General features: G+C 43.5%; 67 protein-coding genes and 3 pseudogenes (1 of these 70 only partly in view). 44 read left to right on the top strand and 26 right to left on the bottom strand.

Annotation, left to right across the window (positions count from 1 at the left end; genetic code table 11):
* Nucleotides 1–285: 285 nt before the first annotated feature.
* Complete coding sequence (locus L3V33_RS18330) at nt 286–30462, top strand: retention module-containing protein (RefSeq protein ID WP_237290998.1); 30177 nt, start codon at nt 286–288, stop codon at nt 30460–30462.
* A gap of 112 nt (nt 30463–30574) precedes the next feature.
* Here the strand turns inward: L3V33_RS18330 and L3V33_RS18325 are convergent, their stop codons facing one another.
* From L3V33_RS18325 to L3V33_RS18305, 5 genes are all read right to left on the bottom strand, one after another.
* Nucleotides 30575–31339: a transporter substrate-binding domain-containing protein gene (locus tag L3V33_RS18325; protein ID WP_114633660.1), complete on the bottom strand. Its 765-nt coding sequence runs from the start codon at nt 31337–31339 to the stop codon at nt 30575–30577.
* A 291-nt stretch (nt 31340–31630) separates the two neighbouring features.
* Complete coding sequence (locus L3V33_RS18320; protein ID WP_065204781.1) at nt 31631–33397, bottom strand: transporter; 1767 nt, start codon at nt 33395–33397, stop codon at nt 31631–31633.
* Between the two features lie 1046 nt (nt 33398–34443).
* Complete coding sequence (locus tag L3V33_RS18315) at nt 34444–35070, bottom strand: bifunctional 4-hydroxy-2-oxoglutarate aldolase/2-dehydro-3-deoxy-phosphogluconate aldolase (protein WP_237290997.1); 627 nt, start codon at nt 35068–35070, stop codon at nt 34444–34446.
* Between the two features lie 73 nt (nt 35071–35143).
* Nucleotides 35144–36076, bottom strand: a complete 933-nt coding sequence (locus L3V33_RS18310; RefSeq protein ID WP_237290996.1) for a sugar kinase — start codon at nt 36074–36076, stop codon at nt 35144–35146.
* A gap of 34 nt (nt 36077–36110) precedes the next feature.
* Nucleotides 36111–36446: a cupin domain-containing protein gene (locus L3V33_RS18305; protein WP_004733502.1), complete on the bottom strand. Its 336-nt coding sequence runs from the start codon at nt 36444–36446 to the stop codon at nt 36111–36113.
* Nucleotides 36447–36779: 333 nt separating this feature from the next.
* Here L3V33_RS18305 and L3V33_RS18300 point away from each other — a divergent pair, with 333 nt between their 5' ends.
* The 3 genes from L3V33_RS18300 to L3V33_RS18290 all read left to right on the top strand — a co-directional run bounded on the left by L3V33_RS18300 (nt 36780) and on the right by L3V33_RS18290 (nt 42274).
* Nucleotides 36780–38978 (top strand): heparinase II/III family protein, encoded by a 2199-nt coding sequence (locus L3V33_RS18300; RefSeq protein ID WP_237290995.1) that lies wholly within the window; start codon nt 36780–36782, stop codon nt 38976–38978.
* Between the two features lie 2 nt (nt 38979–38980).
* Complete coding sequence (locus tag L3V33_RS18295; protein ID WP_237290994.1) at nt 38981–41134, top strand: heparinase II/III family protein; 2154 nt, start codon at nt 38981–38983, stop codon at nt 41132–41134.
* A gap of 303 nt (nt 41135–41437) precedes the next feature.
* Nucleotides 41438–42274, top strand: a complete 837-nt coding sequence (locus L3V33_RS18290; RefSeq protein ID WP_237290993.1) for a fumarylacetoacetate hydrolase family protein — start codon at nt 41438–41440, stop codon at nt 42272–42274.
* Between the two features lie 83 nt (nt 42275–42357).
* Here L3V33_RS18290 and phnE (L3V33_RS18285) read toward each other — a convergent pair whose 3' ends face one another.
* The 4 genes from phnE (L3V33_RS18285) to phnD all read right to left on the bottom strand — a co-directional run bounded on the left by phnE (L3V33_RS18285) (nt 42358) and on the right by phnD (nt 45977).
* A complete protein-coding gene (gene phnE, locus L3V33_RS18285) occupies nt 42358–43188 on the bottom strand; it encodes a phosphonate ABC transporter, permease protein PhnE (RefSeq protein WP_237290992.1) in 831 nt (276 codons plus the stop codon).
* 10 nt (nt 43189–43198) lie between these two features.
* Nucleotides 43199–44062 (bottom strand): phosphonate ABC transporter, permease protein PhnE, encoded by an 864-nt coding sequence (gene phnE / locus L3V33_RS18280; RefSeq protein WP_237290991.1) that lies wholly within the window; start codon nt 44060–44062, stop codon nt 43199–43201.
* Nucleotides 44059–44877: a phosphonate ABC transporter ATP-binding protein gene (gene phnC / locus L3V33_RS18275; protein ID WP_237290990.1), complete on the bottom strand. Its 819-nt coding sequence runs from the start codon at nt 44875–44877 to the stop codon at nt 44059–44061. The genes phnE (L3V33_RS18280) and phnC overlap by 4 nt, the downstream gene beginning before the upstream one ends.
* A 143-nt stretch (nt 44878–45020) precedes the next feature.
* On the bottom strand, nt 45021–45977 hold the full coding sequence (gene phnD, locus L3V33_RS18270; protein WP_237290989.1) for a phosphate/phosphite/phosphonate ABC transporter substrate-binding protein: 957 nt from the start codon (nt 45975–45977) through the stop codon (nt 45021–45023).
* Nucleotides 45978–46242: 265 nt separating this feature from the next.
* Between phnD and L3V33_RS18265 the strand changes: the two genes are divergently transcribed.
* The 7 genes from L3V33_RS18265 to L3V33_RS18235 all read left to right on the top strand — a co-directional run bounded on the left by L3V33_RS18265 (nt 46243) and on the right by L3V33_RS18235 (nt 60137).
* A complete protein-coding gene (locus tag L3V33_RS18265) occupies nt 46243–46959 on the top strand; it encodes a FadR/GntR family transcriptional regulator (protein ID WP_017110878.1) in 717 nt (238 codons plus the stop codon).
* Between the two features lie 768 nt (nt 46960–47727).
* The gene (locus L3V33_RS18260) at nt 47728–49506 is read left to right on the top strand and encodes a transporter (protein WP_017076740.1); all 1779 of its coding nucleotides are present in this window, start codon (nt 47728–47730) and stop codon (nt 49504–49506) included.
* Nucleotides 49507–49724: 218 nt separating this feature from the next.
* The gene (locus tag L3V33_RS18255; RefSeq protein WP_237290988.1) at nt 49725–51803 is read left to right on the top strand and encodes a DUF4962 domain-containing protein; all 2079 of its coding nucleotides are present in this window, start codon (nt 49725–49727) and stop codon (nt 51801–51803) included.
* A gap of 540 nt (nt 51804–52343) precedes the next feature.
* Nucleotides 52344–53225: an NAD(P)-dependent oxidoreductase gene (locus tag L3V33_RS18250; protein WP_004733521.1), complete on the top strand. Its 882-nt coding sequence runs from the start codon at nt 52344–52346 to the stop codon at nt 53223–53225.
* Between the two features lie 1069 nt (nt 53226–54294).
* Entirely contained in the window at nt 54295–56166 is a 1872-nt protein-coding gene (locus L3V33_RS18245; protein WP_237291007.1) for a methyl-accepting chemotaxis protein, read from the top strand.
* 237 nt (nt 56167–56403) lie between these two features.
* Nucleotides 56404–58146, top strand: coding sequence for a polysaccharide lyase family 7 protein (locus L3V33_RS18240; protein WP_237290987.1), 1743 nt, complete (start codon nt 56404–56406; stop codon nt 58144–58146).
* 422 nt (nt 58147–58568) lie between these two features.
* Nucleotides 58569–60137 (top strand): polysaccharide lyase family 7 protein, encoded by a 1569-nt coding sequence (locus L3V33_RS18235; protein ID WP_237290986.1) that lies wholly within the window; start codon nt 58569–58571, stop codon nt 60135–60137.
* A gap of 928 nt (nt 60138–61065) precedes the next feature.
* Here the strand turns inward: L3V33_RS18235 and L3V33_RS18230 are convergent.
* Both L3V33_RS18230 and L3V33_RS18225 read right to left on the bottom strand, forming a co-directional pair.
* A complete protein-coding gene (locus L3V33_RS18230; protein ID WP_237290985.1) occupies nt 61066–62865 on the bottom strand; it encodes a hypothetical protein in 1800 nt (599 codons plus the stop codon).
* A 191-nt stretch (nt 62866–63056) separates the two neighbouring features.
* Nucleotides 63057–63917, bottom strand: coding sequence for an oligogalacturonate-specific porin KdgM family protein (locus L3V33_RS18225; protein WP_054547413.1), 861 nt, complete (start codon nt 63915–63917; stop codon nt 63057–63059).
* A gap of 538 nt (nt 63918–64455) precedes the next feature.
* Between L3V33_RS18225 and L3V33_RS18220 the strand changes: the two genes are divergently transcribed.
* Entirely contained in the window at nt 64456–65493 is a 1038-nt protein-coding gene (locus L3V33_RS18220; RefSeq protein ID WP_054547414.1) for a polysaccharide lyase family 7 protein, read from the top strand.
* Between the two features lie 274 nt (nt 65494–65767).
* Here the strand turns inward: L3V33_RS18220 and L3V33_RS18215 are convergent, their stop codons facing one another.
* The 3 genes from L3V33_RS18215 to L3V33_RS18205 form a co-directional block, all read right to left on the bottom strand.
* Nucleotides 65768–67135, bottom strand: a complete 1368-nt coding sequence (locus tag L3V33_RS18215; RefSeq protein WP_114633648.1) for an MATE family efflux transporter — start codon at nt 67133–67135, stop codon at nt 65768–65770.
* A gap of 145 nt (nt 67136–67280) precedes the next feature.
* Nucleotides 67281–68003: a FadR/GntR family transcriptional regulator gene (locus tag L3V33_RS18210; protein WP_004733529.1), complete on the bottom strand. Its 723-nt coding sequence runs from the start codon at nt 68001–68003 to the stop codon at nt 67281–67283.
* A gap of 183 nt (nt 68004–68186) precedes the next feature.
* Complete coding sequence (locus L3V33_RS18205; protein ID WP_054547415.1) at nt 68187–68963, bottom strand: SDR family NAD(P)-dependent oxidoreductase; 777 nt, start codon at nt 68961–68963, stop codon at nt 68187–68189.
* Between the two features lie 341 nt (nt 68964–69304).
* Here L3V33_RS18205 and L3V33_RS18200 point away from each other — a divergent pair, with 341 nt between their 5' ends.
* From L3V33_RS18200 to L3V33_RS18190, 3 genes are all read left to right on the top strand, one after another.
* Nucleotides 69305–70024 carry a FadR/GntR family transcriptional regulator gene (locus L3V33_RS18200; protein WP_054547416.1) on the top strand — a complete coding sequence of 240 codons (720 nt, stop codon included), beginning with the start codon at nt 69305–69307 and terminating at the stop codon, nt 70022–70024.
* Nucleotides 70025–70251: 227 nt separating this feature from the next.
* The gene (locus tag L3V33_RS18195) at nt 70252–72114 is read left to right on the top strand and encodes a DUF294 nucleotidyltransferase-like domain-containing protein (RefSeq protein ID WP_065204762.1); all 1863 of its coding nucleotides are present in this window, start codon (nt 70252–70254) and stop codon (nt 72112–72114) included.
* Nucleotides 72114–72830, top strand: a complete 717-nt coding sequence (locus tag L3V33_RS18190; RefSeq protein WP_171313003.1) for a 3'-5' exonuclease — start codon at nt 72114–72116, stop codon at nt 72828–72830. The genes L3V33_RS18195 and L3V33_RS18190 overlap by 1 nt, the downstream gene beginning before the upstream one ends.
* Before the next feature lie 138 nt (nt 72831–72968).
* Here the strand turns inward: L3V33_RS18190 and L3V33_RS18185 are convergent, their stop codons facing one another.
* From L3V33_RS18185 to L3V33_RS18175, 3 genes are all read right to left on the bottom strand, one after another.
* Nucleotides 72969–73703, bottom strand: a complete 735-nt coding sequence (locus tag L3V33_RS18185; RefSeq protein ID WP_237290983.1) for an oligogalacturonate-specific porin KdgM family protein — start codon at nt 73701–73703, stop codon at nt 72969–72971.
* Nucleotides 73704–74571: 868 nt separating this feature from the next.
* Nucleotides 74572–76125 carry a methyl-accepting chemotaxis protein gene (locus L3V33_RS18180; protein WP_237290982.1) on the bottom strand — a complete coding sequence of 518 codons (1554 nt, stop codon included), beginning with the start codon at nt 76123–76125 and terminating at the stop codon, nt 74572–74574.
* 489 nt (nt 76126–76614) lie between these two features.
* On the bottom strand, nt 76615–77223 hold the full coding sequence (locus tag L3V33_RS18175) for a toxin-antitoxin system YwqK family antitoxin (protein WP_017081006.1): 609 nt from the start codon (nt 77221–77223) through the stop codon (nt 76615–76617).
* Nucleotides 77224–77734: 511 nt separating this feature from the next.
* On the opposite strand from L3V33_RS18175, the gene L3V33_RS18170 reads away from it, so the two are divergent.
* Together L3V33_RS18170 and L3V33_RS18165 are read left to right on the top strand one after the other, a co-directional pair.
* Nucleotides 77735–79507, top strand: coding sequence for a transporter (locus L3V33_RS18170; RefSeq protein ID WP_237290981.1), 1773 nt, complete (start codon nt 77735–77737; stop codon nt 79505–79507).
* Between the two features lie 85 nt (nt 79508–79592).
* Nucleotides 79593–81209, top strand: a complete 1617-nt coding sequence (locus L3V33_RS18165; protein WP_237290980.1) for a polysaccharide lyase 6 family protein — start codon at nt 79593–79595, stop codon at nt 81207–81209.
* Between the two features lie 151 nt (nt 81210–81360).
* Here L3V33_RS18165 and L3V33_RS18160 read toward each other — a convergent pair whose 3' ends face one another.
* Nucleotides 81361–81885 (bottom strand): peptide-methionine (S)-S-oxide reductase, encoded by a 525-nt coding sequence (locus L3V33_RS18160; RefSeq protein WP_237290979.1) that lies wholly within the window; start codon nt 81883–81885, stop codon nt 81361–81363.
* A 236-nt stretch (nt 81886–82121) separates the two neighbouring features.
* On the opposite strand from L3V33_RS18160, the gene L3V33_RS18155 reads away from it, so the two are divergent.
* The 3 genes from L3V33_RS18155 to tnaA all read left to right on the top strand — a co-directional run bounded on the left by L3V33_RS18155 (nt 82122) and on the right by tnaA (nt 87130).
* Entirely contained in the window at nt 82122–83234 is a 1113-nt protein-coding gene (locus L3V33_RS18155) for a GTPase (protein WP_237290978.1), read from the top strand.
* Nucleotides 83221–84885: a GTPase gene (locus tag L3V33_RS18150; protein ID WP_237290977.1), complete on the top strand. Its 1665-nt coding sequence runs from the start codon at nt 83221–83223 to the stop codon at nt 84883–84885. The genes L3V33_RS18155 and L3V33_RS18150 overlap by 14 nt, the downstream gene beginning before the upstream one ends.
* Nucleotides 84886–85657: 772 nt before the next feature.
* Nucleotides 85658–87130 (top strand): tryptophanase, encoded by a 1473-nt coding sequence (tnaA, locus tag L3V33_RS18145; protein WP_237290976.1) that lies wholly within the window; start codon nt 85658–85660, stop codon nt 87128–87130.
* Between the two features lie 120 nt (nt 87131–87250).
* Here the strand turns inward: tnaA and L3V33_RS18140 are convergent, their stop codons facing one another.
* On the bottom strand, nt 87251–88135 hold the full coding sequence (locus tag L3V33_RS18140; RefSeq protein ID WP_237290975.1) for a LysR family transcriptional regulator: 885 nt from the start codon (nt 88133–88135) through the stop codon (nt 87251–87253).
* Between the two features lie 272 nt (nt 88136–88407).
* On the opposite strand from L3V33_RS18140, the gene L3V33_RS18135 reads away from it, so the two are divergent.
* Nucleotides 88408–88647: a hypothetical protein gene (locus L3V33_RS18135; RefSeq protein WP_171330601.1), complete on the top strand. Its 240-nt coding sequence runs from the start codon at nt 88408–88410 to the stop codon at nt 88645–88647.
* A 265-nt stretch (nt 88648–88912) separates the two neighbouring features.
* On the top strand, nt 88913–89230 hold the full coding sequence (locus tag L3V33_RS18130; RefSeq protein WP_016767095.1) for a Dabb family protein: 318 nt from the start codon (nt 88913–88915) through the stop codon (nt 89228–89230).
* 195 nt (nt 89231–89425) lie between these two features.
* On the opposite strand, the gene L3V33_RS18125 is transcribed toward L3V33_RS18130, so the two are convergent.
* Together L3V33_RS18125 and L3V33_RS18120 are read right to left on the bottom strand one after the other, a co-directional pair.
* Entirely contained in the window at nt 89426–90646 is a 1221-nt protein-coding gene (locus L3V33_RS18125; RefSeq protein ID WP_237290974.1) for a DUF3103 domain-containing protein, read from the bottom strand.
* Between the two features lie 325 nt (nt 90647–90971).
* Nucleotides 90972–92795, bottom strand: a complete 1824-nt coding sequence (locus L3V33_RS18120) for a M4 family metallopeptidase (protein ID WP_237290973.1) — start codon at nt 92793–92795, stop codon at nt 90972–90974.
* 622 nt (nt 92796–93417) lie between these two features.
* On the opposite strand from L3V33_RS18120, the gene L3V33_RS18115 reads away from it, so the two are divergent.
* The 10 genes from L3V33_RS18115 (at nt 93418) to L3V33_RS18070 (ending at nt 103212) form a co-directional block, all read left to right on the top strand.
* Nucleotides 93418–94842, top strand: a complete 1425-nt coding sequence (locus L3V33_RS18115; RefSeq protein WP_237290972.1) for a hypothetical protein — start codon at nt 93418–93420, stop codon at nt 94840–94842.
* A 113-nt stretch (nt 94843–94955) separates the two neighbouring features.
* Nucleotides 94956–95471, top strand: coding sequence for a hypothetical protein (locus L3V33_RS18110; protein WP_065204747.1), 516 nt, complete (start codon nt 94956–94958; stop codon nt 95469–95471).
* 65 nt (nt 95472–95536) lie between these two features.
* Complete coding sequence (locus L3V33_RS18105) at nt 95537–96118, top strand: hypothetical protein (protein WP_237290971.1); 582 nt, start codon at nt 95537–95539, stop codon at nt 96116–96118.
* Nucleotides 96119–96233: 115 nt separating this feature from the next.
* The gene (locus L3V33_RS18100; protein ID WP_237290970.1) at nt 96234–96542 is read left to right on the top strand and encodes a hypothetical protein; all 309 of its coding nucleotides are present in this window, start codon (nt 96234–96236) and stop codon (nt 96540–96542) included.
* A 265-nt stretch (nt 96543–96807) separates the two neighbouring features.
* On the top strand, nt 96808–98124 hold the full coding sequence (locus L3V33_RS18095) for an MATE family Na+-driven efflux transporter (protein WP_237290969.1): 1317 nt from the start codon (nt 96808–96810) through the stop codon (nt 98122–98124).
* A gap of 98 nt (nt 98125–98222) precedes the next feature.
* A complete protein-coding gene (locus L3V33_RS18090; protein WP_237290968.1) occupies nt 98223–98621 on the top strand; it encodes an NUDIX hydrolase in 399 nt (132 codons plus the stop codon).
* Nucleotides 98622–98667: 46 nt separating this feature from the next.
* Entirely contained in the window at nt 98668–99558 is an 891-nt protein-coding gene (locus L3V33_RS18085) for a hypothetical protein (protein WP_237290967.1), read from the top strand.
* 413 nt (nt 99559–99971) lie between these two features.
* Nucleotides 99972–101390: an SLC13 family permease gene (locus tag L3V33_RS18080; protein WP_237290966.1), complete on the top strand. Its 1419-nt coding sequence runs from the start codon at nt 99972–99974 to the stop codon at nt 101388–101390.
* Nucleotides 101391–101396: 6 nt separating this feature from the next.
* Nucleotides 101397–102752, top strand: a complete 1356-nt coding sequence (locus L3V33_RS18075) for an ATP-binding protein (protein ID WP_237290965.1) — start codon at nt 101397–101399, stop codon at nt 102750–102752.
* The gene (locus L3V33_RS18070) at nt 102739–103212 is read left to right on the top strand and encodes a response regulator (RefSeq protein WP_010438444.1); all 474 of its coding nucleotides are present in this window, start codon (nt 102739–102741) and stop codon (nt 103210–103212) included. Before L3V33_RS18075 ends, L3V33_RS18070 begins: the two co-directional genes overlap by 14 nt.
* Nucleotides 103213–103366: 154 nt before the next feature.
* Here L3V33_RS18070 and L3V33_RS18065 read toward each other — a convergent pair.
* Nucleotides 103367–103701: pseudogene (locus L3V33_RS18065) on the bottom strand (transposase); the annotation flags it as partial.
* 9 nt (nt 103702–103710) lie between these two features.
* Between L3V33_RS18065 and L3V33_RS18060 the strand changes: the two are divergent.
* The 9 genes and pseudogenes from L3V33_RS18060 to L3V33_RS18020 all read left to right on the top strand — a co-directional run.
* Nucleotides 103711–104004, top strand: a pseudogene (locus L3V33_RS18060) (NUDIX hydrolase); the annotation flags it as partial.
* A 365-nt stretch (nt 104005–104369) separates the two neighbouring features.
* Entirely contained in the window at nt 104370–104996 is a 627-nt protein-coding gene (locus L3V33_RS18055) for a LysE family translocator (RefSeq protein WP_054547655.1), read from the top strand.
* A 146-nt stretch (nt 104997–105142) separates the two neighbouring features.
* Nucleotides 105143–105604 (top strand): RDD family protein, encoded by a 462-nt coding sequence (locus L3V33_RS18050; protein WP_237290964.1) that lies wholly within the window; start codon nt 105143–105145, stop codon nt 105602–105604.
* A 236-nt stretch (nt 105605–105840) separates the two neighbouring features.
* Nucleotides 105841–106194 (top strand): YkgJ family cysteine cluster protein, encoded by a 354-nt coding sequence (locus tag L3V33_RS18045; RefSeq protein ID WP_267136881.1) that lies wholly within the window; start codon nt 105841–105843, stop codon nt 106192–106194.
* A 165-nt stretch (nt 106195–106359) separates the two neighbouring features.
* Nucleotides 106360–106944: a DUF1294 domain-containing protein gene (locus L3V33_RS18040; protein ID WP_237290963.1), complete on the top strand. Its 585-nt coding sequence runs from the start codon at nt 106360–106362 to the stop codon at nt 106942–106944.
* 70 nt (nt 106945–107014) lie between these two features.
* Nucleotides 107015–107146, top strand: a pseudogene (locus L3V33_RS18035) (GNAT family N-acetyltransferase); the annotation flags it as partial.
* Nucleotides 107139–107531 (top strand): hypothetical protein, encoded by a 393-nt coding sequence (locus L3V33_RS18030; protein ID WP_237290962.1) that lies wholly within the window; start codon nt 107139–107141, stop codon nt 107529–107531. The pseudogene L3V33_RS18035 and the gene L3V33_RS18030, both read left to right, overlap by 8 nt.
* A gap of 89 nt (nt 107532–107620) precedes the next feature.
* Nucleotides 107621–108172, top strand: coding sequence for a class IV adenylate cyclase (cyaB, locus tag L3V33_RS18025; protein ID WP_237290961.1), 552 nt, complete (start codon nt 107621–107623; stop codon nt 108170–108172).
* Nucleotides 108173–108193: 21 nt separating this feature from the next.
* Nucleotides 108194–108676, top strand: a complete 483-nt coding sequence (locus L3V33_RS18020) for a tetratricopeptide repeat protein (RefSeq protein WP_054547662.1) — start codon at nt 108194–108196, stop codon at nt 108674–108676.
* 44 nt (nt 108677–108720) lie between these two features.
* On the opposite strand, the gene L3V33_RS18015 is transcribed toward L3V33_RS18020, so the two are convergent.
* The gene (locus tag L3V33_RS18015; RefSeq protein WP_102552579.1) at nt 108721–109167 is read right to left on the bottom strand and encodes a hypothetical protein; all 447 of its coding nucleotides are present in this window, start codon (nt 109165–109167) and stop codon (nt 108721–108723) included.
* An 84-nt stretch (nt 109168–109251) separates the two neighbouring features.
* On the opposite strand from L3V33_RS18015, the gene L3V33_RS18010 reads away from it, so the two are divergent.
* Nucleotides 109252–109689 carry a MarR family transcriptional regulator gene (locus tag L3V33_RS18010; protein WP_017072718.1) on the top strand — a complete coding sequence of 146 codons (438 nt, stop codon included), beginning with the start codon at nt 109252–109254 and terminating at the stop codon, nt 109687–109689.
* 102 nt (nt 109690–109791) lie between these two features.
* Here L3V33_RS18010 and L3V33_RS18005 read toward each other — a convergent pair whose 3' ends face one another.
* Together L3V33_RS18005 and L3V33_RS18000 are read right to left on the bottom strand one after the other, a co-directional pair.
* Nucleotides 109792–110820 carry a methionine synthase gene (locus tag L3V33_RS18005; RefSeq protein ID WP_017082702.1) on the bottom strand — a complete coding sequence of 343 codons (1029 nt, stop codon included), beginning with the start codon at nt 110818–110820 and terminating at the stop codon, nt 109792–109794.
* Nucleotides 110821–110865: 45 nt separating this feature from the next.
* On the bottom strand, nt 110866–111843 hold the full coding sequence (locus tag L3V33_RS18000; protein WP_237290960.1) for a DUF1852 domain-containing protein: 978 nt from the start codon (nt 111841–111843) through the stop codon (nt 110866–110868).
* A 343-nt stretch (nt 111844–112186) separates the two neighbouring features.
* Between L3V33_RS18000 and L3V33_RS17995 the strand changes: the two genes are divergently transcribed.
* Nucleotides 112187–112996: a sulfite exporter TauE/SafE family protein gene (locus L3V33_RS17995; protein WP_237290959.1), complete on the top strand. Its 810-nt coding sequence runs from the start codon at nt 112187–112189 to the stop codon at nt 112994–112996.
* 226 nt (nt 112997–113222) lie between these two features.
* Nucleotides 113223–114224, top strand: coding sequence for a metal-dependent hydrolase (locus tag L3V33_RS17990; RefSeq protein WP_237290958.1), 1002 nt, complete (start codon nt 113223–113225; stop codon nt 114222–114224).
* A 150-nt stretch (nt 114225–114374) separates the two neighbouring features.
* Here the strand turns inward: L3V33_RS17990 and L3V33_RS17985 are convergent, their stop codons facing one another.
* Nucleotides 114375–115343, bottom strand: partial view of a carboxypeptidase M32 gene (locus tag L3V33_RS17985; RefSeq protein ID WP_237290957.1) — the 3' portion only. The gene runs 504 nt beyond the window's last position; the window shows 969 of its 1473 coding nt (coding positions 505–1473); its start codon lies off the right edge, out of view; the stop codon is at nt 114375–114377.

The following is a 115343-nucleotide window of genomic DNA, read 5'->3' as shown; positions in this document are numbered from 1 at the left end:
ATCCTACTAACTTTTAACTAGTGTTTTCAAGCCTTGAAAGAATACTTGGATTTGCGAAAAGATGTCTCTTCGCACAGACATGGCATTTTTTATGGGGAAGACTAGGCTTAAGGGTAAGTAAAATATAATAAAACAGGCGAAATACACTCTTTTTTCGGTGGTTTAGACATAAAAGTGGATTACCACGGATAAGAGTTAAGTATGAGTTGAATTAAAGCCTGAAATTGCTATTACAGATAATTTTCACAGCGCTTGAGAAGAGTGCTTTGTGACAACGGGGGATGTATGGATATTGAGGTTTCGCGCCAGGCTGCAGTAGTTGAAGCTGTGAGTGGAGATGTCGTCGTAGTTAAGCCTGACGGTAGCGCAAGAAAGATTTCAGTTGGTGATATCATCCGTGAGAATGAGATCGTTATTACCTCGAATGGATCTGAAGTTGTATTAGGCGTTCAAAATGATTCGATTCCGGTTGGAGAGAATTGTGTAGGCTGTGTTGACGAAAATTCTGCGTGGGCAGAAGCGCCAATTGCCGGTGAGGTTAATTTCGATTCAGAGCAAACGGACGCCGGAACCTTTAGCGACGATGATCTTGCTGCTATCCAAGACGCAATTTTAGGTGGTGCCGATCCAACTCAAATCTTAGAGGCAACGGCTGCTGGTGGCGGTCTGGGTTCTGCAAATGCGGGCTTCGTAACCATCGATTACAACTATACGCAAACTCAACCGACAACTTTCTTTGAAACCTCCGGGCTAGACGACGAAGTTATAGAAGAACCTCGAGAAGAGTTCCGATCGATAACCCGTTCTTCTGGTGGTCAATCAATCAGTGAAGTGCTCACTGAAGGTTCCATTTCTGATAATACCTATCCCCAATCTATTACATCTACAGAGACGATAATTGCTGGCAGCTTAGCGCTCGCATCTAATTCTTTTGTTCCAGAAGCTTCATCCCTTGCTTCACTGCTTAGTGAGCTAAATAGCGACATTACCTCAAGCGGTCAACCTGTCACGTTTACTTATGATTTGGCATCAAATTCTATCGTTGGTGTTCAAGGTACTGACGAAGTATTACGCATCGACATTGATGCCGTCAGTGTTGGCAATAACATTGAGCTTTCTCTAACCACAACGATTTCTCAGCCGATTGATCACGTACCGTCTGTTGGCGGTGGTCAGGTTTCCTACACTGGCGATCAAATAGATATTACCTTTGATATTCAAGGCGTAGATACTGCTGGAAATCCGCTAGCAACACCCGTCAACGCACAGGTTTCAGTGTTTGACGGGATAGATCCGTCTGTTGAAAGTGTCAATATCACTAACGTTGAAACTAGCAGCTCGACAATCGAAGGGACGTTCTCAAATATTGGTAGTGATATCCTTCAATCAGCCGTATTTGATGCAAGCGCACTCGACCAGTTTGATGGGTTGCTCAGTGACAATCAAAACACGCTTGCGAGACTGTCTGACGATGGAACAACGATTACTCTGTCCATCCAAGGCCGAGGTGAGGTTGTTCTCACTATCTCGCTTGATACTGATGGTACCTATAAATTCGAGCAATCTAATCCGATAGAACAAGTAGGTACCGATTCACTGACGTTCGCTTTGCCGATCACTATTACTGATTTTGACCAAGATGTTGTAACCAATACTATCAACATTGCCATTACTGATGGTGATAGCCCTGTTATCATTAATGTTGACAGTATTGATGTTGATGAAGCAGGCATTGTTGGCGGCTCACAAGAGGGCACAGCGCCAGTGTCTGGTAGCGGCAGTATTACCGCGGATATTTTTGAAAGTGACATCATTGACCATTATGAACTCGAACCGGCAGAATTTAATACTGGTGGCAGCTTGGTTTCAAATGGCGAGGCTGTGCTGCTTGAGTTGATTAGTGAGACCAATGGTGTAAGAACTTACGAAGGTTATGTTGAGGTCAATGGTTCTAGAATTACGGTCTTTGACGTTAAAGTGGATAGCCCTTCATTGGGGAGCTACGAATTTAATCTGTATGAAGACCTTTCACATCAAGGTGCTGAAGATGCGTTATTAACTTTTGCTCTGCCAATTTATGCGGTGGATGCGGATGGTGACCGCTCTGCACTGTCTGGAGGTTCGAACATACCAGAAGCTGCTGAGATCCTCGTCAATGTCACAGATGATGTTGTTGAGTTAATTGATAAGGTTGAATCAGTCACCGAGCCGACCTTAGCGGGCGATACCGTTGTTTCGTACAACCTATTCAACTTCGAAGGCGCCGATAGTTCGACAATTCAATCGTTCAACTACGACGGTGTTGATTACCTATTAGATCAAAGTTTATTGCCTGATGCTGATCAAACCTTCAGTTTTACGGAGGGTGTGGTCACTATCTCACTGAATGGTGATTTCAGTTTTGAAGTCGCTCGTGATATCGACCATTCAAGCAGCGAAACTATCGTCAAACAGTTTTCATTTTTAGCTGAAGATGGTGATGGCGATACTGATACTTCGACGCTTGAGCTAAGTATTACCGATGGTCAAGATCCGATCATTGACCTGATCCCGCCGGTTACTCTATCTGAAACAAATCTTGCTGACGGTTCTGCGCCAAGCGGAAGTACAGTGAGCGCGACTGAAACGATTACCTTTACCGCAGGCAGTGATGATGTGGCGAGTTTCCGTATTGAACCAACCGAGTTCAATGTGGGCGGTGCACTAAAATCGAATGGTTTTGAGGTCGAGATAAAAGAAGACTCTGCTAATCCGGGAACTTATATCGGTTTTATTACCGATGGTTCGAATACTGAAGTTCCGGTATTCACCATTGCCTTCTCAACCACCACACTTGGTGAATACACCTTTACTTTAATTGAAGCTATAGACCATGCGGATGGTTTAGATAACAACTATCTGAGCTTCGATCTGCCTGTTTACGCTGTTGATAGCGATGGTGATGATTCACTGGTGTCTCAGCTTAACGTCACGATTGGTGATGATGTCCAAATTATGCAAGACGGGACGTTAGATATTGTTGAGCCAAATCTGGCTGATGGAACAATCACAACCAATACCATTGATGTGATGCCAAATCAGAGTGCCGATGGCGCGACGATCACTCAGTTTACTTATGACGGCGTCGTAAACACACTCGATCAAAGTATTTCAGGCGAACAGCAGTTTAGCTTCACGGAAGGTGAATTGTTTATCACCCTTGAAGGTGAAGTGCGCTTTGAACCTAATCGCGATCTAGACCATTCCGTTAGCGAAGACATCGTGAAGTCGATTGTCGTTACCTCAAGCGATTTCGATAACGATTCTCTGACTTCAACCGTTACGTTAACCATTACTGATGGTGATATTCCAACCATCGATGCGGTGCCAAGCGTTACGCTCTCAGAAACAAACTTGGTTGATGGTTCTGCGCCAAGCGCCGGTGCAGTCAGTTCAACCCAGACCATTACTTTTACCAATCAAAGTGATGATGTGGTTCGTTTCCGTATTGAGCCAACAGAGTTCAATACTAACGATGATCTTAAATCGAACGATCTAGCCGTTGAGTTACGTGAAGAGCCGGTAGGGTCGGGTGACTATATTGGTTTTACGACCAGTGCCACAAACATAGAAACTAAAGTATTCACATTAAGCTTTAATTCTGGGGCATTAGGCGAATACACGTTTACGCTCATCGAAGCGTTAGACCACCAAGATGCCCGTGGCAACAACGAGCTTAGCTTTGATTTACCTGTTTATGCGGTAGACAGTGATGGTGATGATTCATTGATGTCTCCGTTAAACGTCACCATCGGCGATGATGTTCAAATCATGCAAGACGGTACGTTAGATATCGTTGAACCAAATCTTGCTGATGGCACGGTAACAACTAGCATTTTCGATGTGATGCCAGCTCAAAGTGCCGATGGCGCGACGATCAATCAGTTCACTTATGATGGCCAACTTCGAACGCTTGACCAAAATGACAATGGTGAGCAGCAGTTTAGCTTCACGGAAGGCGAACTGTTCATCACGCTTCAAGGTGAAGTGCGCTTCGAGCCGAATCGTAATCTAGACCATACGCTGAGCGAAGACATCGTGAAATCGATCGTGGTGACGTCAAGTGATTCTGATAACGATGTGCTGACTGCAACAGTAAAGCTGACCATTACCGATGGTGATATCCCAACCATTGATTCGGTGCCAAGCGTTACTCTTTCTGAAACTAATCTGAATGATGGCTCTGCGCCAAGTGGTAGCGCAGTGAGCTCCACTCAAACTATTACTTACACCACTCAAAGTGATGATGTGACCAGTTTTCGTATTGAACCGACTGAGTTCAATGTTGGTGGTGCTTTGACATCAAGTGGATTGGCCGTTGAACTGAAAGCTGACCCAACCACACCGGGCGGTTACATCGGTTTTGTGACTGATGGCTCGAACGTTGAAACCAACGTGTTTATGATTAGCTTCTCAGATACTAACTTGGGCCAATACACCTTCACTTTGCTTGAAGCGTTAGACCATGCTGATGGCTTGTTGAATAATAACTTGAGCTTTGATCTTCCTGTTTACGCTGTCGATAGCGATGGTGATGATTCACTCGTGTCTCAATTAAATGTAACCATTGGTGATGATGTTCAAATTGTGCAGGGCGGTGCCTTAGATATCACTGAGCCCAACCTTGCAGATGGCACGGTGAGCACCAATACCATTGATGTGATGCCAGAGCAAAGTGCCGATGGCGCGACGATCACTCAGTTTACTTATGACGGGCAAGTTAGCACTCTGGATCAAACTGACAATGGTGAGCAGCAATTTAGCTTCACAGAAGGTGAGTTGTTCATCACTCTTCAAGGTGAAGTGCGCTTTGAGCCAAACCGTAATCTAGACCACACGCTTAGCGAAGACATCGTCAAATCGATAGTGGTGACCTCAAGCGATTCAGACAATGACGTACTGACCTCCACAGTGACGCTGACCATTACCGATGGTGATATCCCAACCATTGATGCAGTGCCAAGCGTTACGCTTTCGGAAACTAACTTAAGTGACGGCTCTGCGCCTAGCGGCAGTGCAGTAAGCCAAACTGAGACGATTACTTTCACTAATCAAAGTGATGATGTGGCGAGTTTCCGTATTGAGCCAACCGAGTTCAATGTGGGTGGAGTACTGAAATCGAATGGCTTTTCGGTCGAGATAAAAGAAGACTCTGCTAATCCGGGCACTTACATCGGTTTTATTACCGATGGTTCGAACACTGAAATCCCAGTGTTCACCATTAGTTTCTCGGCAACAACATTAGGCGAATACACCTTTACCTTACTTGAAGCGTTAGACCATGTGGACGGTTTAGACAACAACGACCTGAGCTTTGATCTTCCTGTTTATGCGGTTGATACGGATGGCGATGATTCATTGGTGGCTCAACTGAATGTGACCATCGGTGATGATGTTCAAATCATGCAAGATGGTACGTTAGATATCATCGAGCCAAATCTTGCCGACGGCACAGTCACAACCAATACCATTGATGTGATGCCAAATCAGAGTGCCGATGGTGCGACGCTCACTCAGTTTACTTATGATGGTCAGCTACGAACGCTTGACCAAAATGACAATGGCGAACAGCAATTCAGCTTCACAGAAGGCGAATTGTTTATCACTCTTGAAGGTGAAGTGCGCTTTGAGCCGAACCGCGACCTAGACCACTCAGTTAATGAAGACATCGTGAAGTCGATTGTCGTTACCTCAAGCGATTTCGATAACGATTCTCTGACTTCAACCGTTACGTTAACCATTACTGATGGTGATATTCCAACCATCGATGCGGTGCCAAGCGTTACGCTCTCAGAAACAAACTTGGTTGATGGCTCTGCTCCAAGTGGCAGCGCGGTAAGCTCGACTCAAACCATCACGTTCACCAATCAAAGTGATGATGTGGTTCGTTTCCGTATTGAACCAACGGAGTTCAATACTAACGATGATCTTAAATCGAACGGTTTAGCCGTTGAGTTACGTGAAGACCCGGCAGGGTCGGGTGACTACATTGGTTTTACTACTAGTGCGACGAATGTAGAAACCACAGTATTTACGCTGACTTTCTCTAGCACAACATTAGGTGAATATACCTTCACTTTGCTTGAAGCGTTGGACCACCAAGATGCCCGTGGCAACAACGATCTTAGCTTTGATTTACCTGTTTATGCGGTAGACAGTGATGGCGATGATTCACTGATGTCTCCGTTAAATGTCACTATCGGCGATGATGTTCAAATCATGCAAGATAGTACGTTAGATATCATCGAGCCAAATCTTGCCGATGGCACTGTGACAACCACCACCATTGATGTGATGCCAAATCAAAGTGCCGATGGCGCGACGATCACTCAATTCACTTATGATGGTCAGCTTCGAACGCTTGACCAAAATGATAATGACGAGCAGCAGTTTAGCTTCACAGAAGGTGAACTGTTCATTACTCTTGAAGGTGAAGTCCGTTTTGAGCCCAATCGCGATTTAGACCACACGCTGAACGAAGATATCGTGAAATCGATCGTGGTGACGTCTAGTGATTCCGATAACGATGTGCTGACCTCAACGGTCACGTTGACCATTACCGATGGTGATATCCCGACCATTGATAATGTTCCAACTGTGAACTTGTCAGAAACGAATCTGAGTGACGGCTCTGCGCCAAGTGGCAGCGCGGTGAGTTCAACTCAAACCATTACCTTTACCAACCAAAGTGATGATGTAACAAGTTTCCGTATTGAACCGACTGAGTTCAACGTCGGTGGTGCTTTGACATCAAACGGCCTGGTAGTCGAACTGAAAGCCGACCCAACTACTCCGGGTGGTTACATCGGTTTTGTTACGGATGGTTCAAACGTTGAAACCAACGTGTTCACGATTAGCTTCTCGGATACCAATTTAGGTCAATACACCTTCACCTTACTGGAAGCGTTAGACCATGTGGATGGCTTGGCAAATAATGATCTGAGCTTTGATCTGCCGGTTTACGCCGTTGATAGCGATGGCGATGATTCACTGGTGTCTCAGTTAAATGTAACTATTGGTGATGATGTTCAAATCATGCAAGGTGGTACGTTAGATATCACTGAGCCAAACCTTGCTGACGGTACAATCACAACCAATACAATCGATGTGATGCCAAATCAGAGTGCCGATGGCGCGACGATCACTCAGTTTACTTATGACGGGCAAGTTCGCACTCTGGAGCAAACTGACAATGGTGAGCAGCAATTTAGCTTCACGGAAGGTGAGTTGTTCATCACTCTTGAAGGTGAAGTGCGCTTCGAACCAAACCGTAATCTAGACCACACGGTTAGCGAAGACATCGTCAAATCGATAGTGGTGACCTCAAGCGATTCAGATAATGACGTGCTGACTTCCACAGTGACGCTGACGATTACTGATGGCGATATCCCAACCATTGATGTGGTGCCAAGCGTTACTTTGTCTGAAACGAGTCTAACTGATGGTTCTTCACCAAGCGGCAGTGCAGTCAGTCAAACTGAGACCATTACCTTTACCAATCAAAGTGATGATGTGACCAGCTTCCGTATTGAACCTACTGAGTTCAATGTGGGTGGAGCACTGAAATCGAATGGATTTGCGGTCGAGATAAAAGAAGACTCTGCTAATCCGGGGACTTACATCGGCTTTATTACCAACGGTTCGAACACTGAAGTTCCTGTATTCACGATTGCCTTCTCTACGAGCACACTGGGTGAATACACCTTTACTTTAATTGAAGCGCTAGACCATGTGGATGGTCTAGATAACAACGATCTGAGTTTCGATCTTCCTGTTTATGCGGTAGATACGGACGGTGACGATTCATTGGTGTCTCAGCTTAATGTGACCATTGGTGATGATGTCCAAATCATGCAAGATGGCACATTAGATATCGTTGAACCAAATTTGGCCGATGGTACGGTGACAACCAACACTATTGATGTCATGCCAAACCAAAGTGCCGATGGCGCGACGATCACTCAGTTCACTTATGACGGTGTCGTAAATATACTGGATCAAAGCATTTCAGGAGAACAGCAGTTCAGCTTCACGGAAGGCGAGCTGTTTATCACCCTTGAAGGTGAAGTGCGCTTTGAGCCGAACCGCGACCTAGACCACTCGGTGAGCGAAGATATCGTGAAATCGATAGTGGTGACTTCAAGTGACTTCGATAACGACTCTCTGACTTCTACTGTAACGCTGACCATTACCGATGGTGATAACCCTACAATTGACGTTATTCCAAGCGTTATCCTCTCTGAAACGAATCTGAGTGATGGCTCTGATCCAGGTGCCAGCGCGGTAAGTTCGACTCAAACCATCACGTTCACCAACCAAAGTGATGACGTTGTTCGTTTCCGTATTGAGCCAACAGAGTTCAATACTAACGATGATCTTAAATCGAACGGTTTAGCCGTTGAGTTGCGAGAAGACCCACAAGGTTCGGGTAATTACATTGGTTTTACGACCAGTGCGACGAATGTCGAAACCACGGTATTTACACTGAGTTTTTCTAGCACCACATTAGGTGAATATACCTTCACTTTGCTTGAGGCTTTGGATCATCAAGATGCCCGTGGCAACAATGACCTCAGTTTTGATTTACCCGTTTATGCGGTAGACAGTGACGGCGATGATTCACTGATGTCTCCGTTAAATGTCACTATCGGCGATGATGTTCAAATCATGCAAGATAGTACGTTAGATATCGTCGAGCCAAATCTTGCCGATGGCACGGTAACAACCAACACCATTGATGTGATGCCAAATCAAAGTGCCGATGGCGCGATGATCACTCAATTCACTTATGATGGTCAGCTTCGAACGCTTGACCAAAATGACAATGGTGAGCAGCAGTTTAGCTTCACGGAAGGTGAACTGTTCATCACTCTTGAAGGTGAAGTGCGCTTTGAGCCGAGTCGTAATCTAGACCACACGCTGAACGAAGATATCGTGAAATCGATCGTGGTGACATCTAGCGATTCGGATAACGACGTGTTGACCTCAACCGTCACGTTGACCATTACCGATGGTGATATCCCAACCATTGATAATGTGCCAACAGTGAACTTGTCAGAAACGAATCTGAGTGATGGCTCTGCACCAAGCGGCAGCGCGGTTAGCTCAACTCAAACCATTACCTTTACCAACCAAAGTGATGATGTAACAAGTTTCCGTATTGAACCGACTGAGTTCAACGTTGGTGGTGCTTTGACATCAAATGGATTTGCGGTCGAGATAAAAGAAGATTCTGCTAACCCAGGCACTTACATCGGCTTTATTACCAATGGTTCGGGCGCTGAAGTGCCAGTATTCACGATTGCCTTCTCTACGAGTACGCTAGGCCAATACACCTTCACTTTACTTGAAGCATTAGACCATGCGGATGGCCTTACAAATAACGATCTGAGCTTTGATCTGCCGTTTTATGCAGTTGATAGCGATGGCGATGATTCACTGGTGTCTCAGCTTAACGTAACCATCGGTGATGATGTTCAAATCATGCAAGATGGTACGTTTGATATCACTGAGCCAAACCTTGCAGACGGCACAATCACAACCAACACCATTGATGTGATGCCAAATCAGAGTGCCGATGGTGCGACGATCACTCAGTTTACTTATGACGGGCAAGTTCGCACTCTGGATCAAACTGACAATGGTGAGCAGCAATTTAGCTTCACAGAAGGTGAGTTGTTCATCACTCTTCAAGGTGACGTGCGCTTTGAGCCAAACCGTAATCTAGACCACACGGTTAACGAAGACATCGTCAAATCGATAGTGGTGACCTCAAGCGATTCAGACAATGACGTACTGACCTCCACAGTGACGCTGACCATTACCGATGGTGATATCCCAACCATTGATGCAGTGCCTAGCGTTACTCTGTCTGAAACCAACCTTAATGACGGCTCTGCTCCCAGCGGAAGTACAGTTAGCGCAACCGAGACGATTACCTTTACCGCAGGCAGCGACGATGTAGCAAGTTTCCGTATTGAACCAACAGAGTTTAATGTGGGCGGTGCACTTAAATCGAATGGATTTGCGGTTGAGATAAAAGAAGATTCGGCTAATCCGGGTACTTACATTGGCTTTATTACCAACGGTTCGGGCGCTGAAATCCCAGTGTTTACGATTGCTTTCTCTACGAGCACATTGGGTGAATACACCTTTACTCTGCTTGAAGCGTTAGACCATGTAGATGGTTTAGATAAGAACGATCTGAGCTTCGATCTGCCTGTTTATGCGGTCGATACGGACGGCGATGATTCATTGGTGTCTCAGCTAAACGTGACCATCGGTGATGATGTCCAAATCATGCAAGACGGTACGTTAGATATCATCGAGCCAAATCTGGCTGATGGCACAATCACAACTAACACCATTGATGTGATGCCAAATCAGAGTGCTGATGGCGCGACGATCACTCAGTTCACCTATGACGGTCAACTAAGAACACTTGATCAGAATGACACTGGCGAACAGCAGTTCAGCTTCACGGAAGGTGAACTGTTTATCACCCTTGAAGGTGAAGTACGCTTTGAGCCAAACCGCGACCTAGACCACTCTGTTAGTGAAGACATCGTGAAGTCGATAGTCGTTACTTCAAGTGACTTCGATAACGACGCTCTGACTTCAACCGTAACGCTGACCATTACCGATGGTGATAACCCAACGATTGACGTTATTCCGAGCGTTACTCTTTCTGAAACGAATCTGAGTGATGGCTCGGCTCCAAGTGGCAGCGCGGTAAGCTCGACTCAAACTATCACGTTCACCAATCAAAGTGATAATGTTGAGAAATTCCGTATTGAGCCAACGGAGTTCAACACTAGCGATGATCTTAAATCGAACGGTTTAGCCGTTGAGTTACGTGAAGATCCGGCAGGGTCGGGTGACTACATTGGTTTTACGACCAGTGCGACGAATGTCGAAACCACGGTATTTACGCTTAGCTTCTCTAGCACCACATTAGGTGAATATACTTTTACTCTGCTTGAGGCTTTGGATCATCAAGATGCCCGTGGCAACAACGACCTCAGCTTTGATCTGCCTGTTTATGCGGTAGACAGTGATGGTGATGATTCAGTAATGTCACCGTTAAGTGTCACTATCGGTGATGATGTTCAAATCATGCAAGATGGCACATTAGATATCGTTGAACCAAATCTTGCAGATGGCACAGTGACAACTGGTACTGTTGATGTGATGCCAAATCAAAGTGCCGATGGCGCGACGATCACGCAATTCACTTATGATGGTCAGCTTCGAACGCTTGACCAAAATGATAATGGCGAGCAGCAGTTTAGCTTCACCGAAGGTGAGTTGTTTATCACGCTTGAAGGTGAAGTGCGCTTTGAGCCTAATCGCAATCTAGACCACACGCTGAACGAAGACATCGTCAAATCAATCGTGGTGACATCTAGCGATTCCGATAACGATGTATTGACCTCAACCGTCACGCTGACCATTACCGATGGTGATATCCCAACCATTGATAATGTTCCAACTGTGAGCTTGTCAGAAACCAATCTGATTGATGGCTCTGCACCAAGCGGCAGCGCAGTAAGTCAGACCGAGACGATTACTTACACGAATCAAAGTGATGATGTGACGGGTTTCCGCATTGAGCCGACTGAATTCAATACTGGCGGCACGTTGAAATCGAATGGGTTAGTGGTTGAGCTGAAAGCCGACCCAACCACACCGGGCGGGTACATTGGTTACGTTACTGATGGCTCGAGCGTTGAAACCAACGTGTTTACGATTAGCTTCTCAGATACTAACTTGGGCCAATACACATTCACCTTGCTTGAAGCGTTAGACCATGCTGATGGCTTGTTGAATAATAGCTTGAACTTTGATCTTCCTGTTTACGCTGTCGATAGCGATGGTGATGATTCACTGGTGTCTCAGCTTAACGTAACCATCGGTGATGATGTTCAAATCATGCAGGATGGTGCCTTAGATATCACTGAACCGAATTTGGCTGCTGGCACAATCACAACCAACACCATTGATGTGATGCCAGAACAAAGTGCCGATGGTGCGACGATCACTCAGTTTACGTATGACGGTCAAGTTAGAACACTGGATCAAACGGACAATGGTGAGCAGCAGTTTAGCTTCACAGAAGGTGAGCTATTCATCACTCTTGAAGGTGACGTGCGATTCGAACCCAACCGCAACCTAGACCACACGGCTAGCGAAGATATCGTTAGGTCGATTGTGGTGACCTCAAGCGATTCAGACAATGATGTACTGACTTCCACAGTCACGCTGACCATTACCGATGGTGATATCCCAACCATTGATGCGGTGCCAAGCGTTACTTTGTCTGAAACGAATCTAGCTGATGGGTCAGCTCCGAGTGGCAGTGCAGTAAGTCAAACTGAGACGATTACTTTCACCAATCAAAGCGATGATGTGGCGAGTTTCCGTATTGAACCAACCGAGTTCAATGTGGGTGGAGCTCTGACGTCTAATGGCTTTGCGGTCGAGATAAAAGAAGACTCGGCTAATCCGGGGACTTATATCGGTTTTATTACCGATGGCTCGAATACTGAAGTTCCCGTATTCACCATTAGTTTCTCTACGACCACACTGGGCGAATACACCTTTACCTTACTTGAAGCGTTAGACCATGTGGACGGCTTAGACAACAACGACCTGAGCTTTGAGCTGCCTGTTTATGCGGTTGATACGGACGGCGACGATTCATTGGTGTCTCAACTTAATGTGACCATTGGTGATGATGTCCAAATCATGCAAGACGGTACGTTAGATATTGTTGAACCGAACCTTGCAGACGGCACAATCACGACCAATACTATTGATGTGATGCCAAATCAGAGTGCCGATGGCGCGACGATCACCCAGTTTACTTATGATGGTCAGCTACGAACGCTTGACCAAAATGACAATGGCGAACAGCAGTTTAGCTTCACGGAAGGTGAACTGTTTATCACCCTTGAAGGTGAAGTACGCTTTGAGCCAAATCGTAATCTAGACCACTCGGTGAGTGAAGATATCGTGAAGTCGATTGTGGTGACTTCAAGTGATTTTGATAATGACGCTCTGACTTCAACCGTAACACTGACGATCACGGATGGTGATAACCCAACGATTGACGTTATTCCGAGCGTTACGCTTTCTGAAACGAATCTCAGTGATGGCTCTGCTCCAAGTGGCAGCGCGGTAAGCTCGACTCAAACTATTACTTTTACCAACCAAAGTGATGACGTTGTTCGTTTCCGTATTGAGCCAACGGAGTTCAATACTAACGATGATCTTAAATCGAACGGTTTAGCCGTTGAGTTACGTGAAGACCCGGCAGGGTCGGGTGACTACATTGGTTTTACGACCAGTGCGACGAATGTCGAAACCACGGTATTTACGCTTAGCTTCTCGAGCACTACATTAGGTGAATATACTTTTACTCTGCTTGAGGCTTTGGATCATCAAGATGCCCGAGGCAACAACGATCTCAGTTTTGAACTGCCTGTTTATGCTGTAGACAGTGATGGTGATGATTCAATAATGTCACCGTTAAGTGTGACCATCGGCGATGATGTTCAAATTATGCAAGACGGTATGTTAGATATCGACGAGCCAACCGTCGCAGATTTGGCCGCTGGCACAGTGACAACTAACACCATTGATGTGATGCCAAATCAAAGTGCCGATGGCGCGACGATCACTCAATTCACTTATGATGGCCAGCTTCGAACGCTTGACCAAAATGATAACGGCGAGCAGCAGTTTAGCTTCACAGAAGGTGAACTGTTCATCACGCTTCAAGGTGAAGTGCGCTTTGAGCCGAATCGTAATTTAGACCACACACTCAGCGAAGACATCGTGAAATCAATCGTGGTGACATCTAGCGATTCCGATAACGATGTTTTGACCTCAACAGTCACGTTGACCATTACCGATGGTGATATACCAACCATTGATAATGTCCCAACAGTGAACTTGTCAGAAACGAATCTGAGTGACGGCTCTGCGCCAAGTGGCAGCGCGGTTAGTTCAACTCAAACCATTACCTTTACTAATCAAAGTGATGATGTAACAAGCTTCCGTATTGAACCCACTGAGTTCAATATTGGTGGTGCTCTAACATCAAATGGATTGGCGGTTGAGCTGAAAGCCGACCCAACCACACCGGGTGGTTACATCGGTTTTGTTACGGATGGTTCGAACGTCGAAACCAACGTATTCACGATTAGCTTCTCAGATACTAACTTAGGTCAATACACCTTCACCTTACTTGAAGCATTAGACCATGCGGATGGCCTTGCAAATAACGATCTGAGCTTTGACCTGCCGGTTTATGCGGTCGACAGCGATGGTGATGATTCACTGGTGTCTCTGCTTAACGTAACCGTCGGTGATGATGTTCAAATCATGCAAGATGGTACGTTTGATATCACTGAGCCAAATCTTGCTGACGGCACAATCACAACGAATACCATTGATGTGATGCCAGAGCAAAGTGCCGATGGCGCGACGATCACTCAGTTTACTTATGACGGGCAAGTTCGAACTCTGGATCAAACTGACAATGGTGAGCAGCAATTTAGCTTCACGGAAGGTGAGTTGTTCATCACTCTTGAAGGTGAAGTGCGCTTCGAACCCAATCGTAATCTAGACCACACGGCTAGCGAAGACATCGTCAAGTCGATAGTGGTGACCTCAAGCGATTCAGACAATGACGTACTGACTTCAACAGTAACTCTCACCATTACCGATGGTGATATTCCAACTATTGATGCGGTGCCAAGCGTTACTTTGTCTGAAACTAATCTCACGGATGGCTCAGCGCCAAGCGGCAGCGCAGTCAGTCAAACTGAGACCATCACCTTTACCAATCAAAGTGATGATGTGGCGAGTTTCCGTATTGAGCCTACTGAATTCAATGTCGGCGGTGCACTGAAATCGAATGGTTTTGCGGTTGAGATAAAAGAAGACTCTGCTAATCCAGGTACTTACATCGGCTTTATTACCAATGGTTCGGGCACTGAAGTTCCAGTGTTCACGATTGCTTTCTCTACGAGTACGTTGGGTGAATACACCTTTACTCTGCTTGAAGCGTTAGACCATGCGGATGGTTTAGATAAGAACGATCTGAGTTTTGATCTGCCTGTTTATGCGGTTGATACGGACGGCGACGATTCACTGGTGTCTCAGCTGAATGTGACCATCGGTGATGATGTTCAAATCATGCAAGATGGTACGTTAGATATTATCGAGCCAAATCTTGCAGACGGCACAATCACAACCAACACCATTGATGTGATGCCCGAGCAAAGTGCTGATGGTGCGACGATCACTCAGTTTACTTATGACGGTCAGCTAAGAACGCTTGATCAAAATGACACTGGTGAACAGCAGTTCAGCTTCACAGAAGGCGAGTTGTTTATCACCCTTGAAGGTGAAGTGCGCTTTGAACCTAATCGCGATCTAGACCATTCCGTTAGCGAAGACATCGTGAAGTCGATAGTAGTGACTTCAAGCGACTTCGATAACGATCCGGTGACTTCAGCCATTACGCTGACCATTACTGATGGCGACAATCCGACTATCGATTCGGTACCGAGCGTTGTACTTGAAGAAGCTGATTTAACTGATGGCTCATCGCCAAGTGGCAGCGCGGTTAGTCAAACGGAAACCATCACTTTCACTAATCAAAGTGACGATGTTGAGAAATTCCGTCTAGAACCAAGTGAATTTAATACTAACAACGCGCTCAAGTCCGATGGCTTGATCATTGAGATTCGAGAGGAACCAACAGGATCAGGCAATTATATTGGTTTCACGACCGATATTTCGAATGTCGAAACCACTGTGTTTACACTCGATTTCAACAGTACCACTTTGGGTGAGTACACCTTCACGCTTCTGGAAGCGATTGACCACACACCAATTCAAGGAAATAACGACCTAACATTTGACTTGCCAGTTTACGCAGTGGATACCGACGGTGACGATTCGTTAATGTCATCACTATCGGTGACGATTACTGATGATGTTCAAGTGATGGTGAGTGGTTCGCTTAGTATCGAAGAGCCTACTGTTGCCGACTTGGCTGCAGGCACGCCAACAACATCAGTATTTGATGTATTAACATCCGCGAGTGCTGATGGGGCGACCATTACTCAGTTCACTTATGATGGTGGGGCGGTATTAACGCTTGATCAAAACGATACAGGTGAGCAGAAGTTCGTGGTTGCTGATGGGGCATTATATATCACTCTGCAAGGCGATATTCGTTTCGAACCAAGTCGTAACCTTGACCATACTGGTGGCGATATCGTGAAGTCGATAGTCGTAACTTCAAGTGATTCCGATAGCGATCTTGTGTCTTCAACGGTAACGCTAACCATTACTGATGGCTATATCCCAACGATTGACACGGTGCCAAGCGTTACTCTGTCAGAAACGAATCTGAGCGACGGATCTGCTCCGAATGCAAGTGCGGTAAGTTCAACTCAAACCATTACCTTTACTAACCAAAGTGATGACGTGACGAGTTTCCGTATTGAACCGACTGATTTTAATGTTGGTGGTGCTCTGAAATCGAACGGATTGGCGGTCGAACTGAAAGCTGACCCAACTACACCGGGTGGCTACATCGGTTTTGTGACTGATGGTTCGAACGTTGAAACTAACGTGTTTACGATTAGCTTCTCGGATACCAATTTAGGTCAATACACCTTCACCCTGCTTGAAGCGTTGGATCATGTAGATGGCTTAGTGAAGAATGATCTGACTTTTGATCTTCCTGTTTATGCGGTTGATAGCGATGGTGATGATTCACTGGTGTCTCAACTGAATGTGACCATTGGTGATGATGTACAGGTCATGCAAAACCAAGCGCTTAATATTATTGAGCCAACGGTTGCTGATTTGGCTGCAGGTACTCCGACGACAGCCACTGTTGATGTGATGCCTAGCCAAAGTGCCGATGGCGCGACAATCACTCAGTTTACTTACGATGGCGGGGCGGCAATAACACTCGACCAAAACGACACCGGTGAACAGAAGTTTGTATTTACTGAAGGTTCACTGTTCATCACCTTGCAAGGTGAAGTGCGTTTCGAGCCAAATCGCAATCTAAACCACACAGCGAGCGAAGACATCGTGAAGTCGATTGTGGTGACTTCAAGCGATTTAGATAACGATGTACTGACGTCAACGGTCACTCTGACTATTACTGATGGTGATATCCCAACCATTGATGCAGTGTCAAGCGTTACTCTGTCTGAAACTAATCTTAGTGACGGCTCAGCGCCAAGCGGCAGTGCTGTAAGTCAAACAGAGACGATTACCTTCACCAATCAAAGTGATGATGTGGCGAGTTTCCGTATTGAGCCAACAGAGTTCAATGTGGGCGGTGCACTGAAATCGAATGGATTTTCGGTTGAGATAAAAGAAGATTCGGCTAATCCGGGTACTTACATCGGTTTTATTACCAATAGCTCAGGCACTGAAGTTCCTGTCTTCACCATTAGCTTCTCGGCAACGACGCTAGGTGAATACACCTTTACTTTAATTGAAGCGCTAGACCATACAGATGGCCTAGCTAATAACGATCTGAGCTTTGAGCTTCCGGTTTATGCGGTTGACACAGACGGCGACGATTCATTGGTGTCTCAATTGAATGTGACCATTGGTGATGATGTCCAAATCATGCAAGACGGTACGTTAGATATCACTGAGCCAAATCTTGCAGACGGAACAATCACAACCAACACCATTGATGTGATGCCAAATCAGAGTGCCGATGGTGCGACAATCACTGAATTCTCATTTGGCGGTATTGTCAAAACACTCGATCAAAGCATCGTAGGCGAGCAGCAGTTTAGTTTTACCGAAGGTGAGTTATTCATCACTCTTCAAGGCCAAGTGCGCTTTGAACCTACTCGTGACCTTGACCACACGACCAACGAAGATATCGTGAAGTCGATAGTGGTAACTTCAAGTGATTTTGATAACGATCCGGTGACCTCAACCGTTACGCTAACCATTACCGATGGTGACATTCCAACCATTGGTGCTGTGCCAAGCGTTACTCTCTCAGAAACAAACTTAGCGGATGGTTCGGTTCCAAGCGCCGGCGCGGTCAGCTCAACACAGACGATTACTTTCACCAACCAAAGTGACGATGTGGTTCGTTTCCGCCTAGAACCAACCGAGTTCAATACCAACGATGCACTTAAATCGAATGGCTTAGCGGTCGAACTGCGTGAAGATCCTCAAGGCTCTGGTCAGTACATCGGTTTTACTACCAGTTCGTCTAATGTAGAGACGACAGTATTTACACTGGACTTCAACTCCGGAACCTTAGGCGAATACACATTTACTTTAATCGAAGCTCTCGATCATCAAGATGCGCGCGGCAACAACGATTTAAGCTTTAATCTACCTGTGTATGCGGTTGATAGTGATGGCGATGATTCGTTAGTTTCTCAGCTTGGCGTGACCATTGGCGACGATGTGCAGTTGATGCAAGGCGGCACAATCACCAGTCGTGAGCCTGCAACAAGTGTAGAAACATCGAATACCTTTGATGTGATGCCAAACCAAAGTGCTGATGGAGCCAAAGTCACTTCATTTGTTTTTGACGGTAACACTGCAGAAAGTCTTGATTTGAATGTGAATGGTGAACAAGAGTTCGTCTTCACGGAAGGTTCGGTATTCATTACGACGGAAGGTGAGATACGTTTCGAACCGGTGCGCAATCAAAACCATGCAGGTGGTGATATTACCAAGTCGATTGAGGTGACGTCTGTTGACCTCGATGGCGATATTGTTACATCGACCGTGACGCTGAAGATTGTTGATGGTGACCTTCCTACTATTGACCTTGTTCCCGGAATTACGTTATCTGAAGTGGATCTGGCTGATGGCTCTGCGCCAACCGGTAATCCAGTGACAATGACACAAACCATTATTTACACAGCGGGTAGTGACGACGTAAGCCATTTCAGAATTGACCCTACGCAGTTTAATACTTTAGGGGCTTTGAAATCGAACGGTCTAGATGTCGAGATAAAAGAGCAGCCAGCTAATTCTGGTAATTACATTGGCTTCGTTAAAGACGGTTCTAACGTAGAAACCAACGTCTTCACGATCAGCTTCTCGACGAGCAATTTAGGGCAATACACGTTCACACTGCTTGAAGCGTTAGATCATGTCGATGGATTACAAAACAATATACTAAGCTTCGATGTCCCTGTGTTAGCGGTTGATGCGGATGGTGATGACTCTGCAATGTCGCCAATGACGGTTGCGATCACCGATGACGTACAAGGTGTTCAAGATGGTACCTTGAGTATCACTGAGCCTTCATTAGCTGATTTGGCTGCGGGTACGCCACCTACGACGGCAATCATTGATGTTATGCCAACGCAGAGTGCTGATGGCGCGAAAGTGACACAGTTTACTTACGATGGTGGCACAGCTGTAACGTTAGACCCAAGCATCTCTACAGAACAAGTCTTTACCGTAACCGATGGCTTACTGTACATCACCATTGAAGGGGAGGTTCGTTTTGAGCCGAGCAGAGATCTAGACCATTCATCTGGCGACATTGTAAGAACGATTGTCGTTACCACCAGTGATTTTGATAACGATACAGATACTGCAGATGTCACTTTGACGATCAAAGACGGTATCGATCCAGTGATCAATGTGGTTCCAGATGTTAACTTATCGGAAGTCAACCTAGCGGATGGCTCGACGCCAACTGGTTCTCCGGTAAGTTCGACTCACACAATCACTTACACCGAAGGAAGTGATGATTTTAGTCACTTTAGAATTGCGACCAACGAATTCAATCCTGGCGATCTGTTGAAATCAAGTGGTCTTGTTGTTCAACTAAAAGAAGATCCTGCTTCTGCTGGTGACTACATTGGTTATACCGATGATGGTATGGGTAACGTTACCGATGTATTTACCATTAGCTTTGATAGTGCAAACAAAGCTCAGTTTACATTTACCTTGATTGAGGCACTTGATCACCTTGATGGCGTGCTTTACAACGACCTTACTTTCCGTTTGCCTATCTATGCTGTTGATACAGATGATTCTGAGTCAACAAAGCGCGATGTTGTGGTTACGATAGAAGATGACATCCAGCAAATGCAAGATGGCTTCTTAACCATTACCGAGCCAAATTCTGGTACTCCAACAACAACTACCGTTGATGTGATGCCAATACCAAGTGCAGACGGCGCGAACATTACGCAGTTCACGTATGACGGTGGCTCTGCAATTACTCTGAATCAGAACATCAGTGGCGAACAAGAGTTTGTTTTCACTGAAGGTTCACTGTTTGTGACATTAAATGGTGACGTAAGGTTTGAGCCTAATCGAAACCTTGATCACTCTGCAGGGAACATTGTTAAGTCAATCGTGTTCACGTCTTCAGACTTTGATAACGATATCTTTTCGTCGACGGTTACGCTCACCATTGTTGATGGTGATGGGCCAACAATCGACGTTGTGCCGGGTGTGGCATTGTCAGAAAGCTTACTTGCTGATGGTTCGACGCCTAGCGTAAACCCTGTGAGTATGACTCAAACCATTACTTCACTTGCAAGCAGTGATGATATTGCTGAAATAGTGGTGGAAGTAGGATTGTTCAATACCAACGGCGCGTTGAAGTCTGATGGCCTTGAATTGAGTTTACGTGAAGATCCAGCTGGTTCAGGCGACTACATTGCATTTACTACTAATGGTTCAGGTGTTGAGAAAGTAATCTTCACTCTGGATTTTGATGATACGAATCCGAGGGAATACACATTTACTCTGCTTGAGCGTTTAGACCATGTTGATGGTTTAGGAAACAACGATCTGAGCTTTGATCTTTCTGTTTACGCGGAAGATACCGATGGTGATATTTCAGCGTCTAAACCGCTGACTGTCACCATCACCGATGATGTTCAGCTGATGCAGTCAGGTGCGCTCAACATTATTGAGCCAACCACGGGAACACCAACCACAACGACATTTGATGTGATGCCTGCGCAAAGTGCAGATAGCGCGACAATCACTAAGTTTGTGTATGACAATCAAGCTGAAACAGCCTTGGTACAAACCGACACGGGTGAGCAAGAATTTGTGTTCACTGAAGGTTCCTTGTTTATCAATCTCGAAGGGGATGTACGTTTTGAACCTAACCGCAATCTAGACCACTCTAGTGGCGATATCGTCAAGACCATTACGGTGACATCTGAAGATAAAGACGGCGATATCGTGACGTCTACAGTGACGTTAACTATTGCCGATGGCGCGCCACCAACTATCGACACCGTACCGACTGTCGCGTTGGCTGAAGCAAATCTGATTGATGGTTCTTCACCGGGTTTACCTGTTAGCCAAACTGAAACCATTACTTTCACAGCAGGAAGTGATGATGTGAGCCACTTCCGTATTGATCCGGCTCAATTCAACACATCAGGCGATCTGAAAGCGGATGGTTTGGTGGTTCAGTTAAAAGAAGATCCTCTAAACAGCGATAATTATATTGGTTACGTTGAAAGCGGCGGTGTCCAAACGGATATCTTCACCATCACCTTTAGCAGCGTGGTTCTAGGAGAGTACACATTCACCTTGTTGGAAGAGTTAGATCACCTGCCTGTACAAGGTAACAATGATCAAATCTTCACCTTGCCAGTGATCGCAGTCGACAAAGACAACACTGACTCAGCGGTGAAACCTCTTACGGTGACCATTACCGATGATGTTCCAACCATCACTGATACCACTGGCGCGAGTACGTTTGTGGTTGATGAAGATGATTTGGGCACTCTGGCACAAGCGACGGGTTCGTTTGTAACCACAGAAGGTGCAGATCAAGTCGAGGTTTATGAACTACGTAATATAGCGACTCTAGAAACTACGCTTACCTCAAGTGGTGAAGCGATTTCGATCACAGAGATCACTGGGGTTGCGAACACAACCACCTATCAAGGAGCCACCACAAGTGGAACACCGATTTTTACTCTTGCTTTGGGTAACGATGGGTCATACACATTTACCTTGCTTGGTCCTCTAGACCATGAGCCTAGCTCAGAGGCGAGAAATAGTCTGTCTATCTTCTTTGATGTAGTGGCGGTAGACGGTGATGGCGATGATTCCAACCAGTATCAACTACCAATTAAAGTCATTGATGATGTCCCGGAAATGACGCCGCCGACGGGCGAAACGGTTGTCGATGAAGACGATCTTACAGGCATAGGTTCGGATCAATCTGAAGATACCGTTATTAATGGACTGTTCACGGTCGATGAAGGTGCTGATGGTGTTGTTAAGTACGAATTAGTCGATGAAAACTTGGTGATTACAGGCTTAACTTCTGATGGAGAAAGCCTAGAGTGGCTGCCTGTTTCACAAAGCGGTACAACCTTCACTTATGTTGCACAGACTGTAACCAGCAATCAGCCTGTGTTTGAAATCATTTTTGATACCTCAAACAACAGCTATCAATTTGAGCTGTTTAAACCACTTAAGCACCCTGATGGCGCGAATGAAAACACCATAGAGCTTGATTTCTCTATCGTGGCTGAAGATTTTGACCAAGACCAATCAGACGCGATCGATCTAAAAATCACGGTTACTGATGATGTTCCGTTGGTGACAACTCAATCGATTACTCGTCTTGAAGGGCAGGGTTACAACAACTCTAAAGTCGACATGTTTGCTAATGCGACGGATGTAGGGGCTGATGGTGCGGTACTGAGTCGAATTGAGGGTATCTCAAATAATGGTGCAGATATTGTTTTCCAAAGAGGTAATGCGACTGATTACAGTGACGCATTAAATCTTCAAAGCGGAAGTCGAATTATCCGCGTTTATGAGCAAACCGATGATGGCAATGGTGGTACTCAGGAAAGGCAGCTTGGTACTTTACGCATCAACTCAAATGGTGAGGTTGAATTCAAAGCTAACAGCTATCTCGATCATGACGGCCTAGACACTATCGACTTCTCGATTAACGTGATTGCGACGGATGGCGATTTAGACACCTCTGAAACACCGTTAGATATTACGATTACTGATAGGGATTCTACAAGAATTGCGCTGAAAGTGACGACCTTCGAGGATGCGGGTAGAGACTCAACCATACCTTACGCAACAGGCGATGAACCGACTCTTGAGAATGTTCAAGATAACCAAAATGGTTTGCCGAATGCGCCAGCGCAAGTTGCGCTGCAAGTTAGTCTGTATGACCAAGATAACGCTGAATCTATTGGGCAGTTGACGATTAAAAGCCCGAACGGAGGTGATAGTCACCAAGGTACTTTTTATTACTTTGATGGTGCTGATTACATTGAATTAGTGCCTGAGTCAAATGGGAGCATTATATTTGGCTCTCCTGAACTCGAACAAAGCTTCGCTCCAAACCCGAGTGAACCAAGACAAACTATCGCGACGATAGACAACCTGTTCTTTGTTCCTGACCAACACGCTAGTTCGGATGAAACTGGTGGGCGAGTTCGCTATGAGCTTGAAATTGAGAAAAATGGCAGTACGGATCACACCGTTAATTCAAACTTCAGAATTGAGATTGAAGCTGTAGCTGATATTGCGACTTGGGATGACACCAGTAGCACGTATCAGTATCAAGTGAACGAAGATGAAGACAATGTCACGTTGCAGTTAAACGCTGAATCACAAGATAGTAGCCAAACTGAAACGATCACTTATGAGTTAAAAGTTGTTGAAGGTGACGGGAAGTTTGAGCTGCTTGATAAAGACGGCAATGTGCTTACGCCGACGGCGGATGGTGTATATAAAATAGCGGCAGAAGACATTAACAGCACCGTGGTTAACCCGATCGATAATTTCTCAGGTCAGATAGAGTTTGAAGCAACAGCGGTTACAGAGGAAACACTGAATCCTTATGAAGATACTGCCAACGGCGGAGCAAATGATAAAACTGAGGCCCGTTCTGTAGAGCAAAACATCATTATTGATGTCACCGCTGACGCGGACCCTGGAAAATTCAGTGTAAATCGCATTCAAATCAACGAAGACAATATTGATAATCCCGATTACCTTGGGCCTTTGGATAACAAAGATGCATTCACGCTAGACGAAGTCATCACCATGACAGGGTCGGTCGATACGGATGGCTCTGAAGAACTGTTTGTTCGTATCAGCAATATTACAGAAGGGGCTGTGCTTTACTTTGTAGGTACAACCACAGTAGTTCCTATTGTCAGTGGTACCAATTATCACGAAATAGCGTATTCCGATTTGGCTAATGTTGAAGTGGTTCCAACTAAACACAGCAATGTGGATTTCACTTTTGATGTTACAGGCGTAGTGAAGGACACAGCAAACCTGTCAACCAACCCACAACAAGTCGATGTAGAAATACTCGGTACTAAAACGGTTAACGTTGAAGTGAAAGGGGTTGCTGACACACCTTATGGTGGGACGAATGGTACCGATTGGACCGCAATTACAGATGGTACTGCAAGCGGCGTTCAAACGACGATTCAAGAGAGTCAAAACGGCGACAGCTTTGCTCTGCTTGACTTCACGGTATTGTCGGGGGAGAGAAAGCCTGCTTCAGGCACTACACCATTATCGGACGATGGTTCCGAATCAATAACGGTCATCTTATCGGGTATTCCTGATGGCGTTATAATCGAGGATGGTGACGGTACGGTTATTGATCTTAACTTTGTGGGTTACGAAACCGGACCTGGCGGTAGCCCTGATTTATCAAAACCTATCTACGAAGCTAACATTACGGAGGCGGGTACAACGTCAGGTATTCGTATTCGACCTGTCGACTCTTCGACCGAGAATATCCACATTCAAGGCAAAGTGATCGTAACGGAAAACGACGGTCACACGCTTTCTTTTGATCAAGAAATTCGAGTGTTGGTTGAGCCTATCATCGATACCTCAGCAACCTACAACAACGTCACAAACGGGAACGAAGATACTGCTATCAACATCGATTGGCATCCTGAAGGCGTTGACTATATCGACTCTGATGAGCATTTCACTTCAATTAAGATTTCCGGTATTCCACCGGGTGTCACACCCACCGTAAATGGTGATGTGACTGTTGTGAATGATGGTGCGGGTACGTTAACGATTACCCCTAAAGACGCGAATCAGACGCCGGAACAATTTACCCAAATTGCATTGTCGAATAACTTTATTCAAATGACTCCGCCAACGGACTCTAGCGTTGATTTTACATTGACTACAGAAGTAGACGTTGAGGAGCGTGATCACGAATATGTGGACTCTTCTAACCCAGGTGAGGGTATTGCGACTGCGACGGTTAAAGGTACGATCAATGTTGTCGTAAGGCCCGTTGTTGAGCCTGATGATGGTATCGATAATCAGCTTATCGTCGACGACGTGGCTGGAACTGGTTCTTTGGGTACGGTGAGCGCCGATCCTTTGACTGGTGTACTTAAGTTTACAACCAACAGCGACAATCCATCCGCCACGGATGAATTTGTTATTCGATATCAAGAAACCGATGCATCATCTGCTATTGAGGAAGTCGACCAACTGGTTATTCAATTAACGAATAATGACACGAATAAGACTCCATTATCAGATGACGTATTGAATCAATTACTCGTTATTGGCGCGGCTTATGAAGGCGATGGTCGTTGGGTTGTGACGAATGAGGACTTGTTTAGTATCAGTGCTCCTAATGGTCTTGGTTTCCCTCCTATTTCTAATCTTCCAGACGTATTTAATGACATCAAGATGACTATCTTTAGTACGGTGGTTGATCGCGGTGATGGTGTTGAGGTTGAGTCATCTCCTGCCGTTATTCGGGAAGGCGAAGTGACATTATCATTTCCAGAAGTACTTGTTGGGGGAGGTGAGGTTGCAGCTAACATTACAATGGATGCTAATAGTGTTGTCGACGCTATCGAAGACACGCAACTTGATTTAGGTGCAGCACTAAATGGTGTAATCACTTTCTCTGGAGAAGATGCTTCGGTAGACCAAGTGACTATTATCATTGATGACTCCGTGACCATTAACCCAGGAGGCACTTTCCCAATTAGTTTAGCGGGAAGCAGTGAAGTCGATTTTGTTAATGGAAAATATGTATTTGAGACAACCGTTGAACAGGGCGTTCCAACTGATTTCTCAGGGCTGTTACTTAACTTGCCTGCCGATTACTCGGGTGACTTTAGATTACCTCTAACCATAGTGACCAAAGATTTACAATCTGGCGATGAGAAGACTTTAGTGACTGAAGTTATCATCAAAGTCGCACCAGATGCTGAGACGGATCCAACGATTGAGGTGAATGTCGTGGGTTCTCTTGATGATGCCTTTAATCCTGTTGATACCGACGGTCAAGCTGGGCAAGATCCGGTGGGTTACGAAGACACCTATATTCAGCTCGACTTCAATTCGACCATTTCGGATCAGGTTTCCGGCGTCGAAGGCGGCCAAGAAGCGTTTACGTCCATTACTTTAACGTTGGACGATCCTTCTATAGGTGCATTCTATGACAACACGGGTACTTCACTAGGCACATCTGTTACGTTTAATCAGGCTGAAATAGCAGCGGGTGCACTCGATAACGTGCTCTTTAGGGCAATCGAAAATTACCCAACGGGTAATGATATTAACCAAGTGCAGGTTAATGTCAGCGGTACAGTCACAGATACCGCAACTTATAATGATCCTGCTTCTCCTGCGGGTACGGCAACAGACTCCGATACTTTCTCTACAAGTGTCAGCTTTGAAGTCGTTCCTGTGGTCGATGACGTGTCTGTTACTGGACCGGGTAGCGATCCGGATGTTATCGAGATTACTGGCAACGAAGACCAGCTCATCTCTCTGTCGGGTACAGGGCCTGTATCGATTGCACTGACTGACCTTGATGGTTCAGAACAGTTTGTGTCGATTAAGTTTACCGATGTCCCTGATGGTTTCCAAATGCGTGCAGATGCGGGCTCGACATATACCGTGAAAAATAATGGTAATGGAGAGTGGAGTGTTCAACTGCCTCAAGCTTCGGGGTTGTCATTCGATTTAAGTGAGATCTCGATTTTACCGCCTAAAAACTTCAGTGGTACGGCCGAATTTGGTGTTGAAGTCTTTACCCAGGAATCGTTGTTGGGCGTGCCTACTGCAGCGGCAAATTTACCAAGCTTCAAATTACACGTGGTACCCGTTGGTGATGATGTTGATACCAACCCAACCGATTCTGTGACAGGCAATGAAGGCCAAAACATTGATATCGAAATCAATGCGACTATTTTGGACAAAGAATTGTCTGCAACGGGAAGCGGGACGTATACCGAGAATACGCCCGAAACGCTTCGAGTTGAAGTGGCGGGTGTTCCTCAAGATGCTTCTATTTTCTATCCAGATGGCGCGACATTGGCTAGCTACGATCCGGCGACGCAGCTTTGGACACTTGATGTTCCTGCACAGTCGCTCGATAAGATCGTATTCAATTCTGGAGAACATAATAGTGAGACAGGCAATGTACTGGGTATCAATGGTCCACTGCAGATTACGGTACGTTCAGTAGATACTGATGCTGATAATACAGAGTACCTAGGTACGCCAACCAGCTTCGATGTCGATCTGGTGATTGATCCTATTAACGATCAACCGATCTTTGTGAACGTAACGAATATTGAAACGCCGGAAGACATCAGTATCGCTATCGACAACTTTAGTATCTACGACGTCGACGCTAACTTTGATAATCCAGATGCTCCGTATGAACTGACGCTTAAAGTCGACCAAACACTGCCGGGTGCACAGGGTGTGTTTGAGTTTACCAGCTCTCCTGACGTGACGTTTGTATTGCAACCTGACGGCTCATTGGTGATTACCGGTAAAGAAGCCGACATCAATACCGCATTGACTAATGGAGCTGTGACTTTCAAACCCGATCCAGATCAGAATTACCTCAACCAGAGTGGTTTAGTCACAATCAATGCGACCCTCGATGACGGTGGTAATAACGGTCTGATTGACGCGGGTGATCCGAATACCGGTCAAATCAATCAAGCTACGTTTACCATTAAGGTGACGGAAGTGAATGACGCTCCTGTGGCGACTGATGTGGATTTAGGCTCGATTGCGGAAGACGGTCAAATCGTGATTGTTGAAAGTGACTTGATTGCAGCCAGTTCTGATCTAGAAAACCATAATCTCACAGTAACCGGTGTGACTCTTACTCAAGGGCAAGGTCAGCTTACACGCTATGAAAATGCTGGTGGTGCTGATGACGCTGGGGTTACGGGGCCATTCTGGATATTCATTGCAGATAATGATTTCAACGGCGACGTTAAATTCAATTACTCCATTATCGATGATGGTACAACCAATGGTGCGGATGATTTTAAAACCGATAGCGCTGAAATCAGCCTTGTGGTGACAGAAGTCAACGACCAGCCAGTGGCATCGGATATTGATTTGGGCACCATGCTTGAAGAAGGTCAGTTGATCATCAAAGAGGAAGACCTGATTTCAGCAACCACTGATCCGGAAAACGACACGATTACTGTGAACAGCTTGGTGCTCGATCAAGGTCAGGGCCAATTACAACGCTTTGAGAACGTGGGCGGTGCTGATGATGCTACGATCACTGGCCCATACTGGGTATTTACCGCAGCCAACGAGTACAGCGGTGATGTTAAGTTCACTTATACCGTTGAGGACGATGGCACAACCAATGGCGCTGATGACTTCTTAACAGACAGTGGCGAAATTAGCGTTGTGGTAACGGAAGTGAATGATCAACCAGTGGCAACGGATATCGACTTAGGAAACATCCTTGAAGAAGGTCAGTTGATCATCAAAGAGGAAGACTTAATTGCTGCGACGAGCGATCCGGAAAACGACACGATTACCGTGACTAATCTGGTGCTCGATGAAGGCCAAGGTCAGTTACAGCGCTTCGAAAACGTAGGTGGCGCTGATGACGCTATGATTACTGGCCCGTACTGGATATTTACGGCGGCTGATGAATACAACGGTAACGTTAAGTTCACCTATACCGTCGAAGATGATGGTACAACCAACGGCGCTAATGACTTCTTAACGGATACTGCGGAGATTACCGCGATTGTCGATGGAGTGAACGATACACCTGTTGTTGATGGTGACAGTGTAACTACTGTTATTGACGAGGATGTTGGTCAGCTATTGAGTGGTATCAATGTTAGCGACCCAGATTATGTGGATGCATTTTCTAACGACTTAATGACCGTCACGCTGACAGTGGATTACGGTACATTGAACGTATCACTTCCGGCAGTGACGACGGTGATGGTCAACGGCAACAACACTGGTTCGGTTATCTTAGTCGGTACTCTGAGTGACCTAAATGCACTGATTGATACGCCAACCAGTCCAAATGGTGTTTACCTCGATGCGAGCTTGTCTCCAACCAATAGCATTGGATTGGAAGTCATCGCCAAAGACAGCGGTAACCCTTCTGGTATCGCGATTGAAACTGCCCCTGTGGTTTATAATATCGCAGTGACACCAGTCGCTAATGCGCCAACCTTGTCTATTGATCCGGCATTTAACTATGTGAGAAACATTACGACCAGCTCATCTGTGGTCGCTAGTAGTGGAGTCGCTTTAGTTGGAATTGTCGCTGCATTGACGGACATTACTGAAGAGTTAACGTTGAAGATAAGTGATGTCCCGGATGGTGTTGATGTAACCAGTGATGTGGGTACGGTTTCGCTGGTGGGTGATACTTGGATAGCGACGGCTGATGCGATCGATAGTCTCAGACTCGTCGAGCAGTCATCATTAGGTAAGCCGTTAACCCCGGGTAACTACACGCTGAAAGTTGAGGCGGTATCTGAAGAGACGGACAACAACGATATTGCGATATCACAAAACATTGATCTAAACCTCAATATTGTTGCCAACCCAATAGATCTCGATCGGTCTTCTGAAACAGACGATGTGCAACTTTTAGCGAGTAACTTTGATACAAACCTCACTGGCGGTACTGGAAATGACCGACTTGTAGGTGGAGCGGGTGACGATACGCTGGTTGGCGGTGACGGTAACGACACACTCATTGGTGGCGGCGGTTCAGATATTCTAACCGGTGGCGATGGTATGGACTCGTTCGTATGGCTTAATATCGAAGATGGCGTTGAAGACACCATTACCGATTTTAGCCTGTCTGAAGGAGACCAAATCGACCTACGAGAAGTATTACCTGAGTTGAAGAATACATCTCCAGACATGTCTGCATTACTACAACAGATAGACGCGAAAGTGGAAGGGGATGATATTGAACTAACGATCAACCCTGATGGTTTGGGCACCACAGAGCAAGTGATTGTGGTTGAAGACCTTGCTCCTCAGCTAACCTTAAGTGGCACCATGCCTTCGGATATTTTGGATGCGTTAGTGCAACAAAATGTCATCACTCACGGTTAACGCGCCCTAGGTATTAGAATCTAACGATTAAACTAAAGGCGAACCACAAAACCAAACGAAATAGGCCAGCAATGCTGGCCTATTTTTTTGCTCTGTATAAACCACAACAAGATTATTTTAGCGAGTTGTGGATTAGGAACTCTTCTTCAACGCCTTTCAATTTCATTTCATCCATAATGAAGTTCACCGTGTTCAACAAACGTTGTTCACCTTTTGGTATCAGATAACCGAATTGGCTGTTGGTGAACGGTGTTTCACAGCGAGCAGCTTCAAGACGTTCATCAGTCACTTGATAGAACAGACCTTCAGGGGTTTCTGTCACCATCACATCAACTTTACCTTCCGCAACGGCTTGCGGAACGTCTAGGTTGTTCTCGTAACGTGTAAAGCTCGCGTCTTGCAAGTTAGCATCCGCAAAAATCTCGTTAGTCCCTCCAATATTAACGCCAACACGCACCGAAGAAAGGTTCACTTTCTCAATGCTGTTGTATTGTTCTGCTTTGCCTTTCGCAACTAAGAAACACTTACCAAAGGTCATGTAGCCTTGAGTTTGTTCTGCGTTTAACTGACGCTGCATTTTACGCGTGATACCGCCCATCGCGATGTCGTATTTATCGCTGTTTAGATCGGTCAGTAGATCTTTCCATGTGGTACGAACAATCTGTAATTCAACGCCCAGCTGCTCTGCAACATGTTTAGCTACGTCAATATCATAACCAGAGTAGGTTTTGCCGTCGAAGTAAGAAAAAGGTTTGTAGTCGCCGGTGGTGCCGACACGAAGTGTGCCTGACTTTTGAATATCTTCTAGCTGGTCAGCTTGTGCTACACCAGAAAGTGCCAGAGTAATGGAAGCAAGTAATAGTGATGTTTTTTTCATTGTAATTATCTGTTGTGTTTGTCTAGTTGTTAAAAGTAACAGAAAGAAAAGCAGAAAGAGATCAAACCATTGGAAATGATTGTCAAGAAGATGAACACCGAGGGAAGGTTAGGGGATTTGCATAGAGTCTTGAAAATAGAGGCATGTACGTATTAAGTTCTATTTTGATAAATCGTAGGCAACAAAAAGCCCATGTTCTCGAATGAGTAACATGGGCTTCATTATTGGTTTAACTTGTTAGCTGCTTATTTTAGCTGTTTATTTTAGCTGTTTAGCTGTTTAGCTGTTTAGCTACTTAGCAACTGACTCGTTGTTCATCTTAGCCGGACCTTTAGATGCATTAACCAGTAGGATACCAACGGTTAGTACCATCGAACCACATAGTAAGAACAACAAGCGTCCTGTTGGTTCGTTTGGAATTAGAGCCATTGCTAGAATACCGAAACCTGCTGTGCTGATAAGCTTACCAAGCATTGAACGCTGTTTAGTATCTAGGTTTTGTTGCTCTTCACCTTCAGCAACAAGTGGTGTATTCCAGTTAGTAAACAATGTATCAACTTCTTTCTCACGCTCAGTTGATAAAGGTTTATAGAAGAATTGAGTTGCTAAGAAGAAGCCACCAGTAAAGATTACGTGTGCAGCTAAGCTTAAGCCAACTTTAAGATCAGCCCACTCACGACCAGTCAATTGTTGCTCTAAACCAAATAGGTGTTCAATATCTTCTGCTTGTAGAGAAATACCAAAGATGTAAGAAACAAAACCACCGACAATCAATGTAGTCCAAGCCGACCAATCTGGTGTTTTACGAATAATCATACCTAGGAAGATTGGAATAAGCATTGGGAAGCCAATTAATGCACCCACGTTCATTACGATATCAAATAAGCTTAAGTGACGTAACGAGTTAATGTATAGGCCAATCGAGATAATGATTATACCCATCAGAATTGTCGTTAGCTTACTTACAATCACGAGTTCTTTTTGCTCTGCATTCTTGCGAAGAACAGGGCTATAGAAGTTCATTACAAAGATGCCAGCGTTACGGTTCAAACCTGAATCCATAGAAGACATTGTTGCAGCGAACATCGCAGACATTAATAGACCAACCATACCTGCTGGCATTACGTTTTGTACGAATGCTAGGTAAGCAGCATCACCCGCTTTATCACCCATTGAAGCGTACTCCAATGCGAAATCAGGCATGAATGCACTTACGTACCAAGGTGGTAGGAACCAGATAAGAGGGCCAACAACCATTAGGATACATGCTAAGCCTGCCGCTTTACGCGCATTTTCACTGTCTTTAGCACATAAATAACGATAAGCATTGATACTGTTATTCATTACACCGAACTGCTTCACAAAGATGAAAACAACCCATAGTACGAATACACTTACATAGTTGAGGTTATTCCCCAACATGAAGTCACCTTGGAAATTATCAACAATGTTCGTAATGCCACCACCGTGGAAGTAAGCAGCAACCGCACAAGTGATCGTAACCGCCATGATAACTAGCATTTGCATGAAGTCAGATGCGACAACGGCCCAAGACCCACCAGTTACCGACATGATGACTAACACAGCACCGGTGAAGATGATGGTGGTTTCCATAGGGATATTAAATACAGCAGCAACAAAGATTGCTAGACCATTTAGCCAAATACCTGCAGAAATTAGGCTGTCCGGCATACCGAACCAAGTAAAGAACTGCTCTGAAGTTTTACCAAAACGCTGTCTGATTGCTTCAATCGCGGTTACAACACGAAGTTGACGGAACTTTGGGGCAAAGTACATGTAGTTCATGAAATAACCAAATGCATTGGCTAAGAACAGAATTACAATAACAAAACCATCGGAGAATGCGCGTCCTGCGGCTCCAGTAAACGTCCATGCTGAAAACTGTGTCATGAAGGCGGTTGCACCAACCATCCACCACAACATTTTGCCGCCCCCTCTGAAGTAATCACTAGTCGACGTGGTGAACTTACGGAACATCCAACCAATAGCGATTAAAAAGAAGAAGTAGGCGAGAACAACAAAAGTATCAATAGTCATCTTTTCAGCCTTTTAAATATCATAATTAACTGGGCTTAGATTAACGCGTCCAAAGGTTTATTTGTACTACAATATGTCTTTAGTATGATCTAGGTCGCATTGATTTTTTAGTACACACGACAAGTTGGATTAAACTATTGTTTTTATTGCCTTTAATTGTTTTTATGAATTGCTCTAGATCCAAGGTAAATTGAAGGTTAAATGTTTATATGTATTACAATATAAGTAATAAGGCTTTAGTTTACCTTATTTATAAGATTTTAATTATAACCGTAACAAATGTGCTACAACTGAACGTGGTTGTGCGACGGGATTCACGTTAAATCTCTGTACTAAATCGCAAAATATTGTTTCTAGCATTTAAGTGTAGCTTATTGTTTTTATGTCGCTATTTTCTATTTCACGCCCTGAATTGCTCATTATTTATCCGTACTATTTATCTACGCGATTTATCCACTCAATTTTTCTGCTGTTCTGCTGTTCTGGTGTTTAGGGTCTTGGTTTGTCCAACCGCTCGAAATTGGAGTCGGCAACAGCGAGAATCATACTCAATACTCAATACTCAATAGCCCAATAACTAATATTCGATAAGCGATAACACAACCATAAGCCTTGTATTGCTTCATGGCGATTTCTAAGCATATGAAAGAGTTTTGTATGCTTATTGACTAAGAAGGGCGGATGTGTCGATACAGGGCTCAAGATACGATATGAGTCGAGTGAGTTAGATTACATAAGTGAGTGCTTAGAGTGTTTGTCAGGTCGTGTAAGTCGTTCTAGCGAAGTGAAATAGCATATGCACAAAATTACAAATTACCAGTCACAAAGCTGGTGGATGGCCTGATAAACGGGAATGTATTGTAGAGGTCTTAACTTGTTTGAGCATTGTGCTTTTCAGGTAACAGCTTCAAACTATCAACTATCAACTATCAACTATCAAACTTCAGTTACCCAAAAGATCTAGATAACAAAATCCAGTTATTGAAAAACCTCAGATAACAAAAAGCCCCACCGAAGTGAGGCTTTATCACCAAATCTAAAATAGATTAAGCGTTAACGTGATCAACTGCGTCACGAACAAGCTTGCCTAGTTCGTCCCACTTACCTTCGTCGATAAGGTTAGTTGGAACCATCCAAGTACCGCCACACGCAAGAACAGAAGGGATCGATAGGTATTCATCAACATTCTTCAAGCTTACGCCACCAGTAGGCATGAATTTAACAGGGTAAACTGCTGTTAGTGCTTTAAGCATACCAGTACCGCCTGAAGGCTCAGCAGGGAAGAACTTCAACGTGCGAAGGCCCATTTCCATTGCTTGCTCAACTAGGCTTGGGTTGTTAACACCCGGTACGATTGCAACACCTTTGTCGATACAGTATTGAACAGTTCGTGGGTTAAAACCTGGGCTTACGATGAAATCAACGCCAGCTTCGATAGATGCGTCAACTTGCTCGTTAGTCAGTACAGTGCCTGAACCGATTAGCATGTCTGGGAATTCTTTACGCATGATGCGAATCGCTTCGATTGCACATTCTGTACGCAGTGTGATTTCTGCACATGGCATACCGTTTTCAACCAACGCTTTACCTAGAGGGATAGCGTCTTCAGCACGGTTGATAGCGATTACAGGGATTACTTTTAGGTTTTCTAGTTGTTCATTTAATGTCGTCATGAATTATTTCTCACGTCAAATGTGGGCCTGCTTTCAACTAAGCAAACCCTTGATTAATAGTTAAAGTGCGTAATTATAGAGACAGATCAGGCGTCGCTTCTAGAGGAATGATAGCACCTGGATGCTGAATCACGGTTCCTGCCACAATATGACCTGCAAATGCAGCATCACGAGCACTACCGCCGCTCAAGCGCTTGGCCAAGAAGCCTGCACTGAACGAGTCGCCAGCTGCGGTAGTATCAACGATTTTGTCTACAGGGTTGGGTGCAACGTACTGAGCGCTTTGGCTTTCAACCACTAAGCAGTCTTTCGCGCCACGTTTAATGACGATCTCTTTCACACCAGACTCAGACGTACGTGTAATACATTGTTCAATGCTTTCGTCACCGTATAGCTCTTGCTCATCATCAAACGTCAGCAGAGCCGTATCTGTGTACTTAAGCATTTTCAAGTACCAAGAAATCGCTTCTTGTTGGCTTTCCCAAAGTTTAGGACGGTAGTTATTGTCGAAGAATACTTGGCCGCCTTGAGCTTTGAATTTGTCTAAGAAGTTGAATAGCTGCATGCGACCATTTTCTGTCAAGATTGCCAGCGTAATACCACTTAAGTAAACCGCGTCAAAAGAGAACAGCTTATCAAGAAGAGCAGGCGTGTCTTCCTGATCAAACATGAACTTCGCCGCAGCATCACTACGCCAGTAATGGAAGCTGCGTTCACCAGTTTCATCGGTCTCGATGTAATAAAGCCCTGGTTGTTTGTGATCGAGCTGAGCCACTAAGCTTGTATCGATACCTTCAGCTTGCCAATTTTTCAACATGTTGACGCTGAATGGGTCAGTGCCTAGTGCGGTTACATAGCTTGTTTGGATATCTTGCTCTTTTGTTAAGCGTGACAAGTAAAGTGCAGTATTCAGCGTATCGCCACCAAAACTTTGTTTAAGCCCGTCTTGTTTCTTTTGTAGCTCAACCATGCACTCGCCAATGACCGCGATGTTTAATGATTTCATATGCTTACCTTAGCAACTGAGGTTGCGCTAGTTATTATTTTAGGAAATCTTCACGCGCAGGGTTGAAGATATCAAGAAGGATGCTGTCTTGTTCTAGTGCAACCGCACCGTGCATCATGTGTTTACGAGCGAAGTAAGCATCGCCCTCTTTAAGCACTTTCTTCTCGCCGTCGATTTCAGCTTCGAAGCTACCACGAACAACATAACCGATTTGGTCGTGAATTTCGTGAGTATGAGGGTGACCAATCGCGCCCTTATCAAAACATAGGTGTACAGCCATAAGATCGTCAGTGTAAGCAACGATTTTACGCTTAATGCCGCCACCAAGTTCTTCCCATGGGTTTTCATCTAGGATAAAGAAAGAGTTCATTGTGTATCTCCTAATCTGTTTAAATCTTTTAAGTGTTACTTAACTTGCATCCATCATAAGGGAATGAGCTCAATTGTAATACAATATATCTAAATTTGTGTGATATTGATCAAGCGATACTTTATATAGCGTAAATAAATCAATAACTTAATAAATGACCGATATTTATCATTAGTCATTCACATCAATGACTTACGGTTGATTGTGTGACTCTAATCATCATTTGGTAACGAATAGGTATAATTAAAGCTCTTATTGTATTACTTTATATGGAGTTTGAGAATTTAATCAAAGTTTAAGCAGATAAACTCTTTATTGAGGGTGACAAAGAATATGACGACTAAACCAGTATTGTTGACTGAAGCTGAAATCGAGCAGCTTCACCTTGAAGTGGGCCGTTCTAGCTTAATGGGCAAAACCATTGCAGCGAACGCGAAAGACCTAGAAGCATTCATGCGTTTACCTATTGATGTTCCAGGTCACGGTGAAGCAGGGGGTTACGAACATAACCGCCATAAGCAAAATTACACGTACATGAATCTAGCTGGTCGCATGTTCTTGATCACTAAAGAGCAAAAGTACGCTGACTTTGTTACAGAATTACTAGAAGAGTACGCAGACAAATATCTAACGTTTGATTACCACGTACAGAAAAACACCAACCCTACCGGCCGTTTGTTCCACCAAATTCTGAACGAACACTGCTGGTTAATGTTCTCAAGCTTAGCTTACTCTTGTGTTGCTTCAACACTGACACAAGAACAACGTGACAACATTGAGTCTCGCATTTTCGAACCAATGCTAGAAATGTTCACCGTTAAATACGCACACGACTTCGACCGCATTCACAACCACGGTATTTGGGCAGTAGCCGCTGTCGGTATCTGTGGTCTTGCTTTAGGCAAGCGTGAGTACCTTGAAATGTCAGTGTACGGCATCGACCGTAACGACACTGGCGGTTTCTTAGCGCAAGTTTCTCAACTGTTTGCACCTTCTGGTTACTACATGGAAGGCCCTTACTACCACCGTTATGCGATTCGCCCAACGTGTGTGTTCGCTGAAGTGATTCACCGCCACATGCCTGAAGTTGATATCTACAACTACAAAGGCGGCGTGATTGGCAACACAGTACAAGCGATGCTTGCGACGGCTTACCCGAACGGTGAGTTCCCGGCTCTGAATGATGCTTCTCGTACTATGGGTATCACAGACATGGGTGTTCAAGTTGCCGTCAGTGTTTACAGCAAGCATTACTCTTCTGAAAACGGCGTAGACCAAAACATTCTCGGTATGGCGAAGATTCAAGACGCAGTATGGATGCATCCATGTGGTCTTGAGTTATCTAAAGCCTACGAAGCCGCTTCTGCTGAGAAAGAAATCGGCATGCCTTTCTGGCCAAGTGTTGAGTTGAACGAAGGCCCTCAAGGTCACAACGGCGCACAAGGTTTTATCCGCATGCAGGATAAGAAAGGCGACGTTTCTCAGCTAGTGATGAACTACGGTCAACACGGTATGGGTCACGGCAACTTCGATACGCTGGGCATTTCTTTCTTCAACCGTGGTCAAGAAGTCCTGCGTGAATACGGCTTCTGTCGTTGGGTGAACGTTGAGCCTAAATTCGGCGGCCGTTACCTAGACGAAAACAAATCTTACGCTCGTCAAACGATTGCTCACAACGCAGTAACGATTGATGAAAAATGTCAGAACAACTTTGATGTTGAACGTGCAGACTCAGTACACGGTTTACCTCACTTCTTTAAAGTAGAAGACGAGCAAATCAACGGTATGAGTGCATTTGCTAACGATCACTACCAAGGCTTTGACATGCAACGCAGCGTGTTCATGCTAAACCTTGAAGAATTAGAATCTCCGCTACTATTAGACTTTTATCGTTTAGATTCTGAGAAAGGCGGCGAAGGCGAACATCAATACGACTACTCACACCAATATCAAGGTCAGATTGTTCGTACTAACTTCGAATACCAAGCAAACAAAGAGCTGAACACTCTAGGTGACGATTTCGGTTACCAACACTTATGGAACGTGGCAAGCGGTGAAGTGAAGGGCACAGCACTTGTAAGCTGGCTACAAAACAACACTTACTACACGTGGCTAGGTGCAACGTCTAACGACAATGCTGAAGTGATTTTTACTCGAACAGGCGCTAACGATCCAAGCTTCAACCTACGTTCAGAGCCTGCGTTCATTCTACGTAGCAAAGGAGAAACAACACTGTTTGCTTCTGTTGTTGAAACGCACGGTTACTTCAATGAAGAATTCGAGCAATCAGTTAATGCACGTGGTGTAGTTAAAAACATCAATGTTGTGGCTCACACCAATGTCGGTTCGGTAGTTGAGATCACCACAGAGAAATCAAACGTGACAGTGATGATCAGCAACCAACTTGGCGCAACTGACAGCACTGAACACAAAGTAGAACTGAACGGCAAAGTATACAGCTGGACAGGCTTCTACTCAGTAGAAACAATTTTAAACCCAGAATTAGCAAGCACAGCAGAGCAGGGGAAATAATAATGAGCTATCAACCACTTTTACTTAACTTTGATGAAGCAGCAGAGCTTCGTAAAGAACTTGGCAAGGATAGCCTTTTAGGTAACGCATTGACTCGCGATATTAAACAAACTGACGCTTACATGGCGGAAGTTGGCATTGAAGTACCAGGTCACGGTGAAGGCGGCGGTTACGAACATAACCGTCATAAGCAAAACTACATCCACATGGATCTAGCGGGCCGTTTGTTCCTTATCACTGAGGAAACAAAGTACCGTGATTACATCGTTGATATGCTAACTGCGTACGCGACGGTATACCCAACACTTGAAAGCAACGTAAGTCGTGACTCTAACCCTCCGGGTAAGCTGTTCCACCAAACGTTGAACGAGAACATGTGGATGCTTTACGCTTCTTGTGCGTACAGCTGCATCTACCACACTATCTCTGAAGAGCAAAAGCGTCTGATCGAAGACGATCTTCTGAAGCAAATGATCGAAATGTTCGTTGTTACTTACGCACACGACTTCGATATCGTGCACAACCACGGCTTATGGGCAGTGGCAGCGGTAGGTATCTGTGGTTACGCAATCAACGACCAAGAATCTGTAGACAAAGCACTATACGGCCTGAAACTAGACAAAGTAAGCGGCGGTTTCTTAGCGCAACTTGACCAACTGTTTTCGCCAGACGGCTACTACATGGAAGGTCCTTACTACCACCGTTTCTCTCTACGTCCAATCTACCTGTTCGCAGAAGCGATTGAACGTCGTCAGCCTGAAGTTGGTATCTATGAATTCAACGATTCAGTGATCAAGACAACGTCTTACTCTGTATTCAAAACGGCATTCCCAGACGGTACATTGCCAGCTCTGAACGATTCATCGAAGACAATCTCTATCAACGATGAAGGCGTTATCATGGCAACGTCTGTGTGTTACCACCGTTACGAACAGACTGAAACTCTGCTTGGTATGGCTAACCACCAACAAAACGTTTGGGTTCATGCTTCAGGTAAAACATTGTCTGACGCTGTTGAAGCAGCTGATGAAATCACACCATTTAACTGGGGTAGCCTGTTCGTTACAGACGGCCCTGAAGGTGAGAAAGGCGGCGTTAGCATTCTTCGTCACCGTGATGAGAAAGACGACGACACCATGGCGTTGATCTGGTTCGGTCAACACGGCAGCGATCACCAGTACCACTCTGCACTAGACCACGGTCACTATGATGGCTTGCACCTAAGCGTATTCAACCGTGGCCACGAAGTACTGCACGATTACGGCTTCGGTCGCTGGGTAAACGTTGAGCCTAAATTTGGCGGTCGTTACATTCCAGAGAACAAGTCTTACTGTAAGCAGACGGTTGCTCACAACACAGTAACGGTTGATCAGAAAACGCAGAACAACTTCAACACAGCATTAGCTGAGTCTAAGTTTGGTCAGAAGCACTTCTTCGTAGCAGACGACCAGTCTCTACAAGGCATGAGCGGAACCATTTCTGATTACTACACAGGCGTAGACATGCAACGCAGCGTGATTCTTGCTGAACTTCCTGAGTTCGAGAAGCCGTTAGTGATTGATGTTTACCGCATCGAAGCTGACGCTGAGCACCAGTACGACTTGCCAGTTCACCACTCTGGTCAAATCATCCGTACTGACTTCGATTACAACATGGAAAAAACGCTTAAGCCATTAGGTGAAGACAACGGTTACCAACACTTATGGAACGTTGCTTCAGGCAAAGTGAACGAACAAGGTTCTCTAGTCAGCTGGCTACATGACAGCAGCTACTACAGCCTAGTAACCAGCGCTAATGCGGGCAGCGAAGTTATTTTTGCTCGCACTGGTGCTAACGATCCAGACTTCAACCTTAAGAGTGAGCCTGCGTTCATCTTACGTCAGTCTGGTCAAAACCACGTGTTTGCTTCTGTACTAGAAACGCATGGTTACTTTAACGAGTCTATCGAAGCCTCTGTAGGCGCTCGTGGTCTAGTTAAATCAGTGTCTGTTGTGGGCGATAACAGTGTCGGGACTGTTGTTCGCATTCAGACTACTTCTGGCAACACTTACCACTATGGTATTTCAAACCAAGCTGAAGACACGCAGCAAGCAACTCACACTGTTGAGTTCGCGGGTGAGACATACTCGTGGGAAGGATCATTTGCTCAACTGTAAATGATTAACATACATGTCGTTTAACGACGACATGTATTGATGTGGTGCTTTGCGGGAACGAAGTATCACATTGAAATTCAGTCGTGATTGAAAAATCATTCGTTGAAACCAACAACGACTGAAAACATCGGGAATAAGTCAAACCGAGTAACTCATAGCGAGTTGCTCGGTTTTTTTATGTCTGTAGAAAAGGGAATAATGTGAACAGAGAAGGAGAACGTATTAAATAATTGATAACAGTCAATGTGGTGTCGATGTGTAGGCTACAGTATGTGTTAGAAATGAAATAATTAAGGATAAATCATGAAGTTAATTGAAGGGTTGGCGATAATACTTACTGCTTCTTGTTCCGCCTATGCTGTTGCGGATAGCACGCAAAACAATGTAAATACAGAGCAATTCGTGCGTTACCATTATCAAGACAAAAACAGCTACGGAAAGTTGGTTAAAGGCGCTATTTTTCCAATCAATGGTGACATCTTTAGCAAATATTCAATTGAAAAAACCTCGATTCCACTTGAATCAGTTGAACTGTTGCTTCCTACTGAGCCAGAGAAAGTCTTTGCCGTTGGTATGAACTACGTGAGTCATGCTGCTTCTCATCCTGATTTACCGCCTCCTTTATTCTTGAAACTGCCGTCTTCTTTGATTTTATCGGGTGAAACAATTCACGCCCCTTTTGATGCTCAGAATGTGCATTTTGAAGGTGAGCTGGTGGTCGTGATTGGCAAAGAAATTAGTAAAGTCAGTCAAGAAGAAGCAGAAGATGCAATTTTCGGTGTTGCGGTGGGTAATGATATAACGGAAAGAAGTTGGCAGAACAGTGATTTGCAGTGGTTGCGAGCCAAGGCATCGGATGGGTTTGGACCGATTGGTCACACTATTGTGAAAGGCATTGATTATAACAATGTCGAACTTACAACGCGTGTTAACGGTGATATTGTTCAGCAAGAGAACACCTCGTTTATGATCCACAAACCGCGCAAAGTCGTCAGTTATTTGAGCCACTATTTTACCTTAAAACCGGGTGACCTAGTGTTCATGGGTACGCCGGGGAGAACGCATGCATTGTCTGATAAAGATCAAGTGTCGGTCACGATCAAAGGGGTAGGGACTGTCACTAATGAAATACGTTTCTAATTTTGAAACCTGCTTATCGTTTGTCCATGAACAAAAAAGCCTACTCTGCAAGTAGGCTTTGATAGACATCCATGATGCATTGATTAGATAAAGGCTTTTCTTGCTTTGGCTGCTAACCATTCAGAGAAGACGACTGTCACTAAAATCGCAAAGAAAATCACCGTTACTTGAGGCCATGCCAGCATCGCCATCGACTCTTGCAGTTTTAAGCCGATACCGCCAGCGCCCACCAAACCTAAGACGGTAGACTCTCGAATATTGATGTCCCAACGGAACAAGCTCGTGCCGATGAAACTTGGCAGTACTTGCGGAAGAATGCCGTAGTTCAAGACTTGTAGTGGAGATGCCCCCGTCGATTGAATCGCTGACATTTGCGTGACGTTCACTTCTTCAATCGCTTCGTACATCAACTTAGCTACGAAGCCAATCGAGCGTAGCGCAATCGCGATAATACCGGCCAATAACCCCGGGCCGATGATAGCCACCAACAGGAGCGCCCAAATTAGCGAGTTGATTGAACGACTTGCCGCAATGATGAACAGTGCGATAGGCCTGATAAACGTTGTGCTTGGCGTTGTGTTACGTGCGGCTAAGAACGCGACTGGAAATGCCAGTACGATCCCTAACAGTGTGCCAAGTGTTGCGATATTAATGGTGTCCCACAAAGGGCTCCAAAGTGACTCTAAATAGCTCCATCTTGGCGGCCACATACGTGAAGAAATATCAGCAAGTTGGTTGGGTGAATCAGTTACAAAATACCAAATCGTGTCCTTGTTCATGACTTGCCATGCAAAAACCGTCAGGGCAACAAAGCAAAGCCAACCAATCCAAAGCATCAGGCTCTGTTTACTGTCGTAACGCTGCCATTGGGTACGATTCATGGAGCTTGTAGAGGTGTCATTTAGCGTGCTCATTGGTCGTTCCTTACTGCACATGCTTGCGGATGATGGTCGATAGGTATTCACACAACATCACGATCACGATAATAATCAATAGAATAGCGGCCGCTGCGCTATATTCGTAACGGTCCATCGCGGTGTTCAATGTTGCGCCGATACCCCCTGCGCCAACAATGCCAATCACGGCAGACTCACGAAAGTTGATGTCGAGTCGGTACATCGAAAGCCCGATAAAGCGTGGCATAACCTGCGCTTGAATCGCATAGTTCACTTGTTGTAACCAACTCGCGCCAGTTGCGCGCATTGCGGTGAGTGGTGCTGGGTCGATGGCTTCAATTTCATCGGCAAACAATTTCGCGAGAAAGCCGATGGTTGCGAATGTCAGCGTGACAAAACCCGCAAACGTACCAAAGCCAAACAGAGCCACACACAGAATCGCAACGATGATCTCTTGTAAGCTACGAGCGATCGAAATAAACGCACGGCAGAATAGATAAACGGGAGTAGGGGCAAGATTTTTGGCTGCGCCTAATCCGAATGGGATTGAGAGAATGACACCTGCCACGGTTGACGTGAGCGTCATGGTTAAGCTCTCAATCAAACCTTGTGATATGTTGTTCCAACGTCCGCCAAAATCTGGATTCATGAAAGCCAAAATGAACTGCCAACCGCGTTCGCTGCCTTCGTAGATTCGAGCCCAGTTTACGTGTACTGATTGAGTCGCAAGGTATAAATACACCGCGACGATGATGATCAAACTCCAACGCAACCATGAGTTGGATATAAGTGGCGGCTTTGTCCACTGTGTCGGGTATTTCTGATCTAACTTGGGATTTTGTTGAGCTAGCTTTGAATGATGCTGAGCTTGGTTTGGATATGGCTGAGTCATATTGTTGCCTCAGACAAATGAGGGTGAGTGATGATCAGGTCATCTTCCTCTTCTTCTACCTGTTGGCTCCAATCCTCTTTACCGTAGATCTGTGTGAGTACGTCTTCGGTGAGCAAGGTTGGTTTGTCATCAAATACCACACAGCCTGCATTTAGGCCGACAACGCGATCCACAAACTGTTTGGCTAACTGAACATCGTGAATATTGATGATCGCAGGGAGTTGTTGTTCTGAACAAATCTCGCTAATCAATCGCATGATCTGGCGCGCTGTACGTGGGTCCAGCGCGGCCGTTGGTTCATCAATCAACAGTAATTTCGGTTTCTGAGCGAGTGCGCGAGCAATACCTACACGTTGGCGCTGTCCACCTGATAGGGCATCGGCTCTTTTATTGGCGTGCTCTAATAACCCAACGCGGTCGAGTAGCGCATAAGCGGCTTGGATATCCGATTCTGGGAAACGACGAGTAAAGCTTTGCCAGAAGTTTACGTAACCTAAACGCCCTGAAAGCACATTCTCCATGACCGTTAAGCGCTCAATCAATGCGTACTCTTGGAAAATCATCCCAATTTCACGTCGTGAATGTCTCAGTTGTCGCTTAGACAATGTCTCAAGGTTGGTGTTGGAGAAGATAACTTCGCCGCTGGTGGGCTCGGTTAGTCGGTTAATACAGCGAATCAGCGTTGATTTACCCGCACCAGATGGGCCAATCAATCCAACGACTTCGCCGGCATTCACCGACAAGCTAACGTTGGTCAGGGCTTTATCAGAACTGGAGTAGTGCTTGGTAAGCCCTTTAAGGGTAAGAGTAGACATAGAATTCCTATAAGGACGGTGTACTAACAGTTCGCCTGAGGCAGAAATCGGAAGCAAACCGCTGAGAGTGGTGAGTAACTGCAGGCGCGTAAGCCTGCAGTTAGTTTTATCAATGTGTAATTGGCTTTTTAGTTCGGTTGAACTTAGCTACACGTGTAAGACACTTTATTAGCGGTATCGATAGTGCGGATCACTTCCCAGTGCTCTTGGTAAGTGATCGGAACAAATTTCGCTTCACCGTTACGCTCAAATTCTTCTTGAAGCTTGGTGCCTTCCCAGTCGAAAGTGAAGAACGCTTTTTGAATCTTCTCTTGAAGGTCTGGTGTTAGGTTGTGCGCTGTGCCGTAAGCCGTTGTTGGGAAGGTTTGTGACTTATAGATGCTCTTGATTTGACCTTCTTTCACAACTTCACGTGAAAGCATACGGTTCAATACTGAGTTAGCTACGGCTGCTGCGTCGTAATCTTTGTGTGCCACACCCAAAATTGAGTTGTCGTGCGCGCCAGAGAAAGCCGGTTTGAAATCACGCTCAGGTTGAAGCTGGTATTCAGCGTCCAGAATCGCAGAAGGGGCTTTGAAACCAGAGTTTGACGTTTGCGATGTGAATGCTAGGTTTTTGCCTTTTAGGTCTTCAACCTTTTCGATGCCTGAATCTGGGTGCGTGATGATTTCCATTTCGTAACCGAAAGAACCATCTTCAGCCGCCATCATTGTAAATGGAGCAAAGCCAGCACAGTTAACTGCTAGTGGCGTTGAACCAGTGTTGAAACCTGCGATATGTAGACGACCTGAACGCATTGCTTCAATTTGAGCTGCGTTATTTTGAACAGGGAAGAAACGAATCGTTTTTTCCGTTGTTTTTTCAAGGTGGCTCAAAAACTCGCTCCACACATCAGCGTATACTGCTGGATCTTCAACTGGCGTGTAAGCAAAAATTAGCGTGTTTGGATCCACCCATTGTGATTCATCTTGGGGTACATCGGCGACCAAGTTACCAGAGCGGTCTTCGTATCGCGTATCCATCGCTAATGCAGAACCAGAAAAAATTAGCGCAGCAGTAATAGCGCTTTTAAGCGTGAGATTTGTTTTTGTCGGTTTCATTATGTCAGTCCAATTGAGTGATTTGTTGGAAGGAAGTATAGGAATCGAGGATGACAGAACCGATGCTTTTTGATGACGGATTTATGAATGGTGTAACATAATGTTTCTAGCGGAGTAGAATTAGATACTTTCTAAGTGTTTGATTAGGCAACTAAATTAATAGCCTGTGATTCGTTTGGATTTTACTCAATTGGCTGTAGGTTGAAATACTGTTATAGTGATCCTTAAATAATACATAAACATAACATATAAAATAAGTGAACTTATGGTTACCACTTTTAATTCAATTTCGGGCTCGAAGCGCAGCCTGCACGTGCAAGTAGCTCGTGAAATCGCTCGTGGAATCTTGTCTGGCGAACTGCCACAAGGTTCTATTATTCCTGGTGAAATGGCGTTGTGTGAACAGTTTGGTATCAGCCGAACAGCACTTCGTGAAGCAGTTAAACTATTGACCTCTAAAGGTCTGTTAGAGTCCCGCCCGAAAATCGGTACTCGTGTAGTCGACCGCGCATACTGGAACTTCCTTGATCCTCAACTGATTGAATGGATGGACGGTCTAACCGACGTAGACCAATTCTGTTCACAGTTCTTAGGTCTTCGCCGTGCGATTGAACCTGAAGCGTGTGCACTAGCGGCAAAATTTGCGACCGCTGAGCAACGTATCGAGCTTTCAGAGATCTTCCAAAAAATGGTAGAAGTGGATGAAGCTGAAGTGTTTGACCAAGAACGTTGGACAGACATTGATACTCGTTTCCATAGCTTGATCTTCAATGCGACCGGTAACGACTTCTATCTACCGTTCGGTAATATTCTGACTACTATGTTCGTTAACTTCATCGTGCATTCTTCTGAAGAGGGAAGCACATGCATCAATGAACACCGCAGAATCTATGAAGCTATCATGGCCGGTGATTGTGACAAGGCTAGAATTGCTTCTGCTGTTCACTTGCAAGATGCCAACCACCGTTTGGCAACAGCATAATAGAAATGATTTAAAGCGCACCTGAGCCATCTCACTTTGAGATGAACATCCTCACGTTCGGATAAACGACTTTAAAAGGTATGCCTAGTGCATGCCTTTTTTGGTTTTTAGGCCGCGTGTTGCACTATCTGTAGCACTATTTTTGGTCAGTCTTTTCGCTACGTCTGTTAAGCTATTCTTCCACGTTACAACCCGCCTTATTTTTAACGTCTACGTAATAATCCCCAAGCATCGTTCTAAACACATTTTTAGACTGTCCGTATCAGACAAGTAGTTATGCGACAGCCGGGATTTTTCACCTCTAAGTATTCTAAATCTGGGATTAAACAAACAGGGTTCGTGGATTTAATATTTAGATATTTAAATTGAATTCTAATGATATTACCCGCTCGATTTCGTAAAAAACACTGGTTTATTGTGTGATGAATGATGTGGGTTTGGTCACGGATTCTCTTTTATTATTTTTGAGGTCTTTATGTTTATATGTGTTTGGTTGTATTTGTTAATAAGTGTGCAAAGTCTTACTTTTATTTTAAGTTGTTGTTTTTAAGGTTTAATTTATTTTTAGTGTTTGATCTTTTGGGGTTTTACCTAAAACCCTAACAATTTCCTTAATGGATTAGCCATATTCCATCCTATGTCATATATATAATTAACTTAATCAATCAAAATAAGATCACCATCACTTATTTAGATTATTGTACTACAAATAAAGGGTCGAATTTCCTATAGTCCTCGTAACAAATTAAAACGGACAAAGGATACACGATGGAACTCAACACGATTATTGTCGGCATTTATTTCCTATTCTTGATTGCGATAGGTTGGATGTTTAGAACATTTACAAGTACTACTAGTGACTACTTCCGCGGGGGCGGTAACATGTTGTGGTGGATGGTTGGTGCAACCGCCTTTATGACCCAGTTTAGTGCATGGACATTCACCGGTGCAGCAGGTAAAGCGTATAACGATGGTTTCGCTGTAGCGGTCATCTTCGTAGCCAACGCATTTGGTTACTTCATGAACTACGCGTACTTCGCGCCGAAATTCCGTCAACTTCGCGTTGTTACGGTAATCGAAGCGATTCGTATGCGTTTTGGTGCAACCAACGAACAAGTATTCACTTGGTCTTCAATGCCGAACTCAGTGGTATCTGCGGGTGTTTGGTTAAACGCATTGGCAATCATCGCTTCGGGTATCTTCGGTTTCGACATGAACATGACTATCTGGGTGACTGGCCTAGTGGTATTGGCAATGTCGGTAACGGGTGGTTCATGGGCGGTAATCGCATCTGATTTCATGCAGATGGTTATCATCATGGCGGTAACGGTAACTTGTGCGGTTGTAGCGGTTGTTCAAGGTGGCGGTGTTGGTGAGATTGTTAACAACTTCCCAGTACAAGATGGTGGTTCGTTCCTTTGGGGCAACAACATCAACTACCTAAGCATCTTTACGATTTGGGCATTCTTCATCTTCGTTAAGCAGTTCTCAATCACGAACAACATGCTTAACTCATACCGTTACCTAGCAGCAAAAGATTCAAAGAATGCTAAGAAAGCTGCATTGCTTGCTTGTGTGTTGATGTTGTGTGGTGTGTTTATTTGGTTCATGCCTTCTTGGTTCATTGCTGGCCAAGGTGTCGATTTATCAGCGGCTTACCCGAATGCAGGTAAAAAAGCGGGTGACTTTGCTTACCTATACTTCGTACAAGAGTACATGCCAGCAGGTATGGTTGGTCTATTAGTTGCCGCGATGTTTGCAGCGACAATGTCTTCAATGGATTCTGGTCTAAACCGTAACTCAGGTATCTTTGTTAAGAACTTCTACGAAACAATCGTTCGTAAAGGTCAAGCATCAGAGAAAGAGTTAGTAACCGTATCTAAAATTACTTCAGCGGTATTTGGTTTCGCTATTATCCTAATCGCACAGTTCATCAACTCATTAAAAGGTTTGAGCCTGTTTGATACGATGATGTACGTAGGTGCGTTAATCGGCTTCCCAATGACGATTCCTGCATTCCTTGGTTTCTTCATCAAGAAAACTCCGGACTGGGCAGGTTGGGGTACGTTAGTTGTTGGTGGTATCGTATCTTATGTGGTTGGTTTTGTTATCGACGCAGAGATGGTAGCAGCGGCGTTTGGTCTTGATACTCTAACAGGACGTGAATGGTCTGATGTTAAAGTTGCGATTGGTCTGATTGCTCACATCACGCTAACTGGTGGCTTCTTCGTACTATCTACGATGTTCTACAAGCCTCTATCAAAAGAACGTCAAGCGGATGTTGATAAGTTCTTTGGCAACTTAGATACACCATTAGTAGCTGAATCAGCAGAGCAAAAAGTGTTGGATAACAAACAACGTCAAATGCTTGGTAAACTGATTGCGGTAGCGGGTGTTGGTATCATGTTGATGGCTCTTCTTACTAACCCAATGTGGGGACGCCTAGTCTTCATCTTATGTGGTGTGATAGTTGGTGGTGTCGGTGTTCTACTTGTGAAAGCGGTCGATGACGGCGGCAAGCAAGCGAAAGCAGTAACAGAAAGCTAATACATAGAAAACGTTTATAATAGAATGCGACGACTCGAAAGGGCGTCGCATTTTTTATTCTGCGGAACCGGAAAACCGTCAGGTGAAAGATATCTGACCTAAATCACGAAAACTGTACAAAGTGGTTCAATCGAATCGAAATATATTCAATTGTCCTACAATAAGACGTATATTGTTGCTAATTCCTTTCAATCAACTTGAAAAATAAGTGAGTTAGAATGAGCGACCAAAAATCTCTTGATGCAATCAGGAAGATGAAGCTGGAGAATGATACTTCAGCAGGTAATCTTGTAGACCTACTCCCTATCGAAGTACAGACACGTGACTTCGACCTATCATTCCTAGACACCTTGAGCGAAGCACGTCCGCGTCTTCTTGTTCAAGCTGATCAGTTAGAAGAATTCAAAGCGAAAGTGAAAGCTGATGAAGCTCACTGCATGTTTGATGATTTCTACAACAACTCGACAGTTAAGTTCCTTGAGACTGCTCCTTTTGAAGAGCCTCAAGCGTACCCAGCTGAGACGGTAGGTAAAGCTTCTCTATGGCGTCCTTATTGGCGTCAAATGTACGTTGATTGCCAAATGGCACTGAATGCGACACGTAACCTAGCGATTGCTGGTGTTGTGAAAGAAGATGAAGCGCTCATTGCGAAAGCAAAAGCTTGGACTCTAAAACTGTCTACGTACGATCCAGAAGGCGTGACTTCTCGTGGCTATAACGATGAAGCGGCTTTCCGTGTTATCGCTGCTATGGCTTGGGGTTACGACTGGCTACACGGCTACTTCACAGATGAAGAACGTCAGCAAGTTCAAGATGCTTTAATTGAGCGTCTAGACGAAATCATGCACCACCTGAAAGTGACGGTTGACCTATTAAACAACCCGCTAAACAGCCACGGTGTTCGTTCTATCTCTTCTGCTATCATCCCAACGTGTATCGCGCTTTACCACGATCACCCGAAAGCAGGCGAGTACATCGCTTACGCTCTAGAATACTACGCAGTACACTACCCACCATGGGGCGGTGTAGACGGCGGTTGGGCTGAAGGTCCAGACTACTGGAACACACAAACGGCATTCCTAGGCGAAGCATTCGACCTATTGAAAGCATACTGTTGCGTAGACATGTTTAACAAAACATTCTATGAAAACACCGGTGACTTCCCGCTTTATTGTATGCCTGTTCACTCTAAGCGCGCGAGCTTCTGTGACCAGTCTTCAATCGGCGATTTCCCAGGTCTAAAACTGGCTTACAACATCAAGCACTACGCAGGTGTTAACCAGAAGCCTGAGTACGTTTGGTACTACAACCAACTGAAAGGCCGTGATACTGAAGCACACACTAAATTCTACAACTTTGGTTGGTGGGACTTCGGTTACGACGATCTTCGTTTTAACTTCCTTTGGGATGCTCCTGAAGAGAAAGCACCATCGAATGATCCACTGTTGAAAGTATTCCCAATCACGGGTTGGGCTGCATTCCACAACAAGATGACTGAGCGTGATAACCATATTCACATGGTATTCAAATGTTCTCCGTTTGGCTCAATCAGCCACTCTCACGGTGACCAAAACGCATTTACGCTTCACGCATTTGGTGAAACGCTAGCGTCAGTAACAGGTTACTACGGTGGTTTCGGTGTAGACATGCACACTAAGTGGCGTCGTCAAACGTTCTCTAAAAACCTTCCACTGTTTGGCGGTAAAGGTCAGTACGGCGAGAACAAGAACACAGGCTACGAAAACCACCAAGATCGTTTCTGTATCGAAGCGGGCGGCACTATTTCTGACTTCGACACAGAATCTGATGTGAAGATGGTTGAAGGTGATGCAACGGCATCTTACAAGTATTTCGTTCCTGAAATCGAATCTTACAAGCGTAAAGTTTGGTTCGTTCAAGGTAAAGTATTCGTAATGCAAGACAAGGCTACGCTTTCTGAAGAGAAAGACATGACTTGGCTAATGCACACAACTTTCGCAAATGAAGTGGCAGACAAGTCTTTCACTATCCGCGGCGAAGTTGCACACCTAGACGTAAACTTCATCAACGAGTCTGCTGATAACATCACTTCAGTTAAGAACGTTGAAGGCTTCGGCGAAGTTGACCCATACGAGTTCAAAGATCTTGAAATCCACCGTCACGTTGAAGTGGAATTCAAGCCATCGAAAGAGCACAACATCCTGACGCTTCTCGTTCCTAATAAGAACGAAGGCGAGCAAGTTGAAGTGTCTCATAAGCTTGAAGGCAACACGCTACTACTCAATGTTGACGGTGAAATGGTTTCAATCGAACTGTAATCCGCTGAAGTAACAGAAGCTAGATACTAAAAACTCCGAGTGAAAGCTCGGAGTTTTTTTGTTTGTCTAGTTAGTTAGTTAGTTAGTTAGTTAGCTAGTTAAGTTGGATAAGTGGCAAACCGATCAGGTTGAAAGAAAACTTGATTGGCCTGGTGGAAACCACCGTCTTAAGTAACTCAAGCACTGAGCCCAGTCTTACAACGGTTTAGTTAGCGTCACGGCGGTTTAGTCAGTTTTACCGTGAACTACCTTCGTCACTGGCTGAGTAAGGGAGTAGTGAACTATACATAGGTAAAGGCGTAGCTTGTTCTTACTAATCGTATGACATTTAACGTATGTTATTTCATCAATAGACGGTTTTTTAGGTGGCATATAGTTCCTGTAAGTACAAAGCGTGCCCCATATTTTCTCGTAAAGTGAACCCCCGTCACAACTTGCGTCTAACCATCAAATCAATGCCCTAAAACTATTGCGAAACGAGAAAGACGTAGTTATTATAATGAGCATATAATCATACAATACTATATTTGGAGTTTGAACATGACTAAACCTGTAATCGGTTTCATTGGCCTAGGTCTTATGGGCGGCAACATGGTTGAAAACCTGCAAAAGCGCGGCTACCACGTAAACGTAATGGATCTAAGCGCTGAAGCTGTTGCTCGCGTTACAGACCGCGGTAATGCGACTGCATTCACTTCTGCTAAAGAACTCGCTGCGGCAAGTGACATTGTTCAGTTTTGTCTTACAACTTCAGCTGTTGTTGAAAAAATCGTATACGGCGAAGACGGTGTTCTTGCGGGCATCAAAGAAGGCGCAGTACTAGTAGACTTCGGTACTTCTATCCCTGCTTCTACTAAGAAAATCGGCGCAGCTCTTGCTGAAAAAGGCGCGGGCATGATCGACGCACCTCTAGGTCGTACTCCTGCACACGCTAAAGATGGTCTTCTGAACATCATGGCTGCTGGCGACATGGAAACTTTCAACAAAGTTAAACCTGTTCTTGAAGAGCAAGGCGAAAACGTATTCCACCTAGGCGCTCTAGGTTCTGGTCACGTAACTAAGCTTGTAAACAACTTCATGGGCATGACGACTGTTGCAACTATGTCTCAAGCTTTCGCTGTTGCTCAACGCGCTGGTGTTGATGGCCAACAACTGTTTGATATCATGTCTGCAGGTCCATCTAACTCTCCGTTCATGCAATTCTGTAAGTTCTACGCAGTAGACGGCGAAGAGAAGCTAGGTTTCTCTGTTGCTAACGCTAACAAAGACCTTGGTTACTTCCTTGCACTTTGTGAAGAGCTAGGTACTGAGTCTCTAATCGCTCAAGGTACTGCAACAAGCCTACAAGCTGCTGTTGATGCCGGCATGGGTAACAACGATGTACCAGTAATCTTCGACTACTTCGCTAAACTAGAGAAGTAATCGACGTACGACCTCGCTAGGGTATCGCTTGTCTTCTAGGCGGCGATACCTCAGCGAGGTTCGTTTTTATCTGCCATATCCAATCCTTTGTTCCCTGTTTAAAATCTTCTACTTCTACTTCTACTTCAATTCCCTCAGCTACACCTAATCAAAACTCTGTTTAACTCTGCTACTGCCTCAATTCCTGTTTTTTTCTATATCTATATCTATATCTATTCCTATTTCTAACGGCAAATTCAAAGCTTTCTAGCACCCACTCGTTCACTCACTTTTCCTCGCAAGCTTAAACCAGTGCACTTAACTGATTGTTGATGATGGTTTAACACTGCTCGAATGTCTGGTCCGAAAAGAAAGCAAAAAAAAGCCCACACAGCTGGTGACTGTGTGGGCGTATTCGGACTAGCCGTCTGGAAAAACCAATGAACAAGACAAGTAAAATAACGATTAACGAGATCCCCCGACAGTCTCTACATTAAACGTGTTCAATGACCTTAAAGCGCGTTGCTTCAATTACCACTTTGAATTGCACAAAAGCATCCAGAAATAACTTAAGTTATGATTCAAGTACACCATACATTAGGGGTTATTGTATTACAAATAAATCTAAAGGTTGAATGCCTTTAGTGAATGGTTGGTTAGTGAGAATGTGACTTAAGGCTCACTTTCTAGTCAGCGAATCGAAATTGATATCAATAATTTGATTAGAAGTATTATCGGCGAATTTGTTTGATGGTTATTTGAAATTCGATCATTTTTCGTGATTTACTTGCTCTTTCCCAATCGCGTTAAAAGCCAAGACTCATAAATGATACCTATGTCACAGGGTGGTTTTAGCCAGTTTTAATATGTCAATATCGCTCACAGAAAGTTCCATTAATTAAACATACAATATTAATTAAATTGGTAGTTGTGACGATGGATCGGCATGAACAAGTTTCGCTTCCCGTATCTTCGAAAATGTAAAAAATGACCATTTCATTCGGATGAAAATAATAGACATAGGTTGATATGGATGATGAGTTTTATGAATTCAAAATTGTCTCTAGGGTTTAAAGGAAAATTGATTTTAATGGTGGCGATCGTCAGTTCTAGTGCGTTGGCATTTACGAACTGGTTTACGCTTGACTTAGCAGCAGACCAGGTAAACCAAACGATTTATAACGAGATTGACCACTCGCTAACGATAGAAATTAATCAAATAGAAAGTACCGTTCAGCGCACTATCGATACCGTAAACTCTGTCGCACAAGAGTTCATGAAATCCCCATACCAAGTGCCTAATGAAGCGCTTATGCACTACGCAGCCAAGCTCGGTGGCATTGATAAAATCGTAGTTGGTTTTGACGACGGCCGTTCTTACACTTCTCGTCCGTCAGAGTCTTTCCCTAACGGTGTTGGAATCAAAGAAAAGTACAATCCAACCACTCGACCTTGGTATCAACAAGCGAAATTGAAATCAGGCTTATCTTTTAGTGATCTGTTTTTCACTAAGAGTACTCAAGTGCCTATGATTGGTGTGACGTACTCATACCAAGATCGCGTCATCATGGCCGACATACGTTTTGACGATTTGGAAACGCAGCTTGAACAGTTGGACAGCATCTACGAAGCCAAAGGCATTATCATCGACGAGAAGGGCATGGTGGTCGCTTCAACAATCGAAAACGTACTTCCGCAAAGCAATATATCTTCTGCGGATACGCAGATGAAACTCAACAGTGCCATTGAACAGCCTGATCAATTCATTGAGGGTGTGATTGATGGTAACCAGAGAATATTGATGGCCAAGAAAGTGGATATTGGCAACCAGAAAGAGTGGTTCATGATCTCTAGTATTGACCCTGAACTCGCGCTCAATCAGTTGAATGGCGTGATGTCGAGTGCGCGCATCCTTATCGTGGCTTGTGTGTTTGGCTCGGTGATATTGATGATTTTGCTTCTAAATCGTTTTTATCGCCCAATCGTGTCACTGCGCAAAATCGTCCACGACCTATCTCAAGGTAACGGAGACCTGACTCAAAGGCTTGCTGAGAAGGGGAATGATGACTTAGGACATATCGCCAAAGACATCAACTTGTTCATTATCGGCTTACAAGAGATGGTTAAGGATGTGAAATATAAGAACTCGGATCTCGATACCAAGGTACTGAGTATTCGCGAAGGCTGTAAAGAAACCAGCGACGTACTGCAAGTTCATACTGATGAAACGGTTCAAGTGGTCTCTGCGATTAACGGCTTGTCTGAAGCATCGAATGAAGTAGAAAAGAGTTCTCAGTCCGCGGCAGAAGCAGCAAGAGAAGCGGCTGTGTTCAGTGATGAGACTAAACAGATTAACACCGTGACGGAAACCTATATCAGTGATCTTGAGAAGCAAGTCTGCACCACTTCTGATGATATTCGCTCAATGGCCAATGAAACGCAGAGCATCCAGTCTATCGTGTCTGTGATTGGCGGGATTGCGGAACAAACTAATTTGCTGGCATTGAATGCGTCAATTGAAGCGGCGAGAGCGGGTGAACATGGTCGAGGTTTCGCGGTGGTTGCTGATGAAGTCCGTGCGTTAGCCAACCGAACGCAAATCAGTACCTCGGAAATTGATGAAGCGTTATCTGGCTTGCAGTCTAAATCAGATGGTTTGGTTAAATCGATTGAGTTGACCAAAAGTAACTGTGAACTGACTCGCGCTCAAGTGGTTCAAGCTGTAAACATGTTGGCGAAGCTAACCGAGCAGATGGAAACAGTAAGTCGTTTCAACAATGACATTTCGGGTTCATCTGTTGAGCAAAACGCCCTTATTCAGAGCATTGCTAAGAACATGCATAAGATTGAAAGCTTTGTTGAGGAACTTAATAAGCTAAGCCAAGATCAGTTGACTGAATCAGCAGAAATCAAAACACTTAACGGTAGCGTTAGTGAGTTGATGAGCAGCTTTAAGGTTTAATCTTTCTAATATTTATATCTAAAAATCAACATACTAAGTTTAGTTGTTGATCTGAGAGCCACTCATTAACTGTCGAGTTTAGAGTGGCTTTTCTGCGTTGTTCTTGAATCTAATTCTACGCAATATCCGTTCATTTCACTTCATTTGCCGCATCTCACATTCTGATAAATAGATAATTGACATAAAATAGTACAAATATACATTATCACTCTACTCTTATGGATAAGTGAGATAAATGTGAATAAGCCAATCATCATCGTTGCGCTCGCTTCGCTCACATACGGCTGCGGTGGAAGCAGCTCAAGCGATAGCAATGACTCTTCTGATAACACCAGTCCAGGTACTTCTTATGGTGTTGTTGCGCCTTATGATATTGCTAAGTATCAAAACATCCTCTCGAGTTCTGACCTTCAGGTATCGGATCCTAATGGCACAGAGGGTAATAAAACTTCTGAAGTTAAAGGTGGGGATTTCGATGGCTACATCAGTGATTATTTTTACGCGGATGAAGAGACGGAAAACCTAATCTTCAAAATGGCGAACTATAAGATGCGTTCAGAGGTTCGTGAGGGAGAAAACTTCGATATCAATGAAACTGGTGTAAGACGAAGCCTGTATGCGGAAATAAGCTTACCTGATATCGAACATGCAATGGCGAGTTCACCCGCTGATCATGATGAAGTGACGTTGCTACAGATACACAATAAGGGCACTGACGAGAATGGTACGGGTTATATCCCTCATCCGCTATTGCGTGTAGTTTGGGAGCAGGAACGAGATGGCCTCACAGGTCACTACTGGGCGGTCATGAAAAACAATGCCATTGATTGTAGCAGTGCTGCTGACTCTTCGGATTGTTACGCCACTTCATATAATCGCTACGATTTGGGAGAGGCGGATCTCGATAGTTTCACCAAGTTTGATCTTTCTGTTTATGAAAACACCCTTTCGCTCAAAGTGAACGATGAAGTTAAAGTCGACGAAGACATCACCTACTGGCAGCACCTACTGAGTTACTTTAAAGCAGGTATCTATAATCAATTTGAAAATGGTGAAGCTACGGCCCACTTTCAGGCTTTGCGATACACTACAACACAGGTCAACGGCTCAAACGATTGGGATATTAGCGATTGGAAGTTGACGATTCCTGCGAGTAAAGACACTTGGTATGGAAGTGGGGGTGACAGTGCTGCTGAACTAGAACCTGAGCGCTGCGAATCGAGCAAAGGCCTTCTCGCCAATAACAGTGATGTCTACGACAGCGATATTGGTCTTTCTTATTTCAATACCGATGACGGAAGAATGCACTTTCGAGCTGACATGGGATATGGCACTAGTACACAAAACTCTAGCTATATTCGTTCTGAGTTCAGGGAGTTGTATCAAAGCAGTGCTCAACCGGATTGTAGCACCAGCGATGAAGATACAAGTTGGTATTTGGAGGACACTAGAACGAACGCTACCAGTCACGAGCTAACCGCAAGCTTACGAATTGAAGACTACCCGAACATTAATAACCAAGACCCGAAAGTCGTGCTTGGGCAAATACACGGTTGGAAGATCAATCAAGTATTGGTGAAGTTGTTATGGGAAGGAGAGAGTAAGCCAGTAAGAGTGATACTGAACTCCGATTTTGAACGCAACAACCAAGACTGTAACCATTGTGAGCCATTCAGTGTCGAGTTAGGTACTTATTCGGTAAGCGAAGAGTGGCGATATACGATTCGCGCTAACCAAGACGGTGTCTACTTGGCAACCCATGATGCAGATGGAACCAATACTGTTTCTCACTCAATCCTTTGGGGGCAAGATTACACTGATAAGGATGGGGACACGGTGTCGTTAACGTCAGATTGGGTATCGACAGATGTTGCTTTCTATTTCAAAGCGGGCATCTACCCACAATTTAAGCCTGATAGCGACTATGCGGGTGAAGTGTTTGATGTGAGCTTTAGTTCTCTAAGAGTAGAGCATAACTGAGTTCTCAGATGTTTGATTAGCCATGTCGGTAAAGAAGATGACCATATTGACGCCTAACAATGTGGTCTTTTTTTGTTTTTGGACACTTACAGTGATTGTTTGGAAGGACAAATGTTCTGCTCGAATCATTCAAATACACACGATTACAGCTCGCTGATTCTGCCCTTGCTAGCTCATTTCGCATTCTAAACTCTTATATATTGTCTTTTATCAATAGGAAATGTGATCCAGTTAAAGTATGGAAAAATCGGAAAGTGTTCCTAGTCTCATTTATCCAATGAAGTGTTTTATTTGTATTATAAGATTACGTAATATTTTCATGTTATCGCAAATACTGATAGGTGAATCGCCTTATAGCTCGTGTTTGCTGATTTAGCTTTCACTTACGAACGCTGTCTTTGTATTATAATAATGGATTAAATATGAAACAAATTACTCTAAAAACTTTACTCGCTTCTTCTATTCTACTTGCGGTTGGTTGTGCGAGCACGAGCACGCCTACTGCTGATTTTCCAAATAACAAAGAAACTGGTGAAGCGCTTCTGACGCCAGTTGTTGTTACCGCTAGTAGCCATGATGGTAACGGACCTGATCGTCTCGTTGACCAAGACCTAACTACACGTTGGTCATCTGCGGGTGACGGCGAGTGGGCAACGCTAGACTATGGTTCAGTACAAGAGTTTGACGCGGTTCAGGCATCTTTCAGTAAAGGTAATCAGCGCCAATCTAAATTTGATATTCAAGTGAGTGTCGATGGCGAAAGCTGGACAACGGTACTAGAAAACCAACTAAGCTCAGGTAAAGCGATCGGCCTAGAGCGTTTCCAATTCGAGCCAGCAGTGCAAGCACGCTACGTAAGATACGTTGGTCACGGTAATACCAAAAACGGTTGGAACAGTGTAACGGGATTAGCTGCGGTTAACTGTAGCATTAACGCTTGTCCTGCTAGCCATATCATTACTTCAGACGTGGTAGCTGCAGAAGCTGCAATGATCGCTGAAATGAAAGCGGCGGAAAAAGCACGCAAAGATGCGCGCAAAGATCTTCGTTCTGGTAACTTCGGTGTAGCAGCGGTTTACCCTTGTGAGACAACAGTTAAATGTGAAACACGCACTGCGCTACCTCTACCAACGGGCTTACCTGAGACACCTCTAGCAGGTAATGCACCTAGCGAAAACTTTGATATGACTCATTGGTATCTATCTCAGCCTTTCGATCATGATAAAAATGGGAAGCCTGATGATGTTTCTGAGTGGAACCTTGCAAACGGTTACCAACACCCTGAAATCTTCTACACAGCTGACGACGGCGGCCTAGTATTTAAAGCTTACGTGAAAGGTGTACGTACATCTAAAAACACTAAGTACGCGCGTACAGAGCTTCGTGAAATGATGCGTCGTGGTGATCAGTCTATTAGCACTAAGGGTGTTAACAAGAACAACTGGGTATTTTCAAGCGCGCCTGAATCAGATTTAGAAGCGGCAGCGGGTATTGATGGTGTTCTAGAAGCTACCTTGAAAATCGATCACGCAACAACGACAGGTAATGCGAACGAAGTAGGCCGCTTTATCATTGGCCAGATTCATGATCAAAACGATGAGCCAATTCGTTTGTACTACCGTAAACTGCCAAACCAAGCAACGGGTGCGGTTTACTTCGCACACGAAAGCCAAGACGCGACAAAAGAGGACTTCTACCCTCTAGTTGGTGGCATGACTGCTGAAGTTGGTGAAGATGGTATCGCGCTTGGCGAAGTGTTCAGCTACCGCATCGCAGTTAAGGGTAACACGATGACTGTCACTCTAATGCGTGAAGGCAAAGACGACGTAGTGCAAGTGGTTGATATGAGCGAAAGCGGCTACGACGCAGGTGGTAAGTACATGTACTTCAAAGCGGGTGTTTACAACCAAAACATCAGCGGCGACCTAGACGATTACTCACAAGCGACTTTCTACCAACTAGATGTATCGCACGATCAATACAAAAAGTAATCTAACCCTATAAACCAAAGCCTCCAACTCCCAGAGTTCGGAGGCTTTTTTGTGTCTGTTGTTTGGGCTTAAGCGTATGATTTAATTGAGTAGGAGAGGGGTAGTTATCAGTTGCACAGAGTTTAAGACATTATCATTAAGCTCATTCAGTATTAACTTTAGTCATTATCAGTTTCAGTCACTATTAACCCCCCAAGCGCCGATCACCATTAACCTCGCTCATGATTAATCTCGGTTACCAGTAGGCCAACTTGTCGGGGATTTAAACCCAAATAATGTCGTTATGTTTATCGGAATCACCATAGCTCGAAAACTTTGACTTTGTTCTCAAAGTATTTACCAATGCGACGTCTATACACGAACGTCGCATTGTGTGTGGTCTACTAATAAGCGTTAGCTCGGCTGACTACTCCCGTACTGTTCTTGGAACCGTCACGCTTGGATTGTTGAGCGAGGCTCCTAACAACAGCCATAAGTAGTGCTTTAACTCTTTCATAAATAGGAGGGTAGGGTTAGCCATTACTCTATTAGCTCTTATGCTTTATGAAATACATAGGTAGGTTCAAGTCGATGATCTAACGACTCTAACAGCTCAAGGGTATGCGGTTTAGCGTTAGTTGCTTGCAGGCCTTAAATGGTCTGTGACACTAAATAATAATTTGTGGGTTGAGTATAGAGCTGAGGGTTTTGGTCTATCTATGATAGATACAGGGCTTTGATAGGGCTAAATAAGTAAGAATGCAGGGACCATTCCTTACTAGCAGCATCGGTCCATATTCAACGCTGAAGTAAAGTTCCGCTGAGTCAGAGAGCTTAACTGAATCGCCAATCTGATTTCTATTTTTGAGCTAGGAGTAAAAAATCCCTATCAACATATTTGATAGGGATTATTTTATCTAGCAATCGAGCCTGGCTTTTCTAGTGAGAGCTAGAACAAGTCTGAATCTAGGTTGTCAAAGTAGGTGTATGTCCCTTTTGAACCATTGTCACCAGTATATAGTGCAATAGCGGTCGGGAAACCACCTGCATTTTCAGCCTTTAAGCTAGAATAATCTGTGCCATCAATATTTACTGTAACATCGTCATTCACCCATTTGACGGTCACATCTACCCATGTGTCTTTTGAGTATGAAGCAAGGTCAACTTGGCTGCCTGTTTCGTCGCGGAATTTAATCATACTAGATGTAAATACAACTTCAGTGAAGCGACCACTAGATGATGCGTCGTTATTAGAACCTAAGAAAATGTATGATGCTTTTACATAGCCATCGCTAGGGATGTATACAGATGTAGAAACAGAGCCAGTTTCTGCTGCGCCATTAGCAAAGTCACGGCCAACGATAGGTTTGTTATTCTCAGTGGTTGAGTCCGCACCATCTTCAATGCGTAAAGAATTAGAGCCCGACTTGGCAAAGTCACTACTGATTACTGCTGTATTTAAAACCCCATCAACACCTTTTGTCTTGTATGCAGTGTTAGCCACATCGATCTGCGTATCTACAGTATAAGAATCGAAGTTGTCTGTCACTTCTCCCGGCTCAGGGTCTGGTTCAGTGCTGTCACCGTCAACAATAACAGTTGCTTCAGCTGTGGCGCTGTTATAAGGGTTACCTGATAAAGAGTGACCATTAGGGTACCCATTAAAATCATCTTCAAATACTAACTCGTCAGTAGTCGTGTCGTTTGAGTAAACTTTAAAGTTATCCGCGATCATTTCGTAATGCGTTGTATTTGAAGTATCACCAAGCTTTAATGATATGACAGTAACTGCAGCTTTATCAAAAGATTCAAAACCGTTTCCATCATTGTCATATACGTTGTCATTTACCTTGAAACTGTAATAACCGTCAGCCCAACTGATTTCAACAGCTAGGTCTTCGCCCAAAGTGTAAGTACCAACAGGCTCATCAGAAATTTGAGGTTTACCATCTTCAACCACCGTAGAACGGTAGAAAATTTCCCCAGCGTTGAAAATGACTTCACCGTGCAGGTTGATATTAGATGTACCTGAAGCAAAGAGGCTAATGTATGCGTTATTACCTGAGGTATTTTCTTCTTGTGTCGTATCTTCGTCCACTTGGTAGATTAGATCTACAGTCATTTTCCCTGATGCAATAGTATCTACAGTTGCATCTGTACTACTGTCAGATAATTTTAAACGTAACTCTCCTGAGTCAGTTTTACTACCATTATGGTTTGTATCTAAAATTTGAACGTAGCCGTCAATACCAACTAGGTCATTGGCGTCAGTGATAGCATCTTGCACGCCTTCGACCTCAGTTTGATCTGAACCTGAGTAATTGATTCCTGAAGAACTATCAGTAACTATCAGAGCGCCCGAATCATCTAGGGTGAAAACACCATCCAAAATTTCAAGAGTGGATGATCCTGTTTCATAGTAAGTAAAAGAAACGGTACCTGCTTCTTCGTCATAATTATTTGTAGATGCACTTGCATCTTTAATTGTGTATGTGCCTAAGTTGTCATCGTCGTCATAGTATTTATGGTTGCCGTCTTCTTGGAAAACATACACATTTGGAAGGTCTGCGTTTGATGACGCAGATATTGAACTAGAATTACTATCACTAATTTGCCAGTAACCCGCAGTTAAAGTAGGAGTACTAGGATCGGGAGTAGGTTCAGTTGGGATGGGTAAACCATCACTGTTACAACCGAATAATAAACCTGTCGAAAGAGCGACAGCTGTAGCGACTTTAGAAATCTGCATAAAATATTCTCTTTATGATATTAAATCCATATGTAAATCACATAAGAAATAGATAATGAATAGTCGTTAAATATTATTAGGATGAAGCTAATTCTGATTAGAACATCCTATTATTTAAAATAAAGTAATTAAAATATGCCCAAATAAATTACAAGAGGAGAGGGCCATTTTATAGTTTGACTATTTTATTATTAGAATGAGTAAGCAATACCAACACGGTATTTAGCTTCACGATCTTTAGACGATGAACTGATATCAGAAGACCAGATTTCAGCAAAAGGTTTCCAAGAACCGAACTTGTAGTTTACTTTTAAGCCAGCATCCCATTCCCAGTCATCACTATTATAAAGAAGTACGTTATCCAAAGATTTTACATAGTTTGCTTCGTAGGAAAGGCCAAGCTTAGGTAGAGATTCAATTTTGTAAGAACCCGTCAGTGTAACTTTAGACTTTTGAGCTGATTCTAAACGTTCGCCAGTTTCAGAATCTTTGTCACCAAATTGTGTGTGGTTGCGGAAATCAGCATATTCATGACGGTAACGAATAGCGGTCGTTAAACCCATGTCTGCTTTATAACCAACGCGGAACTGAGGTTTGAACGTAACCTTCTTCATCTTCCAATCGCCATCATTAGCATTAGGTTCATCCCAATCCCAAGCAATAGGCATACCCATTTGTAGATACCAGTTGTTGTCTATTTTGTATGTCGCTGTGTTATCAATCTCCATACCATAGATGTACCAATTGCCATCGTAGAAGCTTTTACTGTTCGCTGATTTAACAGAACCTGAATCTTCATCGTAGTATGAATCATCAGTGTGAAACTTAAGTTCTAGGCCAGTAGAGTGCTTCCACTTGTCTGAAAGTTTAAAGCTTTCACCTAGCTTAACTCGGTGCTGATGGCGAGCGTCTACGTGAGCCGTATCACCATTAGTCTTTGTATAATCCGTCGCAGCACGATACTCGTAACGATAATCAAGAGATGCACCAGCAGCTGTGCCCGCTAAAAGAGTACATGCAACAGCTGCAGCAATTTTTGTAACAGAATTCATACCTTTGTCTCACTATTATTTTTTTATTCTGGATACATCCAATGTACCCCTGGCTCACAAACTAATACCTTATATGGTATTAAATTAATGTATGACAAATATAGTATTTATTCCTAGGGTAGATTTCTGTGAGATCTATCAAAAGTTCCGACTAATGGCCTATTTATATAGCTAAATGTTATGAATATCCCAATTTACGGCTTACCAATCAAATCAATCATGACTCAGTTCTCATATTAACAAACCTTGTAAGCTCAGTTGTGCGCATGTGTTAAAATAATACAAATATAAGAGTATTCCCACGCTTTCATATCGATGTTCTAGTTATTGTGGTTTAAACATAGCGGAGCATGTTGAGGGGTATAGATATAAACCTCCGTCAAATGTTTGGTAAAAGTTAAAAGATGGCGAAATGTAAATTCTATTTATTGATTGGTTTATTTAAGTCGAAGAGAAAATATTTAGTACTAATTCGTGTTCAAAAGTAGTTTTTGTGCTGAGAGTGTACTCAGTATCTGTTAACAATAAAGGATGAGTCATGTTTAAGAAAAACATATTAGCAGTGGCGTTATTAGCGACTGTACCAATGGTTACTTTCGCAAATAACGGTGTTTCTTACCCCGTACCTGCTGATAAATTCGATATGCATAATTGGAAAATAACCATACCTTCAGATATTAATGAAGATGGTCGTGTTGATGAAATAGAGGGGGTAGCCATGATGAGCTACTCACATAGTGATTTCTTCCATCTTGATAAAGACGGTAACCTTGTATTTGAAGTTCAAAACCAAGCGATTACGACAAAAAATTCGAAGAATGCGCGTTCTGAATTACGACAAATGCCACGAGGCGCTGACTTCTCTATCGATACGGCTGATAAAGGAAACCAGTGGGCACTGTCGAGCCATCCATCAGCAAACGAGTACAGTGCGGTTGGCGGTACACTAGAAGCGACACTAAAAGTGAATCACGTTTCAGTTAACGCAAAGTACCCAGAAAAATACCCAGCGCATTCTGTTGTGGTTGGTCAGATTCATGCTAAAAAACACAACGAGTTAATCAAAGCAGGAACCGGTTACGGTCACGGCAATGAACCACTAAAGATCTTCTATAAGAAGTTTCCTGATCAAGAAATGGGTTCAGTATTCTGGAACTATGAACGTAACCTAGAGAAAAAAGATCCTAACCGTGCCGATATCGCTTATCCAGTGTGGGGTAACACTTGGGAAAACCCAGCAGAACCGGGTGAAGCGGGCATTGCTCTTGGTGAAGAGTTTAGCTACAAAGTGGAAGTGAAAGGCACCATGATGTACCTAACGTTTGAAACAGAGCGTCACGATACGGTTAAGTATGAAATCGACCTGAGCAAGGGTATTGATGAGCTTGACTCACCAACGGGTTATGCTGAAGATGATTTCTATTACAAAGCGGGCGCATACGGCCAATGTAGCGTGAGCGATTCTCACCCTGTATGGGGGCCTGGTTGTGGCGGTACTGGCGATTTCGCTGTCGATAAAAAGAATGGCGATTACAACAGTGTGACTTTCTCAGCACTTAAGTTGAATGGTAAATAGTACATAGCATAACCAATAAGCTAACTAGACGCAGTCCTTAAGGAATATTATCGAAGACCACTTAACCGATTGTTGAGTGGTCTTTTTGTTTTATATGAGCTTTAAGATGACTTTGGTATTAATGTGACCTTGGTGACAATTTGACCTTGGTATCAAAGAGGGTGTACCTGAAGCCTACCAATGAAAAGTACAGCTAAAACAAAACAACCTTGTCAAAAGACAAGGTTGTTTTAGAAAGTTCGAGTAAAGATCTGGTGGCAATTAGATACGGAGTTTAGTCATACATCAACTCTTTGGCTTTGTCGGCATCAAACTCTTTAAGAGACTTACGAGCCAAGTGACGGAATGGGAAAGCTTTAACTATCTCTTCGAATGGTTGGATAGCAAACGCCCAAAAGATAGAACCGTCTAATCCAAAGATGATCAATGCACACAATGGAATTGAAATTACCCATTGACCAGTAAAGTTGATTTTGAAGACTGCGGTCGTTTTTCCTAGGGCTCTTAATACATTCCCATGAACCGTGTTGTAGCCACGAACAATCGGTAAGAAGATGTAGAGTGGGGCGATAACGGCCAATGCTTGATAGGTAGACTCATCCAAGTTCGGGTAAATGTCACCAATAACCAGACTTAATCCTGCGAACAAGATTGCACACACAAAAGAAATGACAACCGCAATATCAATACTGGTATCGACATTTTTGACTAGGTCATCCATCTTTTTAGAGCCAATCGCTTGGCTGATAGTAATCGCGGAAGAGTGAGCCCAAGCAGTAATAAATTGAGAGACAGCCCTGATCCAAGGCATCACTAAAGTAATCGCAACATACGCGTTGATGTTAAGTTGCGAATACAGTAACTGATAAATCGTTGCGCCAATCAATAGCATGGTTACATTTGCTGCGACAGGGAATATCTCGATAAAGTGACGGCGGACGTTTGTCATGAACTCAGATCGCTGGGCGTCTAATTTGAGTGAAATTGCTGAGCTCAAATACACGCAAAGAACCAGATACACAAGGCGAAGGGTGATAGCAATAACACTGCCTAGCGCGGCGCCTTGAACACCAATACCTTCGAAATTCGAAAAGCCGTGAATGAGTCCATAAGAAAGTACAGCGTTGATCGGCAATTCAATCAAATACCCTTTAAACGGTATTTTGGTTCTACCTAATGCATTAAATAGGGCGATAATCACTTGCGTTAATGCTGTGAAAATGACGAGATACTTTGAGATATCAAGGTAGTGGCTAATTTCTAGGTAAAGGGCTTTATCGTCGGTTAAGGCTTGAATTAAAGGCTGTTCTAAAAAGGTGAGCAGAAACCAAAATATTGTCGCGATACCTAAGTTGATGAACAGACCTGCCCAAAACGCTTTGGATAATGAAGCGGTGATGCCAGAACCCACGGCGCGGCTCAATACTAGCTGAGTGCCGTTTGCCAGCGCCATTTGAATACCGAGTACAAAGGCAACCATAGTCGTCGCAATTCCCATGGCAGCCAAAGGTATTTCACCAAGAGGAGAAACCAGCAGTGTATCGATCATCAACATCGACTGCATCAATATACCGTTTAGGGCTAGGGGCCAGGCGAGAGAGAAATTTTTCCTTACATACGATTGTGTAGACACAAACAACACCTTATGTGTAACCGTAAGTTTTCTCTGAGAGGACCCGAGTTCAACATTTAAAGATGAAACACTACGGTAATGGATGGTTAAAAATGGGCGCTAAAACTGACTGACTCGTGTATTGGGATACACGAGTCAGTCTGGTCAGTCTTGGTTATGCGATGGCGAGTTCAACCCTAGACAGCTTTTGATTTTCATCATCAAGTAAAGCTTGAGAGGCTATTCGAGCCTGATTCGCATTGCCTGACATAATCGCGTCGTATATGGCTTTGTGCTCTTCTAAACAGAAACGACCGCCTTCCGCAGAGTGGTCGATAAATTGTTTGAAAATCGTCGACAGAATGTTCGCGAACGGAATGTAAAACTGGTTGCCCGTCGATAAGAAAATCGTTTGGTGAAACAGATGATCGTTGGTTGTCCACTCTTGATAATCAAAGCCGTTTGCCGCGATGGTCATCTTTTGGAAAAGAATCGAAAGCTCTTTGCGTTGCTCTACCGTAGCGTTGGATGCTGCAAGCGCACACGCTTCTGGGTCAATCGCTTTTCTTAAGCCCAAGAATTGAGATAAGAAGGGTTTGGTGTCTTCTAAATCTTGGATCCAATACAGTAATTGAGGATCTAAAAAGTGCCATTGCGTTCTTGGTTTGATACGAGTGCCCACTTTAGGCTTTGATTCAATCAACCCTTTTGCTGAAAGCAGCTTAGTGGATTCTCGAAGGGCAGTTCTGCTGACTCCAAAGATCTCGCACAGCTCCATCTCGCTAGGTAACTTCTGATTTTCTTTCAACTCGCCAGACAAGATTTTGCGAGCAATTTGTCTCGCGACTTGAACATGAATTCGGCGGCTTGAATCTTCCACCAATGTAAATATTGACATTTAAACCACCTGAAATTGAAACTTTGAAAACAAAAAAAGCCAGACGAATCTGGCGCTTAGTGTCAGTGTATACGTCTAATATAGTGTGAGGTTTTCCCTCATCTACTTGGGTCTGATGACCTTATTTAGTGTGACGATCTTAACGACTTTATATAACTTAATGAGTTTATATAAGTCAGCTAGCTAGGGCGTTATTTGTCCGCCGTTAACATCTAGGATTTGCCCTGTGATGTACCCGCTGCAAGCGTGCGATGCAAAGAAAGCAAATGAAGGGGCAACTTCATCAATATTGCCAAAGCGTCCCATTGGAATATTGTTAGCAATGGTCGCTTTCAGATCGTCGCTCTTGCCATCGTGAAATGCGGTGTCGATCGTGCCCGGTGAAACAATGTTGAAACGGATATTGTCTTGCGCGAACTCTTTCACCCAATTGCGGTGAATGTCGTGTAACCACGCTTTAGATGCGGCATAGATACCAGCACCCACACCACCGCCTTCGCGAGCGGCAATAGAGCCCGTGCTAATCACACACGATGTTTGCCCCGATAGAGCAGCAGATGCACGCAAGTGTGGTATAGAGAACTTAGTTGTCATCAGCGCGGATCGAACATTTAGATTCATCACTCGCTCATAAAACTCGTCATCGATATTTTCTAGATTTGCACGCCCACCAAGGCCACCTGCGTTGTTAATCAACACATCCATGCCGCCAAAATGGTCGGTGAACTCTTTGACTAACCTTTCGCACTCTAATGTGTCCATTAGGTTTGCAGGAAAAAACGCAACATCGCCACCCAATGCGGTGAGTTCGGTAAGAACGTCATCGACTTTTGGGCTGAAAGCACGACTATTGATGCCAATCTTTGCGCCGTACTTTGCAAAAATGCGTGCAGTAGCTAAGCCCATACCAGCAGTAGAGCCAGTAATTAAAATGCGTTTGCCTTTTAAATCGTTAAACATCAGAGTCGCCTATATTGTAGATTATTTGCGTTAATAAATCATACAATAACACTTGCCATATTCAAGAGTGTTCATCTAAAAACTGATCATTACCGACATAAATAGTGAGAGTAAGAGTGGTTTTGTGAGTTCACGCATACAAAAATGTGTAAATAAGAACTATTTGTATGAATAAATGGGTTTGTTTGGTTTGATAATCTTAATACTTACAAGATTATCAAAATAATGCTCAAGCCTATATTGGTCGTGACCTCACGTTATTCTGATGCTGAGTTGGTAGAGATATAAATCAGTGTTATAGTACGAATTAAATAATACATATCTAATAAGTAAGTAGACACATGGCTGGTCATTTCAATTCTATTTCAGGCTCTAAGCGAAGCCTTCATGTGCAAGTTGCACGTGAAATCGCCCGTGGTATTTTGTCGGGCAATTTGCCTCAAGGTTCTATTATCCCTGGTGAAATGGCTCTGTGTGAGCAATTTGGCATCAGTAGAACAGCATTAAGAGAAGCGGTTAAGCTTCTTACTTCAAAAGGCCTATTAGAATCTCGCCCTAAGATTGGTACTCGTGTTGTTGACCGCGCGTTCTGGAACTTCTTAGATCCACAATTGATCGAATGGATGGACGGTTTGGCTGATACTGACCAATTCTGCCATCAGTTTTTAGGCTTGCGCCGTGCCATCGAACCTGAAGCTTGTGCGTTGGCCGCAAAATTTGCAACTGCGGAACAACGAATTGAACTATCAGAAATTTTCCAAAAAATGGTGGAGATATCTAGCGAAGAGATTCTTGATAAAGAGCGTTGGCTAGATATTGATATGAAGTTCCATAGCCTAATCTTCAACGCGACAGGGAACGACTTTTACTTACCATTCGGCAATATCTTGACGACTATGTTTGTTAACTTTATTTCTCACTCTTCTGAAGAAGGAAGTACCTGCATTGAAGAACACCGCCAAATTTATGAAGCAATCATGGCGGGGAACAGTGATAAAGCGCGTCAAGCGTCAGCGAGTCACTTGCTAGAAACGAACCACAGGTTACCAATCGCTAGTTAATGGTTTTAAAAAGATTTTTACTTTGAATCTTTGTTGGAACTAATTCATTGGAACTAAAAGGCACACCAGGAAAGCACGTTTAATACGTGCTTTTTTTGTATCTAAATTTGATGGAAACCTGACTGATGTCCAATATTTGACCTATTCTTTGCTGTTTTGTTAAAACCACTAGCAACCAGTCTTGTTAGTTATATAATAATACTAATCAAATTATTGCGAGTGTGATTATGCCTCAGTCTTTATTACCAAATATTCTTCAGTTTATCGGTCAGATAGACCCTTTCGATAAGATCCCTAAAGAAGCGCTGCGTGAACTTGCCTCTAATGTTCAGATAACTTACCTCGGCAAAGGGGATGTGGTTGATCTGTGTGAATCGGGCAAGGAAAAGTCGCTCTATATCATTCGAACTGGCTCTATGGAGCAACGAAAATCGGACGGTGTGCTTCGTGCACGTCTAGGTAGCGAAGACTTGTTCGGTTTTACATTCTTAGATTCTGAAGTTAACGATGAGAAAGGCTACAGAGCCATCGCAATTGAGAACACCTTACTTTATGTGATTCCACACTCGGCACTTCAAACGCTTTTCAAAGCCTTTCCAAGTTGCGCAGAACACTTCGCTTCACAGGCGCAGGTTCGCTTAAAGTCAGCATTGGATGTGGTGTGGTCAAATAAAGAGAAAGGCCTATTCATTCGTAAAGTCGAGGAAGTAGCAAGCGGGCAGGTGGCCATTGTTAAGTCTGAGCAAACCATCCAGTCGGTTGCGGTTGAAATGCTTCACCAACGCTCACCGTGTGCGGTGATCTATGAAGGTGACACCATTGTTGGTTTGATCACCGACCGAGACATGACTAAGCGAGTGATCGCCCACGGTGTCAGCACTGATAGCCTGATCTCAGAGGTAATGACACACTCTCCACTCACAGTGAAGCCGGATGATTTAGTGCTGCATGCTGCATCTATAATGATGCAATTCAATATCCGTAACTTGCCCGTCGTGAAAGAGAATAAGGTCGTTGGTCTCCTCACCACGTCTCACTTAGTTCAAAACCACCGTGTCCAAGCGATCTTCTTAATCGAGAAAATCAAATACGCGGGCAGTGTGAAAACCATGTCTTCGTTTACCCCAGAGCGACAAGCTATTTTTGAAGCGCTGGTGGAAGGCAAGGTTGCACCGGAAACCGTCGGTAAGGTAATGACCATGATCATGGATGCCTACACCCGCCGATTGATTCAGATCGCGATTGATAAGTTAGGCCCACCACCGTGTGATTTCTCTTGGATCGTAGCCGGATCGCACGCGCGTAATGAAGTGCACATGTTGTCGGATCAAGACAGCGCGATTGTACTGGCTGATGATGCGACAGACAGTGACCGTATTTACTTCAAACACTTAGCGATGATGGTGACCAACGGGTTGGCAAGCTGCGATTATCCGTTATGCCCAGGTAAATTCATGGCAGCGACGCCAAAATGGTGTCAGCCACTCAATGTTTGGAAGCACTACTATAAAAAATGGGTCGCCAACCCGGAGTACGAACGCCTACTCAACATCAGTGTGTTCCTAGAGATCCGTACTATTTATGGCAACAGTGAGTTCGAAGGCATTCTTCGTGATGAGCTGCATACTAATATTCGCGGCAACCGTGAGTTCCTAAGTACGCTCGTGAAAGATGCGGTCAATACCAATCCACCTTTGGGTATCTTCAACAGCTTGGTGTTAGAAAAATCGGGCGAGAACAAGAAAACCTTGAACGTGAAGAAATACGCCATCAACTTGATTATTGATTTAGCGCGTATTTATGGCCTTGCTGTAGAGTGCGACTTGTCGGCCACTGATGAACGTTTCGCTGCTGCCAATGAAAAAGGCATGCTGAGCGATGACGCATTTAAGAACATTCTGGGTGCTTACCAGTTCATTCTCTCTTTCCGATTTGGTCATCAACTTGAAGCGCTGAAGAACGGGGATGTGCCTGACAACAACATCAACCCAGATAGCTTCGGTAGCTTTGAACGTAAGCACTTGAAAGATGCCTTTAGGATCATAGCTGATCTCCAAGAGGCGGCGAAAATTCGTTTCGGAGCGCGCTAATGAAATCGTTTTTAAATTACTTTCATCCGCTTGAGCGAATTAAACGTAAACGTAAGCAATATCTGGGAACGGTTAAGTTGCCAGAAGCGTTACATGATCTCGTAGATCAGCCTTGCCCTGAAATGACGGACTTGGCCAAAGACAGTGACTATATCGTGTTGGATCTTGAGACCACGGGTCTAGACAGCGAACAAGATCTGATTCTGTCCATGGGTTGGGTCGATGTGGTCAAGGGGCGAATAGACTTAGCGTCCGCCAAGCATATTTACCTGGATAACGATTCGCAGATCAACGCCGAAACCGCCGTGATTAACCATATTACGCCGCAAATGTTGGAAGAGGGCGCTTCTATTCATGATGCGATGCTGACGTTCTTCGAAGCCGCGAAAGGCAAGATTATTGTCGCGCACGCGTGCATGGTAGAAGAGAGGTTCATTAGCCAATATCTTCTTCGTTGCTATGGTTTAAGAGCGATTCCTCTGCTTTGGCTAGACACATTGTGTATCGAAAAGAGTATGGAGAAAGCGATCAGCAACCATCAAGAAGTGGATTTGACTCTAGCAGGCACTCGCCAAAGATACGGGCTTCCTGAATACAACAACCATAATGCGCTTGCTGATGCAGTATCAACTGCAGAATTGTTTTTAGCTCAACAAAAGAGAGTTGTGCCTAACGATGACGTGACCGTTGCATTTCTCTATCGGATCAGTCACTAGGGTGAGGAGCGTTAAGTACTCGGCTCTTATTTGAATTAATTGATTTGAAAGAAGAAAAGCCAGCGATTAAGCTGGCTTTTGTTTAGGTCTTAGAAAATTAGGACAGTAATTATCTTAGATTATTTATATAGCTATCGATTAGAAGCTGTAAGTTAGACCAACACGGCTACGTAGTTCACGAGTCGCTTTAGTCGATGAAGTGCTCACATCACCAAACTCTACATATGGTGCCCATTGGCCCATCATGTGGCGAATACTTGCGTTCAACTCGTAGTTGGTGTCGTCGTTGTCGTAGATGTCATATCCATCCGCTTTGTAGTAGTTACCTTCTAAACCAAAGCGCCAGTTTTCCATTGAGTAGTTAACGTTTGCCGTTAGACGGTGACGACGCTGGTTACTATCATTTTCATAAGTAAGGTTTCCGTCTTCCAGAATTGGTTTTCCGTCAGAGTCAGTTGCAATTGATTTCGTGTTTTGTCTCATATCGTAACGGTAACGAGCACTTAGGCTTAATCCGTCGATGCTATCAACGCTGTATGTAGCACGAACTTGAGGTTTGTACGTAACACCAGATTCGCGACCTTCAATTGGCATACCGTAAGTCATTGTCCAGTTATCGTTTAGTACATGACGGTAATTTAGACCAAGCTCCCAACCGTTATTCTTCAAATCTTCCATGAATTTACCGTCTTCTCCCTTGAATTTCGCTTCGATATCTACAAGGAAGTTGCCAATGCTATCGCCCAGTTTTACACGAGTAGCGTGTTGTTCTGTATGACTCTTGTATTCGTGTCTCATATCGAAAGACGCCGCAGATACAGAGCCAGCAGCGAGTACAGATGCCACAGCAATCACGATTTTAGTTTTATTCATGGTATTAATTCCATATTTATAGGTTGAGTATTGGCCATAATTACAAGCCAAATAGAGTAGTTCTTGTCTTCAATGCATTTTTTTGTTGAAACGATTTCTTAGCCATTTCAAGTTTGTTTTGCATTTAAATAATACAAATATGCTAACGATTTGAAGGTGCATGATCTGTGAATTGGATCGTGTTGTGGAGACAAAACCACTATTTACAAAGGGTTACAAAGTCAGTTTTCCTAGGTAAGTTTATGATTTTTAGTGTTTTATTTGTCTGTTGATAATGGTTTTTAAGGGTTTTGTTCATCAATTAATGTGCGCTACAGCAAAAAATTGAATCTTTAGATGTCATTTTTATTTGTAATACATTATTATTTACTAACTTTCTGTAGCAACACATAACTTTGCTGTGTTGATTGCATGAACTGACGCTGCGAAGCGGATAAGTAAAAATGATTTAAAGGCTCAATGGTTAGAAAGGAAAATGGCTAAAAGCCAAAATACTTTAAACCGCTAGGCATTTGTTTTAGGTGTTATAGAGCTCGACCAGAGATGATTTGAAATGTAGTAGGCAAGGCAGTGACATAGCCTGCTATATAGATATGAACTTGATAGGAATGAACAGGGTTCCAATGGTTACCCGTTGTTCTTATTAGCGACAAAGAAGAAATCGTTGAAGTGCTTGCGAAAGCATTTTGATTATTGCTCCCAACTATTCTAATTATAACTTCTGCTTTCGTTTAGAAAGGTAGGAGACGGTAGTCGAAGATCTACCCTTGCGCTCATGTTGATACAGGCAACATGAGCGTTTTTTTATCTGAAATTTGAGTAGAGAGTCGTTTGAAGCGCAATAAGCGTGTAAGCCGTGGCTTAAGAGCTAGGCTTTTAGGTTAATGACAGCGCGTTTAAGTGAGTTTGTCTGTTCTACTACTGAAGTTGCAGAAGCGGCGTTTTTTGAAGCGCTCGTTACATTTGTCAGTGTCAGCTGTTTAATGGCATCTACGTTTTCGATGATCTCTGACGTAACTTCACTTTGCTCCTTCATAGCATTGGAGACTTCTAAACTGTTATTTAGAATGGTTTCCATGTCTGCGATAACCGATGTGATTCTTGAATGTGCCTTCTCACAAGAGTCGACACTGCTGTTACCTTTTTCACAACAATTTTGAATCGTGTTAACCACCATTTGGGTTTGATCTTGAACCCCTTGAATAATGGTTGAGATCTCTTCGGTTGAAAGCTGTGTTCTGCCAGCCAAGGTTCTCACTTCATCGGCGACGACCGCAAAACCACGACCTTGCTCTCCAGCGCGCGCTGCTTCAATAGCGGCGTTCAAAGCGAGTAGGTTGGTTTGTTCAGCAATGTCTTTAATCACTTCTAGTACGGTATTGATCTTTTCTGAGTGCACAGAAAGACGATTCACTTCTTCACTCGCACTCACTAAGTCAGTTGAAAGCGTATTGATTGTGTCTCTGGTGAAGGCCACATCGTTCAGGCCATCATTTGCCGTGGAGAAGCTGGTTTGTGCATTTGCTGAAGCATTTTCACTATTGGTCGCAACACTTTGGATATTGCTGCCCATTTGATTTATCGCGGTCGCAATATTTTCTGTTTGTCGTTGCTGCTTGTTTAAAGCGCTTTCCACTTCTATGCCGTCGTGTTGCAACTGGTTCGAAATGTTGCCGAGCTCTTGGATCGACCCTTGTACTTGACCAACAAGTTGACGAATATCTTCTAATACGGTGTTAAATGACTTGGCAATATCCGCAATTTCATCTGAACTGCTGTCTTCCGCTTTAACGGTAAAGTCACGTTGTTGGGATACGTGCAACATGGTTGCGTTTAACGAGGCTATCTTCTTAGCGACACGCGATGAGATCCCAAAGGACAGCGCGATCAGTAATCCAGTGACGGCGATTACGGAACTCACAATAAACGTAGTGATGGTTTGTTGAATCGATTCGACCTGTTGTTCTAAACGACCTTCAACGCCGGTAAATATCGAGATGATATCTTCAAACAGCATTTTCATTTCTGATTTCAGTTCGCTGACCTTTGCTGGGTTGCGTTCTATCGCGTCTACCATCAAGGAAAAATCTTTGTCGTATTGTTTTACTTCTCGTGTCAGCTTGTCTAACTCTGGTACAGCAATATCTGACTCTTTGAGTAAAACAGAGAAGTTATTCATCAACTGTTGGAAGTGTGAATACTCTTTGGCGAATTTAGGCTTGAGGGCTTTGTCGTGGCTGATCAGAAACTCTAGTTCCGTTCGATTTAGTTGAAGCATCGAAACTTCAAGCGACTTCACCTTGATCAGGGTTTTCTCAAGTTTGATCAGCTTTAGGTTTGCCATTTCAGTAAATGAAACGACAACCAATAAAGAGACAATGGATAAACAAGCAAGGCTAAAAAGGGAGGTTTTAATTTTCATAGGCAGGCACCAAAGCAAAACAATATGACTCAACAACGTATTTGGGAATCTCGTTTCTCTTATTTGCGTGATCAGTAGCTTACAAGCGGATAACTGGGATCTGACTCGCAAAGGAAGCGTTTGCTTACAGTATTTTATGGAAAGGTTATGCGCAAGTTAAATATTTATTATTTTCAATGACTATTGGTGATTGTTTTATCACTAGATGGAGTGCTGTAAATAATAACGAGAGATTGAGGTATAGTCGGACCAAAGTGATGAGGGGAAGTGGTAGAGAAAAGAGCAAGTGAAAAAGCCACGAACATTCACGCTTAGTCACATGAATGCTCGTTTCTATTGTCATGTCTTCTCTTGTTGTGTCTCTTGCTCTTGTCGCTTAATTTTAGACGGATAATTGCAGACGGATAATTGCAGACGGATAATTGCAGACGGGTTAGCAGCAGTCGTTTATATGTATGAGACTAACCCTGTGAGATCCGTTTTTTAGTATTAGCTTTCCGTCGGCATCCAAACCTGCTTAGACGTGACTTTGTGGTCTTTAAAGGTCAGTTCTTCAACCTTGTCTCCGTTAGCATTCCAGCGAGTGAGTTTCCCGTTTGCTACTTCGCCTTCATCAAATTTCGCTTGGCTGGCCTTATTACCATTAGGGTAGTAGTCCGTCACTAATCCATCTTTTTGCCCGTCACTGAATTCGGCTGTTAGGCTTTGTTCGCCGTTCGGATACCAGCGCGAGGCAACACCCGACAGTTCATTGTCTTTATAGTTGAGCTCCGCTTTTTTCTGTCCGTTTGGATACCAGGTCTCGGCCTTACCTTGCAGTTCACCTTTAACGTAATTCACTTTAGAAGCAACTTGGCCATTTGGGTACCAGTTGGTTTCTAACCCAAGTTCCAGACCATCGGCAAATTGAGCTTGGGTCGCTACTTGGCCGTTATCGAACTTCTCTTCAAATTGACCAGTAAAGGGTTTTGAGTGGTTGACTTGATAAGCCACACCTTTGCGCATTTGTAAGTAGTCAACAGCATCATCGCTGGTGGCTGCATAGCTCATAGAAGATACCGTACTAAGAGCAATTAAGATTGGAACGTATTTCTTCATAATGACACCTTTTTAATGGACGTGGGGAAAGTGTAACTGGTGTGTTAAAAGCATTTCACTTCCGAGAACCACTGTCAGCATCTAATAATGGTTTTCAAGTTTTCATTAATGACGGACTGATATAGGGAACTTTTCAGAGCAAATTTTCACTTATATTTGTAATACAAATGTGTTGGTTTGATTCATTTTTATAAATTATATCTAACGATATTTTTGCTGTTCTTCTTTGAGCTTTGATCGTGACAAATAATAGTTCTTGTCGATAATTATTCGTTTTTTAGAGGGTTGGCTCATGTTTTTCGGGGTTTTTGTCGAAATCTAGTACGGATAGCTGCACTCACTTGAGAAATTATGCTCGCAGGTGGTGCAACTTTGAACTCGATCACTTGTATGATTAATTGAGTCTAGTACTGTAAGATCACTGTCACGTATTTGGATTATTGTAGTACAAATATGCTTGTCATATATCTATAGTGAACCTAACAAAAAAACATAAATAAAAGGTCTCAAGATGGAACTCAATACCCTGATAGTTGGCATCTACTTCCTATTCTTAATTGCAATAGGGTGGATGTTCAGAACGTTTACAAGTACGACAAGTGATTACTTCCGTGGAGGAGGTAACATGCTTTGGTGGATGGTAGGTGCAACCGCATTTATGACCCAGTTCAGCGCATGGACATTTACCGGTGCAGCAGGTAAAGCCTTTACTGATGGCTTTGCAGTAGCGATTATCTTCATCGCTAACGCATTTGGTTACTTGATGAACTACCTATACTTTGCTCCTAAGTTCCGCCAACTGCGTGTTGTGACGGTAATTGAAGCGATTCGTATGCGTTTTGGTAAGGTTAATGAGCAAGTGTTTACTTGGTCCGGCATGCCAAACAGTGTTATCTCTGCGGGTATCTGGCTGAACGGCCTTGCGATCATTGCATCGGGTATCTTCGGCTTTGACATGACGACAACGATTATCCTAACGGGTTTGGTTGTATTGGTAATGTCAGTAACAGGCGGCTCATGGGCAGTAATCGCATCTGACTTTATGCAGATGGTGATTATCATGGCTGTGACAGTAACGTGTGCAGTGGTTGCGGTTTACCACGGTGGCGGCGTTACACAAATCATCAACGACTTCCCAACTGATTCATTTATTACGGGCGATAACCTTAATTACCTAAGCATCTTCAGCATCTGGGCAGTGTTCATCTTCTTAAAGCAGTTCAGCATCACGAACAATATGCTGAACTCTTACCGTTACCTTGCGGCTAAAGACTCAAACAACGCACGTAAAGCAGCACTGCTTGCTTGTGTGCTGATGACACTGGGTCCAATCATTTGGTTTATGCCTTCATGGTTCATGGCAGGTCAAGGTGTTGATTTAGCAGCAGCTTACCCTGAAGCTGGCAGCAAAGCCGCTGACTTCGCTTACCTTTACTTTGTTCAAGAGTACATGCCGGTTGGTATGGTTGGTCTTCTGATTGCCGCGATGTTTGCAGCAACAATGTCTTCAATGGACTCTGGTCTAAACCGCAACTCAGGTATTTTTGTTAAGAACTTCTACGAGCCGATTCTTCGCCCTAAAGCGACAGAGAAAGAGCTAATGGTCGTTTCTAAAATAACGTCTACTTTCTTCGGCATCGCGATCATCTTGGTTGCTCTGTTCATTAACTCTCTTAAAGGTCTGAGCCTTTTCGACACCATGATGTACGTGGGCGCGTTGATCGGCTTCCCTATGACGATTCCAGCATTTTGTGGCTTCTTTATCCGTAAAACACCGGATTGGGCTGGCTGGGGCACGCTAGTAGTCGGTGGTGTGGTTTCTTACTTTGTTGGTTTCGTTATCACAGCGGACATGGTTCAAAACTGGTTCGGTCTGAACGAACTAACAGGCCGTGAATGGTCTGACCTGAAAGTGGCTATCGGCCTTATCGGTCACATCATATTTACTGCTGGCTTCTTTGTTCTTTCAACGCTGTTCTACAAGCCATTACCGGCGCACCGTGAGAAAGACGTAGACAAGTTCTTCAACAACCTGGCGACACCATTAGTTGCTGAAAGTAATGAACAGAAGAAACTGGATAACAAGCAACGTCGTATGTTGGGTTCACTTATCGCGGTAGCGGGTGTGGGCGTAATGACTATGTTTGTACTGCCAAACCCAATGTGGGGACGCATGGTATTCGTTCTGTGTGGCTTGATTGTGTTCTCTGTTGGTCTGTTACTTGTTAAAGCAGTCGATGACAAAGTCGAGCAACAAGACGAAGTGACTCCAGCCGAAGGCTAATTTAATACGCATCCTAAATAACATCACGGCCACCTAAATGGGTGGTCGTCATTTTTATAATCCAAACTTTAACGTGAGATGTACGATGAACAAAAAACTATTATCGGTAAGCATTATTAGCGCGTTCACGCTCGCTTTTGCAACAGGCTGTACAACACAAGAAAAAACAGCACCGGTAGTCAGTGTCGCTGAACAAGCTACGCCTGCTATTAGCGAAATCGACCGTAGTTACTTATTGAGTAGTGACCGCTTAACTGAGGTGGATGGCAATACAATAAACGTTGCATCAGAAGAGCAAGTAGCCGCGCTTAAAGCACAATTTGAAAACCTAAAAGATGGCGACGAAGTTGTTATTCCTAACGGTAAATACGCGAACTTAGGTCAAATAACTATTACCGCGAATGACATTACCGTTAAAGCAGAGCAAGCCGGTTCTGTATGGTTAACTGGCCTAGTTCAGTTTGAACTTAAAGGTGATGACATCACGCTAGATGGCTTAGTCTTTACCGAAGGTGGTCCAAACGAAAGATTTGGCGGCGTTCGAATGATGGGCGACAACAACACTTTACAGAATTCAACCTTTTACTACTTTAACCACGCTTATGAATATCAACCCGATGAGCGTCGTTCTGAATACCCGAGATACCTGTGGGTTTCTCTGTGGGGTAAAGACGGCAAAGTGATCAACAACCGCTTTGAAGGCAAACAAAAGCGCGGTACGTTGATTGGTGTACAGAAAGATGATTCTGCAGACAATCACTTGATTGCTAATAACATCTTCATGGATCAGAAACCGAATCAGTTTAATGAATTCGACATCAAAGAGGCGATTCGTTACAACGGTAATAGCTGGGAAGCACTTCGTATTGGTGATTCAAAATCCTCTCAGTGGGATTCCAATTCAAAATTCGTGAATAACTTGATGATCGACATGGATGGCGAGCGCGAGCTTGTCTCAGTTAAGTCGGGTGGGAACACAATTTCTGGTAATACAATTTTTGAAAGTTCTGCTTTGATTTCTTTGCGTCATGGTAAAGGAAGTAGTGTTGAAAATAACATTATTCTAGGTAATAAAAAGAACTTAACTGGTGGCATTCGAATCTATGATGAAGACCATGTTATCCGTAATAACTACATTGCGAATACACGTGGACGTGACGGTGTAATTGAAGGCAATGCTGACCTACGTGGTGGTATCGTGATTAATACAGGTATCATTGATGTGGCAAACGGCGAAGAGCTAGATCAGTCGGTTAAAGGTAAAGAGCTTAACAAACAGTGGACGCCTAAAAACATCACCATCGAGAACAACTCATTGGTTGATACACAGTGGGGCATTATCTATGGCAATCAAACTCACCGTGTGAGCCTGTTCAATAATGCCGAAGTTGAAAAGATTTATGCCGGTGTTGATATCGCGTTTAATAATAACGTTGTCGATAATTCAGAGTCTCCAGAGTTTGTCAGTGTTCGCGCAACGGAAGATTATCCGTTAGTGGACGCAACGTATGACAATGAAACATATGTTGGCCAAGTGACAGCATCTGAGCAGATTTCGAGCTACTCAGTTGAGCTGCCAAAAATGACGGTTGAGAACGGCATTAACGCTTACCAAGGCGAAGGTGCAGACGTGTCTAAACTTGCGGTTGTGACGGCTGAAACAGCGGGTCCAGATTACGTGCTTGTGAATACAACTAAGTAACTTATTGGCTAATGCTAAACGTTAAACGTTAAACGCTAAATGGTTTGAGCTATCAAACAAATTTACGATAGCTGTCTGGGTCATTAAAACTAAAAAAGCCTCAACGGGTAATGCCTGTTGAGGCTTTATCGATCTTACGTCGTGACTACTGTTATTTATACTTATGCAGCAGATCCCAAGGAATATTGCACAAGTGGTGGTCTTCAGGGAACTGGCTAAGGTGATGCTGGTGGATATCATCACTGGCGGCATAACTGGTCAATGGTAAGATCTCGAGAGCAATGCGGTCTGCATCATCACGAGAGGTAATATAGCGCTCAGCTTCAGTTAAGTGCAGGGCGTTAGTGCTGTAAACACCCGTGCGATATTTCTCACCCACATCGACGCCCTGTTTATTGACGCTGTATGGGTCGATGATCTCAAACAGATGTCCCATCAGAATGGTTACTGAAGTGATGCTTGGGTCAAACTCTATCTGGACACACTCCGCGTAGCCATCATAGTCACTATTATTTGATGTACCGTTTTCTGTTGTATTACTTTTTACGGCATCGATTTTTGTCTGTGCGGAGTTTCCATTCGCACGGCCTGCTTCTGTGCTGATGACACCCGGAACGTATTTGATAAATTCTTGTACACCCCATAAGCAACCGCCCGCCAAATAGATTTGTTCCATACTTACCTTTTACTTCTCTGTGTTTGTTGTTCGTTCGATGCGTGAATCAATATAGTGATACACGCACGTATAAAAAAGCGTGTATACAAAATAAGTGTGCACATAAAAACAAGTGTTTAGGTATTGTAAACCTGTGCGACTGAACAAACATAAGTCTAATAGGATTTGTGATTATATAAGCTAGTATTGCGTTGTCACCACCCCGAATTTCAAGATTAAGTGAGCGTTAGCCAACCATGTTTGATCAAATAAAAGATTTCATCAATCCGAGTAAGAATCCAGACCTCACACAGGCTCAGGAATACCAACGTCTGCATCTGCCGACGCTGTGGCTGTTGGGCAAAACGGGAGCGGGCAAGTCATCGTTTATCCAAGCGGTCACGGGTGATTCTTCTATTGAAGTGGGGAATGGCTTTGCTCCATGCACTATGACAGCAATGTCGTATGAGTTTCCTCAAATTAAGCCGGTAATGCGATTCCTGGATACCAGAGGGTTGGGTGAGGCGGATTATGATCCTAAAGAGGATCTAGAAGAGATCGGCCAAGCGGGTAATGCGTTAGTCGTGGTGATGAAAGCCGATGAGCCTGAACAGTCTGCCGTACTTACAGCTCTGAAACAGATTAAGAAACAAAAGAAGATTAAACACTTGTTGCTTGTTCATACGGCGGTTTTGTCTTCCAATGAAACAGACCGCGCAAGACAAATTCAATTCAACATCAACCAAGTAGAAACGGTTTGGGGTAAGGGATTGGAATCGGTCGCGGTGGATTTCGAAACGGATGACTTGAGCAATAACAGTGGCTCAGTTTACAACTATGACATCTTGTTAGAAAAGCTGACCAACATCCTTCCTGTTATTGGAATGATGGTGGTAGACAAAGAGCATTCCACTCAAGAAGAAGCCAACTTTGACCAAGTCGAAAACGAAGTGCTTTGGTATGCGGGAAGCGCTGCGGCGAGCGACCTGATTCCGGGTGTTGGCTTAGTGTCTGTACCTGCGATTCAAGCGAAAATGCTCCACAGTTTGGCGAACCAATATGGGGTCGAATGGAACAAAAGAGTCTTCAGTGAGTTGATAGGCACTTTGGGAAGCAGCTTTGCTTTGCAATACGGAATGAAGCTGGGCACTCGACAGCTGATAAAGCTTATTCCTGTTTATGGTCAAACGGTCGGAGCGGTAGCAGCAGCGGCCATGAGTTTTGGCACCAGCTATGGTTTAGGTCGCGCGGCTTGTTTTTACTTCTATCATAAGAACAAAGGCGAAGAAGTCTCTGAGAAAGAGATGCAAAAGATTTACAAAGAATCCCTGAAAAAAGGTAAGGCGGCGTCGGGCTATGAAGAAAATTAGAAACCTATTTCGATTATTGGCCGTTCTGTCTAGTGGGCGTTGGGGCATTGCTCTGATTTCGGCCATCTTCCCGAGCATTATCATGATGGCTTTTGGTCTTTTTTTGGCGATCAAATATGGCTACCTATTGGAAATGTCGATTGCCATTGCGGTGAGTACCTTGGTGTTCACCATTCCTTTATTCATTTCTAGCCGTTCTTCGCGTAAACCAACTTATAGCGACTCTTCTTCACATGATGAAAGTGATGATCAACCTGAAGGCGGAGCATCGCCCAAGAATTCAGACATCAATGATGCGCTGGTTAAAGCGTCTGATGAATGGTCTCAAGCAGAGCTATCAATCTGGAACGATTCGAAACACCATGTACGACAACAGTTAATGGTCGACATCGAGTGGGGTAATCTCGACCAAACCGGTTTAGAGGTACTTGAGTTCGTCGCCAAAAAGTTTGATAAGAAATCACTCGATTTTTCAATCCCTGAAGGGCTGAAGCTGTTTGAAGAAGTGAGCCGACGATACAAGTTGGTGGTACGGGAACACATACCGGGAATTGAGTATCTTAAGGTTTCCTATATCAAAGCGGGCTACGAAGCCTATGACAAGTACGGTGAGCTAGGGCAGAAGATCGTTAAAGCCGCTATCTGGGGCAATCACCTTAAGAATCTGTATTTGAACCCGCTAAAAGTTGTTTCTGATTTAGGTCGAGAGCAAGCGACATCATCTATGACCAAAGGCGTGGTGGATGACATGCAATACGCCGCGAAACAAGCCTTACTCGATGAGGTGGCCGCGGTAGCGATTGATCTCTATAGCGGTCGATTCAGCATTGAAGATGAAGCATTAAGAGCGTCTGATGTTTCTGAAATAGATGAACAACGCTTTGCACCAGAATTAGAGCCAGTAAGAATTGTGCTGGTGGGGCAAACAAGCTCAGGTAAATCGTCACTGATTAATGCGCTCAAGCAGGAGCTCGTTGCCGAGGTGGATGTATTGCCATCAACCGACACTTCAACCGTATATAACGCGTTTGTCGATGACAATGATGTTCGAGTGGTTGATCTTCAAGGGCTGGATGGTAATGCCAAAACCGAAGCTCTAATGCTTAAAGAGATGACCCAAGCCGATGTTGTACTTTGGGTTCTTAAAGCCAATCAATCGGCTCGTGAACTGGATAAGCAATTGAAGGGCAAGTTTGATGCTTTTTATGACGATCCTAAAAACATCTCACGCAAGAAGCCAATCGTTGTTTCGGTTGTGAATCAGGTCGATCGATTAAAGCCTGTTGATGAGTGGCAACCTCCGTATGACTTAGAGAACCCAACATCGGCCAAAGCAAAGATCATTGCTCAAGCTCTCGAATACAACCATATATTGCTGCAGTCTGATATCGTGTTGCCGCTCGCTATTGCGCCAGAAAAGACGATTTTTGGTTTAGAAGCACTCAAGCAGATGCTAATCGAAGGCATAGCTGATGCTAATAATGTGCAAAGAAACCGCCAACGTTTGGAGGCAATTAAACGGGGAACATCGGTTAAAGGTCAACTGAACAAAGTAGTGAAGGCCGGTAAGAAGGTCGCACCAAGTGCATTGAAGGCAGCGACACCAAAACTGGCTGAAATGGCCATCAAGCAAGTTGTGAAGAAAAAGTAAGTCATTCATTGCGAATACGGTTCTGGTGGGGCTTGAGGCTCATCAGAACTTAGCTATTCTAGATCGGCGATTTTTAGTGCTTGGCTTTATTAGATGATAGCTTTTTAGAAAACAGCCATCTTCGCCCCTTATTAGATAAGTATTGAGTTTAAAAGAGATTCGATATTATTAAGTAACTCAACGAACTAGTTTAATAGTATATAAACGGATGGAATTCACAGTTTATATAACATGCTATGGTATTTAATTGCCATTCTAAATATTGATCACATTTATACTTTCTTTCGCTGTATTTATAAAACAATTACACTATATTTAAATTTCGGATCACCTTGATTTCAACGTAGGGATATATTGTGAACATGTATCTGAAATGGCAATCAACCACATGGCTAACCTTGTTAGCTTGGTATACTTTAGATCACCAGCTCTCGTTTCACCTTTCTTCAGAGTAGTACCCTCTAGGCGTCACGCGCCAGCAGAGCCCTTGAGCTTTGCCAATCCTGTTAATTTTGTCTTTAAGAAGCTTCGTAACCCATGCGGCCGCTATTTGTGTTGTTGTGCATGAAGTTCTTATCTATTCGTTATTATTAATTGGATCCTAATCAATACGTTATTGATTAAATAAATTATTTCTAGCTATTAATTTTTCATCGTAATTATCACGAGAGTGATCGTGCGTGAAATTAAATTAATGGTGATGACTCGTGACATTTAAAAATAATGAATTTGGCTTTTACTGTTTAGGCTGAATTTGTTGAAAGGTACTATTATGGAAAACTTCAAGCATCTACCAGAACCGTTTCGTATTCGCGTTGTAGAACCAGTAAAAAGAACAACCTCTGCATATCGTGAGCAAGCCATTGTTGACGCGGGCATGAACCCATTCTTACTGGATAGTGATGATGTGTTTATCGATTTACTGACCGACAGTGGTACAGGTTCTATCACCCAACGTATGCAAGCCGCGATGTTAATGGGGGATGAAGCTTACAGTGGTAGCCGAAGTTACTATGCATTGGCGAATGCAGTGAAAGATATTTTTGGTTACCAACTGACGATTCCAACACACCAAGGACGTGGGGCAGAGCAGATCTACATTCCTGTTCTTATCAAGAAGCGTGAAATGGAGAAAGGACTCGATCGCAGTAAAATGGTCGCTTTGTCGAACTACTTCTTCGATACAACACAAGGTCACACTCAAGTGAACTGTTGTGTAGCGAAAAACGTCTACACCAAAGAAGCGTTCGATACTTCAGTGAATGCCGACTTTAAAGGCAACTTCGACGTTGTGAAACTGGAAGAAGCGATCTTAGAAGCGGGCGCTGCCAACGTTCCTTACATCGTGAGTACCATTACCTGTAACTCTGCTGGTGGACAGCCGGTATCAATCGCGAACTTGAAAGCTGTGTATGACGTGGCTCAGAAGTACGATATTCCAGTGATTATGGATTCTGCTCGCTACGCTGAAAATGCCTTCTTCATTCAACAGCGCGAAGCAGGTTATCAAGATTGGACAATCGAGCAAATCACGCGTGAGTCTTACAAATACGCTGATGGCTTAGCGATGTCTGCTAAGAAAGATGCGATGGTGCAAATGGGTGGCTTGTTGTGCTTCAAAGACGATTCTTTCATGGATGTGTACACAGAGTGTCGCACCTTGTGTGTCGTGCAAGAAGGCTTCCCAACCTATGGTGGCTTAGAAGGTGGCGCGATGGAGCGTCTTGCGGTTGGCCTGTATGACGGTATGCGTCAAGATTGGTTGGAGTACCGCATTGGCCAGGTTCAATATCTCGTTGATGGACTAGAAGCAATGGGTATCGTGTGTCAGCAAGCAGGTGGACATGCTGCGTTTGTAGATGCGAGTAAACTGCTTCCTCATATTCCGGCAGGCCAGTTCCCAGCGCATGCTTTAGCGTGTGAACTTTACAAAGTAGCGGGTATCAGAGCGGTTGAGATTGGTTCATTGCTGCAAGGCCGCGACCCAGCAACAGGTGAGCAACATCCATGTCCTGCAGAATTATTGCGCTTAACCATTCCACGCGCGACGTACACACAAACCCACATGGATTTCATTATCGAAGCATTCGAGAAAGTAAAAGAGAATGCTGGGAAAGTAAAAGGGCTCGACTTTACCTATGAACCGCCTGTGTTAAGACACTTTACAGCGCGCTTGAAAGAGGTAGAAACCGTTGAAAAACATACAGAAAAAAAGAATGAACAAACGCTCGAAGAAGCATTTTAAAATAAAAACATAAGCGAATAGTCACTAGAAACATAATCAAAGGCTCCCCCGGGAGCCTTTTCTTTTGCGGAAGTTTGGAAGTGAAATCGTGGGCGGTGAGCATGAGCGGATTGATTGAGGCTACGCTTGTTTGTTTTTCAGGGTCGATTTCAATATTTGGAATAACCACTGATTCAATGGAGCATCTTTCTGAGAACGACGGCAACTCATCACATAACTCACATCAATCGTAAGATTTTCTGGTAAATCAATGCTGCGACACCCTTCTGGCACACTGCCATCTAGGGTGATTCCAAAATAATCGGATTTCAGCACAATATCGTGGATCATTGCGGGGTGATCGGCTTCCACTTTTGGATCAACATGAAATCCGATATTTCGAAGGCGATCGAGAATAGGGTATTTATTGTCATTCCAGCCCGGGGTTTTAAATAAGATGATTGGATAGTTGACGAGCGATTTAAAGCTTTGTGCTTTATGATCTTCTCTCACAAAGAATACGACTTTTCCTTTTCCAATCTCTTTCTGTGAAATGGACTGCGGCAGGCTTTCATTAAAGTAGTGAACGGCTATTGCGTCTTCACCCTCGATGATTCTGTTTTTTACATTAGTGCTCCATCTCTCCAGTGAGAAGCGAACATGCGGGGCTCCTTTACTCAGAGTGAGGTAAAGCTTAGAACCAAAGCGCTCCCAAAAAAGTGTATTGGCGTAGATTTTCACATCTCCCTGATAAGATACAGGGCAGAACTCTTGATGCTTTATCGCCTCGACACTGCTTAGTATCTGCTCAAAATTATCAATATTGTTTTCAATAAATGTCGTTGGTTCGAACCCATGCTTGGTTTGAATGAACAGTGGGTCGTCCAGTTGTACTCTTAATTTCGAAAGGTTCTTACTGATCGCCCCTGGGGTTTTTCCTAGCGATTCTGCAACTAAGCCAACATTACGAAGCTCATACATACGTTTGATGACCAAGATATTCTGAATATCGAGATTGATGTCCACAAGTACTCCGAATTGCTTAGATGATAACGATGCTAATCTTTGGCGCAGTGAAAGCCTAAAGACCATCTGACTCTAATATCATAATCATCACTGCCAGCTTTTAAGACAGCACAACGTCAAGATGTGAACTATTTCTTTGATTTATCAACGAGTTTCCATTTAGTAAATATTGGTTTTCCTCGAAAAGCTGATATTCGGTTGTTAAAGTTATTTCAACAAAGAAACACAACAACCAAACAAATATAATATTAAAAAATCATAAGAGGTGATGTATGAAAAAGTTAATCGCACTAGGCTTGATGGCTATCTCAATGAATACTGCTTTTGCTGCTGATGGAACTTATACAGGAACCATCGATATGACAAGAAGCGAGGGTAATCAGGTAAACGCAGAGCGTGTAGAGTCTAACCCTACTCTTGAAGGAAGAAATGAAGCCGTTAATGGTGGAATCAAATTCCAAAAGAACGTTGATCAAGACCAAGCGATCCAGTTGAATGGCCGCCGAGATTAATGTATTAACCTTACTATCATTGTCATAAGAAATGCTGCGCCCTCGGGTGCAGCATTTTTTGTTTTGGGATTTGGAGTGTTTTATAAAACCTAGTGATCTAGCCTTGGCATGTTGTGTAACGTGTGGCATTTTGTTCTCTAACTCTAACTCTAACTCTAACTCTAACTCTAACTCTAACTCTAACTCTAACTCTAACTCTAGATCGCTATTAGGTGTTGGTTAAACATTACAAGCCAGTAGGTGAACGATTCGAAAAGGACAAGGAATGACTCAAAAAGAAACGGGAATGATTCGTCATATTCTACTGATTAAGTTTAAAGAAAACGCAGAGGCTTCAGAGGTTCAAAAACTAAAGATGCTGTTTGAAGCGATGCCAAACAAGGTTGACGGGGTAACTTCAGTAGAGTGGGGGTTAAATGATAGCCCAGAGAATAAGAACCAAGGTTATACCCATTCAGTTTTAATGACGTTTACGGATGAAAAGGGGCGTCAGAACTATCTTCCACATCCAGAGCATGATGCGCTGAAAGATGTATTTCGTCCGTTGTTAGACGACATCATCGTGTTTGATTACTCCCTATAATTGGTCCTCTCTACATGCTCTCTAAAGCCTAAAGCCTAAAGCCTAAAGCCAAAGCTAAAGCTAAAAGCAATAAAAGCGTATATACCTAAAGTTTATTTACACAAGGTATATACGCTGAGTCATCTCGAATAACGAAGCGTTAGGGCTTGTGTGGCAGAGCCCTAACCGAGAAAGCCCTAATCAAGAAAGTACCAACTACTCTGTAGGAGAGATAGTCACCGGGGCGAACGAAGCTACTGCATTTCCGCCGGCACCTGGGTGATCAACATAAGAGGTGTTTTGCATTAAGGTGTAGTACACGTCCACAAAGTCATCATCATTCACTAATACACCATCAGGAATCACATCGATAATCTTGCCTGTGATCTGAGGGATGATCGCGTAACCCTGAACTTCTGGATCAGGAATCATCTTCAGTATCTCTTCTGCGGCTTGAACTAAGAGTTTTGCTAGCGCTTTATAGTCTGTTCCATCATCGTGCTCCATTAAGATCATATCTGCAGCGCCCCAACGGTAGCGAGGCCAGAAAATGACGGTTTGATTTGGGTAGTACGTCTGTTTGTCATAATCCAGATAAGGCATTTCTACTAGATCTATTTGAGGCTCTAAGCGGCTTGAATCTACCCCTGTCACAATGGCATAGATTTCAGCTTTGCCAGAGATCCACGGTTCTTGGTCTACAGCCAAACGAATCTTTTTTAACTGAGTGGTATTCAACGGCTCAGGTTCTGACATAGCCATGGAGCGCGTAGCCTTACCAATAAATGTTTGTGTCTTAGTGCTACGGCTTTCATTGTTGCTGCTTGTGTTTTTGGAGCCTGAATTAATTTGCGTTGTTGTACCCAGTTTCTGCATTTCAGCCTGCATTGCCATTAAGCCTGCTTTGAGCTCTTCGGCACCGTTGCTATCGACGACAAATACTGGGACGTCTGGCATTTGGTACACATCGAGTTCATGAACCTGTCCGTACACGTCATACGCTTCAATGTATTGCCAATTCGAATCATCACCTGATGGTTCAAATGCGAATAATGGGCTTTCGCCGTTTTTCCAGGCTTCAATCATCGCTTCATCGGCCATGCGAACCTCTAACACAGAGTCGCTGAAGTCGTTGATCCCTTTCATCTTGCGATAACCAAGGTCCGCTTTCTGCATCCTGCTTGAAAATGCAGAGTAGGGCTGAGTAGAGCTCAATTTATCGACAGGCGTGGACAAGTTCTTTTCTGAAATTTGAGCCTTTAGGGAAAGCTCAAGATCGGAATAACGCTCGCTGATTTGTAAAGCCAAAGATTGCTTTTGTGCTGAGGCGTTCTCCGAAAGAGAGCGTGAGTTTACTGTGTCGATATTGTTTGCATAGGACTGGAAGCCAACCACTGTCGTTGCAAGCACCATACTGATAGAAAAAGATGGTCTCATAAATAATCCTTATTTTAATTTTTATCATTAATAGAGCATTTGCCCTATAAGGATTAACCTATCAGTAACGTGAATGTGTTCAAAAGTTAGTCAGTTATTTTTGTTTCGTTGTGCAGCACAGGATCTCAATTTAAACTGTTTTTATAAAACAATGCCTAGGTAACCTTGATATTTATAAATTAATAAACGTATCAGTAAATAATTTACAATATTATTAACTACACTGGTGTTTCATGAAAAAACCTACTCAAAGTGAGTAGGTTTTTATTTCGCGGTTAACCGCTAGTTCTTCGTTTTATAACCTGTTTAAGAGGCTCGTTCTAACTCAATCTAAACGCAATGTTAGCCCTGAGTAGTTCGAGTATCCGCGCAGTAACACATGATAAGTCACGCCCGGCTGAGCGCTCACACTGCACTGCTCATTGTTTCCAGCACGATAAGGTCGACAATCGTAACTCGATGTCGTTGGCTTGCTTCCCGATTTCACGTAAAGGTCGGCATCGCCTGAACCGCCAGACATTGAAACCGTCACGCTGGATGCAGAATCCACAGTGAACGTGTAGAAGCTCTCTGAAGATTGATTCCCGCTTAGGTTCGCAATCGGTGTGCCTTTCGTCAGTACATTGCCAGTTGGAGGCATTACACCACAACTCGCATTCACGCCTACCGTGTTAAAGGCATCTTCAACATCGGCAACCACATAGCCCATGTCTGCTGCGGCTTTCGCTACGCCACAAGCACCGGCATCAAAGGTACTGTTTGCCGTCCAATACAACTGGTTGGCAACCGTGAATATCTCAAAACCTTTACGCACATCCCAACCAGACTTGTTCGCTAAAAGGTAAAATGCGCGGTTATAAACACCGCTAGATAAGTGAACGTTCAAACCATCGTAATATTGAGAGGCATGGTCAATCGATCGACCATCTTTTGAAGGTTGATCAAAGTAACGCAAGCCACCTTCAGATTTGAAGATATCGCTACCGACCACCCAATCCACATTGCCACGTAAGTAGTATTCAGCCGCTTCGCCCGCAATATCGGAGAACGCTTCATTCATACCGCCTGACATGTTTTGGTACACAAGGCCGGAGTTTTGCTCAGTGAAGCCGTGGCTGACTTCGTGAGCACTCACGTTGATATCGACCAATGGGTAAAAGGTATTTTTGCCATCTCCAAAAGTCATTGATGTACCATTCCAGAAAGCATTTTCATAATCGGTACCGTAATGAACACGCATCGTCAGTTGGAACGTTAAAGGCGATGTGTTCATCCACTCTTTGTACATATCGAATACGACATTACCAAAATAGTGCGCATCGTTAAGAGGCGAATAAGCCCCGTTAATGTATTTATGATCGGTGTAGTTGGTGCCGTCGGCACAGTTGTAACTGTAGGCTGCGCTGCCGGAGGTTCCGTTGTTCAAATCGACTGTCTTAACTGAATCATTTTCTAACGTACAAGTCGTGCCTGTCTTGTCGATGGGAAAGCTAGGGAAGTCGCTGCCATATTCATATCGAGTGGTTTTGAGGTTGCCACCGGGGCCAGTACCTAATGCTTTAGCGTGGTTTAGCCCATTCCATTTTTGGAGCACATCACCAGTCGTGGCATCAATAAAGTAAAAAGGGCGCTCTGGCATAGATGACGCGATAAAGAAATCGACCAGATACACCACTTGGGCGACTTGGTTCTCATCCAATCTCACCATCAGTTTGGCATTTTTGTTTTCAATCGACTTTTTGCCGACAGTAAACGTGCGATGAGCAGACAGTGCGGCTTCAATCGCTTGCTCTTGATTCAGCTTTGGCGCGATGCTGGATAGGTCACCACTGATCCCTTGTGCCATGGAACCGAACACTTGAGTGGGTTGGTTCTTGGAAAGGGTGGCCACGACTGAAGTATCAAAGACGGGTAAACCTAGGTGAGTTTGTTGATAGCGGACTTTCGTTTTTCCATTGGGCAATACCACCCGTTTAACTTCAGAAAAACCTAATTCAAGTGGAGCAACACTCTTCGACTGAGCGACGAGGCTTTGTTGTAGTAATACATCATTATCGACTCTGACCATTTCTGCAGCGTGTGCAGTAAAGCCAAAAGATGTACCTAGAATAGCTGCTATTTTCCAGCTTAGTTGACGTTGTTGGTTCATTTTTCGTTCCTGATTTTAATATAAACTCCTTCTTCCCAACGGCTTTATAGGAAGTCTATATGCAACACATCTGTGCCATGTGTTGCGAATCAAGATTGGAAGAGCATTTGGAATTATGACAAGTTTATCAGGGAGATTTATTTTTAGAGTATGTAATTCAAAGTTTACAAAAACTCTTATTGATCAAATTGTTTTTATAAAATGAAAATTTATTATTTATCGTAACTCGATGATGAAGTGGGAGTTATTAAAATCTGCTTTGATAGAATAACTTTATCTACGTTAACTTCGATATTTATCAGTTTTTATCCTAATTATAAATCTGTAAATAACTGGGTGTTTTGGAAGTTGAATATTGTCTTCATTATCAATAGCAATCTTGTTTTAACAATACCACTAAGTACAGATCTCACCTTTTTTAACACTTAGTCTCGTTAGACAGAAAAAATCTACATTTTCTTGTTCAATCACAAACTAATAACGATAAGTCGTTGTTATAAATAAAGTAAGTCGATTAAGATGGGTTGCATAAGAACTAGGTAGAAAACTCTAAAATTAAATAAAGAATTTTTCTGTCTAATAGCTGTTAGCTTTCCCCATCTATTAATAAGGATGTTCCCACATGTCAAAAAAAGAAACTATTGGTACTGCTGCAGGAGTTGCAGGAAGTTCAGAAAACTACGCAGATAATGTTATTTTAGGAGCAAACAGAGGGCATGGATTTGCGGCAGAAAAAGCCAATCATTTACATGATGTTTTTTCTGGGAAAGATGCAAAAATAATTGGTGGGGATAATGCTAAAAATGGTGCTGATCGTCTAGTCGATGGCGTTAATATCCAAACTAAATATTGTAAGACAGGTTCAAAATGTATAAGTGAATGTTTCGAAGGTGGGGAGTTTAGATATATAAATTCAGATGGTTCGCCAATGCAAATTGAAGTACCTTCTGATAAATATGATTCAGCAATACAATCAATGGAAGAGCGGATTAAAAAAGGGCAAGTTCCTGGAGTTTCAGATCCTGAAATGGCAAAGGAATTAGTTAGAAAAGGTACATTCACCTATGAACAAGTAAGAAATATCGCAAAATTTGGCACAATTGAAAGTTTAACTTATGACGCTGTAAATGGCATTAAATTAGCCGGTACGGCAATGGGAATTTCTGCCGCAGTTTCTTTTGCTGTAAGTTTATGGAATGGAGATGATTGGGACAAGGCTTTACAGTCTTCTTGCTATGTAGGCTTAAAAGTTGGCGGCATTGCTTGGGTTAGTAGTATTATCACAGCCCAATTAGGTCGAACGGGTATAGAACAAGGATTACGAGGAGCTACTGACTGGGTCGTTCAGCAAATGGGCCCTAAAGCCGCCGCGTGGATCGCAAATGGTTTACGATCTGGGAATGCTATATATGGTGCTGCGGCTATGAATCATGTAAGTAAGCTTTTACGTGGCAATATAGTCACAGGTGTTGTTACTACTCTGGTTATATCTTCTGTTGATTTTGTTCGTATGTTCCAAGGGCGATGCTCTGGTGCTCAATTGTTTAAGAATGTTGCTTCGACAGCTTCTGGAGTAGCAGGTGGTACAGGTGGTTGGATGGCAGGTGCTGCGGGAGGCGCTGCTGTAGGCTCTGCAATTCCTGTTATAGGTACAGCGGCTGGAGGTATCATTGGTGGGCTTCTAGGGGCATTTGCAGGTGGAACGGCGGCAAATGCAGCCGCAAATGCAATACTTGATGAATTTATTGAAGATGACGCAAAAGAAATGCTGGATATCGTGGAAAATGTGTTCGGTGAACTTGCTTTCGATTATCTTTTGAACGAAGAGGAGGCTGAGGCAGTCATTGATGAATTTAAATCAGAAGACGTCCCCGATTTCCTACGTGACATGTTTTCAGCAAGTAGTCGTAGAGGTTTTGCCAAAGATAAGTTTGAACCCATGATTCAAAATATTGCTAAAAACCGGAATATCATTCATCTCCCTAGTGATGAGCAACTAATTAAAAAAGCGGGAGAAGTAATAGAAGAACTGGCAACTGCATCTTAGGCACGTAAAAAGCTAACAAGGCATTTAAAAGGAACTAAAACAGTGGGTTACGCTCCGCAGTATAACCCACAATTTTAGTCCGCTTAATGCGGCGTTAGGGCTCAGAGGCAAATATGAAACAATTACAGGATCTGATTAGTTCAGATTTTACTGAAGCTAAGATTGATTTTGATAAATCTGATTGGCATGTTGAAATACCAAATAAGCCTGGTTGGTATTTCTTAGCTACTGATACACCGTTAGAAATCCTTAAAGGTCTTCTGGCTCCTCCCAAGACATATGCAAATGAAGCTGGTGAGACTAAAAAGTGTAAGAACTATAATTTAGGTCAAAGAGCTCGATCTCTATTTGATTCACCACTCATTATTTCAAAATTAGGGATCACGCCAGTCTATTCAGGTATGGCCAAGAAGCTCAAAGATCGAGCTCGTGAGCATACGTTTGGGCATAAAGGTACCGCAGCATTAGCCCTATCGAACTATAGTTGTTTGTATAAATATAATTGGAGCTTTTACTACCTAGAAAATGAGTTAAAGACCTCTTCAAAAGCATCCGAAAAAATCATGCTTAAACTAGGTGAAGAAATGTGGCGTGCAAATAATGGTTGGCCTATTCTGAGCGCGGGTTAGAGCCCTAACAAACGACTATGGCGACAATGATTCGTAACGCTTGGCGTTATGTTCTAGGAGTTCCTATGAATAATTCTCGAAGTTACTGGGCTGAAGAACTGGAAAAATATAAAGTTCTAGGGGATACAGCCAAGATTAAAAACTTTAGCTATTTGTTATTAACTTACACTGAGGAGTATTTTGAAAATCTTGAAAAATTTCATGATAAATTGCCTTCAAATGGTGATTTAACATTACTCGTTTTAAAGGGACATTTGTTGATAGAGCAACAAATTCGTTCATACGTCTATAACCACTTTCCTAATCAAAAAGTGTTGAAAGATGTATTCAAAGATACTCATAGTTTGATTAGCGCAGGTAAAGCGTATGCTGACCCAAGCTGTTTAGATACAATAGCTTTATGGGATTGCTTTATAAAATTAAATAGCATTAGGAACTTTTTAGCTCATCGCCTCGATCAAACGGGTCTCTTGCATAAAATAGAAGATTTTTTAAAAGTATCGGAACCTTTTATCGAATTTGGTCCAGATAGTGATTCCGTACATGACCGAATGCATAATGCAATAAATGCTATTTATCAAAAAGCACTTTATTTATCGACATTACAAGAACAAAAATATCGTACTTTCGAAGAACAACGAACATAACAGATGCATCAACACGATTTGCTACATTCGGCATTGTAGGTTTCTTTGAGCTTAATCTGCATGGTAGTAAATGTGTTATGCAGGCGTTATACGAATGCAGAAGATCGAGGGAAACATGTTAGAAATTACAGAAAATGCAGTTTTAATTCGAATTAACCGTTTGTTTGAAGAATCAATGACATCAGAAGCGTTGTATGAAGCTACTCGTGGTATATGGGTTATTGGGCCGCGACGAGAAAAATTAGAAATTGCCGTCAGTGTGTATAAAGGCGAGATTAAAGAAGTATATAAGGTGCATAATTGGCTTCCTGCTGGAAGTACTCCTTACCAAACTCGTTCATTGGAAGAGAGTAAAAAAGATGGCCGTTGGGAATTTGTTGGCGAAGTTGCTAGTGACGAAGTGCGAGACAAGTACCTTGGTTAATCAGTGTCGGATTACTTCTCGAAAGGTAACTCGAATCCAATCAAGTACGTCAACTGTTAAATTCGTATAAAAGAAATTTTAGATTGATTCGCAACGCATGGCATTTTCACTATGCGTTGATTTTAGTGTTTCTAGAGTTCGGAGGTAATAATTGCGTGGAATTGAATTAGTGCATGATTTACGTGGGAAGCTACTGTACACGCCACTATGTTTTTGTCTGAAATCCGAAATTTTGTCGTTTAAAATTAACTTCTAGGGTGTAAACATGAATAAAAATATTAATTATCAACTCTGGTTGGTGTTGATGCTTACGAGTTTTATTCCCTTAATTTATGCGACAACTAGAATTCATTTGTTAGGAAGTATTGAAAGCCCTTGGACATATAGCATCGCGGCGCAAGTAGCTTGGTTAAATGTTGGTTATGAGGTACTCCATGAAGCGTTATTCATTCCGTTAGCATTTATCTTTGGTAAGGTCGTAAGTGATGGTAGGGAATTTCAAGAGAGGGTTAGTCTAGGACTAAAAATTACAGTATTCAGTTACCTTTTAGTCACTGCTGTTGTCCTATGGTTTACGCCAATTTTTGTTACTGCAATGCAACAACAAAAAGAACTGTTCACTACGACGATACAATATATCCGATTGGAATCACTAGCTATATTACTTTCTAGTGTTTACGCCTTTTTATCGTTAGTTTTAGTGTTGAAAAATCAGAAGAAGACTCTGTACAAGTTGTTAGTTGTACAAATGATACTAACGATTTTGTGTGACGCTCTACTTGTTAGCCAGTTACCAATTTCCTTTGAATTGGGCGTTCATGGTATCGCTTTTAGCAATATTATTGTCAATTTAATACTCGCCGTAGTCGCTATTACTTATCTTATAAGATTAGGTGTATCTCTTAAGTTTGGGCAAAGTAATCGAAATCAAAATATATGGCTAAAGGAGTGGGTAGTCATTGGGTGGAAGTCAGGCCTAGAGTCATTTGTTCGTAATGCCGCTTTTATTGTAATGATTTTGCAATTAGTGAACCAAGTACAACAAGCCGGAACGTTCTGGGTTGCGAATCAATTTATTTGGGGATGGTTGTTACTTCCTATATTAGCTTTAGGTCAGTTAGTGAAACAAGACGCTGCAACCAACAAAGGGTTATCGATTGAACGAATCAATGGTTACTTTTGGTTAACTGTGGGGGTCATTGTCGCTTGGGCTATCACAATACCGATGTGGGATGGCTTTATATCAAGTGTAATGGGGGTTAAGAACTCAGGTCCAATTATCGATTTAGTATGGTTGTTGGTCGGATTTTATGTTGTGTTTAGCTTCAACAATGTCATAGACAGTTACTTCTATGGTATTGGTCGAACAGACCTCATGCTCTATCAATCTTTGGCGGTTAATAGTGTGTTTTATGGTGGTGCTTTTGTGTGTTATCAAACAGGCATATTTGTTCCTACACTTCAAACTATCGGATTGATGTTCGGCTTGGGTATAACTCTAGACGCAATGATTACATGGGCTTTATACCTAATGCTGAGGAGGCAGCAATCGCTAAGCCAGTGCGAGTCTCTTTTAAGTTAAGTAATAGTTGGTGCAAATACCACGGCATACCTAAGGCGGATTCCTTATTCTTGGTTCATTTTGTTTAAAGTGCTTTTTAAAATACAAGGAAAGCTCACATGAAAAACATAGCTATGGCAGTGGTTGTAAGAGACGGGAAAATCCTCGTCCAAAAGCGCTTTAGACATGGTCAAGGTATGGTCTTTGAGTTCCCAGGAGGTTCCGTTGATCCCGGTGAGTCGCGTAGCCAAGCCGCAATTAGAGAGTTATGGGAAGAAACAGGTCTTAAAGATTTACAACTGCTCGGCACTCATCAAGGTCAGAACGACTTAGGTGGTGAAATTCATTATGTAGTTTTGCGTGCGGATCAGAATGAAGAGCCTAAAATGGTCGATGCAGAAAGGCAGCAAACTTTCTATTGGTTAGAGCCCTCAGCGATTCCTCTTGATGATTTTTATCGTGCAGATATTGAGTTTATAGAGAACTATTTGAGCCGATATGCCTCTCAAAGACGCTAGTCATATAACAACCAAACCTATTCGGTCTTAGTTTCAAGGAGGAAACATGACAAGCGACCAACTATTGGAAAAGGCACTTTATAGCAGTGCCAGCATCCACCAACCTCATTCTTTAAAAGCCTATTTGGCTTCAAATCACCTTAACAACTATTTCGCTAAAACAGACAATGTGTGGCTTAAAACGAGTAAGCTGATAGACCAAACTGAGATTGAAGTTTTAGGCGAGTATTCTGCAACGCTACAAGCCCCAACGTTTACGGATTTTCGTATTCAAAGGATATTGGATAACGGGGTATACCCAGCGGCGTATGCTGCTTTAATACAGTGGCATGAGAATAAGGGCTTTCAAGATATCTTCTCGTATTACGTTGCTCAGGCTTCTCAAACAAGTGAATACCTTTCCCACAATGTGACTATCTTATTGGCGCTGAACTGTGTTTACCGTGAATTAGAGCCGTCTCAAGTTCCAGTATTCCTTAACCGCTTCACTGAATTTGTCACATCGACCCGTTCTGGCGGCGACCGAAGCCCTGACACAAGCGAAGCCGTAGATCTCAATCGTGTATTACAAGCGTGCTTCAAACAGTTTGGTTTCTTTGGGCACAACCTCATTACGCTTACGTGGATATTGCGCTGCAAGGAAAATCTGTTGAAAGAGCAATATGACTCGATGCTTTCTAATCTCTATCGACAGGCCAATAGCCCTTTGGAAGATCCTGACGATGAGATTGATCAAGCTATTTTGGCGCAGTGTCAAAGCTCAGATAATTCAGATGAGCTCTATGACTATATCCACCGATTGGTTTTTGGTTATACGTCGAATCTACACCAGATAACCCTCGCGGATGCATTGTGTTTTCTTCATGAACAATTCCCTGAACATACATCGGAGCTAAAGCACATTGCCGAATATCAGTGTCGTCTGTTAGAAAAGTGAGTTGATTTAGGACGTTGCATTTAACTTATGCAACGTTATCAGTCTAGTTAGCGCAGAAGTACAACTTACACGCGAATCAGATCCCAAATTGAAAAAAGAGCTACTCGATAATGCAGCTATGCTCTTTACTTCTGAAAACCAGTCAGGTGTCAAATATAGCTCACATATTACGGGTCTCCCACGCAAAGGTGAACGTTTGCCTTTTGTTTCTCGGAATTTAATTCCAACAGTAAATGACATACAAACGTAGAGGTAGCGCACAGAATCGAAAAAGGGGATATCGCGATTACGTAATCATTGATCTAGCCGATAGTGAGATAGTGATAAGAGGTCGATAATTCGTTGTCGGATCTAAATTAGAACTTTAAATCTAATTTCTAAGTAGTTGTTATCTCAGGAAGAGTTTTTGTGCTATGCGCCCCTATATTAAATACATTATCCCTATTTTAATTCCTTTCATTATCCTCGTAATGCCGCTATCAGCGTTTCCATTTGAAGGCCTTACGATTATTCAACAACGCGTTATCGCGATCTTTTTATTAGCGGCATTGTGCTGGGTGTTCGAGCCCATCCCGATCTACGCGACGTCTGTTGTTGTTATCGTTCTGCAATTGTTGATGTTGTCGGATAAAGGGCTGATCTTTTTAAGGTTTGAGCATGGGCAGGAACATTTTGGTGAGTTGTTAAAATACAGCGACATCATGGCGACATTCGCCAGCCCAATCATCATGCTGTTTTTGGGCGGTTTTTTCTTAGCGATGGCCGCCACTAAGTATCGATTAGACGTAAACTTAGCCCGTGTATTATTGAAGCCATTTGGACAAGACCCAAAGTTTGTGATGCTAGGCTTAATGTTGATCACTGGTATCTTTTCGATGTTTATGTCTAACACAGCAACAACGGCAATGATGCTATCTATTTTAACGCCGGTACTGGCTGTGTTTGGCCCGAAAGACCCCGGTCGTATAGCGTTTGCGCTTTGTATCCCTGTTGCCGCTAACATCGGTGGCATTGGTACCCCAATCGGTACCCCGCCGAACGCTATCGCACTTAAATATTTAGTTGGTGATAACCTCATTACGTTCGGTGAATGGATGGCATTTGGTGTGCCGTTTGTCGTTATTATGATGGCGTTAGCGTGGTTTTTGATAGGCTTTATGTACAAAGCTGACCAAAAGAAAATCGAGCTAAGCATCAAAGGTAAATTCCTCAAAACACCCAAAGCCATTGCGGTATACGTCACTTTTGCGCTGACCATCATTCTTTGGTTAATGGGCTCAAGCCATGGCATGAACTCTTATACCGTCGCTCTGATTCCTGTCGCTGTGTTCTCACTTACAGGGATCATCAATAAAGAAGACCTGAAGAAAATTTCTTGGGACGTATTGTGGCTTGTATCAGGTGGTATTGCGCTTGGTTTAGCTCTCGATAAAACTGGCTTAGCAAGGCTCGTGGTACACAGCATACCGTTTGATGCTTACTCACCATATGTGGTGTTGTTCGGAGCAGCGTTCTTGTGTTTGGTAATGGCAAACTTTATGTCTCATACCGCAACGGCTAACTTGTTAATGCCAATTATGGCTGCATTAGGTTCGTCTATGGCTTCACTCACGCCACTCGGCGGTGAGTTAACGTTAATTCTGGTTGTGACTTTTGCCGCTTCATTAGGTATGTCGTTGCCAATCAGTACGCCACCGAATGCGTTGGCTCATGCCACAGGTCATGTGCAAAGTAATCAAATGGCCAGAATCGGTATTATTTTAGGTGTGGTTGGTGTGCTACTGAGTTTTGTTATGGTGTGGGTGCTACATTCAATTGGTCACATAGGATAACGATACGTGTATCAACAAAAGCTAGAAGCACTTATCGATCGTTATTTTAATCAGACAGAACGTCGGGTGACGTGCCGTGCCGGTAACACCATTATTGAACAATCAGCGTTAAACACTCGTTTATATTATGTGTTTAGTGGAGAACTGGAAGGGTTTTATTCCGAAGCGAATACACCGCAAGTGCGAGTGTTTAGCGCGGGTAGTGGGGCTTTTATAGGTGTTCATAGCTTCTTTTCAGGTAATTGGACAGCGTCTTCAACGGTTGTTGCTAAAACCGATGTTGAGTTAGCGTGGATCGATAAAGACACGCCGGCAGAAGATGAACGTAAATTTGGCCCTCTTACCGCACAGTTTACACCTGTGATTGTCAATGAGTTGTCGCGTCGTCAACGCCGTGCAACACAAGAAGCGATAGCGAAACAAAAAGCGCTAGAGAAGTTACATACTGCTGAGCAAATGACGACCTTGGGTCAATTGGCTGCAGGGATTGCCCATGAGCTTAACAACGCTATTGGTGTAGTAAATAGTAAATCTGGTCGACTTGAAACGGTCATCATGGAGCTACTTGAAGAAGTGCATCCAGAAGCCAGTCAATTTTTCGATTTTGGGTTAATGCATGGTCAGAAAACGTCGTCGTCAGAAGCACGAACACGTGGGCGACAATTTGAAAGAAAATATGGTTTAGACAAAAACATTGCTCGCTCTCTTGCGAAGGCGATTCCAATTGACGCTTCATCTGCAACAGACGTTATTTCAAAACATTGGCTGAAAAACCCAGAAGAAGCGATTCGCTTTTGGCAAATGGGCTGTGATTTACATGATTTACGTTTGGCATCTAGACACACCGTCGGCATCGTAAAATCGGTTAAACAACTTGGCAGAGTTGATATTGACACCGAAGAAGCGGTTGATATTAATGACTCCATTAACCATGCCTTATCGTTGTTACAAAGTGAGTTACGTAGAGTGTCTGTGCGATTGAGCCCTGCAGATTTGCCGACTTTTAAAGGCTCGAAAACAGAGCTCGTTCAGATTTGGGTCAACATTGTAAAGAATGCTTGTGATGCAATGTCGAATTCAGACGATGCTGCAATAGAAATTCAAACCAGATTAAGTAAGAAAAGAATATTAGTTACGATTGCGAATAACGGCCCTGAGATAGACGAGGTGACTCGTAGAAAGGTATTTCAGCCCAACTTCACCACTAAAAAAGGTGGTTTATCGTTTGGATTGGGCTTGGGTTTATCAATAGTTAAGCGGATTGTGGCGGGTTATGGAGGAAGTATCGTTGTGAAAAGTGATGCTTCTAAAACTGTATTTAGAATCAAGTTACCAGTAGAGGGTGAACATGGAGAAGCTTAATTTAATCTGTGTCGATGACCAGAGAGAAGTACTGAGCGCAGTGGTACAAGATTTAGAGCCGCTGGCGAGTTGGTTGAATATTGAAGATTGTGAATCAGCGCAAGAAGTGCTTGATCTCATTGATGAACTTGACGCAGAAGGCGAACACATTACCGTCATCGTGTCTGATCATGTGATGCCAGGGAAAACGGGCGTGGAGTTACTTACTGACGTGTTCCATGACAGCCGCTTTCCGAATACAAAGAAAATTCTTCTTACGGGGCAGGCTACTCATACTGATACCATCAATGCGATTAATGCAGCAGGCATCGACCGTTACTTTGAAAAGCCTTGGCAAGCAAGCACGTTAGTTGAATGCATTCGTACTCTTGTCACTGAGTACATATTTGATCAAGGGCTTGATTACACTGACTATCAAAATGAGCTCGACCAACAGGTTGTGTTGAGACGCTTACGCTAGTTTCTTACGCTAGTTTCTTACGTTAGTCTCTTGCGTTAGCCATTTACGTTAGTTTCTTGCGCTAGTCATTTATGTCAGTCGCTTGAAATTATATGCACCGAAGGAAGCTTTCTGAAGGAGTTTGTCTTTGAAAGACGTAATCTTTCGGTGCATATATTGCTCCTCTCATTTTAGTCTTAAATGAGACCTCAACCTGCTTGGTTCTACGACTGATGCTGGTGTAATGTGGACAACTTAATGGAACATTGGCAAGTCTAAATATCGAGTCGATAAATCCTTGCAGCGCTCTCAGTGGCATAGAAAAAACTCGCTTCACCATGAGCGCAGTCGTGATAGCTAAATCACTGAACCGACGTGGCCTCCCGTGCTTATTATGTTTGCTTTGCACCCACTCGCTTCTTCACTAATCCAAACGGTCAGAGATCCGCGGTTAATGAGTGATTGGTTGTATTGCTTCCAGTAGGTCGTTTTGTTACGAGGTTTAGGCATGGTCAAGGTATGGTTTTTGAATTCCCTAGAGGTTCAGTTGATTCCGGTGAGTCGGGTAGCCAAGCTGCAATTAGAGAATTGTGGGAAGAAACGGATCTTGAAGATTTACAACTGCTCGGTACTCATCAAGCTCTGAATAACGTCGGTGGTGAGATTCATTATGTGGTTTTGAATACGGATCAGAATGATGAGCCTAAAATGGTCGAAGCAGAAAGACAGCAAACTTTCTATTGGCTAGAGCCCTCAGCTATTTCTCTTGATGATTTTTATCGCGCAGATATCGAGTTTATAGAGCACCATTTGAGCCAGTTTGCTTCTCAAATACGTCAGTCATATCACCACCATCTTTATTCATCGTTGGTTTCACGGAGGAAACATGACAAGCGACCTTCGGCTAACGTGAGCGATTCGCAGTTTGTACTTGTTCTATTGAGTAAAAATAAGTCTGGTGGACGGATGTGAATATCTAACTGGGACTTACCACATTAACGCCGATATATATGTTTTGAAGTGAGGCTGGATTCATAATAGGCTAACTCGTCGTGCTTGCGTAATACGGGCTCACGTCTCAGTCGATTTTTGTGTGTACGATGAAACAGTTGATGTGGATGTGTCTCTCACTAACTAACGTGACGTTAGCACTAAGAGCCATACTACAAGGAGGTTTTATGTTTCCATTAGATATATTTGTTACTTACACGCTGGCTTGTTTACTGCTAGTTATCTCGCCGGGGCCTGATAATTTGCTTGCTATAGGTCGAGGTTTAAGCCAAGGCCGATTGGCAGCAATAATGTCAGGTATGTCTTCTGGGGTGGGTATTCTATTTCATGTCGTTGCCGCGACCTTTGGGCTTACCCTTCTCATTCAAACATCTGAAGTAGCGTTTTACGTTGTCAAACTCGTTGGCGCAGCTTACCTAATTTGGTTGGGTGTGAAAGTGCTTCGTACGAGAAATTTGTTCACATTAGAACCAGCGAAAAAACAGCCTCTAAAAGTCATCTTTTCTACGGGTTTTCTATCTGCCGCGCTTAATCCAAAGCCAGGTATGTTTGTTCTTGCTTTTGTACCTCAATTTGTAAACCCAAACTTAGGGTCAGTGACAACTCAAATGATCGGTTATGGCGTTTGGTTTGCTTTATTAACGGCAGTTGGTTTTAGCTTAATGGGTGTTTTCTCGTCTCAATTATCAGAGTGGTTCAGGAATAAGCCTAAGTTAGTATCAGGGTTGAATATTGGTGCAGGTATTACATTCGTCTCTTCTGGGTTAGCTGTGGCGTTTATGAAGCAGCGATAATCTGTGCGCTAGGCATTGATTTGGTAAGATTCACAACGTTTGGCATTTTTACTTTGGGTGCCAATCGTTTTAGTTGGTAGTCGTAATCACAATTCAACAGAGCGCTCGGCTGCAATGTGATTTAAACAAAATAGATAGGATATTTTATGGACAATGAGCAATTAGAGTATGCAGGCTTTTGGGTGCGATTAGGAGCTGCGTTGATTGATACCTTCCTGTTCTTGCTTGTGACTATGCCTTTATTGTATTGGGTATATGGTGACTACTATTTTGATTCAGATGAGTTCATCTTAGGCGGTTGGGATATGTTGTTAAATTGGGTGTTCCCTTTTATCGCAACGGTTATATTCTGGGTTTATCGATCGGGCACTCCAGGCAAAATTGCTTTGAAGCTTCAAGTTGTGAATGCGGAGACCGGAGAGGCACTTTCTACGGGCAAATCAATTTTAAGGTACCTTGCGTATTACGTAAGTATTCTTCCACTGTGTTTTGGCTTTGTTTGGATTGCGTTTAGCGGAAAGAAACAAGGTTGGCATGATTTAATTGCCAATACAGTCGTTGTTAGGCCTACAAATAAGGGCATTGAACCCGTAAAGTTTGGAAAGTGAGCTTAAGAATAATTCCAACTGATAGTTAATGCATGATGTTTTGTTGTTCCAACTTGGTTTGATGTAATTGGTATAACTATTGTTCTGCGTTCTGCATACGTACCGACGATTTGCATACGTAGTGGTCCTGATGACTTCGCCAGACCGCGGTGCCTTAGATTTAGGTTAGTTCTCAACTTCTAGCGAATTATGTATTGCTCTATAATGATCGCGCATTACATGAGAAGAAGATATTGATGAACAATAATAGAGAAATAATTACATACCTCCGCGAGAGTATTCCAGTTTTTGAATGCGTTAAGGGCTGTCATGATTGTTGTGGGCCAGTAACGACTTCTTCTGAAGAAATGTCGCGGCTACCAGTGAAGTCTGACGCGGAACATGAAGCTGCCTTAGATGAATATAACTGTGTGCATTTAGGCCCCAATGGCTGTGAGGTATATGAAGAGCGACCATTAATTTGTCGATTGTTTGGTACAACACCTCGTATGGCATGCCCAAATGGGTGTCGTCCAACAGAGATGGTCGACTTAAAAATTGAACGTCAGGTGCATTACTTCATCAGGAACACTCGCCAAATTTTAGTGTAGTTGGCTCAATAGCCAGCAGAGCACACACAATCACGTAAGCATTAAAGATAGCTCACTTAATAGCATTTGTAGTTTCGTGCTTACGGTGGCTTTGTGTGGAAATAGTGCTGTTAACGGCGATTTAATAAAGCGCTAATCGATAGATATTAAATACGAAGGTCGATCATGAAAGGTAAAATCATCGAATGGAATGATGACAAAGGTTACGGTTTTATTTCCTCCCTAGGAGGAGAGCTTAAAGTATTTATTCATGCATCGTCTGTTAAGAATTCAAGACGCCGCCCCGCGTTACATGACAACGTGACTTTTGAAGTAAAGGAAGATAGTAAAGGCCGATTCAATGCCCGAAATGTTGTGATTGAAGGGGCAAATGGCTTTCCATTTACAGTATTGTTTGGTTTTAGCTTTTTGGTAGCGGCAAGCGCGTCGATAGTTGTTTTTGATGGGTTATTGATACTAATCCCCGCATATTTAGTTTTGAGTCTATTTACTTACCTGATGTTTTCTTGGGATAAGCAAGCAGCCCAAAAGGGAAATTGGAGGACACCAGAGAAAACCCTTCACTTGCTTTCATTATTCGGAGGGTGGCCTGGTGCGTTGTTGGCGCAATTCCAGTTACGGCATAAGTCGAGTAAGCAGCCCTTCAAATTTGTTCTATGGGTTACCATCATACTAAATATTTGTGGTTTTATATGGTTACTTACAGGCGCTGAAGTCAGTTTTATAAACAGCATTCTGAGTAGACTTTAACTCGCGTTTAACTGTTTCCAAGCGAGCTAGTAGGGTTGGATATACCTAGGTAAGTGAGCAATAAGGTCATTTACGAGTGTTTAGTGAGAACCCCGCGATTAAGCTTTATCAAGCAAAAGATTTTGCAAAGGTTTCTGAAGTTAAAGGGCTCGTTGAAATGGAGCTGCCTTTAGGAACATTATTGAGAGGGTGTCATGGATAACCGTATCCAATTAAATTTTGTTAAATACTTATTTTCAGAGTTGCTGTTTATTGTTATTGCATTAGGTCTTGTCTATTGGATATCAGACGGTGATCGTTCATTGCTACTAACCATAGGGCTGATAATTTGTGTTCCTCCACTAATAAAAATTCTAATGTTGTGGTGGAAGCTTCGCGATAGCTCATTTGAAATCACGAACGGTCACGTACGTTTAAATGGAGTTGCTTGTGATGTGACTTTACAGCGCAGCTTTCTTCCGTTGGAAATTGGCTCATTCATCAAACTTTCATACACGAAAGGTGCAATGCAGAAACACAATATTTACCTTTCTAAAGGCGCAATGAGCCAAGATGAGTGGAAGCGTGTGTTAGCGTGTCGAACATAGTTCCACGGCTTTAGTTTGTGTTGTGCGTCAGTTTATATTTCGTATTCGGTTCGTGTGCTAGTATCGCCTTTTTTGCACTGAGCTATCTTATGACCAACGACCATTTCAAAGGCAAATATGAGGTTGAGCTGAAGTATCGACTTAGCTCTAAGTCTGAGTTCTTAAAAACTTTGAACCTAATTCCTCATGAAGTAATGCTGCAAGACAACCTAGAATGCGATTGGTATTTCGATAGCCCTGATAGAAACTTACAGGCTCACAACAAAAGCTTGTGTATTCGTACTATGGAGCCGTCGGGCATCAAGTTATGGATTGTAAAAGGCCCTGAGCCTGATCGATGCGAAGCGACAAATATCACCGATGCGACGAATGCCAAGAGCATGCTAGAGAACTTGGGATACGATGTGATTCTTAAAGCGCAGAAAACTCGCAGTATTTACTTTGTTGGAGAGTTCCATATCACGGTCGATTCTCTTGCGGGTATCGGTGATTTTGCTGAGTTTGCAATCATGACGAATGATGAGTCTAAGCTATCCGCTTATAAAGATGAACTTGAGTTATTGGCGAGTCAATTTGGGCTAAGGCGATCTGCGTTACAGACTAAATCATATAAGCAAATGTTTGAAGAAATACTCGCATAGCAAAGCGTTTCAGAGGGAAGTATGGATACGATTATCAAACAAGCAATCGAATTGCGAAAAGAAGAAAAGTATCAAGAGTCTCGTGACTTATTGGCGACGCTGCTAAGCGATAAAAGTTATGCAGCGAAAGCACATTTACAGATTGCGTGGTCTTACGACAACCAAGGTAAAGAGCAACAGGCCATAGAGCACTATGTGTTGTCTCTGTCTGGTGTGCTTTCTTCAGTAGAGCGTTTTGATGCGCTGTTTGGTTTGGCGAGTACTTATCGAAGCCTTGGCCTTTATGCAGAGGCTTTAAGCTATTTCGAACAGGCTATGGCTGAGTATCCTGACTCGATAGAAGTGAAACCTTTTTACGCAATGTGCTTGTACAATTTAGGTCGCCATAAAGAGGCGACATCGCTGTTACTTGAGCTTTTGGTTTCCACGACTAATAGTGAAGCGATCAAAGAGTACCAACGAGCGATCTCTTTATATGCTCAAGACCTAGATAAAACCTGGTAAACAGCCGCGTATAAAGCTCATCTGTTTGCTTAAACATGATGGTCTTAGCCTTGTTTTACCTTCTTAGGGCGAAACTTTCTACCGTCCATAATATTCAAAGACATCAGTGTTAGGTTGGTCGCGCCTGCTATCAGTTCTAAAACCTGAACGCCATAAAACACTGAGTCGAACTCTCCTAAACTTGCCCATTGATTCAAAAAGTACGCGGCCGGAATCAAAATAACGATCCCGTTGAATGCGATAATTGGCATGCGTTTACTTTTACGCTCAACTATTTTCCCTTTACGTTGTTTTGCCATGGCTGCGCCGGTCGCACCTGTGATAGCAATGGCTGGGACAAGAATAAACAAGCCGGGAAAAACGATCATCGACTTGACTAGCTTCACTGATTCCAAAGTGCCAAACAGTTCTACAAGCAATGTGCTGGTAAAGAATGTCGCGACGCACAGTGTTGCTATTAATGCTGCTGTTCTGTGGATTATTGGTTTCATATCATTTGCGCCTTTAATTTGGTAACATGTTGTCAACTTGGTTTAAGTTTAATTTAATGACAGTATGTTGTCAAAGTGAGTGTTATGGATACGAATGGAGAAGTTTTCACAAAGATCGCACTTGAGATCTTTAAGGTCAGTGGTCTATTGAATGCTGAGGGTGACAAATTAACCGAAGAGTTAGGGTTAAGCAGTGCCAGATGGAAGGTGATGGGTGCGATCGAAAAGTCGGATGATTTGGTCACGGTTTCTCAAATTGCTCGTATTATGGGGCAAAGCAGACAAGCGACTCAGCGTGTTACCGACATCATGGTGAAAGATGGCCTGCTAACTTGGCTTGATAACCCGAATCACAAAAAAGCAAAGTTGGTTAACATGACTGAAAAGGGCAAGGAAGCGTATTCGCTATTAGATAAAAAACAGGAAGTATGGGCTGAAAGTGGCGCTGAAGGCATTGAAAGAGACGAGCTTGATAAGGCGCTAATCACTCTGAAGAAGATGGCTACCTTCTTAGATAAATAGATAAATAGATAAATAGAGAATGGCAGTTGAGAAGAGTACGAAAGCCTAAGCATCAATGTGATACTTAGGCTTCAGAGCATAGTTTTGTTCGTTGGGGAAGCGTTAAGCTGAAAGCTCTTTACGAACGATCTCTGCTCCTGCACTTAGCGCATTAAGCTTCGCTGAGGCAATTTCGCGAGGCAGGGGTGCCATGCCGCAGTTAGTGCAAGGGTAGAGTTTGTCTGCATCAACATACTTAAGTGTTTCTCGCAGAGTGTTGGCCACTTCTTCCGGAGTTTCAATGGAATCGGTAGCTACATCGATCGCACCGACCATCACTTTTTTTCCTCGAACCAGTTCTAGTAGCTCAAGTGGTACATGAGAGTTGTGGCACTCTAAAGAGATAATATCGATATTCGATTGCTGCAGCTTAGGAAATACCTCTTCGTATTGGCGCCACTCTGTGCCTAACGTCTTTTTCCAATCGGTATTCGCTTTGATGCCGTAGCCATAACAAATATGTACTGCAGTTTCGCACTTAAGCCCTTCAATGGCTCTTTCTAAGCACGCGATGCCCCAATCATTCACTTCATCAAAAAACACGTTAAACGCAGGTTCATCGAACTGAATAATATCAACGCCTGCAGCTTCTAACTCTTTCGCTTCTTCGTTGAGGATCTTCGCAAATTCCCACGCCAGTTTTTCACGGCTTTGGTAATGCGCATCGTAAAGCGTATCAATCATGGTCATAGGCCCCGGCAGAGCCCATTTGATCGGTTGGTCGGTTTGCTGACGTAAGAATTTCGCATCTTCAACAAACACGGATTTCTGACGAGAAACAGGGCCAACTACTGTAGGTACACTTGCATCGTAACGGTCGCGGATTTTAACGGTTTCACGCTTTTCAAAATCAACGCCATTCAAGTGTTCAATGAAGGTCGTTACAAAGTGCTGACGTGTTTGCTCACCGTCACTCACAATATCAATGCCTGCTTGCTGCTGCTCGTGCAGAGACACACGCAGCGCATCTTGTTTGCCGTCTGTGAGTTCGTCGCCTTGAAGTTTCCATGGCGACCAAAGCGTCTCTGGTTGTGCAAGCCAAGACGGTTTCGGCAAACTGCCCGCTGTTGAAGTCGGTAATAGTGTTTTCATAATAATACTGCCTATCCTTGGGTGATTTGAGCGCGCAATAGGCGATTAAAGTGCGTAATTTTCCGACCAGTTATCGAGAACTGATTGGTATGGCTTAATGAAATTCTCTTCTGCGAACTTACCTTGCTCAACCGCTAGCTGGCCTCGCTCTTCACGGTCGTACACGATTTGAGTTAGCGAGTGATCCAAGTTTTTCAAGTTTGGTTGGTAACAGTTGCCCGCAACCGCGTTCGCGTTGTAAATCTCAGGTCGGTAGATTTTCTGGAACGTACCCATGGTGCTGATGGTGCTGATAAGCTCGAGGTTAGAGTAATCGTTCAGCAGATCACCAAAGAAATAGAAAGCCAAAGGCGCAACACTGTTTGGCGGCATGAAATAACGAACCTGTAAGCCCATCTTTTTGAAATATTGCTCAGTTAAAGAAGACTCATTCGGTTGGTATTCAAAACCTAATACTGGGTGTTGGTTTTCAGTGCGGTAATAGGTTTTATTATCTGACACACTTAAGCAAATAACAGGTGGTTTATTAAAGTTCTTTTTGTAAGCGTCAGAGTTAACGAAATATTTAAAAAGCTTGCCGTGTAAATCACCAAAATCTTCTGGAATGCTGAATTTATCTTGGCCTTTATTATGATCCAACAGAAGTACGCTAAAGTCATAATCTCGTACATAGGAAGAAAAGTTATTTCCGATAATACCTTCAATACGTTCGTTGGTTTTACGGTCCAGAATATTGGTTTTCAGCACTTCAATTGAAGGGAATGCTTCGCCGTTGCTTTCAATGTCCATATCAACAGAAATGATTTCAAGCTCAACAGAGTAACGGTCGCCCTTAGGGTTGTCCCAGTGTGCTAACGCGTTGAAACTGTTATCGATCATTTGTAGTGCATTACGTAAGTTCGCTTGACGGCTGTCACCGCGAGCCAGGTTAGCAAAGTTGGTTGTGATACGCGTGCTGTCTGCAGGCTGGTAGTTTTCGTCGAGGCTAATGCTCTTAATCGTAAAATTAAATTCTTTATTCATGCTGATTTGGTATCCCAATTTGTTTTCTGATTCTCTCGGTCTTTAGTATTAAAACGGCTTTTATTTTTTGCTTGTGACCGGATTAAGAATCGAAGGCTATGCTGTCTGACATTAATGCTTAGCAGAATTAATGTCGTATAAAGTTAATCGCTTAAGGTTTTTATACGTTGATAGGTTCACCATTAACAATGGTATTGCTTCACATTGAACATGAGGAATATTCATGATCTATTCTGTTTGAATATTTAAGCCGGTGTCAGTTATATTAATTAGCTTGATGGAAATATAACCACATTAATAGTGTGTTATTTAAGACGATTAATTTAATTAAGAGATGGATGAAATGAGTGAATTGCTGTTGTTGATTTTATACTGTGCATTATTAGGCAGTGGTGTTGGTTTTCTTGCCGGGCTTTTGGGGATTGGCGGAGGGCTGATCATTGTTCCGGTGCTAAGCAGCATTTTACTTCACTTAGAGATTCTACCTGCGGATCAAGTGGTTGTTGCGGCCATCGCTACCTCGTTGGCATCGATACTGTTCACCTCAACTTCTTCTGCACTTGCTCACCACAAGAATGGAAACGTGCCTTGGGATCTGGCGCCTTGGATCATGCTCGGTGTTGCTCTTGGCGCATTAGTTAGTGGCTTTATGGCGGCTTTGTTGCCAGAAAAAGTTGTTCGTATTGTGTTTGCAGTGAGTGTGGTTCTTATCGCAATAAAGATGTTCTTAAGCAGCAAAAACGACGCGCCTAAAGAAAGAAAACTGCCAAATAAGGGCATCTTAACCGTCTTGACAACGATCACGGGCGGTTTGTCTGCGATGATTGGCATTGGTGGTGGTGCATTACTGGTTCCGCTGTTGACGTTTTTCTCTGTCAATATGAAAAAGGCCATCGGTTGTGCGTCTGCTTGTGGCATTGTCATCGCGTTATTTGGTTCAATCGGCTATATCAGTTCGGGCAGCAGCCACTTTGCTCTAACTGACGGTTTTGCTGGTTTTGTTTATCTACCTGCGTTGCTGGGTATCGTGTGCACTTCTTGGTTTACGGCTCCGTTAGGTGCAAAAGCAACCAACCATTTACCGGTTCCAACGATTAAGAAAATCTTCTCAGTACTGTTGGTGGTTATTGCAGCAAGCATGGTGGCGCGTTAATTAAAGATCGTTAAGTATGAATATATAGCGCAAAAACGAATAAATTGATCAACCACCAATAATTAGAAAAGGGCAGTTTCATAACTGCTCTTTTTTTGTTAATCGGTCTATGCTTTTACAGCTATGTAGATGAGTATATTGATAAAACTTTTTAGTTATGAACGATTCACTGCTATAGCTAAATGTATCTTGTTTGATTCAACGGAATGCTATCAATGAGTGGTTTATGGATCCTTTAACGCAGGGCGTGTTAGGCGCTTCTTTGTCACAGTCGGCAAGCAAAAAACAGAACTTGGTTGTCGCTGGGGTATTAGGTCTACTCTCTGGATTGGCTCCAGATTTAGATGCACTGATTAAGTCACAGACTGATCCTTTGTTGGCTTTGGAGTTTCATCGACAATTTACCCATTCACTCTTCTTTATCCCCATTGGCAGTTTGATCTGTGCCTTGGTTTTGCATCATCTCATTGCAAAAAGGCGCGGGCTTTCTTTCAAACAAAGCTGGCTGTTTTGTACTCTAGGTTACGGCACTCATGCACTGTTAGACGCTTGTACCACTTATGGCACGCAGTTACTTTGGCCTTTGACCAACGCGCGTTTTGCTTGGAATACCATATCAATAATCGATCCTGTTTATACGCTTCCCATCTTAATTTTACTTGTGTTTGCAACGTTGAAACGAGCACCTTGGCTAGCACGTGTCGCATTTGCTTGGGCTTTGGTTTACCCAACATTAGGGATGATTCAGCGAGATAGGGCAGAGGCGATTGGGTGGCAATTAGCGGAAGAAAGACAACACACGCCGATTCGATTAGAGGCAAAACCGAGCTTTGCTAACATATTGGTTTGGAAAGTAGTGTACGAAACAGAGGCTCATTATCATGTAGACGCAGTGCGGGTTGGTACATCGGTAAGCACGTATCCCGGAGAGTCGATCGCTAAGCTGAGCGTTGGCAGGGATTTACCTTGGCTTGACCTTGATTCTCAACAAGCCAAAGACATTGAACGTTTCCGCTGGTTCTCGAATGGTTATATTGCTCAGGACCCAACAGACGATCTGCGTATTATCGATGTCCGATATTCAATTGTACCGAACCAAATGAAAGCGCTTTGGAGCATCAAGCTATCAAAAGCAGTTGATGCAAACACGCATGTAAAATACGAAACTCATAGAGACAACACACCTGAGTCGAGACAGATCTTCTTCGGTATTCTTATGGGCGATTAATGCTCTAGATCTGAAGAGTAAAAAGGCTGAGTCAGATAACCTGCTCAGCCTTTTTTATTCGGCTATTACCTAGCTTTCTTTGCTAGAACACTCTTTGCTAGAGAGTTCATTGTTAGAACGCTCTTTTTGAGAATACTCTTTGTTAGAAAACTATAAATAACGGCTTCTTAGATGGTCTTTGAAGTATTGCGCGTTCAAGGTTTCGCCCGTTGCGTCTTTCACCAAGTCATCGGTGTTAAGCAGGCTACCTTTACTCCAAATATTCGATTCTAACCAAGTGAAGATAGGTGATAGGTCGCCACTTTCAATTACAGCGTTCACGTCTACCGTTTTCTTCATTGAAGCCATGAACTGAGCCGCGTACATCGCACCTAGTGTGTAAGATGGGAAGTAACCGAATGCGCCGTCTGTCCAGTGAATATCCTGCATGCAGCCATTAGTGAAATTGCCTTGAGTGTTTAAGCCAAGGTATGACTGCATCTTAGTATTCCATAACTCTGGAACGTCGGTGTGTTTGATCTTTCCATTGATCAAATCACGTTCAATTTCGTAACGTAAGATAACGTGTGCAGGGTAGGTCAGCTCATCAGCATCGACACGGATGAAGTCTTTCTTCACACGAGTGTAGATCTTCTGGAAGTTCTTTTGTCCAAACTCTGAACCAGAGAACTGTTGGCCCGCTAGGTTTGCTAAGTGCCCGATGAATGGGTCGCTGCGACCAACTTGCATTTCAAAAAATAAAGATTGAGATTCATGAATACCCATAGAACGAGCTTCACCCGCTGGCTGCCCAGCTAAGTGCTTTGGTAAGCCTTGTTCGTAACGCGCGTGCCCAGTTTCGTGCACGATACCCATTAAGCTCTGAACGAACTCCGCTTCGTCGTATCGGGTTGTGATGCGCACGTCTGAAGGCACGCCGCCACAGAATGGGTGAACACTTTCATCTAGTCGGCCGTGTTCAAAATCGAACTGAAGCAGCTTCATGACTTCTAAACCCAGTGCTTTCTGTTTCTCGGTCGAATAGATACCCGATGGTGCGTTAAATTGCTCGCTCGATTGCTTTTCGATCACTTCGTCAATCAGGCTTGGTAGCCAAGTTTTAACGTCTGCAAACAGGGT

The organism is Vibrio sp. A2-1 (genome assembly GCF_021728355.1).
Taxonomy (GTDB): domain Bacteria; phylum Pseudomonadota; class Gammaproteobacteria; order Enterobacterales; family Vibrionaceae; genus Vibrio; species Vibrio splendidus_K.
The sequence above is the reverse complement of the archived record's forward strand: the minus strand, read 5'-3'. Positions and strand labels throughout refer to the sequence as shown.

Excerpts from the sequence above, each read along its gene's own strand:
- phnD (WP_237290989.1), bottom strand. The coding sequence starts at position 45,977 with ATGAAACCGACAAAAACAAATCTCACGCTTAAAAGCGCTATTACTGCT.
- tnaA (WP_237290976.1), top strand. The coding sequence starts at position 85,658 with ATGGAAAACTTCAAGCATCTACCAGAACCGTTTCGTATTCGCGTTGTA.
- L3V33_RS18255 (WP_237290988.1), top strand. The coding sequence starts at position 49,725 with ATGAGCGACCAAAAATCTCTTGATGCAATCAGGAAGATGAAGCTGGAG.
- L3V33_RS18010 (WP_017072718.1), top strand. The coding sequence starts at position 109,252 with ATGGATACGAATGGAGAAGTTTTCACAAAGATCGCACTTGAGATCTTT.
- L3V33_RS18260 (WP_017076740.1), top strand. The coding sequence starts at position 47,728 with ATGGAACTCAACACGATTATTGTCGGCATTTATTTCCTATTCTTGATT.
- L3V33_RS18020 (WP_054547662.1), top strand. The coding sequence starts at position 108,194 with ATGGATACGATTATCAAACAAGCAATCGAATTGCGAAAAGAAGAAAAG.
- L3V33_RS18000 (WP_237290960.1), bottom strand. The coding sequence starts at position 111,843 with ATGAATAAAGAATTTAATTTTACGATTAAGAGCATTAGCCTCGACGAA.
- L3V33_RS18100 (WP_237290970.1), top strand. The coding sequence starts at position 96,234 with ATGTTAGAAATTACAGAAAATGCAGTTTTAATTCGAATTAACCGTTTG.
- L3V33_RS18290 (WP_237290993.1), top strand. The coding sequence starts at position 41,438 with ATGAAGTTAATTGAAGGGTTGGCGATAATACTTACTGCTTCTTGTTCC.
- L3V33_RS18170 (WP_237290981.1), top strand. The coding sequence starts at position 77,735 with ATGGAACTCAATACCCTGATAGTTGGCATCTACTTCCTATTCTTAATT.
- L3V33_RS18070 (WP_010438444.1), top strand. The coding sequence starts at position 102,739 with ATGGAGAAGCTTAATTTAATCTGTGTCGATGACCAGAGAGAAGTACTG.
- L3V33_RS18085 (WP_237290967.1), top strand. The coding sequence starts at position 98,668 with ATGACAAGCGACCAACTATTGGAAAAGGCACTTTATAGCAGTGCCAGC.
- L3V33_RS18130 (WP_016767095.1), top strand. The coding sequence starts at position 88,913 with ATGACTCAAAAAGAAACGGGAATGATTCGTCATATTCTACTGATTAAG.
- L3V33_RS18195 (WP_065204762.1), top strand. The coding sequence starts at position 70,252 with ATGCCTCAGTCTTTATTACCAAATATTCTTCAGTTTATCGGTCAGATA.
- L3V33_RS18155 (WP_237290978.1), top strand. The coding sequence starts at position 82,122 with ATGTTTGATCAAATAAAAGATTTCATCAATCCGAGTAAGAATCCAGAC.
- phnC (WP_237290990.1), bottom strand. The coding sequence starts at position 44,877 with ATGTCTACTCTTACCCTTAAAGGGCTTACCAAGCACTACTCCAGTTCT.
- L3V33_RS18220 (WP_054547414.1), top strand. The coding sequence starts at position 64,456 with ATGTTTAAGAAAAACATATTAGCAGTGGCGTTATTAGCGACTGTACCA.
- L3V33_RS18225 (WP_054547413.1), bottom strand. The coding sequence starts at position 63,917 with ATGAATTCTGTTACAAAAATTGCTGCAGCTGTTGCATGTACTCTTTTA.
- L3V33_RS18040 (WP_237290963.1), top strand. The coding sequence starts at position 106,360 with ATGAAAGGTAAAATCATCGAATGGAATGATGACAAAGGTTACGGTTTT.
- L3V33_RS18030 (WP_237290962.1), top strand. The coding sequence starts at position 107,139 with ATGGATAACCGTATCCAATTAAATTTTGTTAAATACTTATTTTCAGAG.
- L3V33_RS18185 (WP_237290983.1), bottom strand. The coding sequence starts at position 73,703 with ATGAATAAAACTAAAATCGTGATTGCTGTGGCATCTGTACTCGCTGCT.
- L3V33_RS18320 (WP_065204781.1), bottom strand. The coding sequence starts at position 33,397 with ATGACTATTGATACTTTTGTTGTTCTCGCCTACTTCTTCTTTTTAATC.
- L3V33_RS18055 (WP_054547655.1), top strand. The coding sequence starts at position 104,370 with ATGTTTCCATTAGATATATTTGTTACTTACACGCTGGCTTGTTTACTG.
- L3V33_RS18105 (WP_237290971.1), top strand. The coding sequence starts at position 95,537 with ATGAATAATTCTCGAAGTTACTGGGCTGAAGAACTGGAAAAATATAAA.
- L3V33_RS18165 (WP_237290980.1), top strand. The coding sequence starts at position 79,593 with ATGAACAAAAAACTATTATCGGTAAGCATTATTAGCGCGTTCACGCTC.
- L3V33_RS17995 (WP_237290959.1), top strand. The coding sequence starts at position 112,187 with ATGAGTGAATTGCTGTTGTTGATTTTATACTGTGCATTATTAGGCAGT.
- L3V33_RS18080 (WP_237290966.1), top strand. The coding sequence starts at position 99,972 with ATGCGCCCCTATATTAAATACATTATCCCTATTTTAATTCCTTTCATT.
- L3V33_RS18305 (WP_004733502.1), bottom strand. The coding sequence starts at position 36,446 with ATGAACTCTTTCTTTATCCTAGATGAAAACCCATGGGAAGAACTTGGT.
- L3V33_RS18180 (WP_237290982.1), bottom strand. The coding sequence starts at position 76,125 with ATGAAAATTAAAACCTCCCTTTTTAGCCTTGCTTGTTTATCCATTGTC.
- L3V33_RS18295 (WP_237290994.1), top strand. The coding sequence starts at position 38,981 with ATGAGCTATCAACCACTTTTACTTAACTTTGATGAAGCAGCAGAGCTT.
- L3V33_RS18150 (WP_237290977.1), top strand. The coding sequence starts at position 83,221 with ATGAAGAAAATTAGAAACCTATTTCGATTATTGGCCGTTCTGTCTAGT.
- L3V33_RS18110 (WP_065204747.1), top strand. The coding sequence starts at position 94,956 with ATGAAACAATTACAGGATCTGATTAGTTCAGATTTTACTGAAGCTAAG.
- L3V33_RS18175 (WP_017081006.1), bottom strand. The coding sequence starts at position 77,223 with ATGAAGAAATACGTTCCAATCTTAATTGCTCTTAGTACGGTATCTTCT.
- L3V33_RS18045 (WP_267136881.1), top strand. The coding sequence starts at position 105,841 with ATGAACAATAATAGAGAAATAATTACATACCTCCGCGAGAGTATTCCA.
- L3V33_RS18190 (WP_171313003.1), top strand. The coding sequence starts at position 72,114 with ATGAAATCGTTTTTAAATTACTTTCATCCGCTTGAGCGAATTAAACGT.
- L3V33_RS17990 (WP_237290958.1), top strand. The coding sequence starts at position 113,223 with ATGGATCCTTTAACGCAGGGCGTGTTAGGCGCTTCTTTGTCACAGTCG.
- L3V33_RS18005 (WP_017082702.1), bottom strand. The coding sequence starts at position 110,820 with ATGAAAACACTATTACCGACTTCAACAGCGGGCAGTTTGCCGAAACCG.
- L3V33_RS18235 (WP_237290986.1), top strand. The coding sequence starts at position 58,569 with ATGAAACAAATTACTCTAAAAACTTTACTCGCTTCTTCTATTCTACTT.
- L3V33_RS18115 (WP_237290972.1), top strand. The coding sequence starts at position 93,418 with ATGTCAAAAAAAGAAACTATTGGTACTGCTGCAGGAGTTGCAGGAAGT.
- L3V33_RS18090 (WP_237290968.1), top strand. The coding sequence starts at position 98,223 with ATGAAAAACATAGCTATGGCAGTGGTTGTAAGAGACGGGAAAATCCTC.
- L3V33_RS18205 (WP_054547415.1), bottom strand. The coding sequence starts at position 68,963 with ATGTTTAACGATTTAAAAGGCAAACGCATTTTAATTACTGGCTCTACT.
- L3V33_RS18050 (WP_237290964.1), top strand. The coding sequence starts at position 105,143 with ATGGACAATGAGCAATTAGAGTATGCAGGCTTTTGGGTGCGATTAGGA.
- L3V33_RS18120 (WP_237290973.1), bottom strand. The coding sequence starts at position 92,795 with ATGAACCAACAACGTCAACTAAGCTGGAAAATAGCAGCTATTCTAGGT.
- L3V33_RS18330 (WP_237290998.1), top strand. The coding sequence starts at position 286 with ATGGATATTGAGGTTTCGCGCCAGGCTGCAGTAGTTGAAGCTGTGAGT.
- L3V33_RS18200 (WP_054547416.1), top strand. The coding sequence starts at position 69,305 with ATGGCTGGTCATTTCAATTCTATTTCAGGCTCTAAGCGAAGCCTTCAT.
- L3V33_RS18265 (WP_017110878.1), top strand. The coding sequence starts at position 46,243 with ATGGTTACCACTTTTAATTCAATTTCGGGCTCGAAGCGCAGCCTGCAC.
- phnE (WP_237290991.1), bottom strand. The coding sequence starts at position 44,062 with ATGACTCAGCCATATCCAAACCAAGCTCAGCATCATTCAAAGCTAGCT.
- L3V33_RS18325 (WP_114633660.1), bottom strand. The coding sequence starts at position 31,339 with ATGAAAAAAACATCACTATTACTTGCTTCCATTACTCTGGCACTTTCT.
- L3V33_RS18230 (WP_237290985.1), bottom strand. The coding sequence starts at position 62,865 with ATGCAGATTTCTAAAGTCGCTACAGCTGTCGCTCTTTCGACAGGTTTA.
- L3V33_RS18160 (WP_237290979.1), bottom strand. The coding sequence starts at position 81,885 with ATGGAACAAATCTATTTGGCGGGCGGTTGCTTATGGGGTGTACAAGAA.
- L3V33_RS18250 (WP_004733521.1), top strand. The coding sequence starts at position 52,344 with ATGACTAAACCTGTAATCGGTTTCATTGGCCTAGGTCTTATGGGCGGC.
- L3V33_RS18015 (WP_102552579.1), bottom strand. The coding sequence starts at position 109,167 with ATGAAACCAATAATCCACAGAACAGCAGCATTAATAGCAACACTGTGC.
- L3V33_RS18135 (WP_171330601.1), top strand. The coding sequence starts at position 88,408 with ATGAAAAAGTTAATCGCACTAGGCTTGATGGCTATCTCAATGAATACT.
- L3V33_RS18315 (WP_237290997.1), bottom strand. The coding sequence starts at position 35,070 with ATGACGACATTAAATGAACAACTAGAAAACCTAAAAGTAATCCCTGTA.
- cyaB (WP_237290961.1), top strand. The coding sequence starts at position 107,621 with ATGACCAACGACCATTTCAAAGGCAAATATGAGGTTGAGCTGAAGTAT.
- L3V33_RS18210 (WP_004733529.1), bottom strand. The coding sequence starts at position 68,003 with ATGTCAATATTTACATTGGTGGAAGATTCAAGCCGCCGAATTCATGTT.
- L3V33_RS18310 (WP_237290996.1), bottom strand. The coding sequence starts at position 36,076 with ATGAAATCATTAAACATCGCGGTCATTGGCGAGTGCATGGTTGAGCTA.
- L3V33_RS18125 (WP_237290974.1), bottom strand. The coding sequence starts at position 90,646 with ATGAGACCATCTTTTTCTATCAGTATGGTGCTTGCAACGACAGTGGTT.
- L3V33_RS18245 (WP_237291007.1), top strand. The coding sequence starts at position 54,295 with ATGGTGGCGATCGTCAGTTCTAGTGCGTTGGCATTTACGAACTGGTTT.
- phnE (WP_237290992.1), bottom strand. The coding sequence starts at position 43,188 with ATGAGCACGCTAAATGACACCTCTACAAGCTCCATGAATCGTACCCAA.
- L3V33_RS18300 (WP_237290995.1), top strand. The coding sequence starts at position 36,780 with ATGACGACTAAACCAGTATTGTTGACTGAAGCTGAAATCGAGCAGCTT.
- L3V33_RS18095 (WP_237290969.1), top strand. The coding sequence starts at position 96,808 with ATGAATAAAAATATTAATTATCAACTCTGGTTGGTGTTGATGCTTACG.